We start from the raw sequence: 115343 nt of genomic DNA, 5'->3' as shown, positions 1-115343 counted from the left end.
GGGACGTAGCTGACCCGCACCACGTTGCCGTGCGCCGACTCCAGGGTAAAGGCCTGGCCGCCCATCTTCTGGTTGAGCGGCGCCAGCACGGCCGTTTGCAGGAACTGGTTGAAGTTGGAGCGCGCACCGGCGAACTCCACTTCGAAAAGCGACACGCCCGAGCGGTCGAAGTCGCGGAAATCCACGTTGAGCACCGGGCGCAAGCCTATGAACTCCTTGCGCAAAAGTTGCCCCGCGTCGTAGCCGGGCAGGCCCACCACCTGCACCTGGTAGTACTTTGCCGGAGTTTGCAGATGGTCCTCGAAAAAGCTCTTGGAGAATTCCGATCCGATGAGCTGGCCGATTTCCTGGATGGCCTGGTCCTCGTCGGCCCAACTCTGGCGCTGGGGCACCTTGTTGTTGAAATAGATCTCCTCGCCGGTGTGGGCGTCGACGCATTTGACGCTCCAGGAGGTGAGCACGTACTTCGTCACCTGGAGCCCGGAGGCCTGGAGCTTGATGGAAACCGTCTTGAATTTGGCCTCGCCGGTGATGGCGAAGTCCGCCCCGCCCGGACCGGCTCCCTGCCCGGCGGACCACACCCGATAGCCGAAGCCCTTGATCTTGTCCTTGAGCACGTTTTCGGCCACGGCCGAGCGTTCGGGCTTGATGCCTTCTCCGCGTTCGGCGTCGCGGATGTCGATGGCCACGCTCACGCGCGGGTTGCCCACGTCCTTGAGCAGGCTCACCCGTTCCTGCCTGCCCATCTCGCCCAGGGCGTCCTTGACGTCTCCGGTGTAGACCTCGGCGGTCATGAGCAGGTGCGCGAAGCCGTCCTTGCCCTGAAAGGGCTGGGATTCCTTGACCACCCGCTTGATGAGTCCCTGGGAGCGCGAAAGCACCTTGTCGTGCACCAGGGCGTAGTTCTGCATGAGGGTGGACGTCTCCACGTAGGAGCCCACGGCTTTTTCGAGGATCTGACGCTTGGCGTCCTTGCGCAGGTCGTCGACGAGCAGGCCCTTGTCGCGTTTGTAGGTTTCGGCGTTCGGATCGGCCAGACCCTCGGCGGTGATGGTGACGGTCTTACCGGCCTCGGCCCAGGCGCGATCCAACGGAAGGTACAGAGACAGGACCAGAACGGTCAGCAGGGAAAGCGACACGCGCGTGATCGACATGCGGACACCTCGACGCATTCGGTTGTTGAAAAAAACGGTCCGGGTCATTTGCGGCCCCGGGCGCAAAAATCCGAATAGAGCTTGGCCACCAGGGAGTCGGCCTGGTCTTCGAGCACGGACTGGGCCGCGCCCACCACGTCGGACCCCGCCCAGGACTGGCCCGTGGCCCGCACCTGGGAGATGACCCGCGCGCCCTCGGTGAGCGTCAGGCGCACGTCCACGGTGACCTCGTTGGCCCGGACCATCTTGTTGGCCCCGGAGCGGGCCGAGATGATGCCCTTGAGAAAGAACCGGGCTCCCAGGCGTTTCGAGGCGGCCATGGCCGCGTCGGGGTCGTTGTTCAGGATGGCCTCGGCCTCGGCCCGGGCGATGCGGGCGGTGATCTCCTGCTGGGTGATGGTGGAAAGTCCCAGCGCCCGCAACCGGGAGTTGAGCAGCGCAAACAACTCGCCCTGGTTGCTCGCGTTGACCCGGGTCAGGCCGGACTGCTTCTCGGCGATGATGAGCGCGATCCTTTGGCCCTTGATGGCGGCGCGGCATGGCGCGGAAAGTTGGGCCGCAACGGTCTGAGCTCGTTGTTCGCGGGCTTGGGCCTCTTTTTGGGCCTCGCCCGAGAAGCTGAACCCCTGGGCCTGGGCCAGGGACGCTCCGGCCACGAAGAACGCCAGGAGCGCGGCGAAGAGATGGCGCATGGTTTCCTTTCCCCCTTGGGTGTTCCGCCGTATATACAGTTGATGCGGTATTTTTCAAACCCGCCGAAGCCCGTTGCCCCGGACAGTCCAGCGTTGGAGGCCTGTCCTATCAGCCTGTTGAAAAATTCTTGCTGGCTGCGTTGCTGCGCAAAGCTCAAACACGCAACGGATGCCAACTCCGCTTCGGGCTTGATTTTTTCTTGCGCCTTGCCAGCAAGTTTTTTGAACAGGCTGCAAGAATCGACGTTTCAACGGGCTGCTATGGCCCGGACCGGTCCGCCGCGCGCATGTCGCGTCCTTGCAAACCATGCGCATGGTTTGCAAGGGGAATAATAAAAATTTCTCTTTGTTGTCCACGCAGTGCGCCAACGCGTCCTTCCCGGACGCCGCGCTAGCTCCCTCCGCCGGTGAGCCCGCGCCTGGGCCTGGGGTCGAAGTCGTCGCGTTCGAAGGGCGCCTTGGAGAATTCTTCCATTTCTTCCTTGGTGAGCGGGCGCACCTGGCCGGGCAGGTTGGGCCGCACCCAGGCCACGTCGCCGGGCTTGGCCAGGACCAAACGTTCGGTCTCGGTCTGCACGATGACCTGGCTGCCGGTCTTGGTCGCGCGCAGGGCGTGCAACTCGGACTCCACCTCGTTGTAGGTCCGTCCGTCCTTGGTCTTTTGCACGGCCTTGATCCAGTGGTCGGTGGTGGTGCCCCGGATGCCGATGACCGAGAGAGGACTTTCCATTTTGAGGTTGTCCGGGTTCTGGGCCACCACCTTTCCGGTCACGTACCGAAACACGCCCTTGCCCAGCTTGAGGTTCTGGCGCGACTTGGCCGCGTCCGCGGAGTCGTAGACGAAATCGGCCACAGCCACGGCGGACGAGGGGCCGATGTCTAAAACCGAGTCGTCGGCGAACAGAATCTTGGCTTTGTCCTTGTCGGTTTTGGTGGTGATGATGTCCTTGGCGAAAATGTCCGCGCCCTTGGCCAGGGTTCTGGCATTTTGGCCTTCGGCCTTGGCCTCGACCTGTCCGGTGAGTTCCGTGACCTTGCCCGCCGGAGTCGGCTGGGAGGCCGCCGTAGCCAGAGCCCAGACGCCGAACAGGGCAAATGTCATCAAAATCGCGAAAATTCGTTTAGTCGGCATTGTCGTTTCCATCCTCCAGCAGGCCGCGAATGGCGAGCAGCTCGCGCTCCACAAGGGTTTTAAGTTCATTGCGCCGCTGCTTCTCGGCCAGCTTGCGCCGTGCACCTTCAAGAGTCATGCCTTCCTGGTGCATCAGGCGCTGGATGACGCGCAAAAGCTCCAGGTGTTCGTCGGTGTAGAGGCGTTGCCCCTTTGGCGTGCGGATGGGTTCGAGCATGGGGAACTCGGTTTCCCAATAGCGCAGCACAAAGGGCTTGAGCCCCAATATTTCGGCCACTTGACCGATCTTGTAGGTTTTGGGAGATGTGTCGTGTGCGCTCACGGGGTTCCCTGGGGTTGGCTGTGCGGCGCGCGTCCGACGGCGCGGAGGGGGTCGTTTTCGGACGGAAGACGCCAAGTTCGGGCGGCCCGCACGGGCATACCCTGGTTGATCGTAGCAGCAAGCCAGGGACCATGGCAATCCCGCCATGAGATGGCTCAACCGGCCGAGGTCACGGCGTTTTTCCCGCGTGTTCGCGGGCGGCGGCGCCATCGCTCTTTCGAATTGTCCCGCTGTCTGGCAAGGCCTGGCGAAATTCCTTTTTAGAATTTCCTCCTAGCTGTACTTGACTCCTAGAAAAGAGCGTCTATTTGTAAGGTACTCACGTGTCATCCTCCAGAGCCTCTAGAGAAAGCGCCGCCTTCGGGCGGCGTTTTCCGTTTGGAGGAGAATCGCCCCTCCCGCCCGATCGCGTCCGCCCACGCGCCCGTACATTACAGTCCGCCCTATTGTCCGGTGTTGCTGTAACGATGCGTAAACCCCACGCCACATGGACTTTGAACGCACGCTCGGACACACCGTCCGCATACACGGGAGAACGTCCATGAAACGCATCGCCATGATTGTGTTGGTCCTCGCGGTTTCGGCCCATTACGCCTGGTCCGCCCCGGCGCCGGGGCCCTGGCCCGGACCCATGCCCTGCGGTCCCGGGCCCATGTTTGCCGGTCCCGGACCCATGCCCGGCCCTGGACCCGAACGGTTGAGCCCGCTCGTCAAGATGGCCGAAGACCTGGGACTGAGCGCCGAACAGAAACATTCGGTGGCCCTGTTGCTCAAGAAAAATAGCGAGCCCCTGCGCGAAGCCGGACAAGCCATGCGCAAGGCCATGGAAACCATGCACAAGGCCATGGAAGCCGAAACGTTTAACGAAACAGCCATCAAGGAAGCCAACAAGGCCGTCTGCGAAGCCGGAGAAAAGATGGCCCTGCTTTCGGCCAAGGAACGCTCGGATTTCCGCGCCTTGCTTACTCCCGAACAACGGGCCGAAATGGACAAGAAAATGGCCCTCTTCAGAGAGCGCATGGAAAAAGCCCGCCTGACCACCGAAGCCTGGATCGAGCGGTACGCCAAGTAAGATCGCGCCTTCCCCGGCTCTTGTGCCCTGCCCCCCGGCCGGAAGTCTTCGACCGGGGTTTTCTCATGGAACACGCGCAGCGCGTGGCCAGGGCGGAGCGGAGAAGAAGGCCTCCGGCGGCCGGGGGGAATGATTCCCCCCGCTCCCCCCCGTTTGAGAGCGTGAGAGGTGGCTCCAAACGGTGGAAGAGGACCGGGGCGGGAAGGGGGGAGAAGCGTCGTTTCGGGACGTTCCGGGACCGGCTTTGCGGTCCCGGAACGTCCCGAAACAATGCCTCTCTCCCCCTCTCTTCCCCTTCGCGCCTGTCCTTTTTCCCGCCCGACCGACCCCTTTCCCGCAGGCAAACGGGGATTCCCAAGGGGGTCACCCCCTTGGGCCGCCGGAGGCCCTTCTTCCTCTCCGACTCTTCCTCCCGGCCCGGTCCCTGCCCGCCTAGTCCGGCCCCGCCTCGCGCGCGCCGGGTATTTCCGGCTCCACGTGAATGATCACGCGGCCCAAGTCGTCGATATTGGCCCGGGCCAGTTCCTCCAGGCGCTGCGCCGCCGCGTGCGCTTCCTCTATGGAGAGTCCGGGGGCCATGCGGCAATGGAAACTCACGCAGTATTTGCCATCCACCCGGTGCACATTCAGCTCGTGCAGATCGCTCACCTCGGCCATTCGGGAGACAAGGCGGCCCAGGCTCCGGCGCACCGCGGCCTCGCCGCCGGCTTCCGGTCCGTCGGACTCGGCCGGACAGGCGTCGTCGGCCACCGGCTCGATATGGCTGACGATCTTCAGGTCGGTCCCCAAGGCGGCGCACAGATCCCGCTCGAAACCGCTCACCATGTCATGGGCCTGGGCCAGGCTCAACCGCCTGGGGACTTCCACGTGCATTTCGAGCCGCAGACCGGAGTCGGCCCGGCGCAAAACGATGCCGTGCACAGCGGTGTGATGCGTGGCCGCCAGGGCGCGCACGGTTTCGAAGAGAGTCTCGTCGCCCTCCACCGGCACCAGGCGCACCACCACATCCGCTCCCGGGGCCAGAACGCGCACGGCGGCCTCGGCCTGGGCCGCGCTCTGATGGGCCTGGGCGAAACTGGAGGCGCGGGGCACTTCCAAATCAAGGTCCACGAACGCCGCCGGCCCGGAATACCTGGCCCGCACCTGGCCCACGCCGGCGACTCCGGGCAGGGCGGCCACGGCGCCGCGCACCCGGTCCGCCAGGGCCTCGGAACCGCCGTCGAGCAGGGCGTCCACGGCGTCGCGCCCGAGCTTGACGCTCACCCAGACCACAATGACGCACACCCCCAGGGCGGCCACGGCGTCCGCCCGTTCGAGAGCGTCCCGGGCCAGGCTCCCGTGCGGAAGAAACCGAGCCGACGCCAGACACCCAAGCCCGAAAATGACCACGGCCGAGGCCCACACATCGGTGGAAAAATGCAGCGCGTCGGCCTTGAGGGCCTGGCTGTTGTACTTTTCGGCCATGCGCGAAAGCATTTTCGAACGCGAAACGTCCACCACAACGGAAACCGCCATCACCGCGAAGCTCCACCAGGTGATCTCCACGGCTTCGGGCCGAAACACCAGGCGCACCACCGCCTCGTGAACGATAAAGGCGCAGGTGCAAAGAAGCAGCACGGTTTCCACCAGGGCGGAAAGATTTTCGATCTTGCCGTGTCCGTAGGGATGACGCGAGTCGGCCGGCCGGGACGAGTAGCGCACCGCGAAATAGGTGACTCCGGCGGCCAGGAGGTCCAGCCCCGAGTGGGCCGCCTCGGAAAGGATGCCCAGGGAATTGGTGGCCAGCCCCACCACGAGCTTCATGCCGGTGAGAAAGACCGCCGCCGCCACGGAACTGAGCGCCGCGAGATGCTTTTCCCTGTCAGCCGTTTGGTGGGATTGTTTCGTCTCCATGTCCGGCTTTTACACCAGGACGCGCCCGGAGAACACCCTCGGTCTTGATTTTCATTGCCATTCCCCGCATGCGCGCGGTCCGCTTCGAAGTGCGCGGTTCATGGGCGTCTTGCCGGCGCATTCTCGGAGCAGCACGGAGAAAGGGGAACGGATGAAGGACAGGGAAACCGAGTCGGACGTTTTCCGACAGACGAAAGGAAATGATGGCAAAAACCGACGAAAGACGAACCAGAAAGCCGAACGCTCCCCGCGCAAGACGCGACCCACGCGCGTCGGTGGAGGAAACGACGTTTTCCCCGCGCGCTCAGTGGGCCGACTGACGTCGCCCTCGCCGGCCCAGACGAACAAGCCGCGGAGGCTCCACCGGTTGTCCCGGCGAACAGTTGGGGCAGCTTTCGTAGAGCAGCAGGCAATCCATATCCAGATCCAGGGCTTGTGCGGGAACGCCCAGCCACAGGAGCACTTCATCCACGTTACCGACGCAGAGCACGGGTTGTCCGCACCTGCGGCATTCCGCATAAAGCAGGGAAGGGTCGAAGCGTCCGTTCACGACCAGCCTCCTTTGGAGAATGCCCACACCCAAGAGGGGGACACATCCACTGGTGGCAAAAAATCACGGCGAACGAAAAATGTAAAGTTACTTTTTGAACAATCTTGCGACGCATCCGCAAAAAACGCGCCGCCGGGTCTGGAACGCGGCCCCGGATTCCGTGGAACGGGGCCGCGCGAGGGGGAGGATTACTTCTTGCGGCGCTCCCACAGGCGCATGTCCAACATTTTCTTGCGACGGGCGCGCTGGAGCTCTTTACAGACCAGGGGCATATCCTTGGGATATCCCCACTTGGCCCGATACTCGTCAGGAGAGAGGCCGAATTTGGCCAAATGACGCCTGGTGATGACTTTCATGGTCTTGCCGGACTCGAGACAAAGAATGCTCTTTTCGCGGACGGCCTTTTTCGGATCGACGGTCTTGCCGGCCGCATCTTCAGCAATGGGGATCGTCGCGCCGGCAACAACGGCCTTCAGGCCGGCGACCAGGCTTTGAACCATGGCCACGATCTCCTGGGCGGTCATGACCCGCACTTTGGCCTGGGCCCTGACGATCTCCAAAGCTTCCTTCAAATAATCATCCATGAGGACTCCTTGAAATACTAGCTGTTCTCTCCCAAAGCGAAGGAGCAGCGCTCTGCATACTCATTTTCAAAAATTTGTAAATAACTCTTTTTTACTTGCTTGGCGTAGACGGCGTTGTGCATCGGCAATGCAGATTCACTCCCCGCCAAAGACTGGGGCTTCCCCCTGGACGTGTCTTGCTGTAGTCCGAGGCATGCGCTTTTATCTTTTCACATTAGGTTGCAAGATCAACCAATATGAATCCCAATCCCTGCGTGAGTCCTGGACCGACCAGGGGCACGAAGAGACGGGCGATCCCGCCCTGGCCGACGTGGCGCTGGTCCACACCTGCGCGGTGACCGCCGGCGCCGTGGCCGACAGCCGTCGCGCCGTGCGCCGGGCCGCCCGCCTGGCTCCGAACGCCCGGGTGGTGGTGGCGGGATGCGCCGCCCAGGTGGACCCCGAAACGTTTCGCGCCCTGCCCGGAGTGGTCCGGGTGGTCCCGCAGACGCTCAAGCCCGGCCTGGCCCGCTGGCCCGGGGAAGCGGCCCTGCCCGACGCCGATATCGCGTGGGACGCGCAACAGGACGCCTGGCCGAACTTCTCCGTACGCGGCTCCCACCGTTCGCGTCCCGTCCTCAAGGTGCAGGACGGCTGCTCCCACTGCTGCACCTACTGCATCGTGCCCAGGGCCCGGGGGGGGCCGCGCTCGCGCCCTGCGGCCGCCATCGAAAGCGAAGCCCGGCGCGTGCTGGATTCGGGGCACCGCGAGATCGTGCTCACCGGCATCAACCTGGCCCAGTACCTCGCCCCGGACGACGGGGGCGATTTCTGGGACATGCTCGCCCGCCTGGAAGCCGCCCTGGCCCCGGACTGGGCCGGACGGGCCAGACTGCGCCTGTCGTCGCTGGATCCGGGCATGCTCGGGCCAAAGGCCCTGGAGGTTCTGAAGGCTTCCGCCGAGGGCCCGGGCATGATCTGCCCCCATCTGCACGTCTCCCTGCAAAGCGCGGCGCCGGCGGTTCTTGCGGCCATGGGCCGGTCCCACTACCACGCCGAAGACGTTCTCGGGTTTCTCGACCGCCTGGGCCGCGCCTGGCCGACCTTTGGACTGGGGGCGGACATCCTCACGGGATTTCCCGGAGAGACCGAGGCCGACTTCCGGGCCACTCTGGACTTCTGCCGCCAGGCGCCCTTGAGCTACGCCCACGTGTTCGCCTATTCCAAACGTCCGGGCACGGTGGCGGCCAAGGCCCGGGACCAAGTGCCCGACGCCGAAAAAAAAGCCCGCTCCCTGGCCCTTCGCGAACTGACCCGTCGACGCAAACTGGACTTTGTCGCCCGGTTGGCCGAAAAATCCGCGCTCACGGTCGCGCCGGAGCGTCTTGATCCCTGGTCCGGGGTGTGCGAGTACTATGTGGAATGCGCCATGGCCTCCGGGCCCTATCCGCCGGGACGCGAACTCGCAACCGTGCGCCCCGTGGCCGCGACCGAGGCCGAGCTACGCGTGGAAACGCCGTGAGCACGCCCCACGAGCCCCTGCCGGCCCAGGCCGTGCTTTCGGTGCTCGGCCCGAACGCAGACCCCCTGTGGCCGGACCTGCTCGCCCGCCTGACCGCGCGCCTGGGCCAGGCCCAATACCTGAGCGAGCCCATGGCCTTCGACCGGACCGGCTACTACGCCAAGGAAATGGGCGAGGGCCTCGCCAGGCGGCTGGTCGGCTTCGTCCCCCTGGTCGGCCAGAGCGAGTTGGTCGAGATCAAGCTCTTTACGAACGCGCTGGAGAAACGCTATGCCCGCCCCGACGGCACGAGGACCTTCAACCTCGACCCGGGGCTGCTCACCCAGGAGCGCCTGGTCCTGGCCACGGGCAAGAACTTCACCCACCGCATCTATCTGGGGCGGGGGATTTTCGCCGACCTGACCCTGATTTTCCAACGGGGCGACTGGCGGAGCCTTCCCTGGACATTTCCCGACTATTCGGGCCAAGAGATGCAAAACCATCTAACCCGCATGCGCGACCTCTACCGTGAGAAGCTCCACGCACAGAGCGCGCGCCGAGAGTCCTGACAATGCCCCGCAGCATGACCGGCTTCGGCCGAAACCAAAGTGAAAGCGCCTCCGCCAGCGTCACCTGGGAGGTTCGCTCCGTCAACAGTCGCTACCTGGACCTCAAGTGGCGGCTGCCGGCTTTCTTGCGTTCCCGCGAACCCGAATTGGAAAAGACCGTGCGCAAGCACGCCGACCGGGGACGGCTGGAAATCACCTGCAACTTCCAACCGCGCCAGGCCGACCTCATGGACGTGGGCCTCAACCTTCCCCTGGCCGAGTCCATGCTGCGCAGCCTGGACGAACTGGCCAGAAGGCGGGGACACGACTTCACGCCGGAGTACACCCGCCTGCTTTCCATCGGATGTCTCTGGCAGGAAAGCGGGGCCGAAGCCGACCCCGACCTGTTCGCCTTCCTGAAACAGGGTCTGGACGACGCCATGGCCGACCTGCGCGCCTCCCGCCTTCGGGAGGGCGACCTGCTGGCCCGGGACATCTCCGGCCGGCTGGCCAAGCTGGAAGCCTGGCGGGCGGAAATATTCCGCATGGCCCCCCAGGTGAAAGAGGACAAGTTCCAGGCCCTGCGGACGCGCCTTTCCTCGGTGCTGGAAAAGCTCGGCGTGGAACCCTCCGAAGAGCGCGTGTTGCAGGAAGTGGCCGTTTTGTCCGACAAGCTCGACATTTCGGAAGAGCTCACCCGCCTGGGCTGCCACCTGGAACGCATCGGCCAACTGCTGGCCGAACCCTCGGACGTGGGAAAACGACTCGATTTCCTGCTCCAGGAGACGTTCCGCGAGATCAACACCCTGGGCAACAAGGCCCAAAACATCGAGGTGAGTCGCATGGTGGTGGATTTCAAGGCCGAACTGGAAAAATGCCGCGAGCAGGCGCAAAACATCGAATAGGACAAACGCGTGCAACGTTCGGGACTGCTCAACATCGGCTTCGGCAACTTCGTGGTGAAATCGCGGGTGGTGGCCATCGTCAATCCCGCCTCTTCGCCCATGCGCCGCCTGCGCGAAGAGGCCAGGGAGGCCAAACTGCTGGTGGACGCAACCCAGGGCCGCAAAACCCGCTCCATCATCGTGACGGACTCCAACCACATCCTGCTTTCGGCCATCCAGGCCGAGACCATTTCCCAACGTTTTCTGCAGGAGGATGCCGATGGCGACGCTTGAACGCCTGGGCCTGGCCATCATTGTGGCCGGCCCTTCCGGGGCGGGCAAGGGCACCCTGGCCAAACGGCTGCGCCAGGAATTTCCCGAGGTGGGCTTTTCCGTCTCCTGCACCACCCGCGCCCCGAGACCCGCGGAAGTGAACGGCGTGGATTACGTGTTTCTCGACCGGGAAACCTTTGAAGACAAAATCGCGGCCGGCGACTTCGTCGAATGGGCCGAAGTGCACGGCAACCTCTACGGCACGACCAGACGGGCGGTGCTCGAACTGCTGGACAGGGGCCACGATGTGCTCTTCGACATCGACGTGCAGGGGGCCAAAGCCCTCAAGACCAGCCTGGGACAGGGACTGACCGTGTTTTTGCTTCCGCCCTCGAAGGCGGTCCTGGCCCAGCGCCTGACCGCGCGCGGGCAGGACTCCCCGGAAACCGTGGCCAAACGCCTGAAAAACGCCCGGGGGGAAATCGCCCAGGCCGACTGGTTCGAGCACCTCATCGTCAACGACGCGCTGGACGCGGCCTACGACGAATTCCGCGCCGCCTATCTGGCCGCCCGCACCGCTCCGGACAAACGCCCCGGCCTGGTGCAGGCGGTGCTCTCCACCTGGGAGCGCCCGTGACGCGCCACGGCCTTGCGCGCGGGGCGTCCAGACGCTACCATTGTTGCATCCGGCCTGAACCCGGGGCCATTTCCCCTTTCTGAAAGCGGAGCCGTACATGACCCAGACCGAGCTTGGCGCCGACACGCCGCAAACCGCGAAGTCCGCTTCCGGCAGAGAGCCCGTGAAGGGCATCTTCTCCACCCAGTCCGTGCTCAAGGTGGGCACAGGCACCACCACCCGCAAGACGATCCAGAAGGCCTACTGGTACGTCAAGGAACGGGCCGAGAACGAGCTGGAAATCCAGCCCTTGAACAAGAACTACGTGCCGTCCGGCCCCAAGCGCACCATCACCATGGAGGACCTGCTCACCAAATTCGCCCCGGAGCCGGAGTTCTACATCTCCACCGTCTATCCCAAGATGCAGGAGCTCTCCAACACCATCCAGAAAGGAGAGCGTCACCGGGAAAAGGGCGAAATCTTCAGCGCCGAGCTGGAATTCACCCAGGCCCTTCGCGTGGACGAGGACAACGTGCGCGCCACCTTCGGCCTGGGACTGACCTACCTGGACCGCGGGGAATCCACCAAAGCCAACGACATCTTCGAACGCCTGGTGCGCCTGGACGCGGCCTTCGACACCGAGCACAAGCACCTCTTCAATGATTTCGGCATCAGCCTGCGCAAGAACAAGATGTACGCCCAGGCCCTGGACTACTATCGTCGGGCCGAAACCCTGTGCGAGTCGGACGAACACCTCTATTATAATGTGGCCCGGGCCTACCTGGAACAACAGGAGCCGGCCAAGGCCCTCGACTCCCTGCGCAAGGCCCTGACCCTCAATCCCGGCCTGGTGGAAGCCCGCAAATTTGTGCGCTATCTGGTGGAAAAAGGGCTCGTTTCCGGCGACGACCCGGACATGAGGGCGCTCATGCCCCTGGACAAGGCCTAAAGTCGGCCCCATAGAATACAGGAGACATGTTCTTCAACGCATCACCCGGCCGTTTCGCCGCGCCGCAGCCTTCCCCCTGACCGCAGGCCCGGCGATCCCGCCCACGGAGCACACCCCATGAGCCAGGAACGGGGTCAGCGCTTTCTGCTGGAACTGCCCACGCTACGCCACGAGCTGCCCTACTCCCCGGCTCTGCTGACCGCCCTGTTCGCCCAAACCGGTCCCGACAGCGACACGCCCCTGGAAACCATCGCCGAAACCCTGAGCCACGACCAGGGGTTGACCGCCAAGGTGCTGGCCCTGGCCAACTCGGCCTTCTACGGCCTGCAACAAAAGGTGACCACTGTGTCGCGCGCCCTGGCCGTGCTGGGCCTGGCCGAAGTGCGTACCCTGGTGTTGACGGTGGGCGTCAAGACCCTGGCCGAAAGCAAGGGCTTCCCCAAGGACTTCGACCTGGGCTCCTACTGGGAGCATCAGTTGAGCGTGGCCGTCATCGCCCGCGCCCTGGCTCCGACCCTGGGCGCTCCCGATCCCGACGCCCTGTTCACCGCCGGCGTGCTGCACGACCTGGGCAAGCTGCTCACGGCCCTGCACAGCCCGGACGACTGGCGGGCCATCCGCGATCTGGCCCAGGAACGTCGCATCCCCTACGCCGAGGCCGAAGAGGACTACTGGGGCATTGAACACGGGGTGATCGGGTCCATGGTCCTGGGAGCCTGGAACCTGCCGGAAAGCCTCACCGAGCCGGTCAACTGGCACCACGCCCCCATGCACGCCCCCTCCGGGCGGCGAGCCGCCCTGACCCTGTGCGTGGCCGACGCCCTGGCCCATGCGCTGAACGACCAGGACGCTCCCGTGGCCTGTCCCTGGCAGGAGGTGCTGCTTCGTTTCGGCCTGGACGACCGGGCCGCCATGGATTTGGCCGACGACGCCCTGACCCGCAACAACCCCGCCCTGCTCTCCTCGGGCCTGGCCGCCTAGCGGTTTGCACGCGCCATGAGTCGTCGCTTGTTATTTCGCATTCCCCTTTTTCAAACCACCGGGGGGGACCTGGGGCGCTCCGCGCTCCCGGCCGCCGGAGGCTTTTCCCGCCATCCGCCCTGCGCTCCCCCCTTTCTGGAGCTGCCCGTGCATAAGACCTGGCGCGACCGCGCCGAAACGACCCTGCCCGACCACCTGGACCAACTTGCCAAACACCTGTCCGTGTCGCCGTTGCTGGCCGGCCTCATGTGGCGTCGCGGCCTGACCAGCCCGGAAGCCATGGACGCCTTTCTCTGCCCCGGCCTTCGCCACCTCATGCAGCCCGACCAGGTGCCCGGCCTCGCCCAGGCGGCCGAGGCCGTGGCCGGCCTGATCGCGGCGGGCAAACGCCTGGCCGTCTGGGGCGATTACGACGTGGACGGCGTGACCGCCACCGCCCTGCTGGTCGATTTCCTGCGCAGGCGGGGATACCCGGTCCACGCCTGGCACATTCCGGCCCGCCTGGAAGAAGGCTACGGCCTCAACGCGGACGGCCTGAAAGCCCTGAAGGACCAGGGCGTGGACGCCGTGATCACCGTGGACCTGGGCGTCACCGCGGTGGAGGAAGCCCGCCAGGCCCGGGCGATGGGGCTCGACCTGGTCATCACCGACCACCACCTGCCCGGTCCCGAACTGCCCCAGGCACTGGCCGTGGCCAATCCCAAACTGGGCAGCGGTCCCGGCGACGACTTGGCCGGGGTGGGCGTGGCCTTTTTCCTGGCCGCCAAACTCAATCGCCTGCTGCCCGGAGACCCCCTGGACATTCGCCAGTTTCTCGACCTGGCGGCGCTCGGCACCCTGGCCGACGTGGTGAATCTGCGCGGGCAAAACCGGGTGTTGGTGAAAAACGGCCTGCTGCTCATCGCCCAGGCCTGCCGTCCCGGCGTGATGGCCCTCAAAGAGGCGGCCAGCTACGCGGCCAAGGCCCCGCTCACGGCCTCGCAGGTGGTTTTCGGGCTGGCTCCGCGCATCAACGCCGCCGGACGCCTGGGCCTGGCCGACGAGGCCCTGCGCCTGATGCTGGCCAAGGACCTGGACGAAGCCCGCCCCCTGGCCCAGTCCCTGGAAACCTACAACACCGCCAGACGCCGCGAGGAGGAGACCATCGCCCTCCAGGCCCGGGAACAGGCCGCCGAACTGGCCCACATGGCCGGCTTGGTGCTGTATGCGCCCGAATGGCACTCCGGTGTGATCGGCATCGTGGCTTCACGCGTGGTGGAGGCCCACTACCGCCCCACGCTCATTCTCACCGAGGAAAACGGCAGACTCAAGGGCTCCGGCCGGTCCATCCCGGAATACGACCTGCACGGCGGACTGGAAGCCTTGAGCGACCTGTTGCTCGGTTTCGGAGGCCACCGCCAGGCCGCCGGCCTGAGCCTCGCCCCGGAAAACCTGCCCGCCCTGCGCGAACGCTTCGCCGCGCACGTGGCGCAAACCCTGGGCGCGGCTCCGCTTCGCCCCACCCTGCGCCTGGACGGCGAACTGGGATTTGGCCTGATAGACCAACCCCTGCTCAAGGAACTCGACCTGCTGAGCCCGTTCGGCTGCGGCAATCCCGAACCGGTGTTCCGCTCCCCGGCCGTGAACGTGCGCTCCCGGCGCGACTTCGGCAAAGGGCACGTGTTTCTGGACGTGCGCGACAAGGACTCGGGCGTGACCTTGCGGGCCAAGGGCTGGCGCATGGCCGAGCAGCTTTGCGACGTGGCGGCCGGACAAAGCATCCACCTGGCCTTCACTCCCCGGCTCGACACCTACAACGGCTTGTCTTCCATAGAATTGCGCCTGCGCGACTGGCGCCCCGGCGCGCCCGCCTGAACGACTCCGTCCCCCGGCGAATTCAAATTTTTGCACCGTAAAAAAATTTTTACCCTTGTCAAAAAATCCGCGTTTTTTCCTTGCCAAGGGTTTTCCCCGAGCGTAGAAGGAGGCCGTGGAATGACGGAAGAGGCTCCCTGGTACGTTGCAGCTTCCGTCAAAGCGTCCGGTATCTGAACAGAACAGCAAAAGGAGAGAAGATTCATGAAGCGCTTTACCGCCATCGCCCTCATGCTGGCCGTGCTGGGCTCCGCCGTCATCGCTTCGGCCGCGACCGAAGTGAAGATGACCGGCGACGCCCGCATCTGGGGCAACTTTTTCTACAATCAGAACTACACCGGCTGGAACGCCACCGGTACCCGGACCGCCGACGACTTCGTGATCTGGGAACGCTTCCGCCTGCGCACCGACTTCATCGCCAACGAAGGCCTGAAGTTCCGCTTGGGCATCCGTGTGAACAACAGGGCTTGGGGTAACGACACCTACACCGTGGATAACCCGGCCGTGTCGATCGACGTGTACGAATGCTACCTGCAGTTCAAGTGGCCTGGCACCGACCTTGAGTTCACCGCCGGTCTGGCCCCCATCAACCTGCCCCTGTCCTCGCGCATCTTCAACGCCAACCCCGTGCTGGGTGGCGGCGCTCCCACGGCTCAGTTCTCCCTGAACGCCCCCGTGAACGAAAACTTCGCGGTGAACGCCGGCTTCGTCCGCCTGCTCGACGGCACCGCCGCCAACGGCGCTCTGTTCCAGCGTGACACCACCTCCCGCGTGGACACCTTCGACGCTTTCTACCTGGCTCTGCCCATCACCGTGGACGGCTTCAAGGCCGTGCCCTGGGCCGCTCTGGGTCTGGCTGGCCGCGACGCCAACTACGCCGGCACCGGCACCGGTTCTTCGCCCAAGCCTGACAACCGGAACCTGGGCAACAACCTGCTGTCCGCTTCCGCTTACGGCAACACCGCTCGTGGTCTGAGCAACAGCATGAACACCTACTGGTGGGTTGGCGGCTCCTTCACCGTGACCGCTCTGGACCCCTTCAAGTTCTACGCTGACGTGATCTACGGCGAAGGCAACGGTAGCGACCGCACCCGCAACAAGCGCTCCGGTTGGTTCTTCGACGTGGCCGCCGAGTACACCGGCCTTGACATGGTCACCCCGCAGATCGCCTTCTGGTACGGTTCTGGTGAAGACAACTCCACCAGCAACGGTTCCGAACGTATGCCCACCATCACCGCTTACTGGGGCGCCGCCCACAGCTTCGCGTTTGACTCCGGTCAGGCTTACGGCAACGGCTACATGGCCACCAACCCCATGGGCTCCTACGGTGTCGTGCTGGCTCTGGACAAGATCAGCTTCGTGCAGGATCTGACCCACCGCATCACCTTCACCTGGGCTCACGGCAACAACTCCGCTCGCGCTCTGCGCAACGCCAACCTGATCTGCGGCGTTGGCAACTACGTGCAGATGGGTCGTGACCTGACCGAAGACGAGTCCGTCTTCGCCATCGGCTTCGACAACCAGTACAACATCTACGAGAACCTGGCCGCCATCGTTGAGACCGGTTGGGCTCACGGCTACAACTTCCAGAAGTCCGTGTGGGGCAACCGCATGGTCCACGAAGCCAACAACGGCGACGTGTGGAAGGTCGCTTTCGGTCTGCAGTACAAGTTCTAGTACAGATTCACCGGACGTAAAAAAACCACACGGCCGGGGCGAAAGCCCCGGCCGTTTTTCGTTGTTGGCGAACAGCCGAACCGCTCGCCCCAGGGCTTCCCACGAACGCGACCGGAGAATGGTAAAAAAAATTATACCGGAGTCAAAATCCCAGCCGTTTTCCCTTGCTCCGAGACGGGAGCAAGGCTAAGACCGGTCCATGACCTGTCGGGGGGGCCCTGATTCACGTCGCCCCGGCCCGGCCCGATCACGTCCGGCGCATGTCGCGTCCCTAAGGAGGAGGAACAGGTTTATGAAACGTCTCGCAGTTCTTGGCTGGCTGACCGCGCTGGCGCTCGGTTTCGCTTCCCTGGCGGCCGCTGATACCACCGTGAAAATGACCGGCGACGCCCGCATCTACGCCAACTACTGGTCGCAATACCAATACACGGGCTGGAACCGGAACGGCACCCGCACCGCCGACCCCATGGAAATCTACGAGCGCTTTCGCCTGCGCACGGACTTCCGGGCCAATTCGAACCTGAAATTTCGCCTGTCCATGCGCGTGAACGACCGGGCGTGGGGCAACAGCACCTTCACCGTGGACAACCCGGCCGTGGTCATCGACGTGTACCAGGCCTTCCTCCAGTTCAAGTGGCCTGCGACCAACATCGAATTCACCGTGGGCCTGCAGGATATGGACATGCCCATCTCCGTCGACTGGCTGGGCGGCAACGTCGTGCTCGGCGGCACCCGGGCCGCCGGCGCCGTGGTCGAAGTGCCCGTGACCGACGCCTTCAGGGTCGTGGCCGGTTTCACCCGCCTGCTCGACGGCACACGGGCGGGGGGCGCCCTGTTCCAGGCCACCACCACATCGCGTGTGGACACCCTGGACGGATTTTTCCTGGCCCTGCCCATCACGGTGGAAGGGTTCGAAGCCACGCCCTGGGCCCTGCTCGCCCTGGCCGGGCGCGACGCCAACTACGCCGGGACCTGGGTGGGCAACGGCGACTTCACCAGCGAAAACTTGTACAATAACCTGTTTTCCGCCGGCACCGGACTGGCCCCCGCCAGCCTGAAAAACAGCATGAACACCTTCTGGTGGGCCGGAACCACGGTGGCCGTGACGGTCCTCGACCCCTTCAAGTTCTACGCCGACGTGGTCTACGGCGAAGGCAACGCCAACGACCGCAGCAAAAACAAGCGATCGGGCTGGTTCTTCGACGTGGCCGCCGAATATGTCGGATTCGACATGCTCACTCCCAAGGCCACGTTCTGGTACTCCTCCGGTGAAGACAGCTCCATGGGCAACGGGTCCGAACGCCTGCCCAGTGTCGTCAACTGCTGGGGCCCCATGAACTCGTTCCTCTTCGACAGCAACCAGCTCTTCAACTACGGCTTCATGGGCACCAACCCCATCGGCAGCCTGGGCATCGTGGTGGGCCTGGACAAAATCAGCTTCGTCAAGGACCTGACCCACCGCCTGGCCTTCACCTACGCCCAGGGCACCAACAGCCCCCGCGCCCTGCGCCAGGCCAACCTGGTCTATGGCACCGGCAACTATGTGCAGATGGGACGCGACTTGGCCGACGACGAAAGCCTGCTGGCCATCAACTTCGACAACAAGTACAATCTGTTCGATAATCTGGCCCTGGTCATGGAGACCGGTTGGTCTCACGGCAACTTTTCCCAGAGCGTGTGGGGCCGGCGCTTCACCAACGCCGCCAGCAACGGCGACGCCTGGAAGGTGGCCTTCGGCTTCAAGTACAAATTCTGATTTGCCTTCGCGCTCTGTTTCTTCGACGTAAATCCACGGCCGGGACGGATGTTCCGGCCGTTTTTTCTTTGTCGCTTGCCTTGAAACGCCTTTCGGAGTAGGCACCGAATATGCCACCCTTGAGCGACCGCTCTTCGTTCGCCCTCAAACGCCGCTTGGGAGTGATTCTCCTGCTCGCGTTGCTTGTTGGAGGGTGCGCCACCCTGCATACAGGCCATCTGCGCCGTACCCCTTGGAGCGAAGGCAAACAGCAAATCGCGACCAAGTTTTTCCGTTTCGAATACCAGGGCATTCCCCTGAGCGAACAATACGGCGTCAAAGGCCAAGCCTTTCCCCTGCGGGAAAACCTTCCTCCCTGGGCCGACGCCGTGGAGACCTTGAGTATCGTGGTCTACTTGAGCGACGACGAGGGCAAGGTCCTGGCCAAAGACCAGAAATCCTACCTTCCCCGGCGGCTGGGCCAGACCGGCATCCCCTTCGACTTTTTTCTTAAATGCAAGACCCTGCCGGGCCAGAAGCTGTTCGTGAGCTTCGGCTATCGAAGCATGTTCGTGGCCTCCAAACCTCCCAAGACTCCGACCGGACAGCACGGGGGCGGAAACATCTCCGGCCAGTACGTCTTTTTCGCCAGCGAAGGGGCCACCCTCAAGCAGTAGCCGCCTTCCCCGCCGCGCGGCCATGTGGTCCGTCCGCTTCGCTTGGCCGCGGACCTCTCCTTGAAATTTACTTTCCTGTAATTCTTCATCGAAACACGACCCTGTCGAGGGGGTTTTCAATTCCATCGTTTGTGGTATATTGAAACAAATATTTCCTTCTTAGGCAGAAGCACGACCGTATGCTCAAAGAAATTCCCCTGAACGAACTCAAAGTGGGCATGTACGTGGAAAGCTACGGCGCGGGCACGTTCGCCGACCCCTTGTGCAGCGTCCGCGCGTTCGTCTTCGACACGGAACGGATCAAGGCCCTGAAAGCCGAGGGCGTGGAAAAGGTCGTGGTGGACACGGAGAAGCTGCTGCCCGCGTCTCCCGCCTCCGAGCCGACGCCGGCCGCCAGCCGCCAGAGCCTGACTGTCGCTCCGGCCAGCACCCTGCTGTACACCAAATGCCTCTCCTACGTGAGCGACGTCATGCAGCGGGTGCGCCAGGGCTACGGCGTGGACACGAGCCATTCCGGAGAAACGGTGGACGCACTGATCGAAGGCGTGAAAGGCGACACCGGCGGCATGACCCTGCTGGCCAAGCTGCACCGACACGACGACTACACCCTGCGCCACTGCCTGAACGTGTCGCTTTTGAGCCTGATCTTCGGCCGACACCTGGGGCTGGGCGAGGACGAACTGCATCGCCTGGGGGTGGCCGGTCTTTACCACGACGTGGGCAAATTCCGAATTTCCCTCAACGTGCTCAACAAGCCCGGACGGCTCTCGGAACGGGAGTTCGAGATCATGAAGCGGCACTGCGACCTGGGCTATGAACTGCTCAAGGGCCAGGCCGGCATGACGCAAGACATTCTGCTCGGCGTGCTGAACCACCACGAGCGCTATGACGGGAAGGGCTACCACCACATGACCGCGGACAAGGCCGATCCCTTCTCGCGCATCATCACCATTGTGGACATCTTCGACGCCCTGACCAGCGACCGGGTCTATCACAAGGCCAAAACGCCCAACGAAGCCCTCAAGGCCATGTTCGCCTGGCGCAACGAGAACTTCCACCCAGGCCTGCTCGAACGCTTCGTGCAGTGCTTCGGGGTGTACCCGCCGTCATCCTTCGTGCGCCTTTCGGACCGCAGCTATGCCCTGGTGGTGGACGCAAACGCCGCCGCACCGGCCCGCCCCACGGTGAAGGTCATCTACACCCCCAAGCTCAAGCCCTGCCTGCCCAAGATCGTCACCCTGTCCGACCTGCCCAAGGAAGGGCCGGGCAGCTTGAACATCGAGGAGTGCCTGGACCCCCGCCCGCTCGGCATCGCGCTGGAACGCTTCTACTGATCGCCCGACCCGGGGTCCACGCAGAAGGCCCCGCCGGTTCCCGCCTCGCCTTCGGCCGGAGCGGTCAACACGGTGGAGATGCCCCGCACCCGGTTGAGAATGATGCGGTCCGGTCCCACTTCGGGAAAAATCTCGCCCAGGCGCAACGTGGTCACCACGGCCTTGCCCACCACCTTGCGGCCTTCCCTGCCGTTTGCTTCCAGGGTGCGCATGCCCCACATGTTGTGAAACACCACCGGATGTCCCTGATACTGCCCGACATAGAGCATGATGTGTCCGGGCAGCCAGACCAGGGTGGCGAAGGGCACGCCCACGCGCAGGATGGTTTGCTCCTTTTCCTGCGGACTCAGGCCCTCCAGGGACACGAACGCCCCGGACTTGGCCTGCGCCGAGGAATTGCGCGGCAGCCACACGCCAAAGGGAGCCATCAGGTCGCGGGTCATGGCCGAGCAGTCGCGCTTGCCGTCCAGGCCGCCCCAACCGTAGGCCTGGCCCATCATCTGGTTGGCCAGGCGGGCGACGTTGGCCGGCGTGGCCAAAAGGGGCATGAGCACGGCCTGGTCCCACATGGCCCACACAGGCGAAAGCGTCGCCATGCCTCCGGGCCCGGACGTGGGAATCCCGAGCTTGAGCCGCACGCCGTCGGTGTCCTCCACGGGAAGCACCGCGCCCACGCCCAGGCGCACTTCGTGTCCGCCCGCGTCGAACGCCGCGTTTTCCTTGATGACGGCGGCAAAGGGACGGCGCATGTAGTCGTTCATGAAGGCGTCGTCCACATAGGCCAGGTCGGAGGTGGGCACCCACCCCGGGGCGATGGCCGTTTCCACCAGGGCCCAGGCCCCGTCGCGGCTCACGTGGTCCACGTAGACGGGCATGCCGAGCCACAGGGCGGAAACCTGAAAGATGTCGAACGGGTATCCCTGTCCTGGCGTTCCGGGAGGGCCGAAACGCCCCTCCCGGGTGGGCAGGGCGCGCAGGTTGGAGTTGGCCACCAGAATGGCCGGACGATTGGTGTTGGCCCGGCGCAGGTTGGCGTTGGCAGCAAGACCCGCCACCCAACCCGACGAATGGGGCGAGCCGGAAACGTCGTACCCCGGTCGCTTGGCGTAGGCCGAAAGCGACCGCCTGGCGCTGCTCATGGCGTAGCTCGGGCTGGAGCATCGCCAGGCGTTGAAAAACCGCTTGCCGTAGGTTTCGCTGCGCACGGTGGCCGCTTGGCGCGACAGCAGCGTGATTTCGGACTTGAGCTTGTCGGTATAGGCGGATGTGTCCTGTTTCAGAACTTTCAGGTCGTCAAAGGGCTTTTTCGAAACACCCCAATCGACCTTGGGCTCGAAGGTAATTTCGGGCCTTTTCTGCTGAAACGTGCACGCCCCGAGCAAGAAGCTCAAGGCCAGGCATGAGGCGACGAAGCGGAGACGGCGGGGGAAGACCATGGATTCCTCAGGAGCTGACGATTGCGCCGCCCGTACGGCGGCCTTTTGGGCTTGCCCGCAACGCACGCATTGGTCAAGCCCCCCGGGGGCTCAACCGAATGCCGGGCTCAAAAAGACGCCGCCCGGCCACGCGTGGGCGTCTGGCCTGCCGGGAAAGCCTGGTCCCGAACGGTCCGGGCGCGCGAGGCTACCCCTGGCCCAGGCAGTCGACCTCTTCCACTCCCATGACGGTGAAGAGCCAAACATACACCGGCCCGAAGTCCCGGGCTACGGCCACCAGCCGTCCCTTGGCGCCTGGGGGCATGCGTTCGGCGAGCTGCTCGCAGGCCTGACGCAAGTCTCCCGGCAGGCAGGCGCTCACGCTGCTGGTGAAGCTCAGGTCGTCACCCATGGGCTTGATGTCGAGAAACGAAGGCTCCAGCTCTTCGAGGGAGGCCTCCAGTTGGTCACAGAGTACGGTCTCCAGATCGCTGACTTCCTCAAAGGACAGGTCGTGCCCATAGAGGATTTCGCCGATGAGTTCGTATCCATCGGTCATGGCCCATCACTCCGTTGGCGTTTCGCGAGCGGCCGATGCCGGACGCTTGCGCCCCTCTTCTACAAAAGCTTCCCGTCCCTGTCACTGCCCTACCACAGGGGGCGCGGCCTTGTGGGACCGGCCCGGGAGGGCTAAAGGGCTTGCATACGACGAAACAAGGATGCCCTCGTGGCGAAAAAAAACAAACGCCAGTCCAAGGCCGGACACGCCCACCCTCTGGACCAGGCCCATGTGCTCAAGCTCTTCAAGGACCGGGGCAAACCCCTCACCGCCAGGGACGTGCTCAAGGGCCTGGGCTTGGCCAAGGTTCATCGCGGCCAGGTGCAAGACCTCCTGGAAGGCCTGGCCGAGGCCGGCCGCCTCATTCGCCTGAAGGGCGCGTTTGGCCTGGCCGAGAGCATGCATCTCATCACCGGCGTGCTCGACCTGCGCCGTTCGGGAGTGGGCTACCTCCTGTGCGACGACAAACGCCGCAAGGACGTGTTCATCCATCCCCGGGACCTGGGCGAGGCCTGGCACGGCGACCGGGTGGCCGTGGCCCTGACCCGCCAGCGGGGCAAGACCCAGGAAGGCCGGGTGGCCCGCATTCTCGAACGTGGCAGCCTGGTGGCCGCCTGTCGGGTGGAGCGCCGCCTGTCGGACCGGCTCTTCCTTTGCCGTCCGAGCGACCCCCGCCACCGCCACGCCTTCCTGGTGGAGCCCGAATCCGGCCAGGACCTGGCCGTGGGCGACGTGGTCACGGTCAAGGCCGGCGACCGCCTGGACCAGGGCCTGTTTTCCGGCGAACTCCTGGAACGCCTGGGCGACGAAGGCGACGCCGACGTGCAGGAGCGCCTGGTCAAACTCAACCACGATGTGCCCGGCCCGTTCCCCCAGGCCGCCCTGGACCAGGCCGGAGACCTGCCCCAGGTTCCGGGCGAGGCCGACTTCGCCGGCCGTCAGGACCTGCGCGCCCTGGATTTCGTCACCATCGACGGCGAAACGGCCCGCGACTTCGACGACGCCATCCAGGTGGAAGCCACGGGTCGGGGCTACCTGCTGCGCGTGGCCATCGCGGACGTGTCCCACTACGTGCCCGAGGGTTCGCCCCTGGACCGCGAAGCCCAGGAACGCGGCAACTCCTTTTATTTCCCGCGCTCCGTGGAGCCCATGTTTCCCGAGGCGCTCTCCAACGGACTGTGCAGCCTGAACCCGCGCGTGCCCCGCCTGGCCATGGTGGCGGAAATGGACTACGACGCCCGGGGACTGCCCGGCCAGTGCCGGTTTTCCACGGCCGTGATCGAAAGCAAGGCCCGCCTGACCTACGACCAGGTGAACCAGGGACTTCTGGAAGGCGACGAGGAGGTCCGACGCGACCTGGCGCCGGTTCTGCCCATGCTGGAAACGGCCGAAAAGCTGGCCCGGGCCATAAAGGCCCGACGCGACGAACGCGGCAGCCTGGACTTCGACTTGCCCGAGCCCGTGGCCCTCTTCGAGCCCGGCGGCCAGATCGCGGACATACGTCCCCGCCAGCGCCACTTTGTGCATCAGATCATCGAGGAATTCATGATCGCGGCCAACGAGGCCGTGGCCCGACGGCTGACCGAGGCCGGCGCCACCTTTCCCTACCGGGTGCATCCCGAGCCCGATCCGGGCAAGCTCGAAGCCCTGTTCGAATTGCTCACCACCACGGATATGGCCTCCAGCCTGCCGGTCAAGCCCGGCCCCCAGGGCCTTCGCGACCTCTTGACCCGCTGCGCCGGCACGGACCTGGAATTTCTGGTCAACCGGCTCCTGTTGCGCACCATGATGCAGGCCAGCTACTCGGTGCGAAACGAAGGGCACTTCGGTTTGGCGTCGCCCTGCTATTGCCACTTCACCTCGCCCATTCGCCGCTACGCCGACCTCATGGTCCACCGGGCGCTCAAGCGGGTTCTGGCCGGGCAACCCGACGGCCCCGCGGCAAAGCGCACCCAGTCCGTATGCGAGGCCATCAGCCGCCGCGAACGCGTGGCCATGGAGGCCGAGCGCGAAATCCACAAGCGCCTCACGGTGCTTTTCCTGCGCGACAAGGTTGGTCGCGACTTCACCGGCGTGATCAACTCCCTGGCGGATTTCGGCTTCTGGGTGGAACTGACCGAGGTGATGGCCGAAGGCTTGGTGCGCCTCTCCACCCTGACCGACGACTACTACGCCCTGTTTCCCGAGCGTCAAATGCTCTTGGGCCAGCGCACGGGCCGACGGTTCGCCCTGGGCCAGCGGGTGGAAGTGACCCTGGCGGAGGTCAGCCTGTCCAGGCTGGAGGTGAATCTCACGCTTTCCGGCGACGAACCGCTCCAGGGACGCCCGGTAGGCAAGACCTTGCGCGCCAGGCCGCCGCGCAAAACCTCGACCGGGGGCAAAGCCCGGCGCGAATCCGGGCGCAAGGCCGGCCGGACAGGCGCTTCGGCCTCTCCCGGAAGGTCCGCCGCATCGCGGGACTCCTCCTCCGTCGGCGAAAAAGACGGTGTCGGGGGCGCGTCCCGGTCCAGGCCCGGACGCAGGAAACCGGCGTCGCCCCGGCCCAGAAAGAAAAAAGCGGGGTGAACCGGAGTCCAAACGGCGAGTCGTGCGGATCGCTCAGGAGCCGGAATCGCAGTGGCGTTCCAGAATGCCCAGGGCCTGGCGTTTTTCCCGCATGTAGCGCGAGGTCATGGCCGAGCGCATGGTGCGGGGATTGCCCCCGAAGGACTTGATCCGGCAGGCGTAGACTTCCTCGATAAGGGCCTGCTCGAACAGGGACAGACGTTTTTCGTCCACCACCCGGTTCTTGAGCACATTGATGGCGGCCACGAAAATGCCGGCTCCGCCGCCCGCGCCATGCTGCACCACGGCGCTCCAGAGCACCTCGCGGGTGGCCGGCGACAGGGCCGAAATGTCCACGCCGGTCTCTTCGTAGATGTCGGCCACGGCCGGCCGGTAGTGGGTGTTCAAAATAAACTCGTATTGCAGGCGTTCGAAGCGGCGGGGATCCTCCTGGGCGATGCGCCGCCACTCTTCGGGCATGTCTCCGGCGGTGGAGCCGGTGTCGGCCGGCCCCTGTTTTTTGAGCCTGGCCTGCCAGTCCGGCGCGCGTGCTTCGAGAAAGCGCAGAAAGTTGTTGAAGGTCGGCGTGCCCGCAGCGATCTGGAACGCCCCGTAGCTGGTCCCGCCTCCCCGGGTGTGTCCCACGGCGGCCACGCCGTCCGGGCCGGATTCGAACCTGGCCGCCAGCGCTCCGGGCGGAGCCGTGAAGCGGGGCCTGCCGTCCGGCCTGGGCGCGGGCAGAAGGCTGACCAGGGTGTAGGTGGGCGAAGGCCTGGTCACCGCGCGGGACTTGCCCCAGAGCCGGACCTGGGCCACCTTGGCCCAGGCGTCCGGGTCGTCGGGATGAAAGTCGTCGAAATCCACCGCGTGGCGCACCACGTGGCTGTGGATTTTGTGGCGCACCTCGCCGACCCGCCGGGGCGCGGCGGCGAGCGTGGCCAGCATGGCGCGCCTCTGCTCGAAAATTTCCTCGGCCCGGGGGCCGCGCCAGGCCGGTTCGTCGAACCCCCGGACCAGACCCAGGTGGGGCAGGGGCCAGGACACGCACATGGCCTGCCACAGACACAACAGGTAGCCCGCCACCGCGGCGGCCAGGCTCATCTTGCACTCCGGAGTGAGCCATGACACAAAACGCGAGCGCTCGCCGCCGGATGCGCCGGGCGAATCAGGGCGGGCGTCGTCGGCTTCGTGGAACAAAAAGGCGTCCTGCGCGGGCATATTCGCCATAATCTCAATTGTAGCCGAGTCGGGCGAGAAATAAAAGGGCGGCTCCGTGACCAGCACCAGCGACAAGACATCGCGTTTCAAGTTTCTCTCCACCTGGGCCAAAGGGTGGCTGGCGCTTTTCCTGCCGGGCTTGGCCCTGACCCTGCTGGCCACGTATCTGCACTACGACCCGCCCAGTTGGCTCACGTTTCTCGATTACAAGGTCTACGACACCCTGTTGCTGGCCAGGCCGCATCCGCCCGTGGGCGAGCTGCCCGTGGTGGTGGACCTGGACGAGAAAAGCCTGGCCAAGGTCGGTCAGTGGCCCTGGCCACGCTACATGGTGGGCTACCTGCTGGGACGGCTCAAGCAGTACGGCGTGGCCGCCGTGGGCATGGATATCGTCTTTTCCGAACCGGATCAGACCTCTCCCGAACGCATCAAGACGCAACTCAAGAAATTTCTCGGCCAGGACATGGACTTCGCGGGATTAAATCCCGGCTTGCGCGACAACGACCAGTTGCTGGCCAACACCCTGGCCCAGGGCCCCAACGTGCTGGGCTATTTCTTCACCTTCAGGCCGGAAGACAACGTCATGGGCCCGGAGGCCAAAGCCTGCGCCCTGCCCCCGGCCCGGGTGGCCATAAGCCGCTCGGCCTCGGCCGTGGGGGTGGAGCCGCGCATCAACCAGGCGCTTTCGGTGGTGTGCCCCCTGCCGGAACTCGTTCAGGCGGCCAAATGGGCGGGCTTTTTCAACTCCTTCCCGGACCACGACAACATCGTGCGCTGGGTGCCGCTGGTCATCGCCTGGAAAGGGACCGCCTATCCCAGCCTGGCCGTGGCCACCCTCATGCGGGCCTTCGGCGACAAGACGGCGATCCTGCGCGTGGAGCGCGACGAATACGGCCTCCAGGACAACACCCTGCAACTCGACCTGGGCCCCTACGGCAAGCGGGTCATCCCCCTGGACAAGAACGGCAGGATGCTGCTCGACTTTCGCGGTCCGGCCAAGACCTACCCCTATTATTCGGCCGTGGACATTATCGAGGGCAAGATCCCGCCCGAAGCGCTGGCCGGCAAGATCGTGTTCATCGGCACCTCAGTGCGCGGTCTGGAAGACATCCGGGCCACGCCCATGGACCAGTCCTTCGTGGGCGTGGAAGCTCACACCACCATCGCGGACATGATCCTTTCCGGGCGCTACCTGCGCCACCCCGTGGAGTCGTGGGTGCTCGAATGCGCGTTGGTCCTGGTTCTCGGCCTGGGGGTGACGATCATGCTCATCCTCACCCGTTCGGTGTGGGTCGGCGTGGCCAGCCTGCTCGCCGGAGCCGCCATCTGGATGGGCTCGCAGGAGGCCCTCAACCACCAGGACCTCTACATCTCGCCGCTCAGTCCCCTCTTGGTGCTCGGCGCGAACTTCACCCTGCTTACCTTCATCAAGTTCATTCGCGAAGAACGCCAGAAACGCTTCATCCAAAGCGCGTTCTCCCACTACCTGTCGCCCAAGGTGGTGGATGAAATCGTGTCCGAACCGGACAAGCTCACCCTGACCGGCGAAGAAAAGGAAGTGAGCATCCTGTTTTGCGACGTGCGCGGGTTCACCACCATCTCCGAAAAGCTGACCCCCAGCCAGGTGGTGGCCCTGCTGCACGCGTACCTGACCCCCATGACCCGGCTCATCATCGCCAACTCCGGCACCCTGGACAAGTTCATCGGCGACGCCATCATGGCCTTCTGGAACGCCCCGCTCGACGTGCCGGACCACCCCCGGCTGGCCGTGTCCACCGCGCTCGCCATGCTGGACGAACTCGACCGGCTCAACGTGGGCTTTCGCGAGCACTACGGGTTCGAGATCCGCGTCGGCATCGGTCTGAACGTCGGGCCGGTGCGCGTGGGCAACTTCGGCTCCCTGGACCTGTTCGATTACACCCTCATCGGCGACAACGTGAATCTGTGCTCCCGGCTGGAAGGGCTCACCAAGTACTACCACCAGAAGCTCCTGGTGACCGACTCCATGAAACGCGGCGCGGGCGACGGCTTCCTGTACCAGGAGGTCGACCGCGTGCTGGTCAAGGGCAAACACGAGCCCGTGACCATCCACACGGTCTACCCCCTGTCGCGCGCCGATGCCATGGCCGACGAATTGACGCGCTGGAGCCAAGCCCTGGCCGACTACCGGGGAGGCCGCTTCCAGGAGGCCTTGACCCTCCTCGAAGTCCTGGAAGCCGAAACCGGCTCCGAACTTTACAGCCTGTACATCGAACGCTGCCGCACGCTGCGGGCCAATCCGCCGGCCGAAGGCTGGAACGGCGTGTTCGAGCACACCTCGAAATAGGTTTCGTCATGCCCGTTGCGTTCAGGACTGTCCCTCCCCGGGCTCAAAGCGCCGCGCGCGCCGGCCGCTCCCCGTCCGGGCCCGCCTTCGCCCGAGGCCCCCGATGAGCGCCCATTCCGACACCATCGCCGCCATCGCCACCCCGCCGGGGTTCGGCGGCGTGGGCGTGGTGCGCGTGAGCGGAGCGGACAGCCAGACCCTGGCCATCCGGCTCTTTCGCTCCGCCCGGCCGGACTTCGCCGGGTTTCGCCCCTCGGTGCTCCACCACGGAACCCTGGTGGACGCGGACGACCGCCCTCTGGACGACGTTTTGGCCGTGTTCATGCCCGGCCCGAACTCCTACACCGGCGAAGACACCTTCGAACTGCACTGCCACGGGTCCCCGGCGGTGCTGGAAGCCGCCCTGGCCGCCTGTTTCGCCCTGGGAGCCCGACCGGCCCGGGCCGGCGAGTTCACCCGCCGGGCCTTCCTGGCCGGCAAGCTGGACCTGACCCAGGCCCAGGCCGTGGCCGAATTGGCCGCCAGCGCCACCCGGCAGGAGGCCGCCCTGGCGCTTACCCGACTGGAAGGCCTTATGGGCCGGCGGGTGCGCGACCTTCGCGCCAGGCTGGAGTCGCTTCGACAAAACGTCTGTCTAGCCGTGGACTTTCCCGAAGACGACGTGGAATGCCTGGACCCCGAAGCCTTTGCCGCCGAAGTGGAATCCGTGGCCAAACGCGTGGACGAACTGGCCCGCACCCATCGTCAGGCCAAGCCCTTTCGCGAGGGCATGCTCGCCGTGCTGGCCGGACCGGTCAACGCGGGCAAGTCGAGCCTCTTGAACGCCCTGCTCGGCCGGGAGCGGGCCATCGTCAGTCACCAGCCCGGCACCACCCGCGACTTTCTCGAAGAACGCCTGGATCTTTCCGGCCTGCCCGTGCGTCTGGCCGACACGGCGGGTCTGCGCGTCGCTTCGGACGCCGTGGAGCGAAGCGGCGTGGCCATGAGCCGAAAACTCATGGACGAGGCCGACCTGGTTCTGGTGGTGGCGGACGGCTCCCTGGACTTTCCCGACCACGGGTTGAGCGGCGAGGACGGCCCCCTGTCCCTGGACCCCGCCCGGACGCTCGGCGTGGTGAGCAAGGCCGACCTGCCCCGCGCCCGGCGCGACCCCGCCCAGGCCCTGGCCGGACTGGGAATCGAAACCGTGGCGGTCTCGTCGCGCACCGGCCAGGGCCTGGACGCGCTGACCGAGCGCATGCGCGCCCGCCTGCTGGCCGGGCGGGACCTGCCGGGGGACGACCAACCCGCACCCAACGCCCGCGAAGCGGCCCTGCTCGAAGAGGCCGGACGCGAACTCGACGCCCTGCTCCAGGAAACCCGCTCCGGCCTGCCCCCGGACCTTCTGGGCGTGCGCCTGGAAAGCGCCTGCCAGAACCTGGCGGCCATCACCGGGGAAATCACCAGCCAGGACGTGCTCGACTCCATTTTTTCGCGGTTTTGCATCGGCAAATAGCCGGACCGGTTTTTTCCTGTTCATTTTTTATCGGGACCGGGCTATACGCCTGAAAGGACCAGCACGCATGCGCACCCTGGCTTCGCGATACCTCGACCACTTCGACATCGACCTGGGGCCGACCCCCACGGTGGCGCTCTCCAAACACGCGCCCGAAGACCTGCGCGAACTCGAACGCCTGGTGGTCGAAATCTTTGGCCCTGGCCATATGGTGGGCGTCTACGAGGCGCTTTCCAAGGCCGCCGAAACCGACTTTCCCCATCTTGAACCCGTCGACGAAAACGTCTGCCCCATGGACGTCTATTTCTTCGTGCTCGACTACCTGGGCACACGCCTATCTTGAACCCTCACGGAGGACCTGGATGCACCTTCATCGTCCACACTTTTTTCGCAACACCCTGCTGACCCTCGCGCTTCTGACCGTGTTCCTGGCCGTTCCCCAGTTGAACGCCCTGGCCCAGGAAGCCGAGCCCCAACCCCAGGCCGAACAGCCGGCCGCCAAGAAACACATGCGCCGCGCCCCGGCAGCCAAGACATCGCCCAAGGCCGGCATGGTCATGCCCCTTGAAGACAGCGCGGCCGAACCGGCCCAGCCCGCCGCCCAGGCCCAACCCGCCGCTCAGACCGAGCCCGCCGCCGCGGACCCGGCTCCCGCTCCCGCGGCCAAACCCCAACCCGCCGCCACCAAGGGCAAGACCCGCGCCGAAAAAGCCCAGGCGACCGCGACCGCGCGCGGCAAGGGCCACGGCTCCCAGATAACCGTGGGCGCGCTGCTGCCGCTTTCCGGGGCCATGGCCTCCCAGGGGCAAAGCGCCAAGGCCGCCCTGGAAATGGCCGCCGAAGACCTGAACGCGTACTTCAGCTCCGTCGGGTCCAACGACCGGGTGAGCCTGCAGGTGGAAAACACCGAGGGCGTTCCGGCCAAGGCCCTGGAGCGACTCAAGGCCCTGCACGCCAACGGCGTGCAAATGGTGGTGGGACCGCTCAGCGACGACGAAGTGGACGCCGTGCTCGACTATTCGGGCAAAAACGGCGTGATCCTCCTGTCGCCCACGAGCGCCGGCCCCTACCTGTCCAAGCGGGTCGCCGGCAACCTGCTGCGCCTGGCCCCCTCGGACGCCTTTCAGGCCGAAGCCCTGGCCGTGCTGGCCAACCAGGAAGGCGCCACGGAAATCATTCCCATCTGGGTGGGCGACATGTACGGCGACGAACTCGTCACCCACATCAAGGGCCAGTTCGCCAACCTGGGCGGGCAGGTCATACCCGGTACGCGGTTTCGTCCCAACGAAACGCAGTTCGCCAAATACGTGGCCGACCTGAAGGCCCAGATCGACAAGAACGTCAAGAACAAAAAGCACCTGGCCATCGTGGTGGTCGCCCGCGGCGGGCAGACCGCCACCATCCTGCGCGAGGCGGCCAAGATCGGCGGCCTGAGTGAGGCCAAATGGTACGGCGGAGACGACTCCGCCCTGCGCGGCGCGGTGATCCAAGACCCGGAAGTCGCCAAATTCGCCGCCCAAGTGCGCATCGCCTTCGCCCGCTACGGGGAAACCGGCACCAAGACCTATTCCGACCTGGAAAAACGCCTGGAACAAAAAATCTCGGCCTTTGTCGACACCCAAAGCCTGGCCGCCTACGACGCCGCCTGGCTGTGCGCCCTGGCCGCCGCTTCCGGCCCCACGGACACCGCCTCGCTCAAAAAGGCCCTCATTGATACCGCCGAACACACCTACGGCGCCACCGGCTGGCTGGCCCTCAACGACAAGGCCGACCGCCGGGAAGACTACGACTTCGACTTCTGGACCATCAAGCAGGTCGGCGGCAAATACTATTGGGAAAAGACCGCCCGCTACCAGTTCGATCCGGGCAACGGCAAACAGCTCATCATCAATCGCCCTGAAGAAGGGGAAGAGTAGTCGGGTAGAGAAAAAGAATTGGGGGAAGGAACCTTTTGTTCACAAAAGGTTCCTTCCCCCAAACCCCCATCCCCCCAAAAACTTTTTCCGGGGTGGGGTCGCTGTGCACACAAGCCGACCGTGTCCGGTTGTTCCTCACGCCACCCCGGTCCGTCACTTTACTCCTTAGCAACATAACACGCCAACAACATAAAGTTTTTTAAGGAAGGAGGGAGGTCTGGGGGGGAGGAAACCCCTTTTGTTCACAAAAGGGGTTTCCTCCCCCCGGCTCTTCCTCCCCCGCATCCCCCCGCCCTGCCCGCGTAATTTTCCTTGCGCGGGGGAGGTTGTGCCCGTATTTTCCGAGCGGCCCCGTGTCGGGCCATCCACTCCCCGTGAGGTTTCCCGCATGATGGAATTGTTGTCCACTCTCGTTTGGATGCTTGGTCACGTGGATCAGGCTTTGCACATGATCATCGAAAACTACGGCGTCTGGACGTATCTGGTGCTGTTCTGCATCATTTTTTGCGAGACCGGCCTGGTGGTGACGCCGTTTCTGCCGGGCGATTCGCTTTTGTTCACCCTGGGGGCGTTGTGCGGGGTGGGGCTGCTCGACCCGTTTCTCGTGTTCGGCCTGCTGGCCTGCGGGGCGGTTCTGGGCGACAACACCAACTACTGGATAGGCCGCATTGTGGGGCCGGCGGTCTTTTCCCGCGAGGACAGCCGCTTCCTCAACAAGAAACACCTGGAACGCACCCACGAATTCTACGAAAAACACGGCGGCGCGACCATCGTGATCGCCCGGTTCATGCCCATCATCCGCACCTTCGCCCCATTCGTGGCCGGCATCGGCAAGATGAGCTACGCCCGCTTCCTGACCTATTCGGTGTGCGGCGGCATGTTCTGGATCGGCACGTTTCTGGCCCTGGGCTTTTTCATCGGCAACCTGCCCTGGGTGAAACGCTATTTCAGCGTGGTGATCTACGTGATCGTCTTCGTGTCTATCCTGCCGGGACTGCTGGAATTCCTCAAAGCCAGAAGCGCGGCCAAAAGGGCCTGAACCAAACCCGAGGAGCTTTTCGCTTTTCGGCCGGCCAGGGGCCGGTCGTGAAATCCGTTTGCGAAAAGCTCCCGAGGTAGCGCCGCCAAAAATGTCGTGAACGAAATAGTCTGGGAAATCGTGGTCGTCTCGGCCCTTATCGCCGCCAACGGCGTGTTCGCCATGGCGGAGCTTTCCATACTCACATCAAAAAAGCACCTGTTGCGCAAGCAGGCCCGTTCCGGCAACCGCCGGGCCAGGTTGGCGCTCAATCTGGCCGAACAGCCGGAAAAACTGCTTTCGTCCGTGCAGGTGGGTATTACAGGCATCGGCATACTGACCGGCGTGTACAGCGGGGCCACCCTTTCCGGCCTGCTCACGGCCAATTTGGTCCGGGCCGGCCTGCCGCTTTCCTGGGCCGAAGGTCTGGGAATGGCCGCCGTGGTCACGGCCATCACCCTGGTCACGCTGGTGTTTGGCGAACTGCTGCCCAAACAGATCGCCATCGCGCACCCCAACCGGTCGGCCTTGGCCATCGCTCCCGTGCTGCGCCTGATGGAGCGCCTCTTTCTGCCCGTGGTGGCCCTGCTCGCCTGGACCGTTTCGGGACTTGGCCGCATTCTGGGCGTTGACCCGCGCGCGTCCCAGAGGGTTTCCGACGAGGACATCCTGGCTCTGGTGGACGACGCCCAACAAAGCGGAACCCTGGAACAGGGCGAACAGGAGCGCATCCGCCGGGTGCTGCGCTTTTCCGACCGCAGCGTTTCGGCCATGATGACCCACCGCACCCAGGTGGAATGGCTCGACATCGAAGACGATCCCCGAACCCTGGCCGAAACCGTACGCCGCACGCCTCATTCCTGCTATCCGGTGTGCCGGGAGTCGCTTTCGGACGTGCTCGGGGTGATTCGGGTGAAGGATCTCTTCCGTTCCCCCAAGGGGCTCGCCGGCATCAGGGAGCTCATGGTCCAGCCGTTGTACGTGCCCGAAACCGTGCGCGCCCCGGCCCTGTTGGAGATGTTTCGCGCCTCCGGCGCGCCCATGGCCCTGGTGTACGACGAGTACGGCAGCCTCCAGGGACTGGCCACCCTCAAGGACGTGCTGGAAGCCCTGGTCGGACACATTCAGGAAGACGCCTCGGACGGCCCGAGCCTGGTGCGACGCGAGGACGGCTCCTGGCTGGCGGACGCGAGCATCCCCCTGGACGAACTGTTCGAGCGCCTCGGCCTGGAAACGCCGGAGGGCGAAGCCGTGGGCCACGTTAAGCTCCTGTCGGGCTTCCTCATGCACCGCCTGGGTCGCCCGCCCAAGGAAGCCGACCACCTGGACTACGCCGGCTGCCGGTTCGAAGTGGTGGACATGGACGGCTTGCGCATCGACAAGGTGCTGGTCACGCCCCCGCCCGGTTCGAGCGGGGCCAGCCCGCAAGACGTCCGATAGCCGCCCGGCTGGAAGCAAAGCGAAGGCCGCTGCCCGCAAGGGCGCAGGCTATTGGCGGATGCGACCGGCCAAGGGGTCCCCGGACCGGGGAGGCGACCCGGCCGACTGCCCCGCCGCCTGGCGCTGCCGACTCTCCTTGCCGAAGTGATCCTCCAGCGCGCGCATGATGGCGACCTGGGCCGAATAGGCTCCGTATTCCCGGTTCTGGCGCAGGGACTTTTCCACGATCAAGATGAGATCGTCCGGGGTCAGGTATTGGTGCTGGGCGTACAGCGTTCCCTCGAACGAATCATACACGCCCAAAATGTACCCCCGGGCCAGGGAATTGCGCGGGCCGTCGGCGCTATCAAGCTCCTGAAGCAGCTTGTCGGCCGAGAAGAACTTGGCCTGGGCCGGGCCCTGAAGACAGACGACCAGGCCCAGCGCCAGGGCCGTCGACCACGCGAACCGAAACCATCCGTGCATGGTCAGCCTCCTCGACGCGGGATGTGCGGGCCATCGCGCCGGCGGGCAGGCGAACGTCCAGACCGCGCCGCGTCCCTCCGTTTCGCCGTCCTTGCGCCAAAACGCCGTTCGACCTCTTGGATTGCCTTTCCGCCCGGACGCCGCGTCCGATTTGTTGTTTCCCGAAATCCCCCAGGAACTCTCCCGGAAGGCCCCTGGAGGGGCGTTTCAGAGGCGAGTCTTACAGCCTGCTGCAAATACGTGCCGGCACGGAGTCCAAAAAGTCAGGCGCGATGCGTGGTCCTCATCCGTTGGGATGGTTTGCGTTTTTTGGAGCGACGCGGCCAGCTGTGATTTTTCAACGGGCTGCAAGAATCGACTTTTTCAACGGCCCCCTAGCTCAAGAGATAAATGTAGCAGGCCATGGCGATCAGGGCGATCCAGGCGTCGATACGCAGCATCGCCGGCTGGCGGGGGGAATCCCCGGGGCGCCGGCGCGTGGAACGGTGGGTGGAGCGGGTGGTCATTGGGAATCCTCCTCGGAATCGTCGTTTCTGCCGATCCAGCCCTTGCGGCGGAAAAACAGCAGCATGCCGCCGGCGATGGCGACCATGAACCCAAGCAGCATGAAATAGCCGTCGTGCCATTCCAGCTCGGGCATGTTCTTGAAGTTCATGCCGTAGACCCCGGCCAGAAAGGTCAGGGGGATGAACAGGGTCGAAAACATGGTGAGCACCTTCATGACCTCGTTCATCTTCAGGCTGATGTTGGAGAGATAGAGGTCGAGCATGCCTGAAAGCATGTCGCGAAAGGTCTCGATGGTGTCCATGACCTGTATGGTGTGGTCGTAGAGGTCGCGCAGGTAGAAGATGGTGCCATCGGCGATCAGGTCGCTTCCGCCCTTTTCCAGGCCGGAGAGCACCTCGCGCAGCGGCCAGACGAACTTGCGCAAAAACAGGGCCTCGCGGCGCAGGTCGTGGATGCGTTGCAATTCGACCGGCTTGGGCGCGGTGAGCAGCATCTCTTCCACGTCCTCGATTTCGTCGCCCATGCGCTCCAGGGCCAGAAAGTAGTTGTCCACCACGGAGTCGAGCAGCACATAGAGCAAAAAGTCCGGTCCCAGCTTCCAGGCCCGGCCCTTCTGGGACTGGATGCGCCGGCGCACCGCGTCGAACAGGCCTTCGCCCTGGCGTTCGCGAAAACTGAGCAGGTAGTTTTTCCCCAGAAGAAAGCTGACCTGCTCGTCCTCGATGCGCCGGGTCTTGTCGTCGTAGCGCAAAAGCCTGGCCACCACGAAGATGGCGTCGTCGAGTTCGTCGAGCTTGGGCCGCTGGGTGGTATGGACGATGTCTTCGAGCACCAGGGGATGGATGTGAAAGGTCTCGCCCACCTTGGCCATGAACCCCGCGTCGGCCAGGCCGGCCACGTCCACCCAGGTGACGCGGGAGCTGTCGGCGTAGCCGACGCAGTCGGGCGCATGGACCGGAGCGATCAGTTCCGAGCCGGTGGAGTCGTAGCGCAGCATGGTCACCCGGGGCGAGCCCGAGGTTTCGGACCCGCTATAGAGGGGCGCGCTGTGGGCGTGATGCGCGGTCTTGGCGCGTTGCCTGAGTCGCTCGAACATGGATGTGTGCTCCGCCTGGCGCGGGTGGGACTTTGGCCGGTTCGAGGCGGGGCATTTCAACTATCCGCCGCGCCGGCCTGGGCGAAAGACCCCGCACAAGGGGGGTCGCCACGAGGCCCGGCCAAGCCAGACTTCCATACACGATGTCCCCCCGGCAAGGCCAGGGGGGAAGAAGGGCAACGCTCGCGCCCGGTCACCGGTAGGCGAACATGTCGCAGAACAGCCAGGACTCGCCCCCGGGCTTGATCGAACACCAGGGCCACCCGTGGGGCGGGAAGTTCGACGACGGGCAGGAGACGACGTATTCGTCCGAGGAAGGCGTGACGGCGATTCGGAGTTGCCTGGATGATGTTTTCGACGAAAAAGGCACCCGTGCCGGTGTGGCCGATGACGTCGCCGGCCCATACCGTTTGTCCCGTCGTTACGCAGGCTTTTGAGTTGTGTACGGCAATGGGGACCATGCATGGGGACTTTCCGCCTTGGTTGAAAATGTCTGGTGCAAAACACCCGACAGAACACCACGGTCAGGAAAAGTTGCCCCCATCGAAGGCTATTTAGGGAAAAAGAAGGTTCTCGTTCCCCGCCCTACAACGGAAACTCCACCTCGAACCGGCAGCCGTGGCTGGTGTCGGCGCTCACCGTGGCCCCGAGCTGTCCGGCCAGCTCGCGCACCAGCACAAAGCCCATGCTTTCGGCGCGTTTCAGGTCCGGACCGGGGTCCATGCCCCGGCCGTCGTCGATCACGGCCAGGCGCAGGCGGCCGTTTTCGACGTGCAGCTCCACCTGGATGATTCCCGGAGAATCCGGGGGAAAGGCGTGATTGAAGGCGTTGGACAGCAGTTCGTTGGCCAGCAGGGCGAAGGGCACGGCCCGGGCGATGTCGAGATCCTGACTGGCCAGGTCGAAACGCAGGCTGGGGGTGGCGCGCCCCTGATGCACCTGGGCCACGGACAGGGCCAGGCTGTGCAGGTAACGCCCCATGTCGATGGCGGCCAGGTTCCGCGACCCATACAGTTGGTCATGCACCAGCGCCATGGAGCGGATGCGTCCGGCCAGGCGGTCGGCGCAGGCCTGGCTCGTCTTGCCGGAGGCGTTTTGCAGATGCACGAGGCTGATGACGATCTGAAGGTTGTTTTTCACCCGGTGGTGAATCTCGCGCAGCAGGGCGGATTTTTCTTCCAGGGCGGCTTGCAGCTTCTCCTGGGCCGTGCTGCGCTCGGTGATGTCCAGACAACTGGCGCGCACCAGGCGACGCCCCTTTTGCGGGAGGTGGGAAAGACGCAGTTCGCCCCGGAACCGCTTGCCGTCGGCGCGGCGCAAGGGACGTTCGAGCAGGACGGATTCCCCGGCGAACACCCGGGAAAAAACCATTTGGACCCGCTCCCGTTCGGCCGGATCTTGCGATTCCAGGATCGAATCGAAGCGTCCCGGCGCAGAGGCGAGCAGTTCGTCCCTGGGGCAGGCGAGCATTGTCAGGGCCACGGGGTTGGCTTCAACGAACCGTTCGGTGTCCATATCGAAGACCACGATGGCTTCGGGGGCGTTTTCCACCAGGATGCGGAAGCGCTCCTGGCTCTCGCTCAGGGCCTGTTGCTGTTCCTCGCGCCAGATGTCGTAGCGTCTGAGCAGGTCGTAGAGCATGGCCGAGGTCACGGCCACGAAGGCCCATCCCTTGAGGATACTCACCTCGGCGTACAGTTTCGGGGACGCGGAAAAGAGCATGCCGGCCAGTTGGTCGGAGCACAAAACCCACAAGGCCCCGACCAGGGCGTAGAGGGACACGATGGATTTGGGTCCGAGTCTTGCCATGAAAGAGCTCCCGACCGTCTTCCCATGCCCTGTAGTCGTCCTGGCGGGATTGGGCAAGGCGGATCGCAAGCGGCGTTTGTCGCCAAACGTTTCCGGGGAAACGCACAGGAAAGCGGGAAAGGGATAGACTCTTTTTTCCCCCACGGGAACCATTTCCCTCGGGATTTTTTCGGAGGAAACAAAGTGTGCGGATCGGTCGCGCGCCAATGCGTTCCCCAGGCGCGACAGACGGCGCTTTGCCCCTTTACAGGTGTCCGGTTCGGCGCTAGCCGAAACCCATGGCCTACCTGACCCTTGACGCGCTCATCGTGGACGACGAAGCCCCGGCCCGCGACGAACTGGCCTACCTTCTTGAGGCCCACCCCGACATCCGGGCCGAGCAGGCCGCCACGGCCGACGAAGCCCTGGAACGCATCGCCCGGGGCGGTGTGGACATGGTCTTTCAGGACATACAAATGCCCGGCCAGGACGGCTTTCACGTCCTGGCCAGCGCCCAGGCCCTGCCCCGGCCGCCACTTTTCGTCTTTGTCACGGCTTATGATCGTCACGCCATCCGGGCCTTCGAAGAAAACGCCGTGGACTATCTGCTCAAACCCGTGTCGCCGGACCGGTTGGCCAAAAGTCTGGAGCGGGTGCGAAAGCTCCTGGCCGCCCCCCAGGCCCCCCGGATCAGCCAGGCCCTGGAGCGCCTGCTCGCCTCGGCCGGACACGGAGGCCCCCGCCCCCTGGAACGTCTGGCCGTGGACCACGGCGGACGCATCGGGCTCGTGGACACGTCCACGGTGGTGCTGCTCGAAGCCGAGGACAAACACGTGATGGCCGTGACCGACACCGACCGCGTGCCCTGCCACGGCCTGGCCTCCCTGGCCAAGGCCGCCGAGCGCCTGGAGGGGCTGTCGTTTTTTCAGGCCAACCGGGCCCAGCTCATCAACCTGGAGCGCATCGTCGAGTTTTCCCCCTGGATCGGGGGCAAATACTTCGTGGTCATGGCCGACGCCGCGCGCACCGAAGTGACGGTGAGCCGCAACAGGGTGCGCGAGTTCAAGGCCAGACTCGGCATATGAACGATCTGCTCAGCCCCGAAGTCCCCGAGTTGTTCCTCACCCTGTCGCAACGGTTCGGCCTCCTGTTGGCCGGCGGTTTCGCCATCATGACCCTCACCTCCATCGACAAGCTGGGGCCTCGGCGCGACCGTCCCTGGTGGGCTTCGGCCCTGTTGGTGGCCATGTTCGGACTGTTCGGCGTGCTGGGCACCTACACGGGCAACGCGGTGTTCAAATCCTTCGCCAACCTGCGAGGCATGGTGGTGGTCACGGCCGGACTCTTCGGCGGCCCCCTGGTGGGCTTCGGCGTGGGGCTGATCGCCGGCGGACACCGCTACCTCATCGACATCGGCGGTTTCTCGGCCCTGCCCTGCGGCTTGGCCACCCTGCTGGAAGGCACCGCGGCGGGGCTGGTTTCGCGCTGGCGCGGCGGAAACAGTCTGGATTGGCGACTGGCCCTGGTCCTGTGCCTGGCCGGGGAGACCGTGCATCAGGCCCTGGTGCTCTTTTTTTCCCGGCCCTTTCCCGAAGCCCTGGCCCTGGTGCGGGTCATCGCCCTGCCCATGATTGTGTTCAATTCCCTGGGCGCGGCCCTTTTCGTCAAGGCTCTGGACCTCCAGACCAGCTTTCGCCAGGCCCAGAACCGCGACCTGGCCCGCCAGATCCTTTCCATAGCCAACCAGACCGTGGGGCACCTGCGCTCGGGACTGACCGAAGCCTCGGCCAAGGCCACGGCGGACATCATCCTCAAGGAAACCCAGGTCTCGGCCGTGGCCGTGACCAGCGGCATGTTCATCCTGGCCCACGTCGGAGCCGGAAGCGACCACCACAGAAGCGGCGGCCGGGTGCTCACCCAGGCCACCAGGCGGGCCCTCTCCACCGGAGAGGCCTCCTTTGTGCGGGGCAAGGACGACATCGCCTGTTCCCGGTCGGACTGTCCCCTGACCGAGGCCATCATCGTGCCGCTGCGCAAGGGCAAGTCCATCCTGGGCTGCCTCAAACTCTACGGCACCCGGCGCCGCCCCCTGGACGAGACCCTCTTCGAGCTGGCCAAGGGCCTGGCGGACCTTTTTTCCACCCAGCTCGAACTCGAAGACATCGGCATCAAGAACCAGCTCCTGGCCCATGCCGAAATCAGACGGCTCCAGGCCCAGATCAACCCCCACTTCCTGTTCAACTCGCTCAACACCATCGCGAGTTTCTGCCGCACCGCCCCGGCCCAGGCCCGCGAACTGCTGCTCGACCTGTCGCGCTACATGCGCCGCAACCTGGACTCCAGCCGGGGGCTCATCCGGCTCTCGGACGAGATCGAACAGACCCGGGCCTACCTGGCCATCGAACAGGCCCGCTTCGGCGCGCGCATCACCGCCGAGATCGACCTGGCCGAGGACGCCCTGGATTGCCTGGCCCCGCCGCTCATCATCCAACCCCTGGTGGAAAACGCCGTGCGCCACGGCATCCTGGCCAAACCCGAGGGCGGAGTGGTCAAGCTCTCGGCCAGGCGCGACGGCGGGCATCTCCTGGTGAACATCCACGACGACGGCGCGGGGATGGACTCCTCCCAGGTCAAGGCCATCACCCGGGCCGTAGAGCTCGAATCGCTCACCGAAGGCGTGGGCGCCAGAAACTCCAACCAGCGCCTGGTGCAACTCTACGGCCCGGATTACGGCCTTCTGGTGGAGAGCGCCCCCGGCGCGGGCACCAGCATTTCCCTGCGGATTCCCCAGTAAACCCTCCCGCCTCCCCCGCCCGATCGGAAAGGGCGGGAAAGTCGAAGAGCCGGGGTCGCCGGCGGCCCGGGCAACGCCCGGACAGGCTGCGCCGCGCTCCGTTCAGGGGGCCGAATCGTCCGTTGACGCCCCGGATTGCCCTTTTCGCGCCGGTTGTTGCGAAAAAAAGGACAAAGACGCTATAGCGGTTCCATCATTCCCCCAGGAGGACTGTATGAACGCCTTGACCCTTGTGTTCGCCTCACTGTGCATCTTCGCCATAGCCTACAGGTTTTACGGCCTGTTCCTGGCCAAGACGGTGCTCGGCGTCAAGGAATCGCGCCTGACGCCGGCCAAGAAAATGGCCGACGGGGTCGACTACGTGGAAACCAACAAGTATGTGCTCTTCGGCCACCACTTCGCGGCCATCGCCGCGGCCGGACCGCTCATCGGCCCGGTGCTGGCCGCCCAGTGGGGCTACGCGCCGGGCGCGCTGTGGATTCTCGCGGGCTGCGTGCTGGCCGGAGCCGTGCACGACACCGTGGTGCTCTTCGCCTCGGTGCGCCACAAGGGACAAAGCCTAGCCTACATCGTCACCCGCGAAGTGGACAAGTTCACCGGCGGCGTGGCCTCGTTCGCCGTGCTCTTCATTCTCATCCTCACCCTGGCCGGGCTGTCCATCGCCTGCGTCAAGGCCATGCAGCACAGTCCCTGGTCCACCTTCACCGTGCTTTCCACCATGCCCATCGCCATCCTCATGGGCCTGTACCTGCAGTTCTGGCGGCCCGGCGACGTGCGCGGGGCCACCATCATCGGCGTGTCCCTGCTGGCCGTGTGCATCATAGCCGGCCGACACCTCGACGCCGTGCCCTGGCTGTACGACGGGCTCGACCTGAGCGAAAAGTCCATCTCCATCATCATTCCAGTCTACGGCTTTTTCGCTTCGGTGCTGCCGGTGTGGCTGCTGTTGTGTCCGCGCGACTACCTTTCCACCTACCTCAAGATCGGCACCATCGGCATTCTGGCCGTGGGCATCGTGCTGGTGCATCCGGACCTGCGCATGCCCGCCGTGCAGTTCGCCGGCGGCGGCGGTCCCATCATCGGCGGCCCCCTGTTCCCCTTCCTGTTCATCACCATCGCCTGCGGGGCCATCTCGGGCTTTCACGCCATCATCGCCACCGGCACCACGCCCAAGATGCTCGACAACGAGGGCAACCTGCTCTTCGTGGGCTACGGCGCCATGCTCACCGAGGGATTCGTGGCCATCATGGCCCTGATCGCTGCCTGCGTGATGATTCCGGCCGACTACTTCGCGATTAACGCCTCGCCGACCGCCTACGCCGCCTTGGGCATGGTCCCGGTGGAACTCGACCAGTTGACCCAGGCCGTGGGCGAAGCCACCCTGGTGGGCCGCACCGGCGGCGCGGTCTCCCTGGCCGTGGGCATGGCCTACATCTTCTCGGCCGTGCCCGGCATGGAAGAACTCATGAACTATTGGTACCACTTCGCCATCATGTTCGAGGCCGTGTTCATCCTGACGGCCGTGGACGCGGGCACCCGGGTGGGCCGGTTCTTCCTGCAGGAGATGTTCGGCGTGGTCGCGCCCAAGTTCCATGAAAAGCGCTGGTGGCCGGGCGTCATCATCACGTCGTTTCTTTTCACCTACGCCTGGGGCTATCTGGTCTACACGGGCAACATCGGCACCATCTGGCCCCTGTTCGGCATGAGCAACCAGTTGCTGGCCGCCGTGGGCCTCATCATCGGCACCACCATGATCATCCGCATGGGCAACGCCCGCTACGCCTGGCTCACCGCGGTGCCCGGATTCGCCCTGGTGTGCACCACCGCCTATGCCGGCTTCTTGCAGATCACCACCATCTATCTGCCGAAGCAGTTGTACCTGCTGTCCTTCATGGCCGGGCTGGTGCTCTTTCTCATGGCCCTGGTCATCATCGGGGCCGTGCGCCGCTGGGTGTACCTGCTCCACATCCACAAGACCGTGCAGGACCCCTACGGGGACAACGTTCTGGAAGTGGTGGCGGAATAAGTCCTCCCTGCTGTCCGCCACGCGAGAAGGGGCCGGGCGTCTTTCGGGACGCCCGGCCTTTTTCGATGGCGCTCGGGGAAAAAACAGGGAAAAACGCAGAAGGCCTCCCGCGTTGCCGCGAGAGGCCTTCTGGAAAGATGGTGCCGAAGAGAGGACTCGAACCTCCACGGGGGAACCCCCACTAGACCCTGAACCTAGCGTGTCTACCAATTCCACCACTTCGGCCGGGAGCGAATAAGTACATCTGCCGGCCATGCTTGGCAAGTGTTTTTTTCGTTCCGGTGAAATTTATTTCCGCCGGTTGCTGACCGGCGCGGTTTGAGGTAACCGAGGCTGCGAAAAACCCGCTTGCTTTGGATATCCCTCATGATCGTGGCCTATTCGCTTGAAGAACTGGAAGGCGTTCTGGCAGGATGCTGCCTCACCATCGGCAACTTCGACGGCGTGCACATGGCTCACCGGAAGCTTCTGAGCCGTACTCGCGAACGGGGAAGGGTCACCGGGCTGGCCAGCGTGGCCATGACCTTCGAGCCCCATCCCCGGCGCGTGCTTCTGGGCAAGGACGCGCCCCCCCGACTCACAAACCTGGAAATCAAGCTCGAGTTGATGGCGGAGCTGGGCATCGAGGCCTGTTTCGTGGCGCCCTTCACCCGCGCCCTGGCCTCGCTGGAGCCTGAAGACTTCGTGCGCCAGTACCTGGTGGAAGGCCTGGACGCGCGCGAACTCATCATCGGCCACGACTGGGCTTTCGGCAAAGGACGACGCGGCGACTACGAGACCTTGCGCGCCCTGGGCCAAAAGTACGGCTACAGTGTGGAGCGCATCAGCCCCGTGCTCATCGATGACGCGGTGGTCAGCTCCACCCGCGTGCGCGACATGCTGACCGCCGGCGATGTCTGGGACACCAAGCCCCTGCTCGGACGCTTTCATCAGGTGCGGGGCATGGTGGTGCGCGGCGCGGGACGCGGCGGAGCCCTCCTGGGCTTTCCCACCGCCAACCTGGACGCCCCGGACCAAATGCTTCCCCGAACGGGAGTCTACGCCTGCTGGGCCAGCCTGCGGGGCGAAGCCCTGCCCGCCGTGGCCAACATCGGCAAAAACCCTACCTTCGACGGAGAGAATCTTACCGTGGAAGCCCACATCATGGATTTTCACGAAGATCTCTACGGCCAAATCCTGGACTTGCATTTTGTCCAGCGCCTGCGCGCGGAAAAGAAATTTTCCGGCGTGGACGAGCTCAAGGCCCGCATCGCCGAAGACGTGGCCCTGGCCAGGCGCATTCTCGACGCGGCCGAAGCGGAGCTCTAGGGGAGTGGTCGACCGATCGTTCACTCCCTGGCGGATTCGCCAGAGACTGTTCGGCTCCAGCATCCTGCGCTGGCTGACCCTTTCCGTGATGGCCGGGACCGTGGCGGGACTGTTGACTTCGGGATATTCCGTGGCCCTGACGGAACTCGAAAAGCTCTTTCAGTACAAGGCGTTCGGATACACGCCGGCCCATGCCTACGACCTGTTCGGCCTGACCCGTCCCTGGCTGGTGCCCCTGTGCACCACCCTGGTGGGGGCTCTCACGGGATTGTGCATCGAACGTTTCGCCCCCGAAGCCGCCGAAGCCGGCACCGACGGCACCGACGCCATGATTCGGGCCTTCCACCGCAACGAGGGCCGCATCCGGCCGGCGGCGGCGGTGCTGCGCACCGTGAGCTCCCTGTTGACCATGACCGCGGGCGGCAGCGCCGGCAAGGAAGGTCCCGTGGCCTTCATGGGCGCGGGCGCGGCCTCCTGGCTGGCCCAGAAGCGGGGACTTTCCGCCAAGGATCGGCGCATTCTCCTGTTGGCCGGCGCGGCCGGCGGCCTGGGGGCCATCTTCCAGGCCCCCCTGGGCGGCGCCCTGACCGCCGTGGAGGTGCTCTATTCCGACGATTTCGAGGCCGAAGCCCTTTTGCCCTCGGTCATCGCCTCGGTCACGGCCTACACCGTGGTCACCCTGTTCTTCGGGGCCAAGCCGGTGTTTGACGCGCCCTCCATGCACCTGTCGAGCTTTCTGGAGATTCCCTTCTATCTGGTCTTGGCCGGCGCCTGCGCCCTGAGCGCCTGGTTCTACGTGCGGGGATTTTTTTTCACCAAGTATAAGATCTTCGCCCCCCTGCGCGCCCGGCTCGGCCTGCCCGCCACCACCGCCCTGGGCGGACTCGGAGCCGGACTGGTGGGCATGGCCTTTCCCTCCCTCATGGGATCGAGCCACACAAGCCTGGAACTGGCCATCCTGGGCCAATTGCCGGCCCTGACCCTGGCCGCGCTCCTGCTCGGCAAGATCGTGGCCACCTCGCTCACCATCGGGTCGGGTTTTTCCGGCGGCATGTTCGCCCCGGGCCTATTCGTGGGGGCCATGACCGGAGGCGTGGTGGGCCAGTTGGGACACAGCCTGCGCCCCGACGTGGTGACTCAGCCCGGCGCTTTCGCCTTGGTGGGCATGTCCGCCTTTTTCGCCGCGGCCGCCAACGCGTCCATCGGGCCGGTGGTCATGGTGTGCGAGATCACCCAGGGATACGGCCTGCTGGCCCCCCTGCTGCTCTCCTCGGCCATCGCCCTCATGCTTTCGGGCAAGCGATGCCTCTATGAGAACCAACTGCACGAAAAGAACCAATCCCCGGCCCACCGGGGAGAAGCCGCCATGATCGCCCTGGGGGCCCTGACCGTGGGCCAGGCCTACAAGCCCGGCGGCTACGTGGTGCTGGAGCAGTCCACCACCCTGGGCGCGCTTTCCGACATCATCGCCAACACCGACACCCTGACCTTCGCCGTGCGCAACGCCGAAGGCCACCTCACCTCCCTCTTGAGCCTCAAGGACGTGCGCCGGGTGATGTTCGAGGACTGTCTTTTTCCCCTGGTGGTGGTGCACGACCTGGCCCGCCCTCTCGCCCTGCTCACCCCGGACCAGGACCTGCGCCAGGCCCTGGCCGCCTTCGTGGACAGCGGACTGAGCCAATTGCCCGTGGTGGACACCAACAATCCCGACCGGGTGCTCGGCATGTTGCGCGTGGAAGACCTGTTGGCCGCCCAACGCGTCGAACCGCACGTCTGATCGCCCTGCGTCCGTGACCGGCGCGAATGCCGCATTCAGTTCTTGACGCCGGCCGCGAGAAAGATGGATAGAGGATACATCTGTTCTTTCTCTCGCGTGGCATGCACATCGCTTTCCCTTGATATCTTTTCTCCAAGGACACCTCATGCTCAACGACATGAAGATATCCGTCCGTCTTGGCCTGGCCTTCGGCTTGAGCTTTCTTTTCATGATCGCGCTCTGCTTCCTTCTCCTCTCCACCATGGGGCATCTGCAGGTGCTTTCCGGCGAGGCCATCGAACACAAGGACGAAGCCCTGCGCCAGGGCGAGGCGGACAGCCGCCTGGAGCATCTGGGGACGTTGCTGGGCGCGGCGCTCATAAGCGGACGCCTCGACGAGGTCCGAAAAGACCTCGCCGAAATCAAGGCCGCGTTCCGGAAGGACGTGGCCAAGGCCATGGAGGCGGCGGAAACCCCCGAAGAAAAAAACCTGGTCCGGTCCTACGAAGAGCACACCGCCACGCTCATCGACATTCTGGAAAACAAGGCCCTGCCCTTTCTGCAACACAATCCGCCAGACATTGCGCAAGAGCTGAAGACCTACGGCCAAAGCGCGAGCGTAGCCGGAGACGAGGCGATGAAGAGCCTCGACATCCTTGGAGAAAAGTTCAACGCACGTAGCGAGGCAAAAGTCGCGCTGTTCAACGGGGAAGCCGACGCCGCGCGAACGCGCTCCATTCTCCTGTGCGTTCTGGCCATCGCGGTTTCGGCGGTGCTTGCCGGATTCATCGCGCGGGGTATCGTCGCCTCCCTGTCGAAGGGCGTGGACTTCGCCTCGGAAATCGCGGCCGGCAATTTGGACAAGACCCTGGACATCGACCAAAAGGATGAAATCGGTGTGCTGGCGGACGCCTTGCGCAAGATGGTGGCCACCTTGAAAAACAAAATCGGGGAGGCCGCCCTGAAGAGCGAGGAGGCCGCGCGCGAGACCGAAAAGGCCCGACTGGCCGCCGGCGAAGCGGAAACGGCCAAGGCCCGGGCCGAAAGGGCCAAGGCCGAGGGCATGCTGCAGGCCGCAAACGAGCTCGAAGGCGTGGTCGAGGTGGTGACGTCGGCTTCCGAGGAATTGTCGGCGCAGATCGAAGAGTCCAGCCGGGGGACCGAACACCAGGCCCAGCGCGTGGGAGAAACGGCCACCGCCATGGAGGAGATGAACGCCACCGTGCTGGAAGTGGCCAAGAACGCCTCCCAGGCTGCCGACACCGCCGACAAGGCCAGGCGCAAGGCCGAAGAGGGGTCCCAGGTGGTGACGCAGGTGGTGCGGGGCATCGGCGAGGTGCAGGCCACGGCCTTGGCGCTCAAGGCCGACATGACCACGCTCGGCCAGCGCGCCGAAGGCATCGGACAGGTTCTGGAAGTCATTTCCGACATCGCCGACCAGACCAACCTGCTGGCTCTGAACGCGGCCATCGAGGCGGCCCGGGCCGGCGAGGCCGGACGCGGATTCGCCGTGGTGGCCGACGAGGTGCGCAAGCTGGCCGAAAAGACCATGCACGCCACCAAGGAAGTCGGCGACGCGATTCAGGGCATCCAGGAGGGCGCGCGCACGAACATCGCAAACGTCGACCAGGCCGTGGAACGAATCGACTCCGCCACGGATCTCGCGGGCAAATCCGGCCAATCCCTGGACGAAATCGTGAACCTGGTCGACCTGACCACGGACCAGGTCCGCTCCATCGCCACGGCTTCGGAGCAGCAGTCCGCCGCCAGCGAGGAGATCAACCGCAGCGTCGAGGACATCAGCCGCATCTCTTCCGAGACCGCCGACGCCATGGGCCAGTCCGCCCAGGCCGTGGGCGAACTCGCGCACCAGTCTCAAGTGCTCAGGAGCCTGATCGAACAGATGAAGGACGCCAGCCGAGGCGAAGACGCCAGAACCCTTGCGTCCGGGACCGGAAGGCCGGCCTTGAGGGGGTAACAGCCCGTCCAAAAAGTCGATTCTTGCAGGATCGGGACACAACGCGGAGCCCACATGCCCACCGCCCCTCTCGAACGCCTGGCCCTGGCCCTGCTCCTGGCCGGCGTATGCGCCTTCGTCATTCTGGATCTGTGCGGCAAGGACGAGCCCAGCCCGGCGCAAGGCTACGAAATCGCCGGCGAGACGGCCTATCCGGTCGATCCGACCGATTCCAAGGCTTTTCTGGCCAACCTGGAGCGCTACCAGGGCAAGACCGGCATCATGCTCTACGAACTGCGTCTTTGGTGGGGCGGGCTCTGGCGGGGGCGCGCCCTGGGGCGCACACTGCTTGCGCTGTCGGCGCTCACGGCCGGGGCGCTCGTGGCCTGGAGCCGTTGGTTTCCCCCGCCGGACAGACCGGACCAGCCCCCCGGTCCCGGGACTCCGACGCCCTGACGAGCCCGACGCGCCGGTTTCCGAACGGTCCGGGACTTGCGGCGTGGGGACGGTTTCCGGGCGCCTCGCGGTCCCGGCTCAGCCTCTGTCCTCCGGGCACGGCGACAGGCACCCGTCCAGGCCGACCACGGGGGCCAAAATGTTCCTGAGCAGGCACATGTCCAGGGGCTTGACGAAAAACGCCAGGGGATTGGTGGCCCTGGCCCGGTCCCGCGTGGCGCTGTCGCTGAACGCGGTGATGTAAATCACGGGCACGTCGCCCATCTTCTTGATGCGGGAGGTGGTCTCGATGCCGTCAAGTCGCCCTTCCAGACGAACGTCCATGAGAATGACGTCCGGGTGTTGGGCGGCCGCGACTTCCAGAGCCTCCTCTCCCGTGGGCACGCATCCGCACACCAGACAACCGAGTTTTTTCACCATGCTTTGCATGGCCATGGCGGATACGGCCTCGTCCTCCACGATCATCACCCGAGGCATGGACATGGTCAGGTCTCCTTGACCGGAAAACGAAATCCCAGCGAAGCGCCCGGGCCCTGTCCCATGACGAGTTCCCCGTGCAACTGGCGCACGAGCTGCGTGACCAGGGACAGCCCCAGGGTGGTCGCGCCCGCCGGATCGAATCCCTCGGGCAGCCCCACCCCGTCGTCGGATACGCCGGCTTCAACGGTTCGGTCAACCCGCCGGACCGTCACGGTGATGGTGCCGCCGTTTTCCCTGAAGGCGTGTTTGGCCGCGTTGGTCACCAGTTCGTTGACGACCAGCCCGAACGGCACGGCCTGGTCGATGTTCAGGGTCACGTCGTCGGCCTCCACCCGGCAGACCACGGGCCGTTTCGCCTGATAGGTCGCCACCAGCTTCGGGGCCAAACGTTCCACGTAATGGCGCACGTTCACCTGGGCCAGGTTGGTCGAGCCGTACAGTTCCTCGTGGATGAGGGCCATGGACGAAACCCGGTTGCTGCAAATGGCGAACTGCTCCAAAACCCAGGGATCCCGGATGCGGTCCGACTGCAGGCTGATCAGGCTGGAAATGATTTGCAGATTGTTCTTCACCCGGTGATGGATCTCGCGCAGCAAGGTCTCCTTCTCGCGCAGCGAGGCGTCGATGGCCTGCTCGGCCAACTTGCGGGCGGTGATGTCCACGGCCACGCCGATGTAGGAATCCACCTCTTGCCGGGCGTCGCGCACCGCGGCCACGGACAGGTTCACCCACACGCTTTCGCCGTTCGGACGCAGGTAGCGCTTGTCCAGGGCGTAGGGGCCTATGGTCCCTTGCGCCAAGCGCTTGCGCAACTGCAAGTCCCGGGGCAGATCACCCGGATGGGTGATCTCGGTGAAGGTCAAACCGGTCAGGGCGCTCTCGTCGTAGCCCGTGAGTTTCAGGAAAAAGGCGTTGGCGCGCAGAAAACGCCCTGTGGCGTCGCATTGCACCATGCCCACCCCGGCCTGTTCGAAAATGGCGCGAAATCGCTGCTCGCTTTCCTGAAGTCTGAGCGCGCCGGTCTGCAACCGGTTGGCCATGTCTTGCACGGCCCGCTCGAACCGTCGCAACTCGGAAAAGACCGGGCGCTCGGGGAACCGAACTCCACGCCCCGCGTCGGCCTGGGCCAGGCTGGCGGTGGAGCGCTCCATGGGCTTGGCGATCTTGATATCCAGTTCGCGGCGCACCACCAGGGTAAAGGCCACCAGGGCCACGGCCATGAGCGTGGCGCCCTTGGCCACCCGGATCAGGGCCGGAGCCAGGGCTCGCCAGGCCGAACGACGCACCAGCACCAGCCAGCCCAGTTCCGGGGCCTTGGCCGCCGCGCCCAGATAGTAGGCGCCGTCCTCCCCGTAGACCAGGCTGCGTCTGTCGTTCACGGCGGCCTTGAACAGGGGCGAATCGCCGATGTTCTCTTGGCGCAGCACCCGTCCCTGGTCGGGATGCGAGATCAGGTTGCCGAACCTGTCGCACACGATCACCTCGTCCGGCCAGATCCCGGTGATTTCGGTCAGGTACTGGGTGATCTCCCGCAGGCTCATTTCCGCGGCCAACACCATGCCCGACTCGTTGCGCACGCCCACGAGCAGGTTCATGCCGTGGCCGTCGGGGGAAGGCAGGGGCCTGGACAGCAGAAGACGCCGGCCCGGCCTTTCGTCGAAGTGCAGACAGAAGTTGCGCTCCATGGCCTCGGGCGGGGCCACGGCCAGGATGTTGCCCCGGGTGTCCACCCAGAACAGGCGCTCCATGGAGGGCATGATGGCCAGCATGTCCTTCAGGGAGTCGGGTCGGGCCTGGTCGGCGAAATGGCCCAGCGCCGTCCAGGTGGCGCTCATGTTGCCCTGGACGAACGCGGCCAGGCTTTGGGCGTACTTGACGTCCTGCGCCTCCACCTCGGCCTTCTGCTGCATGCAAAGGTAGCCGGTGAACAGCACCAGGCAGGCCACGGCCGGGACCAACGACCGCGCGAGCAGACTGCGGCCGATGATGTCGGCGACCCCTCTGGCCTGGGGATCAGCGGTCATGGTCCACGTTCTGGAAACGGCCGTTTTCGATGGTGACGAGAAAGCTTTCCCGCTGCACGTCCCCGTAGGCGTCCAGGGAGAACGTGCCGACCACGCCGGCCTGGGGCCCCAGGGACACCAGGGCCGATTCCAGTCCCTGCCGCAGGCCGCCGGTCTTTTCCAGGGCCTTGGCCAACAGCATGACCGCCTCGTAGGCGTAGGCGGCGGCGAAGTTGGGCGGCCAACCGAAACGTTGTTCGTACCGGGCGGCGAAGGTCTTGAAGGACGGCGAGGGATTTTCCTCGGTATAGCAGGTGGAAAAGACGATGCCATCCACGCTCGGACCGCCGGCCAGAAGAATCTCGCGCGTGTAGGCCCAGGTGGGGCAGAAGATGGCCAAGCCGGTCCCGGCCACGCCGTTGGCCTTGGCGAAGGCGGCCACGTCCCGGGCCGAAGCGGCCAGGACCACGCCCCGGGCCCCGCTTTGGCGTATGCGCTTGACTTCCCGGCTCCAGTCCGGTCCGGCCCGGGAGGAGAACCACTCCCGCCCGACCACATGGCCCCGGCCGTCGCGGGTGAACCTTTCGACGAAGGCGGAGTTGAAGGCGTCCACGTACGAGGCGTTGTCCGAGTCGCCCAGCACGAAAACCCTGTGCGGCCCATGGCTCGCCAGGTATTCGGCCAAGCCCACGCCCCAGGACCTGTTGTCGGGAATCACGCGAAAGAACTGGTCCACCTTTCCCGTCAGGGAGGGCGTGGCCGTGGTGGGCGAAACCAGCACGGCCCGGCGCGCCTCGAACAGATCGATCACCGCCAGGGTCTGGGCGCTGGTCATGTGCCCGACAACGGCCACCACCCCGGAGTCGAGCAGCTTTTCATCGGCTCTTCGAGCGCCCTCCGGCGTGTTGCCGTCGTCCTCGGCCAGGAGCTTGAGCCTGCGTCCGGCCACGCCGCCGCCGGCGTTGACGTCTTCCACGGCCAAGGTGGCTCCGTTTCGCCCCTGCACGCCCAGATCGGATGATATCCCCGTCAGTTGGCCAGAAAATCCCAACAGGATCTCCGGCCGTTCTCCGCACGCCGACAGCGCGACGGCCGCCGCGAGGCAGAAACACAACGGGAGGCAATATCTCATGATGTTCACACTGTCGGAACCCGGTCCATTGGCATTCGTGCCCGCTCGAAACACCATTTCACGCAGTATAAAGGTAGCACGATTGCCAAACGCCTGGCAATGGCCTCGCCAGGACCGCCCCTTCCTGAGCAAACCTCGATCCAGCCTTGCCACGGCGCGGGTTAAGAGTGTACCCGTTCTTATCGGGAGGGATTCCGCCAGTCCTCGGCGTGGTCCCGTTCCCTCTCCCTTGTACGCCGACTATTCGATATTGCAGTCCCTGCTTCCAGGATGCCGAGGCAAAGACGGCACGGACTTTCTTGACGCACAACAGCCCGTCATCATGGAGACGCCGGGCCGGAGAAATCGCCATCGCACTCGATATACGCACCCTTGTGGTCGTTTTGACCTGGTGCAACATTATACAAGGCATGATCCTGGCCTATGTGTGGCGGACGCACCAAAAGGTTCTCTACGCCAAGCTCTGGGGAATCGGAGCCTGCCTGGCCGCCATGGGCTCGCTTCTGGTCGGCGCCCGTGGGCCCGGGGCTCCCTGGTTCCTGGTGCTCACCTCCAACGCCCTGCTCATGCCGGGGATCATGCTCATCAAATTCGGCGTGGTCCTGGCGGCGGGAAAGACTCTGCCCTGGCGATACGGCTCCGCGGTCTGCGCAACCTTTCTGGGGGCCATCGCCTGGTTTCTTCTCGTCCAACCCAACCTCTCGGCCAGGGTGGCGGTTTTTTCGGCCGCGGCCGTGGCCCTGGACCTGGTGGCGCTGTGGGCCTGCTTCACCAGTGCGGACAAATCCCTGGCCAACACCTTCCGCGTAATCGGCATCCTGCTGGCCGTGCACGACGTTTCCTTGATTTGGCGGGGAACCGGCGCGTTGCGGGCCCCCCTGGGTTCGATCTTTTCCCCCGAACTCTTTCAGGTGCAATTCTACCTGATCTCAAGCCTGATTACTTCCGCGCTCACGTCCCTGTTCATTCTGCTCACATCGGAAAAGTTCAAGCAGGAGCTCTTCTCCCTCTCCCGCCACGACGCCCTGACCGGCGCGTCCAACCGCCTGGCCCTGGAGGAAATCGCGGCCAAGGAGTGGTCACGCGCCCTGCGCCACCGCCATCCCGTGGCCTGTCTCATGCTCGACCTGGACAACTTCAAGGCCTTCAACGACACCCACGGACACCTGGCCGGAGACGCGGCCCTGCAACGGGTTTCGGCCTGCGCCCAGTCTCTCTTGCGCCACGAGGACACCTGGTCGCGCTACGGCGGGGAGGAGTTCGTGGCCCTTTTGCCCGAAACCGGGCTGAAGCAGGCCTCCGCCATAGCCGAACGCATCCGCCTGGCCGTGGGCGATTTGCGCGTGCCCTGCAAGGATGGACTGGCCCGGCTGAGCATCAGCGTGGGCGTGGCCGGCTGCACGCCGCCGGAAATGGACTGGGAGCATCTGGTGGCCCTGGCCGACAGCATGCTCTACCGGGCCAAGCAGACCGGCCGCAACAAGGTGGTGGTGATCGACCAGGAGCCGCAGGTCCCCGCCTGAATCCGAAGGGGCGTCACGCCCCCCTCGGGTGTCGATGCCGCCCCGCCAACCGCCGCCGGAGCGCTTTTTCGCTTCACCTCGCAACAAAACCGCACGTTCGGTGTCAGCCATTCGTCTCGGCAACGCAATACGCTCGCCGCATGGGCCCTGCTACCAGGGGGTCGCGCATGGTCCGGAAGGACGCCATGCGAAACCCCAACGCGGAAGGTACGCCATGCACAGCCCAAACGATCTGCTGGTCCTGCGCCAGCACCTGCGCAACGCCGTGGCCAGCCTGAGGACCATGGTGCTGGACGTCTCGTCCGAGTTGCCCGAATCCGGGCAATGTCTGATCAAATCCCTGAACGAAAGCTGCCGCGCCGCCGGCCGCATCGACCGCCAGGACAAGGACCCCGACCTCGAAGCGGTCTGGGAGCGGCTCAAAGCCCGCCTCGGTCGTTTCCGCGAGGCCGCCGACACCTCCTACGACCTGTTGCGGCGTTGGCAGGCCGACGAACGCCCGGCGAGCTTCCAGGTGGCCGCCGCCTTCATGTCCAAGCATCTCTTTTCCGCCCACACCTCGGCCATGGGCCTACTCAATCACATGATCACCGCGGTGGCCTTCGACTGTCCGGCCGACCAGTTCCCGGAGCCGGTCCTGGCCAGCCCCGGACCGGAACGCGGACAGCGCCTGTGCGGGGAAATCGCCCCCCCGCGCGAAAGAATCTGCTGATTCCCAGCGGTGCTGAAATCGCGGGGGAAGGGCTTGTCGCGCACGACAGGCTCTTCCCGAAGCGGTTTTTCGAAAGCGGAAGAGTCTTGGCCCGTCCCGCGCATGCGCCGGTCAGGTGGCGAACACCGTGCCGGGGTCGGGCCCCGAACGGGACAAGACGCCCTTGTGCTTGAGCACGTCCAGCCAGGCGTCCACGATCTGGGGATCCCACTGCGCGCCCGCCCCCTGTCTCAGGATGTCCGAGGCCTCGGCCGGAGTCCTGGCCGGGTGGTAGGCCCGATTGGAGGTCATGGCTTCATAGCCGTCGGCCACGCTGATGATCCGCGCGGCCAGGGGGATTTCGCTCCCGACGAGCCCCATGGGGTAGCCGCGACCATCCAGGTGCTCGTGGTGATGGAAGATCGCCGGCAGCACGTCCTCCAGGCTGGAGACGTTCCTGAGGATGTTGCGTCCGATCTCGGCGTGCTGGCGCATGATGACCAACTCCCCGTACTCGAGGCTGTCGGGCTTGTTGAGAATGAGGTCGGGCACGCCGATCTTGCCGATGTCGTGCAGCATGCCCGCGGTGCGCAAGAGGTCCGTCTCCACCTTCGGCAGGCCCAGGGCCTGGCCCAGCAAGGCGGCGAACTCGCTCACCCGCTCCGAATGGCCCCGGGTGTAGGGGTCCTTGGCCTCCACCGCGCTCACGAACGAATGCACCATTTCCCGGTTCATGGCGCGCAGGGTCTGGCAGGCGCGGCAACTCTCCAGGCACAGGGCGGTGTGGGCGGAAAACAGGGTCAGCAACTGGAGTTGGTCCAGGGTGTAGGGCAGACGCCCTTCCCCGCGCACCGCCACCACCACGCCGGCGGACGCGGGACCGGCTCCGACCACGGCGCTAATGGCCGATACCGGCGCGGCCACCGTGCCGGCAAGCGGCCCCAGGGCCTGACGCAACAGCGCCTGGTCCAGCAGCATGGGCCGCCCCCGCTCCAGCAAGGATGCGGCGAACTGGCCGAACCACCCGCGCGCGGCTTCGTTTTTTCGGAAAAACGGCCCCACCAGGACATGCTGGCCAACCTGGCGACGCGTTTCGCCGGTGAGAAACATGACCATGCCGTCCGGCTCGAACACCTCGCGCACCTGGGCCAAAAACTCTTTCACCAGGGAGCGCAAGTCCGCCTGCTCGGAAAGCACGCCGCTAAATCGCAGCATGGTGGACAAGTTCCCCACCCGTTTCTGCTGCCGACGCAGGGCGCGCTCGCGCAGGGCCTTGTCCACGGCCCCGAGCAACTCCCCGATGCGAAACGGCTTGAGCAGATAGTTGACCGCGCCGAGCTTGACGCATTCCACGGCGTTTTCCAACGTCCCGTACCCCGTGAGCACGATCACGTCGGTGTCCACGCCCGTGGAGCGTATTCTGGAGAGCAGTTCCATGCCGCCCATGCCGGGCATGCGCAGGTCGCTCAAGAGCAAATCCACGCCGCCCTCGCGCAGCATGTCGTAGGCCCGCATGCCGTCGTTGGCCACGAGGATGCGGTCGGTGATACCGGACAGGGCCTCCCGACAGACGTCCGCCAGTTCAGGTTCGTCGTCCGCCAACAGGATCACGGGCGTGTTCATGGTGCGGGTCCGTAAACGTTTGCGGTTACAGCGTGGTGTCCACCTCGCCATACGACCGCGGATTTGTGGACGGACAAGCGCCCGACGTGCAAGCCCGGGTCTTATGTATTTTTCTATTCGCTACAGCAGGAATCCGCCCTTGTCCAGGCGCGCCCCGCTTGCCAAACCGGGACGGGCATGAAAAAGTCCCGTCGCCGTCTGTGCGTTCTTGGCGGTTGTTCTCCGCTCTTACCGTGTCCGACCCGGTCGGGCCGCGCTTCGGGATCGCCAGTATGAACTCTTCCGCCCACGGTCCGGCACAGGCCGGGCTCAAGCGTCTCGTCGCGGGCATCGAAGCCCTTCCTTCTCCCTCGGCCGTGGCCGGACGCATTCTCGAACTGGCCGTACGCGAAGACGTCTCCCTGGCCGACCTGATCGAACTTCTGGAAGTCGACCCCTGTGTGGGGGCCTCCCTGCTCAAGCTGGCCAACCTGGCCAGCCAGGGCCCGATCAAGGGCGGCGCGGTGCTTACCGTGCGCCAGGCCACCATGCTCCTCGGCCTGGACACCGTGCGCATCGTGGCCCTGTGCGTGGCCGTACGCGACGGCCTCTTCGCCAAGCAGGCCGCGGCGGACGGCCCCATTCGCCAGGTCTGGGAGCACAGCCTGGCTTGCGCCGTGGCCGCGCAACTCTTGGCCCAACGCACGCGCCCCGCCCTGAGCGGGGCCGCTTTCGCGGCCGGACTGCTGCACGATTGCGGCAAACTGGTCATGCTCTCCGCCCTGCCCGACGACTACGACGCATTGCTCGCCCGGGATCTTCACGGCCACGGCCTTGTCGAAGCCGAACAGCAGGCTTTCGGAGCGGATCACTGTCTGGCCGGCAAGTGGCTCCTGGAACATTGGCGTTTGCCCGCCCTGTTCGTGAACGCGGCCTGGCTGCACCACCAGGACGCGCCCCTTTTTACGGGGCTGCTCGACCGGGGCGACCCCCTGCCCCTGGTGGCCCTGGCCGACCGGATGGCCCTGGAGGCCATGGGCCACGCCCCGCCCGATCCCGGCGATCCGGACCGAAGCCAGCTTCTGGCGGCGTGCGCCCTGCCCAACGAACGCGCGGTCACGGAACTGACCGCGCAGGTGGGAACACGGTTCCTGGAAAAGGCCGTGCTGTTCAACTTCGACAACGACCCGGCGGCGTTTTACTTCAACGCCCTGCAACGCGCCAACGCCGTGCTTGGACGCACCGCCCTGGATCTGCGACGCGTCACCGTCACCCAGGCCGAACAGGCGCGCAGCCTGGCCGGCGTGGCCCAGGCCGGGGCGTTGCTCGAAAACGCCCGCGACACCACCGACGTGCTCGTGCGCCTGGCTCGCAGCCTTTCCACCGCGTTCGCCTGCCCCGAGGGCATGATCCGCCTGCGCGAAGACCAGACTTCCGCCGGCCAGGCCATCTTCTGGGACGACAAGGGCTTGCGCGCCCCCCAAACCCTTCCCGAGGAACCGGCCGTACAGCGCAAGGTCCTGCGTCCCCCCTATCCCGACCTGCTGGAAAGCGCTACGGTACGCCTTGGCGCGGTTCCCGCCCAGGATGGCGCCTGCCTGCACCTGCAAAAAGGCTTTGTCATCGCCACCGCCCGTCTCGGCCAGGACGGCGGCAGCCTGGAGTTGCTGCTGCGCCCCCCCACGACCGCTTTGGCCCCGAGTCCTGCCCCGCCCGACGAAGACGCCGCCCCGCCCGCGTCGTCCGACCATGCCACCCTGCGCCACCTGGCCCTGCTGGGAGCCGGCGCGTTGCGACGCATCGCCCTGCTCGAAGAGAGCAACGCCCGGGCGCAGAACCTGGCCGAGGCCATGTCTTCCATGCGAAACTTGAACGCCAAGCTGCTCCAGACCGAACGCCTGGCCGCTGTGGGACAGTTGGCCGCCGGGGCGGCCCACGAGATCAACAACCCCCTGGCCATCATCAGCGCCCGGGCGCAACTGCTGGAAATGAAGGAAACCGACCCGGAGAAAAAACGCGGCTTTCACCAGATGGTGGAACAGATCGAACGCATAAGCGACATTCTCTCCAACCTCATGAATTTCGCCCGCCCCGCCCCCCTGCGGATGGAAACCGTGCGCCTGGCGGACGTGCTCACCCGCGTGCTCGATCTGGTGCGCGGCGGACTGGTCAAGCAAAACATCGACGTGGCCATGGACGTCCCCCCCGACCTGCCCCCCGTTCAGGGCGACGCCCGCCAGTTGGAGCAGGTGTTTCTCAACCTGGTGATCAACGCCGAACACGCCATGGAGGCTTCGGGCGGTCGCCTCACCCTGTCCGCCTCCCAGGACCCGCAGCACGACCGGGTGGAAGTGGTCGTTTCCGATACCGGCGTGGGCATTGCCAAGGAGAACCTGGAAAAAATCTTCGACCCCTTTTTCTCCACCAAGCCCGAAGGCAAGGGCACGGGCCTGGGACTTTCCACCAGCTACGCCATGGTGACCAAGCACCATGGTGAAATCGTCGTGGAAAGCGAGCCCGGCCAAGGCACGCGCGTGCGGGTGCGCCTGCCCCTGAAGGCCACCGGCGCCGACGCTTTGCCCGAACCGTCAGGGCTGGGCGCAACCGAAAACGCCATTCTCGTAGTGGACGACGAACGCCACATTCGCGACATTCTCAAGGAATCCCTGGAAGCCGAAGGGTACGCCGTCGCCCTGGCCGCCGACGGAGAACAGGCCCTGGACCTGCTGGACAAGCGCCGATTCCGTCTTCTGATCGTGGATATTCGCATGCCCAAACGCGACGGCTTGTCCTTTCTGCGCGAAGCCGGCCCCCGTCTGGCGGGGATTCCAGCCCTGGTGCTCACCGGGCTGGCCGGCGAGGACGAAATGCGCCGGGCCATGGACCTGGGCGCGGCCTGCTGTTTGCGCAAGCCCTTCGCCCTCGACGTGCTGGCGAGTGAGATCAAGCGGCTGCTGGACGACGGACGCACGCGGTAGCCGCTCGAACCGAGCGCAAAGCCCTCGGGACGCCGCCTTGCCGCGCAAGCGCCCCCTTGCGAAATTCCCTTGACCCGCCCGGGAGGCTTCGACCGCGCTCCGGGTCGGTACGCGCAACGCCAAAAAGGCGGTCCGGGCGGAGAACGCCCGAACCGCCAAAGGGATTCGCGAGGCAAACCTGGCGGAGCCCAGGCGGAAAGGCCGGGGGCCTGTGCCGACTCAGCCCAGCGTCACCACTCCGTAGTTCTTCTTGCCCTTGCGCACGAGCAAAAGCTCGCCACCCAGGAAATCCTGATCGGGAAAATCGTAGCTGTCGGCCACCTTGTTGGTGTTGACCGTGATGGCTCCGGCGGCCAGGTCCTTTCTGGCCTGGCCCTTGGAGGAACACAGGCCGAGCTCCACCAGCAGGGTCACCAGGTCCGGCAGGGCCGTACGCGAGGCGTAGGTCTTGCCCGGAGCGGTTTCCAGCGCGGCCTTCAGGGTCTTCACGTCCACTTTGTCCAGCTCGCCCTTGCCGAAGAGAAATTCACTGGCCGACATGACCTTGGCCGTCTCCAGGCTGCCGTGCACCATGTCGGTCATGGTGGCGGCCAGGGTGCGCTGGGCCTGGCGCAGGTGCGGACGCTCGGCCACTTCCACGGCCAGGGCGTCGATGTCTTCCTTGGGCAGGAAGGTGAAATACTTCAGGAAGTTCACCACGTCGCGGTCATCGGCGTTCACCCAGTACTGGTAAAAGGCGTAGGGCGAGGTAATTTCCGGGTCCAGATAGATGGCGCCCTTTTCGCTCTTGCCGAACTTGGCTCCGCTGGCCGTGGTGATGAGGGGAAAAGTCAGGGCGAAGGCGTCCTTGCCCGTCTTGCGCCGAATAAGTTCCAGCCCAGCGGTGATGTTGCCGAACTGGTCGCCGCCGCCGATCTGCAGGGTGCAGTTCTTGGTCTCGCGCAGGTAGTGGAAGTCGTAGGCCTGCAAAATCATGTAGCTGAACTCGGTGTAGGAGATGCCCGATTCTTCGCGGTTGATGCGGCCCTTCACCGAGTCCTTGGCCAGCATGTAGTTGATGGTGAAGTGCTTGCCCACGTCGCGCAACAGGTCGATGGCCGTCAGGCTCCTGGTCCAATCGTAATTGTTGACCACGCCCACTTCGGCGTCGTTATCCGCAAAGAGCTTGAGCACCTGGGCCTTGATGCGTTCGGCCTGGGCGTGAACGATTTCGATGGTGTTGAGCTGGCGTTCCTTGTCCTTGCCGCTGGGGTCGCCGATCAACCCGGTGGCTCCTCCCAGCAGGGCCAGGGGTTTGTGTCCGGTCTTGGCAAAGCGCATGAGGGCCAAAAGGGGCACCATGTTGCCGATGTGCAGGCTACGAGCGGTGGGGTCGAAGCCGCAGTACATCACCCGGCCGGGGGTGGCCAGGTGGGCGCGCAACCCCACGTCGTCGGAGGTCTGGTTGATGAGGCCGCGCCAGGCCAATTCGTCGAAGATATTCACGGTCATTCTCCTTTCCAGGGGCTTACGGCCAGGGCCAGGCCCGTCTTGGGATCGATGTCGAGCAACGCGCCGGACAGGTTCGCGGGATTCTTGGCCACTTCGAACCGCGCGGGCAGGTGGCTCAGGAACCGGTTGATGATGATCGTGGCGTCCATGCCCAGCACGGACCGCGCCGGTCCGCACATGCCCAGGTCCGTCAGGTAGGCCGTGCCGCGCGGCAGCACCTGGGCGTCCGCCGTCTGGACGTGGGTGTGGGTGCCCAGCACCGCGCTCACACGGCCGTCGAGAAAATACCCCATGGCCCGCTTTTCCGAGGTGGCCTCGGCATGAAAGTCCACCAGCCGCACCCGCACGTCGCCGGGAATCCGGTCCAAAAGGCTCTGGGCGCACTGGAACGGGCAGTCCACGGCCTCCATGTAGGTGCGCCCCATGAGGTTGATCACCGCATACGGCTCGCCGCCCGGGCTCTCGTACAGGCCGAGTCCGTTTCCTGGCGCGCCTTCGGGATAGTTGGCCGGACGCAAAAGGCGGGGATTTTCCAAGAGGACGTTATAGATATCTTTGTATTTCCAGATGTGATTGCCGCTGGTAAGCACGTCGAAACCCGCGGAAAAAAGCTCCCGGGCGGCCTTGGCGTTCACCCCGATCCCCCCCGAGGCATTTTCGGCGTTGCCCAGGGCCAGGTCGAGGCCAAGCTCGCGGCGCAGCCTGGGCAGGGTTTCGGTCACGGCTTTTCGGCCGGGCCGGCCCACGATGTCTCCGAGAAAAAGGATGCGCATGAAATGGCTTCGCGTCTGGATGTTGGCGACAAAACGCCGCGCCGGAACACGGAGGGTCACCGGCGCGGCGGGGTCGACTGGTTATTTCGCGTAGCTCACGGCCCGCCGCTCGCGGATGACCGTGACCCGGATCTGTCCCGGATAGGTGAGGTTGTCCTCGATCTTTTTGGCGATGTCCTTGCAGATCAGATGGGTCTTGTCGTCGTCCACGGCCTCGGAATCCACCATGACGCGGATCTCGCGTCCGGCTTGGATGGCGTAGGCCTTGCTGACGCCTTCAAAGTCCACGGCGATGTTTTCCAGTTCTTCCAGGCGCTTGACGTAGCTTTCCAGCAGTTCCTTGCGAGCGCCTGGGCGCGCGCCCGAAAGGCTGTCCGCGGCCTGCACCAGGGTGGCGATGACGGTGCGGGGCGGGACATCCTCGTGGTGGGCCTGGATGGCGTGGGTGATGTCCTTGGACTCGCCGAACTTCTTGGCCAGGTCGTAGCCGATGATGGCGTGCGGGCCTTCGATCTCGTGGTCCACGGCCTTGCCGATGTCGTGCAGCAATCCGGCGCGCTTGGCTTTTTTCACGTCCAGGCCCAGCTCCGCGGCCATGATGCCGCAAAGCGAGGCCACTTCCAGCGAATGGCGCAGCACGTTTTGTGAATAGCTGGTGCGGTAGTGCAACTGCCCGAGCAGCTTGACCAGCTCGGGGTGGATGCCGTGCACGCCCACGTCGAAGGTGGCCTGCTCACCGATTTCACGCAGCTTGACATCGAATTCCTGCTCGACCTTGCGCACAATGTCTTCGATACGGGCGGGATGGATGCGGCCGTCGGTGATAAGACGTTCCAGGGCCAGCTTGGCGATCTGGCGGCGCAGGGGGGAAAAGGCCGAAAGCACCACGGTTTCTGGGGTGTCGTCGATGATGAGGTCCACGCCGGTGGCGGCTTCCAGGGCGCGGATGTTGCGCCCCTCGCGGCCGATGATGCGTCCCTTCATTTCTTCGCTGGGCAGGGTCACGGCGGTGACGGTCTGCTCGGCCACGTATTCGCCGGCGTAGCGCTGAATGGCCAGGGCGATGATTTCCTTGCTCTTCTTGCCCGCTTCCTCTTTGGCCTCGGACTCGATCTGGCGGATCATCCGTGCGGCTTCGTGGCGGGTGCGGCTCTCCATCTCAGCCAAAAGCAGCTTGCGCGCCTCTTCGGCGGTCATGCCGGAAATTTCCTGCAGCTTGCGCTCCTGCTCCTGACCGAGGGTTTCGAGCTTCTCCTCTTTTTCCTCCAGGTGCTTTTCCTGGGTGTTCAGGCGCTTTTCCTGGCTGACCAGGTCGGATTCCTTCTGGGTGACCTTTTCGAGCTTGACTTCGAGTTTGTCCTGCTTCTCCTGAAGAACCGACTCCTTGCGTACGAACTGCGCCTCGCGTTCCTTGAATTCCTTCTCGTGTTCGAGCTTTTGTTTGTAGAGATCATCCTGGGTTTGCAGGATAAGCTCCTTCTTGTGGGCCTGGGCTTCCTTGCGGGCTTCCTCAAGTATTCTTTCGGCAAGGGTCTTGGATTCCGCCAATGATTTTGCGGAGACCCACCTGTTGAGGAGCCAGCCGCCCAGCGCGCCCGCCACGACGCCGCACAAGGCGATGACAATGTCAACGATTTCCATGACGACTCCTTATATGGTCCACGGGCATGGCCCGGTAAACACCCGGGGCCTGGAGTGGGCCCACGCGGCGTTTCGCGCGTAAACAACGCTTGCGACCGAAAAGGAGGCGGGGAAAGGACGGCAGGAAGGGGCGCACCGCGCCTGCTAGCGCCGCCGGCGCACGTCAAGGGACTCGCGGTTCGAAAACCCCCGGAGCGCCGTGTCGGCAATGGATTTTGAACCTTGCATTCGCAAGGTGGGCGATACTGAGCGACCTTCAGGCTACCCGCGGGCGGGTCTGCACACCAATCGCTTCGAAGCGTCACCCGATAGTACGCTATCGGCTCAAAAATCGATCGACGATCACGCACACCCCAGGGAGATTTCGCATAATGGCCGGAAAATCAAAGCTCCGGCATTTTTATTCGACTCAAAAGCTTATCGAGCTTGTTTTCCATCTCGTCAAGCTTCTGGTTCGCCATAAGCAAGTCGTCCGCCAAACCCAGGGCCACAAACGTCAGCAACTTCTCCTTACTGAGATTCTTGCCACCGGACTGAAGCAAGCGATACCGTTCTTCCACCAACCCGGCGGCAAGGTCCACGCGGTCCGGCTCCGCGTCGGTCTTGAAGGAAAGTTCAAGACCAAGAATGTCTTTCATGTAGCTGGGCATCGGTCCTTACGTCAGATGGACTCCTCCTGAAGCTTTTTCAAGAGTTGGTCGACCCGTGAGAGAACTGCATCTTTCTTCTGGCGTTCCTGCTCAAGAGCGTCCCTGAGCGTATTGGTTTCACTCTCAAGGGTGGCCTTGAGCGTTTTATTCTCTTCTTCAACCGCACGCAACCGGCTCACCAGTTGAGCGATACGGTCTTCTAGAGTGTCGAAGATATCCATACAAGACTCCTATCGTGTCTGGACAGGAAAATCAAGAGAGGTTTTCACTTACGAACCCGTGTAAATAACTTTCCCCGCGTTACGGCAAGGGCCTTGTCCGGCACATTCTTGGTGATCACCGACCCGGCGCCGACCACGGCCCCCGCACCCACCGTCACCGGAGCCACCAGGGCCGTGTTGGACCCGATGAAGGCGTCCTCCCCAATGACCGTGGGCCACTTTTTCGCACCGTCGTAGTTGCAGGTGATGGTGCCGGCCCCCACATTGGCTCCGCTGCCCACCGTGGCGTCGCCCAGATAGGTGAGGTGGCCGGCCTTGGCCCCCACACCCAGGGTGGCCTTCTTCATCTCCACGAAATTCCCCACATGGGCCTTTTCCTCGAGAACCGCGCCCGGACGCAGCCTGGCGAAAGGACCGGCGTCGCTGCCGGCCTTGAGTTCGGCCCGCTGCAAATGCGAAAACGGCAGCACCTTGCAGTCCGTCCCCAAGCGACTGTCCTCGATCCACACGCTGGGTCCCACCACGCATCCCGCACCCAGCGTGGTATCGCCCACCAGGTCACAGGGCCCGCAGACTTCGGCGCCGGGCTCCAAACGCACGCGGGGACCGATGCGAACCTGGCCCGGGGAACGCACTGTCACCCCGGAGAGAAGCCAGTGTTTCACAATGCGCGCCCGCAAGGCCTCTTCGGCCTCCACCAGCTCGGCCGGCGTGTTGATCCCAAGCAAGTCCTGTTCGCGCCCGCGATTGACCGCGGACACCTTTCCGCCCTGGTCGCCCACCAACTCCACCAGGTCGGTTATGTAAAACTCCTGGCTGGCGTTGGCGTTGGTCAGTCCGGCCAGGGCCCGTTCCACCGCCGAAACCTTGAGCAAATAGGCCCCGGCGTTGATCTCGCCCGAAGCCGGGCCATGCAGGACGGGGTCGTGGTCCTTGGCCTCCACGATGCGCACCCTGCCCGCCGTGTCGCGGCAGACGCGGCCGTATGCGCCGGGATCGTCTACCTCGATGCTCAGAAAGGCCAGATCAGATCCGCCGTCCAAGGCTTCTGCCACAAAGGCCGTCACCTGCGCGCTGGTCACCTGGGGCACGTCGCCGTTGATCACCAGGACATGGCTCCACCCGGAACGCTTGATCTCCGGCCAAGCGCACTGCACGGCATGTCCCGTGCCCAGTTGCGGCTCCTGCAGGACAAAACGGCCGGAAAAGTCGGGAAACGACGTTTCCACGTCCCCGGCGCAGTGGCCCACCACCACGCGGACCCGGTCCTGGAAAAGGGGGGACAGTGCGCCCAACACGTAACCCAGCATGGGTTCGCCCAGTAGGCGGCGCAACACTTTGGGGCCTCCCGCGTGCATGCGCGTGCCCTTGCCCGCGGCCATCACCACCGCGCCAATGGATGCGTCGATCACGTTCACCTCGAACTCTCTGAAAAGACTCACACGCTCATCACCGTGGTCGGTTTGTCACATCATTGGCCGATATTCAACCCCGCCGAAATCCTCGACGCACACGGTTCGCAACATGCTTTCCGTCTTGATTTTTCTCTGCAGGCGTTGTCGCCTCACGTTTGATTTTCGTTTTGTTTTCCCGAATCGGCAAGGCGTTTCTTGTCCCTTTGCGAGACACGCCCCAAAAAAAAGGCAGGCCGCGGATGCGACCTGCCTTGGGGGCGAATAATGCCAACGCCGTCTAGCCGAGGGTGCCGGCGGACTGGGCGTGGGTTTTGCAGCTCATGCGGGCGATTGCGCGTTGCAAGGCGGCCTGAGCCCGTGCGTGGTCCAGTTGTTCCTGGCGTTGAGAGATACGCTGACGAGCGCGCTCCTCGGCGCGACGGGCGCGTTCCACATCAATTTCTTCGGCCCGTTCGGCCACTTCGGCCAGGATGGTGACTTTTTCCCCGTTGCTGACTTCGGCGAACCCGCCGGAGACGTAGACGTAGTATGTCCTGCCTCCCTTCTTGTAGAACAGGTTGCCGATGCCCAGGGCGGAGAGAAAGGCCACGTGTCCGGGCAGCACGCCGAACTCGCCGAGCACACCGGGAGCGCCGACGTACTCCACGTCAGCGGAGAGCACCATGCGATCCGGCGTGACGATTTCCAGGCGAAGTTCTTTGGCCATGGGGCTTAGCTCTCCTTGGATTTCTCGACGGCTTCCTCGATGGTGCCGACCATGTAGAAGGCGCCTTCAGGCAGCTCGTCGTGCTTGCCTTCGATGATTTCCTTGAAACCGCGAATGGTGTCTTCCAGCTTGACGTAGCGGCCTTCCTTGCCGGTGAACTGAGCGGCGACGAAGAACGGCTGGGACAGGAAGCGCTGGATCTTGCGCGCCCGGGCCACGGTGAGCTTGTCTTCGTCGGAGAGTTCGTCCATGCCGAGGATGGCGATGATGTCCTGCAGATCCTTGTACTTCTGCAGGATCGACTGCACGGAGCGGGCCACGCCGTAGTGGTCCTGGCCGATGACCAGGGGGTCGAGGATGCGCGACGTGGAGTCGAGCGGGTCCACCGCGGGGTAGATGCCCAGTTCCGCGATCTGGCGCGAAAGCACGAGGGTGCCGTCCAGGTGCGAAAACGTGGTGGCCGGCGCGGGGTCGGTCAAGTCGTCGGCGGGCACGTACACGGCCTGCACCGAGGTGATGGATCCCTTGTTGGTCGAGGTGATGCGTTCCTCGAGGCCGCCAAGGTCAGTTCCCAGGGTGGGCTGGTAACCCACCGCGGAGGGCATGCGGCCCAGAAGCGCCGACACTTCGGAGTTGGCCTGGGTGAACCGGAAGATGTTGTCGATGAAGAGCAACACGTCCTGGCCTTCGATATCGCGGAAGTACTCGGCCACGGTGAGGGCGGTGAGGGCCACGCGGGCGCGGGCTCCCGGAGGCTCGTTCATCTGACCGTACACCAAGGCGGCTTTATCCAGGATGCCGGCATCCTTGAATTCGTAGTAGAGGTCGTTGCCCTCGCGGGTACGCTCGCCCACACCGGCGAAGACCGAAAGGCCGCCGTGGTGCTTGGCGATGTTGTTGATCATCTCCATCAGAATAACGGTCTTGCCCACGCCGGCGCCGCCGAACAAGCCCATCTTGCCGCCCTTGGGGAAGGGGATGAGCAGGTCGACGACCTTGATGCCGGTTTCGAGCACTTCCACCTTGGTGGACAGCTCGACGAACTCCGGAGCGGCCCTGTGGATGGGCATGAACTCGGTGGAGCCGAGAGGTCCGGCCTCGTCCACGGGCTGACCGATGACGTTGATGATACGACCCAGGGGAGCGCGTCCCACCGGGGCCTGAATGGGCGCTCCGGTGTCTTCGCCTTCCATGCCGCGCACCAGACCGTCGGTGGAGTCCATGGCGATGGTCCGCACCACGTTGTTGCCCAGGTGCTGGGCCACTTCGAGGACGAGTTCGGGCGCGTTGGGGTTGTTCGTATTTTGCAAGTTGATGGCGTTCATGATGGAGGGGAGCTGCCCTTCAGGGAACTCCATGTCCACCACCGCGCCGATGACCTGGACGATTTTGCCTTTTACGCTCATGGGAATTCGCCCCCTTTATCCTTTTAGCGCTTCTGTGCCGCCGACGATGTCCATCAGCTCTCTGGTGATGCTCGCCTGTCGGGCCTTGTTGTAGACCAGGGTGAGGGTGTTCACCATTTCGTCGCAGTTCTTGGTGGCGTTATCCATGGCCCGCATGCGCGCCGCATGTTCCGAGGCCGAGGTGTCCAACAAGCCGCGATACAGCTGGACATTGACGAAACGGGGCAACAGCTGGGCCAAGAGTCCTTCAACCGAAGGTTCGTAGAGATATTCCGACGTGGGCCCGGTCTGTTCCTTTTCTTCCGGTTCGGACGCCATGGGCAGCACGGTGAGCTGCGTGGGGTCTTGCCGGCCGATGTTGACGAACTTGCCGAATACGAGGTCCACCTCGTCGAACTCTCCCTGTACGAACCCGCCGATCACTTCCTGGCCGAGTTTGGCCGCCAGGGAGTAGTCGAAGGTGCCCATCTGGTCGGCGTAGGCGGCGAGCAGTTCGTAGGGGCTCTTGCGGACGGCGTCGCGTCCTTTCTTGCCCACACAGACGAACTTCACGGTCTTGCCTTCAGCCTGCTTCCGCTGGGCCAACTTCATGGCCGTATGAACCAAACCGCCGTTGAACGCGCCGCACAAGCCCCTATCGGAGGTAATGAGCACGACGAGGCTGTTCTTGACCACCTCGCGCCGTTCGAGCAGCGGATGAATCGAGCTGTCGGCGCCGGCGGCCAGGCTACCGAGCATTTCGTAGAACTTGTCCGCATACGGCCGGAACCGTTCAATGCGGGATTGGGCGTTACGCAGTTTCGCCGAGGCCACCATGTTCATGGCCTTGGTGATCTGCTTGGTCTTCTTGACCGCCGCGATCTTTACCTGGACGTCTTTCAGGGATGGCATGTGTCCGCTCCCCTGCTAACCTTCGGCCCGGAAGCCCTTTTTGAACTCTTCGATGGCCGCGATGAGTTTGCCGGTGATGGCGTCGTCCAGGGCCTGCTTCTCACGAATGGCGCCCAGCACGTCGGCCTTGGAGGAGCGCATGAAGTCGAGGAACTGCTCTTCGAACGCGCGCACGGCGTCGACCGGCACATCGTCCATGAAGCCGCGACCGGCGGCGAAGATCGACGACACCTGCTCTTCCACGGGCAGAGGCTGGTACTGGGGCTGCTTGAGCAGTTCCACCATGCGCATGCCGCGGTTGAGCTTGAGCTGGGTGGCCTTGTCCAGGTCGGAGCCGAACTGGGCGAAGGCGGCCAGTTCGCGGTACTGGGCCAAGTCCAGGCGCAGGGTGCCGGCCACCTGTTTCATGGCCTTGACCTGGGCAGCGCCGCCCACGCGAGAGACCGACAAACCGACGTTGATGGCCGGACGGATGCCCGCGTTGAACAGGTTGGGCTCCAGGTACACCTGACCGTCGGTGATGGAGATGACGTTGGTCGGAATGTAGGCCGACACGTCGCCCGCCTGGGTTTCGATGATGGGCAGGGCGGTCAGCGACCCGGCGCCGCGCTCGTCGGAAAGCTTGCAGGCGCGTTCCAGAAGGCGCGAGTGCAGGTAGAAGACGTCGCCGGGGAAGGCTTCGCGTCCGGGCGGGCGGCGAAGCAGCAGCGACATCTGGCGGTAGGCCACGGCCTGCTTGGACAGGTCATCGTAAATGATGAGGGCGTGACGTCCCGAGTCGCGGTAGTACTCGGCCATGGTGCAGCCGGAGTAGGCGCCGATGAACTGCAAGGGCGCGGGTTCGGAAGCTGTGGCGGAAATGACCGTGGTGTATTCCAGGGCGCCGTACTTGCGCAGGGTGTCCACCACCAGGGCCACGGTGGCCTTTTTCTGGCCGATGGCCACGTAGAAGCAGTGCACGTCGCCGCCCTTCTGGGCCAGGATGGCGTCCAGACAGACGGCGGTCTTGCCCACCTGACGGTCGCCGATGATGAGTTCGCGCTGGCCGCGACCGATGGGCGTCATGGCGTCGATGGCCTTGAGCCCCGTGTACATGGGCTGGTGCACGCTCTTTCTGGCGATGATGCCGGGAGCCTTGATTTCCACCTCACGGTATTCTTCTGTGATGATGGGTCCCAGGCCGTCGATGGGATTGCCCAGGGGGTCGAGCACGCGGCCGGAAACCGCCTCGCCCACCGGCACGGAAAAAATCTTGCCCGTGCGCTTGACCGTGTCGCCTTCCTTGATGTGGGTGTCTTCACCCAGCAAGGCCACGCCCACGTTGTCCTCTTCCAGGTTGAGCACCAGACCCATGACGCCGCCGGGGAATTCCAGGAGCTCCATGGCCATGGCGCTCTGGCAGCCGTAGACGCGCGCGATGCCGTCGCCCACGGAGAGCACCGTGCCGGTCTCGCTCATCTCGACCCGCGAGTCGTAGTTTTGGATCTGCTGCTCGATGATCTTGCTGATCTCTTCGGCTTTGATCTGCATGGCCCTACTCACCCCTCTTGATTTGTTCTTTCAGTAGCTTCAACTGCGCCCGAAGACTCGCGTCAAGCACCTTGTCCCCCACCTTGAGCACCACTCCGCCCAGAATGGCCTTGTCTTCCTCGTAGCTGAGCACCAGTTTCTTGCCGCTCTTCTTTTCGAGCTTGGCCTGGATATCCTTGCGCCGGGCGGCGGAGAGCTTGCCCGCCGTGATGATCTTGCCCCGCACGACACCCTGGGCTTCGTCGAGAAGCTCGGCGTATATCTTTTGAATGTCCGGAAGCGCCGCCAGCCGGTCTTTATCGGCCAGCAGGTTGAGAAAATTGGCGGTGGTGGGGGCCATGCCCAGCTTGGCGACCAGTTCGCCAAGCACCGCTTTTTTCTCCTGCGCGCCGAAATTCAGGCTGCGAATGAGTTTGAGAAGCTCGGGACTTTTGTCCATGCATTCAGCCAAATCCGCGAGATCCTTGCCGAACGTTCCGGCTGCCTCAGTTTTTTCCCCCAGAACGAAGAGCGCCCTGGCGTACCTGCGTGCCGCGATGTTCCCGCTCAATTGAGCACCACCTTGCTTAGAGCGTCATCCACCAGCTTGTCCTGCGTCTTGTCGTCGAGTTTGGCCACGAGCAGGGCTTCGGCCGCCTCCACGATCTTTTCCGCCATTTCGGCGCGCAGGGTGTCCACCGCCGCCTTGGCTTCCAGCGCCGCGCTCGCCTGGGCCTGAGCCGCGATGCGCTCGGCCTGGGCCTCGGCAGCGGCGACGATGCTGGCCTTGAGAGCCTCGCCCTGGGCCTTGTACTCGGCCAGGATCTGCGCCTTCTCGCTTTCAAGAGAGGCGATGGAGGCCTCCACTTCGGACAAACGCTTCTGGGCGGCCTGCTTGCGCTCGTCCAGGTCGGCCAAGCCGTTCTCAATGGACTGCTGACGTCCCACGAACGCGCCCTTCACCTTCGCCCCGGCGAAACGCCAGAACAAAGCCACGACGATGATCAGGTTCACCGTGCGCAGGGCGAGATTCATCAAGTTGGGAGGTTCGTCGTGACCGCCCGAAGCCCAGGCGACACTCGCGGCCAGACAGAACAAGGCCGCAAGCGAAAGAATCAACCGCGTCCGTTTCAATGCCATCCTCCTTGCTTGCTTCGGGCTGCCGATGCTACAGGGCTTTGCCCAACACTTTTCCGGCCGCCTTGGCGGCCATGGCCGATACCTGCCCCAACATCGCCTGCTTGGCGGTTTCGGACTCGCGCACGATCAGCGCGCGGGCCGCCCCCAAAGACTCGGCGGCCTTGGCCCCGGCGGTCTCCAGCAGGCCTTTTTCCGTGGCCGCCCCCTCCTCACGCAAAGTGGTGCGAACCTGACCCGCTTCGCGGCGGGCTTCTTCCAGCGCGGCCTGATACGCCGCGAGCTTGCCTTCGGCCGCCTGGCTGAAGGCGTCGATTTCTTCCGCCTGGCTGGCCATGCGCTCGGCACGCAAACGCAACATGCGGCGGATCGGGGAAATCAGCACGTAGTTGACGATGACCAGCATGACGAGGAAATTCACCAGTTGCACAAAGAACCAGCGATCAAGAACAAGAATGTCCATGCCCAGCCGCCCCTCCAATTGTGAATTTTGTTTCAAACTGCGGCGTCCTTACCGGAAATACTCCGTCGTGTCCAGCCGAAATTCTCTTTTTAAGCTCGCGAAACCCGCGTGAATCAAGGATTTTGAGGGTACTTGTAAAACATTTCACAAACAAGCCCGCAGGTTACTTTTCCCCGCACTCCGCGGATTCTCCCGTCATGCGAAGCGATCCGTCCAGGATCGCTCCTTCCTCCACGTTGAGCGCCGGAGTGCTCAGGGTCCCGCAAAATTTCGCCGTTTTGTGGAAAACCGTCCGAATGGAGCAGATCACGTCGCCGGTGAGCGTTCCGCCCAGTACAAGCTGGCCCACCCGCACCTGGCCGGAAATCACGGCCTCGCGCCCGACCACGAGGGTGCCGTCGGACTCGATTTCTCCTTCGAACGCGCCGTCGATCCGCACGGCCCCGGAAAAGTCGAGGCGGCCCTTGTACGAGGTTTCCGCGCCGAGAAACGCGTTGATGTCTTCCTTGGCCAAGGTCCTGCCCCTCCCGTGGTGGGTTTTGGCCGTGCTTTACGTCTTTTTGAAGACGAAACGGCGGATGGAAACGTTGAGGACGATGCCCAACAGGCAGAAATTCACGATGGTGGCGCTGCCGCCGTAGCTGATGAACGGCAGGGGAATGCCCACCACCGGCATGAGACCTAGAACCATACCCATGTTGATGAGAATCTGCCAGAAAAAATAAAAGAAGACCCCGGCGGCCAGAAATGAGCCGAAGCGATCCTTGGCGTCGCGCGCCGTGGTGAAGATCAGGTAGAGGAACAGGCAGAACAGGAACAACAGGACCATGGTCCCCACAAAGCCCCACTCTTCGGCGAACACCGCCAACGCGAAGTCGGTATGCTTTTCCGGAAGAAATCGCAACTGGCTTTGCGTTCCCTCCAGAAATCCCTTGCCCCACATCTGTCCCGAACCGATGGCAATTTGCGACTGGATGATGTGGTAGCCCGAGCCCAACGGGTCACGTTCCGGATTGAACAAGGTCAGCACGCGCAGCTTCTGGTAGGGCTTGAGAAAAAACCAGCCGCACGGAATGAGCGCCGGCACCACCACCAGGAGCACCTTGAGCACCCTTCCCGCCACGCCCCGGTAGAGGATCATTCCCGCCAAAAGGAGCAGGATGTTAAGCCCCGATCCCAAGTCCGGTTGCACGATGACCATGGCCGCCGGCGGCAGGGCCACGGCCAGCACCGTGAGGAGCCCGCCCCAGCCCAGCTTTCCCGACTCCTTGCTGAGCATGGTGGCGCCGACCAGCAGCGTGGAAAACTTGGCCAGCTCGCAGGGCTGGAAACTCATGAATCCGAAGTCCAGCCAGCGTTTGGCCCCATACACCGCTTTGCCCATGATGGGCACCAACGCCAGGAGCACGATGGTCACCACGGCCAGGGGCCACGCCACGTGCCGGAAGTGACGATAGTCGAAGAGCGTGACCAGCACCATGCACACCAGGCCGGCCGCGCCCCAGATGCACTGTTTTTGATAGTAGGGATTGAGCGAAACCCCCTCGCCCATGCGGAAGCCGCTGGCCGAGTAGAGATTCAGCACCCCGATGCCGAAGAGCACGGCGATGATGGAGAGCAGGGGCCAATTGATATGGGCGATCAACCTTCTGTCGATGCCCACGTCAATCCTGCCTGCCGGAAGGGGCCGGGGGAGCGGCGTCGCCCTTGGGCGGAAGTTTCACCAGGCTGCCGCCCGCGCCGAACAGGTAATCATAGACGTACTTGGCCACGGGGACGGCGGCCTCGCCGGCGTGGCCGCCGTGTTCGACCATGCACACCACCACGTAGGACCGGTCGCCCTTGACGCCCCAACTGGCTATCCAGGCGTGGTCGCGGTATTTGTAGGGCGTGGCCTTGGTGACCTTGTTGTCCGCCACCTGGAGCTTCACCACCTGGGCCGTTCCGGTCTTGCCGCCCATGCGGGCGTCGCTGCGCCGCAGCTTCCCGGCGGTGCCGGCGTTGACCGTGTCGTTCATGGCGTTCAAAATAAATTCCCGGTCCTTGTCGGAAAGCGGCAGCTTGCCTTGCACCACGGGTTCGTCGCTCAGCACCAGGCTCGGCCGCATCAGGTTGCCGCCGTTGACCAGCGCGGCCACGAACTTGGCCAGTTGCAACGGCGAAACCTGCACATAGCCCTGCCCGATGGAGCAGTTGAGGGTTTCGCCCCGGGTCCAGTTCTCGCCGTAGCGACGCTTTTTCCAGGCCGTGGACGGGATGAGTCCCGACCGTTCGTGAGGAAGGTCGATGCCCGTGGGCTGTCCGAATCCGCAGGCCAGGGCGAAGCGGTTGATGCGGTCGATGCCCAGCTTTTCGCCGAGCTGGTAGAAGAACACGTCGCACGACTGCACCAGGGCGCTGCGCATGTCCACGGTGCCGTGTCCGCCCTTTTTCCAGCAGTGGAAAACGTGCTCGCCCAGCCGGTACGAGCCCGAGCAGAAGGCGGTTTCTGTAGGCCGAATGCCTTCGGAAAGGGCGCACGCGCTCATGAGGAGCTTAAAGGTGGACCCGGGCGGATAGACCGACTGGGCCACCCGGTTTTGCAAGGGATGCATGGGGTCGTCGCGCAGTTCCTTCCACTTGCGGGTGGGGATGCCCAGCACGAAGAGGTTGTTGTCGAAGCTGGGCTGGGAAACCAGGGCCAGCACCTTGCCCGTGTTGGGTTCCAGCACCACCACGGACCCGGCCTGGCCTTCGAGCTGCTTGGTGCAAAAGGCCTGGAGATCGGCGTCGATGGACAGGCTCAGGTTGCCGCCGGCCTTGGGTTCGAGCAGGGTCTGTTCGTTGTGCTCGCGACCGTAGGCGTCCACTTCGATCTGCTTGAGGCCTTTTTCCCCGCGCAGGCGGTGTTCGAGCGTGTATTCCAGTCCGCCCTTGCCCACCTGGTCGCCCAGAGCCAGGCTGGAGTCTTTTTCCAGCTCCTCCTCGTTGGCTTCGGCCACGTATCCCATGACATGGGCCAACAGATACCCGTCGGGGTAGTATCGCTTGTGCCTGACGAGGATGTCGAGCCCGGGATACGAAACCGCGTTGGCTTCGATCTTGGCCAGAAGCTCGTAGGAGAGGTTGGAGATCAGCACCAGCGGCTCGAAAGACTTCACGCGCTTGCGGCCCCGGATGAAGGTATCAAGCAGCACCTGATACTCGATGCCCGTCCACTGCGACACCTTGTGCAGGGTGCCGGCGATGTCCGGGCAGTCCTCGCGGATGAGTCCCAGGGCGAAGGATGGCTCGTTCACCGCCAGGGGTTTGCCGTTGCGGTCGGTGATCATGCCCCGGGCCGCGTGTATGGAGGCCTGGCGCAGTTGGTTGTCCTTGGCCTGTTCCGCGAACTGTTCCCCCTTGTGCACCTGCAGATACCACAGGCGCACCGTGAACAGGCAAAAGATCCCCAGAATGAGGGCTTGCAGCAGAATCAGGCCCGAGCGCGAATTCGGTTGCCCATCGGGCTCATACGTCTTGGCCATTTTTGGGAAGGTGGTTGTGGATGATGTAGACGAGGCCCCATTCCAAGGGGAAGACCAAGGCCTGGAGCATGCTCTCCAGCAGCACCCGGCCCGGGGCCACCAGCCAGTCCTGGAGAGAAGCCATAACATGGGTCAGCCCGAAATGCAGCACTCCCAGGCAGCACCCCAGAATCGTCATGAAAAAGAAGTTGCGTCCCTCAAAGAACCAATGTCCGAAAAAAAACAGGCTCATAAGGGCTCCATACCACAAAATGGCCGTTCCGAAGGCCAGGGACCCCGTCCCTTCCTGAAGCAGCAGCCAGATCACGCCCAGTATGGCCGTGTCGCGGACGCGTTCCTCTTGCAGACATAAGATGAGTCCGGGCGCGAGAAAGTCCACCCCCGGCAGAAAGCTCTGCATCCACAGGCCGAAAATCGTAAATCCCGTCCAGAAGACGATGAGAGCGAAATTCACTGCCCCTGTCCTCCCGAAGCGCGCTTGCGTTCCGGTTGGCCTTCCTGGACGCCCCCGGGGGCCGACTGGGCCTTGCGTTTTCTGCCGGACTCCACCTTCTTGTCCGACCCGCCCTTGGGGCGCCTGGTCGAGGTGTCGGGCATGGCGTCATCGGGCTCGTCCGCGGGTTTGGGCTGCGACACTTTCTTGAGCAGGGCCACCTCTTCGAGGTGTTTGGGATCGAACAGGGTCTGGGCCTGCACGTTGAGAAAAATGGACGCCCCCTCCCGGTTGACCGCCGTGACCTTGGCCAGGGGTAGGCCCGAAGGGAAAATGCCCTCAAGCCCGGTGGTCACCAGGATTTCGCCCGGTTCCACCGTGGCCGAAAGGGACACGTAGAGAAGCGTAAGCGGCGCGCCCGGCCCCCGCCCGGCCAGAATGCCCTGGGTGCGGGTGGTCTGCGACACCACGGGAATGCGGCTGTTGGGATCGGTGACCAGCAGCACCGTGGCCGCGCTCATGCTGGCCCGCAACACGCGTCCCACCACGCCTTCGGGAGCCACCACCGGGGTGTTGACGTCCACGTCCTGACGGCGTCCCTTGTCGATGACAAAGGTTTCCAGGGCGGCGTTGGGCCCCAGACGATGGGCGATGACCCTGGCCCCTTCGCGCTTCCATTCGGCCGGCGGCGTCAGGGCCAGGAGGTCGGACAAGCGCTTGGCCAGGGAGGCGTTCTCCCTGGCGGAGACCAGTTCCTCGCGGGCCTGGGCGAGCTCCTGGCGCAGGGTTTCGTTCTCCTGGCGCAAGCCCACAAAGTAGACGTAGCGCTCCCAGAAGGCGGAAACACGACTCCCCACCCACCTCCCGGGTGAAAGCACCCACCGGGTGAGCTCCAGGCCCGTATGGCTGGCCAGGCTGTCCATATATCCGGTGCGGATGTTCCATGTGAACAACCCCAGATAGACGAACAAGGCCACCAGCAGACCGGCTGCGATGCGTTGGGGCGAGGGCTTAATCGATGGTGACCTCTTTGAGAACGTCCAGGTTGTCCAGCGCCTTGCCGGACCCCAGCACCACGGCCGAAAGCGGATCGTCCACGATGGTGATGGGCAAAGACGTCTCTTCGCGCAGCAGTTCGTCCAGTCCGCGCAGGAGCGCGCCCCCGCCGGTCAGGACGATGCCCCGGTCCACGATGTCGGCGGCCAGTTCGGGCGGAGTCTGCTCCAGGGCGATGCGCACCGCCTGGACGATGGACTCCACCTGTTCGGCGATGGCCTTTTGCACCTCGTCGGAGGTGATGACGATGTTCTGCGGAATGCCGGTCACCAGGTCGCGGCCCTTGACCTCCATGTCGCCCAGGCTGGTGGAGGTGTGCGCGCTGCCGATGTGGATCTTGATCTGCTCGGCCGTGGATTCGCCGATGAGCATGTTGTACTTGCGTTTGACGTACTGCATGATGGCTTCGTCCATCTTGTCGCCGCCCACGCGCACGCTTTTGGAATACACGATGCCCGACAGGGAGATGACCGCCACTTCCGTGGTGCCGCCGCCGATATCCACCACCATGTTCGAGGTGGGCTCGGTGATGGGCAGATTGGCGCCGATGGCCGCGGCCATGGGCTCCTCGATGAGATAGACTTCGCGCGCGCCGGCGGACTGGGCCGATTCTTTCACGGCGCGCTTTTCCACCTGGGTGATGCCCGTGGGCACGCAGATGATGATGCGCGGGCGCACCAGGCGGCGCGAGTTATGCACTTTGGAAATGAAGTGGCGCAGCATGGCTTCGGTCACTTCGAAGTCGGCGATGACGCCGTCTTTCATGGGGCGGATGGCCACGATGTTTCCCGGGGTGCGGCCGAGCATCTTCTTGGCTTCGGCCCCCACGGCCAACACCTTGTTGACGCCTCTGGCGTCTTTTTTCACGGCCACCACCGACGGCTCGGAAAGCACGATCCCCTTGCCCTTGACGTAAACCAGCGTATTGGCCGTACCAAGGTCGATGGCCAAATCGTTGGAGAAAAACCCTAGCGCGGAATCCAAAAATCTGGACATAGCCCCTTCCTTGACTCACAAACGAGCCGAGACGATATTCTCAAAAAGCCGCGCCGCCGGCTTCGGCGGACAAAAAAAGCCGGGCCGCGAAAGGCCGGCCCCAGCGGGCGGCCAGGAGGAGAAAAAGCTCCGCCGTGATGCCCGGTTCGACGCTGGTGTTGTGCGATTCCCGCTTCAATGTCAACGGTATTTTTATGGAAGCGACCACGCCCCTTGACGAGGCGGCCCGCCGGTCCTTGACCGAGCGTGGCTACAACGCCCTTTCGGCCAGATGGCGCGCGCTCTTCGGGCGCGGGGCCAGAAAAGTCCCCCTCGACGCGGGTTTTTCCTGCCCCAACCGCGACGGGACCCTGGGGGTGGACGGATGCGCCTTCTGCAACGCCCGAGGATCGGGGACCGGGTTGTCCGCCCTGTCCCTGACCGAGCAGTGGACCTTGTGGCGTTCCCGCCGCCTGGCCAAATGGGGCCCAGTGGCCCTGGTGGCCTATCTGCAGGCCTTTTCCAACACCTACGGTCCGGCCCGGAAGCTGGCCCGCGTCCTGGACGAGCTGGCCGGCCTGGAAGGGCTGGAGGGGCTGTGCCTGGGCACCCGCCCCGACTGTCTGGACCGGGAAAAAACCCGCCTCCTGGCCGACTTTCCCGCCCGCGAGCTCTGGCTGGAACTGGGCTTGCAATCCGCAAATCCGGCAACCCTTGCCCGGATCAATCGCGGGCACGGCCCGGAGAGCTTCGCCAGGGCCGCCGAGCTGGCCGCCTCGTTCGGCATAAATATCTGCGCCCATCTCATAATCGGGCTTCCGGGTGAAACCGTCGACGACTTTCTGCGCTCTCTATCTTTTATGAATGCCTTACCCGTAGCCGGAGTGAAATTCCATAACCTCTTCGTGCCCAGGGGATCGACCCTGGAACGCGATCACCACTGCGGCTCGCTGACCCTGCTCAGCCGGGAAGACTACGTGGAGTGGCTGATCCTGGGGTTGACCCACCTGCGTCCGGACGTGGTCGTCCACCGCCTGAACGCCGACCCGGACCAGGGCGAACTGGTGGCCCCGGATTGGGCCGGACAAAAACGCCAAGTGCTCAACGCCATCTCCGCCGCCCTGGCCCGCCCGGGCGTTCGGCAGGGCTCGGCCCTGTCCCTTCCGGGCGCGCCCGGCGCTCCCGGGGACGCGGCCCCGGCCCCATGCGACGCGGGACAGCACCCGGCCCGCCGCCCAGGCCGCGGCGCCTCCGCGACGCTCTCCCGCCCGAAACGGGGCGCGCAGGCCGGCGGCCCCCGCTTCCCGCAACGTCCGAACCAGGAGGACTCATGAACACGTCGCGCATCGTTTCGGCCATGATCGTCCTGGCCGTCCTGGCCGCGTTGCGACCCGCCCCGGCCCTGGCCGAATTCACCGCCCCGGACGGGTCGTTTTCCATTTCCCTGCCCGGGGACTTCGTGAGCATTCCGGCCTTGGAGCTCTACATGGCCGGGCGCGGCGGCAAGACCGGCCCCGTGTCCCCCGAGGTCATGGCCCGGTTCAAGAAAACACATTTCGGCTTCCAGAAGCCCGCCGAAAAGTGGTTCACTCCGCCCTACGTCATCATCACCCTGGAGACCGGACGCTCCCGCACCCCGCAGGACCTGTTCATGGACCACGTGATGTCTCAAAAGGACTCGGAAAGCGCGGCCGCGCCGGGCGACAAGTCCTACCGCTTTCTGGAAAAAGAGCACCTGCCCCTCAAGCGCATGCATTACTACAAGGACATGGCCCACAACCAGGCCATGGGCAAACCCGTGGCCATGGGCGTCTACACCTACCTGACCAGCCAGGGTTTTTTGCGCGTGGCCTGGTTCTGCCCCGCAGACCAACTGGCCGAATGGGAAAGCGTCCTGCACGACGCCGCCATGAGCCTCACCCTTTCCCCAGAACTCGAATACAAGGCGAAACCATGAAGACAGCCGTCAAACCCGCCCGCGTGGAAACCGTCTCCGCTCCGCCCCTGGCCATTCGCATCCTCTGGCGCGGCGACGAAATCTGGCGTCTCGATCTCACCTGGGCCGAAAATGTCGGCCCCACGGACGCCCGCTCCGACGCGGGGCGCGAACTCGCCCGCTGTCTGGCCGACTACGTGGCCGGACGCAACCCCCACTGGCCCGACCTCCCCCTGACATTTTCCAACACGGCCCCCTTTCATCGCCGCTGCTGGGAGGAGCTGGCCAAGATCCCCTACGGCCAGACCCTGACCTACGCCGAATTGGCCGAGCGCGCGGGAAGCGCCCAGGCCGCCCGCGCCGTGGGTCAAGCCATGGCCAAGAATCCCTTCCCCCTGGTCTATCCCTGCCACCGGGTGCTGGCTTCGGGCGGAGGACTGGGCGGCTACGGCCCGGGACTGGAAATGAAAAAATGGCTGCTCGCCCTGGAGTCGGGCAAAATCACCCCCCTGACGCCGGTCCGATCCTCGGCCCTGCAGGAAGCCTAGCGCCCCGTCGCCCGGTTCTTGCCCAGCGCGCCGCTTCGGAAAAGCCCACCCGCGACAAACGCCCCGCGACGGCGGTTCGAACGCCAGGACCGCCGCGCGCGAGCGTCACCCAACCGACTTTTGCCCTTCGAAAAAAAAACTGCTAGCCTCACCGGGTGAACATCACAGACCTCGCCCTGCTCATCATCTGGACCTTCTTCTTTTTTCGCGGCTACTTTCGGGGCCTGGTAAAGGAAGCGGCCTCCATCCTCTCCCTTATTCTCGGGTTCAAGCTGGCCGTGGCCTATTCGCCCGCCCTCTCTCCGCACATCGCGCCCATGGTTTCCAATCCGGCCTTCGCCGGCCCGGCCGCGTTCATCATCATCTTCGCGGCCGTGATGCTGGCCTGCTCGGTGCTGGTCATGGCCTTGGCCGCGGCCATGAAACTCACCCTCATCGACTGGGCCAACAAATTCTTCGGCGGGGCCTTCGGACTGACCAAGGGCGTGCTCATCACGGCGCTCATCCTCTGGGTGTGGACCGCGCTGCTCACCAAACCCGACTTCATGCGTCAGTCGCGACTGGTGCCCCTGGTGGAACGGGTGGACCAATATCTCGCGCAGTACATTCCGCCCGACTGGAAAGGCAAACTCAAAACCCTGACCCCGCCGCCCCTGGCCGTGCCCAAACGTCATACCCCGGACGCCCCGCAAAAGCCCGCCGCCGGCCATCAGAAAAAGGAAACCAAGATATGAGCGACGCCGCAAAGGCCCTGGAAAAACTTGTCTCGGTGGTAAACCGCCTCATCGCCCCGGACGGCTGTCCTTGGGACCGGGAACAAACCCCCGAAACCCTGTGCGACTACGTTATCGAGGAATCCCACGAACTCGTCACCGCCATCCGGGCTCACGACCCCGAAGAAGCCCGGGAAGAGCTCGGCGACGTGGCCTTCCTGCTCGTGTTCCTGGGCGTTCTCTACGAAAAACGCGGCGACTTCACCCTTGGCCAGGCCCTGGAATCCAACACCGCCAAGATGATCCGCCGCCACCCCCACGTCTTCGACGGCCTGGCCGTAAGCGGTCAGGACGAACTGCTCAAAAACTGGGAGCGCATCAAACGCGGCGAGAAAAAAGACCCCGGCGGCGTGTTCGACTCCCTGCCGCCCAGTCTGCCGCCGCTGCTCAAGGCCTACCGCATCAACGCCAAGGCCGCCCGGCACAACTTCACCTGGGACACCGACCAGGACCAGGCCGACAGCCTGGCCCGCGAGTGGGACGAGCTGCGCCAGGCCGTCGCCGCCGGCGACAAGGACCGCGTCGAAGAAGAATTTGGCGACTACCTCTTCAGCCTGGCCGAATACGGACGCCGCCTGGGCGTCAAGTGCAACGCCGCCCTGGAAAAAGCGAACCTGAAGTTCCTGGGCCGCTTCAGCGCCGTGGAACGCCTGGCCAAAGAACGCGGCCTCGACACCGCGCAGTTCAAGCTGGCCGACTGGGACGCCCTGTGGGACGAAGTGAAGGCCGGGGAAAGCGAAGAGTAGAAGAGTAAGAGAAGAGAAGTAAGGAAGGCGCCTCCGGCGGCCACGGGGCGCCGCCCGTGGAACCCCGCTGGGGGCGGAGCCCGCCCCCAGACCCCCAAATTGCTGAAAAGCGGACGAAGACCGATGTCCTCTTAAACGATGAAATGTTTTTTATTTGACATTATATCGTACGGCCAATACATAAACAACGCATTTACTACTTTACACATAACAAGCCAACTGGCCCCTGGCTCTGCTTCTCTCTCAGGTGATGTGTCTTACCGCATCTTCAACGAATGCTCTGGGCAAAATATAGCGCCATGCCCCCTTGCATTTTGCATAGAGTCCGATCTTGCATTGGAGGTAACACCTTTTGGAAAAGTGACTTGAAGACACAAAGATCGAGGCCAACATGAAGTATAGAGTTCCATGGACCGTCCTTCTTCTTGCGTTTTTTGCTGTTGCGACTTGGGCTATGAATGAACTCGCGGAGAAACATTTTGATGGCTTTGCAAAGCGAATTCACCTCTGCGAGCTCTATAAAAGCATCAGTGGCATATTCAACTGAGGGCAGACAACTCTCGCTGTAGGTAATGATTATGAAAAGAAGAGACGTTTATTGATAAATTTTTGTTATATACTATTTGCGTGCTTTAATATATACAATTTTTCAGCCAAAATATTAATTCCGTATCTCACAAAATGTAATTGAAGGCCGCTCATAACAAAGGAATGAGCGGCCTTTTGGTTAGTAGATCATGTTTGCCGTGTCGTCTTGCGAGCTTCCTTCGTATTTGTCGTAATGCTCTTGTATACGTTTTGGGACTCTGTCCATGTCTACAGTCCGCCTGCCAAGATGATCCCCAACCCAAGCGCCACCATTTTCTATGAGACTTCCTATTGCTGAAGCAACAGTGCCGATGGTTGCTAATTCTGGAGCCGCATGTTGTAGGCCTGAAGTACCTAAAGCTCCTACGCTACCCAGTATCAAGGCATCCCCTGCTATGGAAAAGGCTTTCCCCATCTCTTCAGCAAACGGCTTATTCTCCTCCGGAGTGGCTTTACGAGTTGGGATCTCTGGCTCACTTACTGTCATCAATTCTGGGTCAGTCTATTCTGTTCTGATGATCTTTCCCCTGACGATATTCTTTGAACCATCGCCAGTATCCAACCCATTTTGCTTCGCTCGGGCAACTCCTGCCGCTGGGTCTTGGCCTTTGCGCAGGTATTCTTGGTAAGCCACTCCGAATGGCGTCATTGGCGGCAAAGACACTTTATTGGTCTCGTACGGCTCGGCCATGTTGTCTCCGCGTGTGAAAGGTTTGTCTTGTGCGCAGCCTCAAGAGAAAAACTCTGAGGCTTGACTCCAATGTTTTTCACAGTAGACCCCGTCGGATTCACTGCCAAATCTTACTGTTATTCTCTGCTCTCTCCCTCCCTTTCAAGTATGTGCTCCATACGCTCTGCTTCCTCCCGTATATCGCTATACAGTTCCATGAACGCATGCGGATTCGTTTCGCAGGCGTGATCGAGACGCCGGTGGCAAGTTGGAGTGAGGGAGGTGCGGTAGATGCGCAGCATGTCCCATGTGCGCTCGAAGAGCGGGTCATGCGTGATTGGCTCCGCGAAAGTGGGCCATAAACGAGGGGTCTCTCAACAGCAGGCGGGCCACGTCATCGAAGCGGCGAAAGGGTCGCCATTCCATTGCAAACGTCGCCCCCCATATAGGGCTATGTGGGAAGAAACTTGAAAATAGTCAAAAGGATCAATCAAAATAGGGGATTCCAAAGGGGCCCCCCTTTGGCCGCCGGAGGCATCTCTTTACCCGACGAGGGAACACGCATGACCTCGACCTTGCGCCCGGTCACACGCTCCCGCGCTTGCGGTCCACGCCTTCCCGACTTCTACGTTCGCCCCCGTCTCGAAACGAAGAAACCCCGTTCGGTAAACCGGACGGGGCTTCAATTTTGTATACATTTTTGTAGACCAGCTACAAAGTCGTCACCTTCTTCGTTTTTGTCACACCTTCCGCCGCACCCGTTCGCCGCGAGGGCCGTTAATGAACGGACCCGCGAATGGTGACGGTCCACTGCCCGGCCTCGATGGGAATACACACGGCTTCGCCGCCCAGGTTGGCGCACAAAAGCAGCCGGCCATCACCTTCGTCCCAGAACATGTGCTGCGAAAAGAGCACCAGGGCTTCGGCCAGGGAGACGTTCTTGAGGGACTCCCGGTCCATACGCGGGGTGAGCGCAACCTGGGCGGCCTTCTTGAGGTACTCGACGCCTTCGCGGGTCAGGGCCACGTCGTCCTGGTCCAGGGCGTGGATTCGTTCGGGTGTCGTACGCCTTGTGGCGGCCAAGGCGTCTACCAGGGTCGGACTTGCTTCGTTCGTCATGGCGGCCTCCTTTTTCACATCTTTCCACATCACATAGCAATTTTCGGGCCAGACGACGCCTCTTGCAAAGGCCGCGCGCATAAGCCATGAACAGCACGTGGGCAGATCGTTCAGGTTGGTGTGCCGCGAGGCGGAAACTCCCCTCGTCCAGGCGTTGCTGGCGAGCCAAGGATTTCGTTTCGAACCCGAACCGTTTTCCCCCTGGTGCCGGCGACTTACGGACGAGCCCTTTCCGCTTGGCGCCAGTCTCGCCGCCCGCTTCGGCCTCATCTACATTCAGGACCGCTCCTCCATGCTGCCCCCCCTGGCCTTGGCCCCGGAACCCGGAGCGGCCGTGCTCGACATGTGCGCCAGTCCCGGCGGGAAAACCTCGTTTCTGGCCCAACTCGCCGGCCCCACAGGCTTTGTGCTGGGCAACGAGCCCGGACAGGACCGCCTGGCCACCCTGCGCCAGAACCTGACCCGCATGAACCTGGCCCAGGCGGCCACGTGCGCCTATCCCGGGCAGGATTTGCCCGCCGGACAGGCGCGCTGGACGCGCATTCTGCTCGATCCGCCGTGCAGCGGCTGGGGCACGGCGGAAAAAAATCCCAAGGTGCTCACGCTCTGGCGCGAGGAAAAAACCGCCCCCCTCACCGCCCTGCAACGCCTGCTGCTGGCCAAGGCCGCCGACCTGCTGGCCCCGGGCGGCAGGATTCTCTACTCCACCTGCACCACCAACACGGCCGAAAACGAAGAACAGGTCGCGTTCGCGGTGAACGAACTGGGCCTTGAGTTGCGCCCCCTGCCCCGATTCGCCGGGTTTTGTTTTCACGAGCCGGCGCTGGCCCAGGCCGAGGGATCGCTGCGCGTGGACCAGGAAGGCTCCCAGGCGCAGGGGTTCTATCTGGCGCTTTTGGTCAAGTCGGGAGAAGAAGCGGAAGACGCCTCAGGCGGCCGGGGGCGAAACTCGCCCCCGGCCCCCCGCGATTTGGGGGGCGACGGTTTGCCGGGGCGGTCTTCGGGGAAGCGGGGAAGCAGGCGGGGGGAAAAGAAGGGAGAAGACGAGTGGGCGGAAGTCCCATGCGACGAGGGATTCGCCTGGGACGCCTTGCCGCCGGGGCGAATCCAGACGCGCGGCGACGTGGCGTATTTCGTGTCGGACCGGGCGCGCGGGCTTTTGCCTCCAAAAATGCTGGGCTGGCGGTTGGGACGAATGAAAGGCGGACGGTTCCGCCCCTGGGGACGGGCCAGGATTCTGGTCGATCCGAAGGCTGCGCGCCTGGATCTGGACGATCCGGCTCCCCTGGCGGCCCTGCTCTCCGGCCAAAGTCTGGACGCGCCCACCCGGTCCGGGGTGTTGGGACTGAGTTTTCGCGGCTTGCCCCTGGGATTTCTGACCGTAAAAAACGGACGGGCCCTCTGGTCCGACCGATGAGCAAGGACAATCTATGATCGGAGTGTATCGGCGGCTCGGCCGCCTGTTCGACGCGGTAAGCGGACGCACGGTGATCCTGCCCCTGGACCACGGCCTGAGCGAGGGCATGTTGTCCGGCCTGGAGGCCGTGGGCAAGCTCATGGAGTTGGCCCGCGAACGCAACGTGCAGGCCGTTGTGCTCAACAAGGGGCCGGCCAGGGCGCATGGGGCCAGCCTGCCCTTGGAAGCCAGCCTCATCGTGCAGCTTTCCGGCGGCACCAAGCACGCCCTGCCCCCCTACGGCCGGGGCGTGGTCTGCTCGGTGGGCGAGGCACTGCGCCTGGGAGCGGACCTGGTGAGCCTGCAAATCAACATCGGCAACGATCTGGAAGACCGCATGCTGGGCGACTTCGGGGCCATGGCCGACGAGGCCCATCAGCTTGGCTTGCCGGTGCTGGCCATCATCGCCCCGCGCGGGGGACACATCGTCAACGAGTACGACCCCAGCCTTATCGCCCATTGCATCCGCCTGGGCTCGGAGCTGGGAGCCGACGTCACCGGCGTGCCCTACTCCGGGGACGCGGACAGCTTCGCCGCCGCCATTTCCGGGTCCGACGCCCCGGTGGTGGTGACCGGGGGAGCGGGCAAGGGGGATTTCGCGGGTTTTCTCAAATCCATGGAAGAAGCCCTCGGCTGCGGGGCCGCCGGGCTGTGCGTGGGCCGCAACATTTTTCAAACCCCGGACCCCGGCAAGGCCCTGGACCAGATCGTAAGCCTGGTCCACGACACGGCCGAAACCCGGGACGCGGGCGCCAAGCCCCGGGCGGGCGAACCGGGACAAGGCGCCCAGGCCTGAACCGGACGACCGAAAGCCCGAAAGCGCCCATGGAGCCCAGACAATGACAGCGCCTTTTCGTGGGCGTGCCGCTTGCGTCCGATCTTGTCCGGGCGCTGGACGATCTGACCCGCGTCCTGCGCCCCCTGGCCCCGGCTCCGTGCGCCTGGACCAGACCGGGCTCCTGGCACATCACGCTCAAGTTTTTGGGCGACACCCCGGCCGAGCGCGTCGCGGACATCGAAAGCGCCTTGGCCGGGGTGCGCTTTGTTCCCTTTGTCTTGCGCCCTGGACCGGCCCTGACCTTTCCCCCCGGCAAAAGACCCCGCGTGCTCACCCTGGCCCTGGCCCAAGGCGGAGCCGAATGCGCGTCCCTGGCCCGATCGGTGGACACCGCCCTGACGGGGATCGGATTTTCGTCGGAAACGCGCCCTTTCACCCCGCATCTCACTTTGGCCAGGGTCAAAGCCAACCGACGCGACACGGAGCGGCCTGCGCCCGGCTCCGCACGCGCCGGGGGGTGGCCGCCCCTCCTGGCCAAAGCCGGCGCGCAGGGCTTGCCCGCGGCGGTCGCGGATCGCTTCGTGCTGTGGCGGTCGTTTCTGGCCGGCGACCCGAACATCGCCCTGTGCGGCTTGAGCGGCCCGGAGCACTTGCCCCTGCGAGTCTTCGCGGCCGATACGGCAAACGAATCCCCTCCCGCCTGAGTCCCGGACCCGCCGCCCGGCCCTCCGGCGTTCACGGGCGCGCCCGGTGCCATCCGACGCCCTGGCTGCCCCTGCGCCGCCGGGCTCGCGTCGCGTTGCCCAAGCGGTCGACGCGGCGGCGCGCCACGCGAAACGCATGAGCGCGGACAACGGTTCGAACGGAAAAAATCGGAAAGGAATGAACCACGAAAGGCGAAACGCCTGACCCGGCCGCGCGAGCGCAAAAAAGCCGAAACGACCGGGGAAAAGGATCGGGAAGACAGGCAGGACGGCCCCGGAAGGACGCCGGCGTGGGCGTCCTTCCGGCAAAGGCTACAGGTAGTCGCCCCGGTTGAACTTGATCTTTTCCGTGGTGGCCAGCACGTCGAGTTCATTGACCAGCGAGGACAACTGGGTGTTCTGTTCCGCCAGATCGGGGTTGTCGCTCTTGAGCTTCTCCACCCCGCTCTGAATGCTCTCCAAGGTGCCGTAGGCCTGGCGCAGGTTCGTCTGCCCGCCAGCGGCCAGTTGACCGGCATAATTTTCCCATTGGCCGAGCATGTTGTCGACTGTATCCATGACCGCCTGATCCGTGCTGCTGGTTTCAGAGACCGACGTGGCCGCCTGCACGGCCATGGCCTGGGCCAGTCCCGCCACTCCGGCGCTGGGAGCCGACTGTGTCGTCTGGCTCGTGGCCTGGGAGCTCGACACCTCCTGAGCCAGAATTTCCGCGAAATTCTGCGTGGAAGCGCTCTGCGAGGACGCAACCTGCCTGGTCTGCGTGACCTGTGTGACAGGGGTCGTCTGGTCCGGTAGGATCTTCATGTGCCTGACTCCTCGCCCTGACGTTTGTCCTGTGTAAGCAAAGGGCTTGCCAACCTTACAGAGTTCTTACAACATGCTGAAATAAAACAACTCTTGAAAAATGCCCCCCGGAAGCTTTTTCCGGCCTGCGATTTTGCTCGGTTCTAGTACACGCGAAATTTCTTGTCTATTCTCGTTTCCATTGGCTAAAAGAAGCTCTGGCAGCAACTTATCCGTGGAGGAATACCATGGCCCAATTCAAGAAGATCATCTGCGCGGTGGATTTTTCCGAGCATAGCGCCAAGGTCGCCGACTACGCCAAGAGCCTGGCCGAATGCACCGGCGGCAACGTGCTGTGCGTGTACGTGGCCCCTTCGCTTTCCCAGTATGTGGGCTTTCATGTGCCTCCGAGCTCCATCGAGTCCTTTGTGGGCGAGATCGTGTCCGGAGCGGACAAGACCATGGCCCAGTTCATGACCGCCAATTTTTCCGGTATCGACGCCGTGGGCAAGGTGCTTGTGGGCTACCCCGCCGAAGAGCTGCTCAACCTGTGCGACGAGGAAAAGGCCGACATCCTGATCATGGGCACCCACGGCCGCAAGGGCATCGACCGCCTGCTGTTCGGCTCCGTGGCCGAACGGGTGGTGAAGAGCGCCCGGTGCCCCGTGCTGACCATCCGGCCGGAAAGCGAACCCGAACAGGAATAATTTCGAGATGAATCCCAAGGATACCTTGAGGCCCGAGGTTCTGGCGTTTTCGCCCTACACCCCGGGCCTTTCCATCGACGAGATCAAGGCCCGCTACGGCCTTCAGTCCGTCATCAAGCTGGCCAGCAACGAAAATCCCCTGGGGGCCTCGCCCCTGGTGACGCGCGTGCTGACCCGGCGGGCCGACAGCGTGTTCCGCTACCCCCAATCGGGCAACCCCCGCTTGGTGGAGGCCATCGCCCGCGTCCACGGACTGGACCCGGCCCAGGTGGCCCCGGGCAACGGCTCGGACGAGATTATCGACCTGCTGCTGCGTGTCAAGGCCCGTCCCGGCGTGGACAACGTGGTGGCCTTCGACCCCTGCTTCAGCATTTACAAACTCCAGGCCAGGCTGTGCGGCGTGGAAATGCGTCAGGTCAAACTGGGGCCGGACTTCAGCTTTCCCTTCGAAAAGCTCTTGACCCTGTGCGACGACCACACCGCCCTGGTTTTCGTCACCAACCCGGACAACCCTTCCGGAAACGCCGTCAAGGCCGCCGAACTGGCCTTTCTGGCCAAGGCCCTGCCCAAGCGGGCCATGCTCGTGGTGGACGAAGCCTACGTGGATTTCAGCGACGACGAGCAGGAATACTCGATCATGAGCCGCCTGGACTCGCTGGACAACGTGGTGGTGCTGCGCACCTTCTCCAAGCTCTACGGTCTGGCCGGGCTGCGCCTGGGCTTCGGAGCCATGCCCGCCTGGCTGGCCGACCTGGTCATGCGGGTGCGCCTGCCGTTTAGCGTCAACCTGCTGGCCGAAGCCGCCGGGCTTGCCGCCCTGGAAGACCTGCACTTTCTCCAGGCCACCCGGGAGACCGTGCGCCAAGGCCGGGCCTGGCTGACCGAACGCCTGACCCAACTCGGCTGCACGGTGGCCCCGTCCCAGGCCAACTTCCTGCTCTTCACGCCCCCGGCCAAGGCCAAGGATGTCTTCGAGCGCCTGCTTGAACGCGGCATCATCATTCGCCCCCTGGCCAGCTACGGATTGCCCGACAGCCTGCGGGTGAGCATGGGCAGCCAGCCCGAAAACGAAGCCTTTATCGCGGCCCTGACCGAAATCCTCGCCGTCGCCAGGGAAACCGTCCATGGCTGACACGCGGCGCATCGTCACGCTGGACGGACCGGCCGGGGTGGGCAAGACCACCCTGGCCCGCATGCTGGCCCAGGCCCTGGGCCTGGCCTACCTGGATACCGGGGCCATGTTCCGGGCCACGGCCCTGGCTTTGGGCGAGGGGTCGTGGGACCGGACCAGACCGGAATTGGAAGCCGGACTCGCTCCCCTGCGCTTCGCCCTGAGCGGAACGGGCGAAAACTCCACCCTGCTCCTCAACGGCCGCCCCGTGGGCCCGGAAGTGCGCGAACCGGGCGTTGGCACCTGGGCTTCCAAGGTGGCCGCCCGGCCCGAAGTGCGCGAGTTCCAGAAAAAGGCCCAACGCGCCATCGGCCAGGACACCTCCCTGGTGGTGGAAGGCCGGGACATGGGCACGGTGGTGTTTCCCGAGGCGTACCGGAAATTCTTCCTCGACGCCGACCCCATGGTGCGCGCCGAACGCCGCGCCCTGCAACTACGCCAGGCCGGACAGCCGGCGGACCTTCAGGCCATAGCCCAGGCCATCCGCCAGCGCGACCACCAGGACCGCACCCGGGCCATCGCCCCCCTGGAGCCCGCCCCGGACGCCATCGAGGTGGACACCTCGCACATGACCCTCGAACAGGTCTTCGACACCCTGCTCAGCCACGTGCGCCCCTGACGCGGCGCCGCGAGGCTCTTTTTCCGAACATACGCCCCCATCACGACGCTGTCCGCGAAACACGCTCGCCGTGCTTCGCGGACGCGTTTGGAGCGCCCCATGCCCGGCCAGGCGTTCGAGGGATGTGCGTCGTCTCGGGGCTTGCAACAAACCGCAAGGCGGCCGCTCACGTCGCGAAGCCGACGGAAAGTCCGGGGGGCACGCCCCCTAACAACCTGTTGAAAACAGGCCTTGCTGGCTGCGTTGCTGCAAAAAACAAGCACCCCCTCAACGGATGCCAACTCCGCCTCAGGCTTGACTTTTTTGCGCGCCCTGCCAGCACGTTTTTTGAACAGGCTGCAAGAATCGACTGTTTGGGCGGGCTGCGAACCGCCAGAGACTTCCCAAACTCCCCTTTTCGCGAGCTGCTCGCAGCGTGTTCCAAAACGCCGCCCTAGAGCCCGAACAACTCGAAGAACCGCCCCAGCATGGCGTTGACCTGGTCGGGCACCTCGAGCGTGAGGAAATGGCCGGACCCCACCACCTGGCCGTAGCTCACGTGCGGGTGCAGGCGGGAAAGATCCTCCACCTGGGACCGACCGTTGGACGACGCCACGTAGAGAAACGGGGAGCGAAGCGCCGACAAGGCGGCCTGGCCGTCGCCCAGTCGCCACTGTTCGAACAGGCTCACGGTCACGTGGCGGGGGGTTTCCAGCATGCGTTCGAGGATGGCCTGCCGCCGGCCCGGATCGTCGGTGGGAAGAAACGCGCTCTCGAAATTGCGCAAAAAGTACGAGCGGGAGTTTTCCGAACGCAAGCCTTCGAGCAGGGCGGTCAGACGTCCGTGGCGCCCGGGGGGACTCACCACGGTGGTGTCCAGACAGGCCACCGCCGCGGTCAGGCGGGGATGGCGGCGGGAAAACTCCAGGGCCACCACGCCGCCCATGCTGTGCCCCACCACCGCCACGGGCGGCAACCCCAAGCCCAGGCAGACCCCGGCCAAATCGTCGGCCAGGCGGGCGAAACTGTAGTCGCCCTCGGGCTTGTCGCTTTTCCCGTGGCCGCGCAGGTCCGGGGCCACCACCTGATGGGTGCGGGCGAAATATTCGATCTGCGGAGCCAGAAACGTGTGGTCGCAGCTATTGCCGTGCACAAAGAGCACGGCCTTTTCTCCCTGTCCGCCACACAGCACGTTCAGGGCGCAGCCGTCGTCTGTAAGAAACGTCTCGTGTCGCATGGGCTGGCTGTAGCCCGCTCGGGCCTCGGCGGCAAGGGGCGTCCGGGCGTGCGGGACGCGAATTTTCCGCGGGATCAGGCGTCGCCGCGCCCGAAAGGATGGTCCGGCGGCGTTTCGACCGGCAGGCGGGAAAACCGCATCCCCTCCAACCGGACGCCAAGGCGCTTGGCCAAGCCCCGTCCGCCCCAGGCCATGACCAGATCGTGATTCCAGGAGAGCAACGGTCCGCCGAAGGCGTCCAGAAAGCGCAGCCAGAGCGGGTCCAGGCGCACCAGCCACGCGTAGCGCACCACCGTGACCCCGGCCTCGCGGGTAAAACGCCACTGCCCCGTGCCGTTCAGGTCGCCCAACGCCCTGCCCGCCGCCAGCTTCCGGGGTTCGATGGCCGTGGTGCGCATGATGAAGCCCAGCCGGTAGGGAAGAAGTCCCCGCCAGGTGAAGCGGCGCACCGCCCCCACCCCGAGGGCGTCGCCGGGCTCCAGGGTCTCGACACCGAGCAGCCCCGGCCACCAGAGGGGCCAGTCGGAAGGATCGGCCAGGGCTTCCCAGACAACGTCCAACCCGGCGGCGAGGCGCCATTCCGTCAGCGCACGCATGAAGATTCCTGAAGCGCCGCGTCATGGGCGCCCCCACGGCCCCCGCCCGCACCGATCGCGCCCGGCCAGGCGCGCTTTCCGCCGCAAAGGCCTACAGCCCCCGGGCCGGGCCGGACGCATCCCTCCCGGGTGGGCAGAGAATGCCGCCCTACCCCGCGAAAAGTATGACGTTTTTTCGCATAGCCACACAACATGGCGAATCCATGGGATATTTTCTTATTGCACAAAAAACAAAAACGGCTAGGAATGGAATCAATGTTGAAGAAGGTCTTCGGCAGGTGGCGACACTCCAACGGAGGGTAGCTCCCGTTAACTCCCTTCCCCATACCGGGCGACTGAGCGCCCCTCACGGGTTTGTCCCAACGCATTGCGGCCATGGCGTTTTTCCGCCAGGCCCGGCCGGTCATCCGGCACGGCGCGACGGGACAAGCCCTTTTTTTTCGCCCAGGCCCTGCATGCGCAGATAGAGTTCGCGGCTGATCCAGGCATCCGTGGCCGCGTAGTTGACCTGGGCGGCGGAAAGGCATTTGGCCTCCCAATTGGTGAGTCTGGCCTTTTTCGAGACGCGTAGCTCCAAAAGCGAAGCCGCCAGGTTGCGAAGACCGGTCACGGGCCAGCCGAATTTCTTGGCCCATTCCCCCACGTCCACGAATCCCCCCGGCTCGATGGGTCCGATTTTCCTGAGTCCCAGAACGTCGTCGCGCACGGCCACGCCGGCTTTCACCACGCCGTGGTCGGCCAGGACCACGGCGAGTCGCTCCCAGGCCGCGAACGCCCCGGAACGCAGGAGAACCACCACCCCTTCGCCGGCCAACTGCACCAGCGAAGGCGTAAAGCGCACGCCCTTCTTGAACGTGGGCCGGGTTTCCGTGTCGAAACCGAGCACGCATTCGCCTTGCAGGGCTTCCAGGGCTTTCAGTCCTTCTTCCAGGGTTTCGGCCACGAAAATCTCGCCCTCGTAGCGGGCCTGAGGCAGGGCGGCCAATTCTTCCGGCGTGAAAAGCCGTGGCGCTTCGAGCTTCGTATCCATGGTTAGCGTTCCGCCTTTACGGGCTGCGGGGGCGGCTTCTCGGTGAAGTAGCGCTCCACGAATTCGTCTATGACCAGGTTGGGTTTTTCGGCTTCAATGATCGCCTTGTCGAACTCCCGTTCGCTCACCGCGTCCGTGGGGTAGGGCCACGTGTAGAGCACGCGGCTGAAGTGCTCGGAAAGAAAGGGAATCATCTCATGAGCGAAGGAGTCGCGGATGACCACGGCCCTGGGCAGGGTGCGGTCCGCGTTTTCATAGACCGCCAGGGGCTGAAACTGATTGGGAAGAGCGAGCGTGCCTTCCACTTCCTTGGCCTTGCGCTGAAACTTGGGCGTGAAGACCATGCGTTTTTCCTGAAACAAGTCGCCCAAGGCGATCATGTAGGAAAGTCCGCCCAAAAGCCCCGGCTCCTCGCTTATGGTGAAGTCGTCCAGGTGCCTGGGCTGCATGCGGGGGAAACGCGGAAGCAGGTGGCGCGCCACCTCCTGGTAGGCCCGAAACGCGCCGAAAGGAGTCCAGTGGGTGTCGGTCCTGTAATAGGTGAGCATCTCGGTGCGCGCCTTGAACATGGCCGGGCGCAAGTCCAACACGTCGATGCCGGCGGCGCGCAGGGCCGCGATCATCTGGTCGTATTTGGACCATTCCCGCACCCGCCTGAACCGGTGGGGAAGATGTTCGGGATAGACCGTGACCTTGTTCGGGGCCACCACCACCAGGTAGGCGATTCCCCGGGCGGCCAGCCAGTCCCGGCGCTCGCGAAAAAGGCGGCACCAGTGCGCCAGGTCTTCCTTGGTCAGGGGATCGATGCTGCGGTAGTCGTTGATGACGTTGAGATTGGGGTTTTCCTGGGACAGATAGAGCCACTGGTCGTTCGCGGCGAACACCACGTCGAACGGCGTGGACGACTTGAGCAGCAGGACGTCGAGCACCGCCTGCCAGCGCACCAGCACCTTGCGCAGGGCGAAATTTTTTTCCAGCCAGTTTCTTCTGAGCTTGTAGATGATCTGGGAAATGACCGCGAAATCGGGCTGGAAGGAGGGCATGGTGGCCGGCTCGGAGTCCTGCAGAGGGACGTCCGGCGAATATTTGAGCATGTGGGCCACCCCCGGCACACAGATCGCGACCATAAAGACCGCGATGGTCAACGCGGCTACCGCCGTGCGCAACCGGAACCCTGACGACCTGACCATTCCCGCCTAGAACTGAAAATAGATGAAGGGGTTGTGCGTGCCGCTGGCCAACGACATGCAAGAGAGCAACAAGATGGCGGGCGTGAGCACCAGGCCCACAACGGCGTCCAGGCCCGCACCGTAAAAGGCCTGCCCGGTCTCGCGCAGGCGCTTTTCCCGCCAGGAGGCCAGCCAGGGAATGATGGGCATGGAGCCGATGATCCCGATGGCCAGCACCAGCGACACCTTGGGATTGATGAACAGTCCGACGTGCCATTCCAGCCCGCTGGCCGAGGTGAATCCCGCCATGGACTTGAGGAACTCCTTGGCCTGGTGAATGTTTTCCGACCGGAAGAACACCCAGCCCACAATGGCCACCAGCACGGCGTAGAGGTGGGACACCGGCCGCCACGCCCGGTCCATCAGACGTCCGAAGCCCGTGCGTTCGAGCCCCAAGAAGAAGCCGTGATACAGGCCCCAGACGATGAAGGTCCAGCTCGCGCCGTGCCACAGGCCGCACAGAAAAAAGACCAGCACCAGGTTGAAGGTGGTGCGGGCGTGCGAGCACCGGTTGCCGCCCAGGGGAATGTAGAGATAGTCCCGGTACCAAGTGGAGAGCGAAATGTGCCAGCGCCGCCAGAATTCGCGTATCGACCTGGAAATGTAGGGATAGTTGAAGTTCTCCATAAACTTGAAGCCGAACATGTGGGCCAGGCCTATGGCCATGTCGGAATAGCCGGAGAAGTCGAAATAGATCTGCAGGGTGTAGCAGATGGCCCCCAGCCAGGCCACGGGCGTGGTGAGCTGGTCGTGGGGGATGGCGAAAATCTTGTCCGCCGGCAAGGCCAGCACGTTGGCCACGAGCACTTTCTTGCCCAGTCCGGTCACGAACCGGTTGATTCCGCTGGCGAAGCGTTCAGGGGTGACGGCGCGGGCGGTGAGTTGGGCGGCTATATCCTTGTAGCGGATGATGGGACCGGCCACCAACTGGGGAAACAGGGCGATGTAGAGCGAAAGCGTGGGCAGGCTGCGATTGGGCGGGGTCTGCTTTCGATAGATGTCCATCAGGTAGGAAATGCAGTGGAACGTGAAAAACGACACGCCGATGGGCAGGTGCACCCGGCCGATGTCGATGTGGGGCAGACCGAGCGGGGAGGCCAGGTAGAGATTGATATTGTCCACGAGAAAGTTCGTGTACTTGAACACCACCAGCAGCGCGACGTTGAACGTGATGGACAGCCCGACCTGCACCTTGGCGTTGCTGTGTTCATGGGCCCTGAAAACCCAGAGCCCGAAGATGTAGTTGGCCAGGATGGAGACGATCATCACCAGCGTGTACGCGCCCTCGCCCCAGGCGTAAAAAATGAGACTGGCGGCCAACAGCACGACATTGCGCATCACCAGATTTCTGGCCACCACGAAGTACAGGGCCAAAACCAAGGGAAGGAAATAGAAAAGGAACGAAGCTGAGCTGAAAACCATGGTGTCGTGCGGAGCCTTGCTGGTCGATTATTGGGAAACGCCCGGCTGGGTGCGCGTCAGTTACCCGATGCCGGCCCTTTTGACAACACCCGCCCCGGCGCACTACGTGAACGGCCGGAGAAGCCCGTGACCCACCCCCTTCGCATCGCCCTGATCCTGCCCCGAGGCCCCCTGCACCGCTGGCGCGCCGACCTGGCGGCCGATCTGTCCGCTCGCGGCCATGACCTCGCCCTGTTCGCCCCGACCCAGACCGACGCCCCCGAGGCCGAGCTGCCCCGGCCCGCCATGGCGCTCTACGCCCCGCAGGCCCTCTTGCGCCCCGCAAGCCGCAACCCCCTGGCCAAGATTCGGCCGGCCAAGGCCCCGCCCGCGACGCTCCGACATCCCCTGGAGCACGCCGCCCGCGCACGGTTCGACCTCATCGTCTGGGCCGGCCACGGCGCCCCCTTCGCCGATCCGATCCGGCAATTGTGCGACGCCGCGCCCCTGGGCATGCTGGTCCTGGAGCCGCCGGTCTTCACGGGCTTCTTTCCCGGCCATGTGGCGGGTCGCCTGCTCTGGAAACGCGGCCAGGCTCCCGCCCGTCTGGCCCTGGAAACCGTCACCTGCCTGCCTGGACCGTTTTTGGGCTCCTGCGTGCGGGAGCACTTCGCCAAGGCCTGCCGCCTGCCCGGACGCGCCCTGGAACGCATCCGGCTCGAAGGGGAAGCCTACTGGGACGCCTGTCCCCCCGCGCCTTGCGCCGGGCGATCGGGGAGCGCGCCGGGGCCAGCGGCCTCCACGCCGTTTTCCGGCCTTGGACTGTGGGCCAACGCCCTGGCGGCCCTGGCGGTCCAGACGCTTCGCCGGGCCTGGCAGGATTTGGCCTGCCGGCGGCAGTGGTTTCTGGCCGAACGCCAATGCGTCCCCGGACCCGACGCCCCGGATTTCGCTTCCCGCCCCTTTGTCCCGGTGCCCCTGCCCGCGAAGGTAGGCCAAGCCGATCCCTTCGTTTTCGTTCACGAGGGACGCACCTGGTGCTTTCTCGAGGAAATCCCCCCGAACGGACGCGGAGTCATCGCCGTGCGCGAACGCCTCGGCGACGGCAGCTGGTCCCCCGCGCGCAGGGTGCTCGAAGAGCCCTTTCACCTCTCCTATCCCTTCGTCTTCACCCACCAGGGCCAAACGTACATGATCCCCGAGACCGGACAGGCCGGCCGTGTCGGCCTCTACCGGGCCACGGACTTTCCCGGCGGCTGGGTGCTGGAACGCGAACTGCTCTCCGGGGTCACGGCCGTGGACGCCACCCTGGTGGAACACGACAATCGTTGGTGGATGTTCGTCAACCTGCGCCCACCCGGAGGCTCCAGTTGGGACGAGCTGCATCTCTACAGCGCTGCCGACCCCCTGGGCCCCTACACGCCGCACCCGCACAATCCCGTGGTCTCGGACGTACGCCGGGCCAGGCCGGCCGGGCGCGTTTTTCGCCACGCGGGCCGGCTCTACCGACCGGGGCAGGACTGCTCCGGCTGGTACGGCCGGGGACTGGCCCTCATGGAGATCACCCGCCTGGACGCCCACGGCTACGCCGAACGCCCGGCCGCCCGTCTGGACGCCGGACTGATACCGGAAAGCTTCTGTCTGCACACCTACCAGGCCGGCCCCGGCTTCGAGCTGGTGGACGGCCAACGCTTTCGGCCCGTGTGGAAGAGGAAAAACAGTCGCCAGAAAACGGTCGGAGGGTCCCCCCCCGAGTGAACGAGGACGCCCCCCTCTCTCCTGTCCCGAGAAACGCGCTCCAATCGCCACGGTCACGCCGAACGCCGTGCCCAAATGGACGTTTTTTGGAGGGGGGGGCCAGGGAGCGACCGTTTGTTCACAAAAGGCGCTCTCCCGATCTTTCTTTTTTTCCTTCCCTCGTCTTCACATGCCCTAGGAACCATCTCCCACGATGCCGTTCTTTCCGAGAAGAATCTGTCGCGAGAGCTTGTCCGGGGCATAGGTCGTGGTTTTCCACCACAGCCAGCCCGAGGTGTTGGCTTCGACCGGCACTTCGTAGACCCGGGCGCACGAGGCCAGGTCCAATCCGAAATAGGCGCAGGCCACGCCAAGGAAGCGGGTTTTTTCGTTGCGATCAAAGACCAGGGTTTCGTTTCGCCCGGGTCTCACGGTCACGCGCTTGCCCGACACGACGCCTTCGTCCGGTCCCCGGCCTTCGGCCAGGGCGGCCATCCCCTGGGCGGTGGCGGCCATGCGGCGGAAGCCCTCGGCGTCTTCAAGCTGGTAGACCCAGACATCCAGGGCATGGGAGACGCCCTGGTATTCGTTGAGAAACGGGTCGGATACGAAGGTGATTTCCAAGGCCTTGGCCGCGAAATTCCAGTTCACGCCCGGTTCGGCCTTGACCGGCGGGGCTTGTTTTTTTTCGGCCTGTCCGCCGCATCCCGCAGAGAGCAGCGCGGTGAGCAGCGCCGCGATAAGTCCTGTGCGCACCATGGTGGTCCTCCTGGGCGGACGCGGGGGCGCGTCCTGTTGTTTGGCTCATTGTGCGCCGGGACGCAAAAGTCAAGACGCGCGCGCAAGCTCGCGTCCGGGCGGGTCCTCCCGCCACGCCTTGACCGGGCCGGACGTTGGTTTATAGCTGAAGCACAGGCCCCACCCCCAACCCCGCAAGGACCCACGCCATGCCCGACTCCGGCGGTTTCATTCCCGTCAACACCCCCCTGCTCGACGGCAACGAGGCCCGCTACCTGGCCGAGTGCGTGGAAACGGGCTGGATTTCTTCCGAAGGCCCCTTCGTGGCCCGGTTCGAACAGGCCATGGCCGCGCGCCTGGGCCGCGCCCACGGCGTGGCCGTGACCAACGGCACCGCCGCCCTGGAAGCCGCCGTGGCCGCCCTGGAACTGGGACCCGGCGACGAGGTGATCCTGCCCGCGTTCACCATCATCTCATGCGCCGCGGCCGTGGTGCGGGCCGGGGCCACGCCGGTGCTGGTGGATTCCGATCCCCAGACATGGAACATGGACGTTTCCCGGTTGGCCGACACGATCACCGCGCGCACCAGGGCCATCATGCCCGTGCATCTCTACGGCCTGCCCGTGGACATGGCCCCGGTGCTCGACCTGGCCGAGCGCCACGGCCTGGCCGTGATCGAGGACGCGGCGGAAGCCATCGGCCAGACCTGGCGGGACAGGCCCTGCGGGGGCATGGGGACGCTCGGGGCCTTGAGCTTCTATCCCAACAAGCACGTCACCACGGGCGAGGGCGGCATGGTGGTGACCGACGACGCCCGCCTGGCCGAGCGTCTGCGCTCACTGCGCAACCTCTGCTTTCAGCCGGGAAGGCGTTTCGTGCACGAAGAGTTGGGCTGGAACCTGCGCATGACCAACCTGCAGGCCGCCTTGGGCCTGGCCCAATTGGAGCGGTTGGACGAATTTCTCCTGCGCAAGCGGCGCATGGGCGCGCGTTATACCGAATTGCTGACCGGACTGCCCGGAGTGACCCTGCCGCTCCAGCGCACGCCGGACGCCGAAAACCTCTACTGGATCTTCGGCCTGGTGCTCGACGACGAGCTGGAGCTGACCGCCGAGGAGGTTTCGCGCCGTTTGGCCGAAAAGGGCGTGGGCACGCGTCCCTTTTTCTGGCCCATGCACGAACAACCGGTGTTTCGACGCATGGGACTGTTTTCGCAAGACCGCCACCCCCAGGCCGAACGCCTGGCCCGGCGGGGATTCTACCTGCCCAGCGGCCTGGCCCTTACCGAGGAACAGATCGAGCGCACGGCCGAGGCCGTCAGGAGCGTGCTCGCATGAGCGTCTTCCAAGAATATTCCCGGTATTACGACCTGCTCTATCAGGGCAAGGACTACGCGGGCGAAGCCCGCTACGTGCATGGGCTTCTCCGCTCCCTGAGTCCAGGCGCGACAACGCTTCTCGAACTGGGCTGCGGCACCGGCGGCCATGCCTTGCCCCTGTCCGGGCTGGGCTGGCGGGTGACCGGAGTGGACCTGTCGGACGAAAGCCTGCGGGCGGCCCGGGACAAGCAGTCCGCCTGCCCGGAGGCCTGGGCCGGGGTGCGTCTGGTGCGGGGCGACATCCGCGAGGCGCGCCTGGGCCAACGTTTCGACGCGGCCGCCGCGCTCTTTCACGTCCTGTGCTACCAGACCACGGCCGACGACCTAGCCCGCACCCTGACCACGGTGCGCGAGCATCTCGCGCCGGGCGGGGTGTTTCTCTTCGACTTCTGGCACGGGCCGGGCGTGCTTTCGGATCCGCCCAAGGTGGCGGTGCGCCACTTGGAAAACGACCGCCTTCGCCTCACCCGGCTGGCCGAACCCACGGTGCGCGCCGAGCGCAACGTTGTGGACGTGCGCTATACCCTTTTCGACCAGGACAAGGCCACGGGCGCCATCCGGCGTCTGGAGGAAACGCACGCCATGCGCTACTTTTTCGAATTGGAATTGCGCGAGCTGCTCGCCCGCTTCGGCTTTCGCCCCGCGTTCTGCCTGCGCTGGATGACGGACCAGCGCCCGGAGCGCGACACCTGGTTCGCGGTCATGGGCGCGGTCCTGGAGAAATGAGCCGGCCGGGACAAAGGCCCAGGGCCGCCCCCCGGGCCGGGAAAATCAGTTCCCCAGCTCCGTCCACATGGTGAAGAGGCGGTCGCCAGGACGCATCCGCTGACGCACGCGCGGAACCATCGTGGCCCGGTGGTAGCGGTACATGGCGCATACCACCCAAAGCACCGGCCCCTTGGGGGCGTGGTCTTCCAAGGGCGTCACGGCAAGTCCCCCCACCAGCGAGCCCCAGCGGCTCGGAGAGTCGTCGGCCAGGCTCTGGCGGCAGGCGTCTGGAACATCGCGGCCCCAGCGTTCGGCCAGGACCCCGTGCACGGCCAGGAACACGTTGCTCGCCCCGTAGAAACGGATCTCTCCCCCCTGCTCCACCCATTTTCGCCACTGTTCCTGGCTTTTTTCCACCCCGTCCAAAAAACGGCGAACCAGGCCGGCGCGCAAGGCCCCCCGGTCAGGCCACCGCTCCATTGCGTCGCCCGGCGAAACTTCTCCCGGCCCCAGGCGGCGAAACAGGGCCGACATCTGATAGGTCAAATCCACAGCCTCCAGGACCAGACCCGCGCGCGCCCCCAGCCGGGCCAGGGACCTTTCGGACCAGAAGCCCACATGCTCCACCACGAAGGGATCCACGCCTTCGTCCAGATCGTTTTCCAGAAGGGGCAACTCATAGAAAAGCCTCCCCCCCGGCCGCAGAAACCCGGCCAGATGAGCGGTGAAGTCCACGGGATCGGCCACGTGCTCGACCACCTGACGGGCGATCACCAGGTCGAACGTGGGAGAGAACCTGAGTTCGCGCACGTCGTGAAAAAGCGTGGGCACGCCCACCAGGGCCAGCGGGGAGCTTTCCACGCCAAGCAGGTGAACACCCGCGTGGCGCTGACGCAAAAAAGCCAGAAAATCCCCCCTGTTGGACCCGACTTCCAACACATTTTCCATCTCGGGCCAGGGGCAATGCGCGTCCAGAAACCGTTCGGCCGCGCGGGTGCGCTCGTCCACCAGGGGAAAGCCGTGCAGGTCGTTGTCCAGCAACGTATAGGAACGGTACGCCGGAGCCAGCCAGGACAAAAAGGCCCCCGGGTCGGCGAAGGCGTCCCGGTTGAAGCAGAAGCCGCAGTCCGGGCACAGGGCCAGGGCCAGGGTCACGGTGTCGCCCGCGGGCATGTGGACGCTGCCCGACTGGCCGCCGCGCTCGAACAGGACCCGACTCGGCCCGCCGCACACCGGGCAGGCGATCATTCCCTCCCTCGCGGATCGAACAATTCGCCGTGGGCTTCCAGAAAGCACGAGGCCAACTCCGCCTTGCCGTGGGCCGGCGACCAGGGCCGCCACATCTCGCGCAGGGCCCGGCGCAGGGACAAGGCCTTTTCGGAAGGGACATGCCGGCCTTCCAGCCGATCGAACATCTCGGCCGTGGCGGCCCGGATGTCTTCGGGGGAATTGTCCTCGTAGACCACGCCCAGCAGGTCGCGCTGATTGATGCCGTTTTCCAGAAACCGCCCCAGATCGCCAGCGCCGTAAAATCGTTCGAGAAACCGGGCGAAGGGCAGGCGGCGTCCGGTGGCCGCGTCGCGCACGATCTTGGGAATGTAGAGACTGCTCGAGGGAATGGTACACAGATTGATGGAGTTCACCATGAGCTCGGGCCGGCGAAAAGCGTGGACCACGTGGCACAGTCCGCTGGGCGTGCCCAGCAGGAAGCGGCAGTGGGCCAGGAGGTAGATGTCGAGAAAGGGTTCCCGCCAGGGGGAGTTGGAGTAGTCGAGAAACTTGGGGCTCGGGTGTTCGAGAGGGCCGTTCACCCGCTCGCCCATGCGCACCACGTGGCCGCCACGGGACAAAATCTCGTCCACGGCCGGCAAAAAAGTGGCGATGTCCGAGTTGCGAAACCAGTTGCGGCTTTCCGGCGTCTCGCCGTAATAGGCCCCGTCCCGGGCGTAGACGCATACGAACCAGTCCCGCGGCCCCATGCCGAGCGCCTCGCGCAGGAAGCGCTCTCCCCGCTCCAACTCCTCGGGAGTGAAACGCAGCGAGGGTTCGGCCAGCCCCAGCCCCAGGGCCCCCTCCTCGGGGGTGCGGCAAAAGGCCCGGCCGTTGGTGGAGTGGGTGAACTCCACCAGCCCCTCGAACAGGGCGACGTGGCGACCGAAAAAATCACGGGCGAAATCCGGGCTCAGGGTGTAGCGGCCCTTGTCCCAGTCGTACCCGCAGTAGGGCATGAGCCGGGGAAAGCCTTCGTCGCGAAACACGGGCAACTCGCGGGCCAGCATCTCCACCAGCGCCGGATTGGCCGACTTCCCGGAAAAAAACACCACCGGCTTGCCCGCCCGCTCGACAAACCCCGCCTTGACGATGGGCACGAGCAAGGTGGCGTCAATGCCCAGACCGCCGACGATGTCGTATTCCAGCGTGTCCACCAGCACGCCTTGCGGGCCGAGCAACGCGCGCAAAAGCCCGGCCAGACGGGCGACCACGGCGTCGTCCCTGCCTTTGTCCCGCTCGCGGGCCTGGGCCAGACGGCGGTTCTCCCCGGCCAGGGCCTGGGCCGCCTCGGCCAGGGCCTGGGCCGCCTCCGCGCGCTTGGTGGTCCGCCACAAGGCGGCGAGCACTTCCACCGCCTCCGCGTTCTCCCCGGCCCGAACATGCAGCCCGGCCAGGGTCAGCCCGGCCTCCAAATCGGCGGGATCGCGGGCCAGGCGCTCGGCCAGGGACGCGCGGTCGGGTGCTTCCCCCTCGGGCAGCGTTCGCCGTCCCTGAAAGAATCGCGTGTTTTCGCCCATCAGCGGCTCCTTTCACAGGTCAGACAGACGATGGCGGCGTCGTCCGGCTCGGCCAGGCTTTCGCACAGGCGGCGCACCCAGGCGTAGTAGCGCCGGCGCAGTTCGGGAATTTCCTTCACAGCGTCCTCCAGGCCCAGGTCGCCAAGCACCGGATGGAAGGGGTCCTTCCAGTAGGCCAGGGCCTTGAGCGCGGTCTGACGGCCGTCCAGCACAAAGCGTTTTTCGAGCACGCGCAGTCCGGCCGCCTCGGCCATTTCGATCCACTCGCGCCAGGAACGGTCCACATGGATGGAAAAAGCCTCGCGCACGTGGCGCACGTAGTCGGGATGAAAAATCTCGGCAAACGTCTCGATGTAGCGCCGGGTCTGCAAACTCAGGTAGGCCTTGCCGCCGGGCTTGAGCGCCTTGGCGATGGCGGCCAGGGTCCGGTCGGCCCGGTCCAGGTGCTCCAGGGCGCAGACCGAGACCACACTCTGAAAAAAGTCGTCCGGCAGGGGCATCTCCCCGGTCACATCGGCCCGCAACACCGCCCTGTAGGCCCCGCCGATGAACCCGTTTTCCACGAATCCGGCCAGGGAACGGCGGAAGGCCCCTTCCCGGGGGAACAGATCCACGCCCAGGTCGATCTTGCCCAGAATGCGGCTGGTCCAGAAGGCGTAGCCGCAGCACAGGTCCAGACTGGGGCCGACCAGCGGGGTCTGGTCCGCGTAGTAGGTCATCTCGGCGGCCTTGAGCAGGTCGTCCCAAACCAGCAGGTCCTTTCGCCCTTCAAGCAGCAGCCGTTCGGAAAGCGCGGCGAAGTCCTTTTCGCCAGGCGCGGCGTCGGCCATGTCGGCGGCTCTGGAGAGCAGCCAAGCGCGAATCACCTCGCCCTCCACCATTCCCGACGGGGCCAGGGGATCGAAACGCGCGTCCACGGCGAATTCAAAGGTCTTGGTCACGCTCCCTCCCGGTCCAATTGATCGCGCACGGCGGCCACGATGCGTTCAAGGGGCAAGGCGTCCATGCAGGGACGTTCGAAGCGGCATTCGGGCCGCCCGCAGGGCATGAGAGGGCACTCCTCGCGCCTGAGCATCACGCCCCGGCCGTAGAAGTGGACCTCCCACGGGTCCGTGGGTCCGAACAGGCCCACCACCCGCCGCCCCAGGGCCAGGGCCAGGTGCAGCCCCAGGCTGTCCTGGGTGAGCACCACTTTGCACGAGGCCAGCCAGTCCATGTACTGCCTGAGGTCGCCCGCGCCCCGCTGCCAGCTCACGCGCAGCCCCAGCCCCTCCAGGGCCGTGGCCGCCTCGACCCATTTGGACTCGGCCATGCGCTTGGTGGGCCATTTGGCTCCCACCAGATGGTTGAGCCCCACGTCGTTGACCGGCTCCACGGCCGGACGCGGCCCCAGCACGTAGGGCTGCTCCCGCCAGGGGAGCCCGAGCATCTCGATGAGGTTTTGCTGCCAGCAGACGTGGCCCCTGTCGGGCTCGTTGGAGGGAGCCCCCCCGGAAGACGGTTGGTCTTCGTCCTTTTCCCTGGCCTTGTCCCGGATATAGTCGAGAAAGGCCTGGCCCTTTTCATAGGCCAGGTAGCTCCCGGTGGCGGCGTCGAAACGAAAGCCGTAACGCGCCCAGGCGTCGGTCATGTCGGCCAGGGCGCACACGCCGGGGTGCTTTTCCAGGTTGATGACGATGTCGAACTTTTCGCGCATGAGCTGAAAGGGCGTGAAGGCATCGGCCACCAGCACTCGGTCGAGCAGGGGATTGCCCGCCAGCAGCGGGGACGCGGCCTCGTCCACCAGCCAGGCGATCTTCGCACCGGGATGGCGTTCGAGCAGCGCCGGCAGCAGGGGCGTGGTGCGCAGCACGTCGCCCAGACTGGTCACCTTGCCCATTTCCGGGTCCAACGTCTCGGAATAGCCGAGCTTGATGAGCAGAATTTTCACCGGCGCCTAGTCCTCCAGATCCACGATTTCCACCGAGGTGTGCCCGAATTGCTGAAAACGGTTGGTTTTGACCTTCACGTCGCAAGGGTTGCACTCTCCGAAGCAGGCGCAGTCGCGAAACTCGTCGATGTTCGCCTCGGTGAAGTCGGGGTCCAGGATGTGCGCGTAGGAAGCGCGTCCGGCGAGCAGGTCGGAATGGCACTTGTACACCCCGCCGGCCGGGTCCACCAGAAGCTCGCCCGTGCGACAGCGACACGACCGCCGCCGCCCGCCCATGACCGCGCCGGGGTAAAGATAGTGCCCGTGCAGCGCGCCGTCCCACTCGCCCAGATACTCCTTGGTGCGGAAATCAACCCCCAGGCCCAGGCAACGCGCCATGGTGGACTCGATGTGCCCGCGTTTCCCGGGATCGGGATGGAGAATGCCGTAGAGCCCCACCCGAAATCCCGCTTCCACGAGGCGGAAATATTTGGCCAGCAGTTCCTCGATGTCGTTTTGCCCAGGATGGTAGCTCACCCGAATGGGCGCGTAGGGAGCCTCGCGCGTAAACCGCTCGGGCGGGACGTTGGCGATAAATTCCTCCACGTCGAAACGCATGTTCGTGAGCAAATCACACTTGATCTCGGGCTTGATCTCGTTGACCAGGCGGTAGAATCCGGGATGCAGCGTGGGCTCGCCCCCTTGCAGGGTAAGCGGCAGATCCGGGCGCAGAGCCAGGCGGTTGGCGGCCCGAATCCAGTCGTCGGCGTCCATGGTCCGCTTGCTCATGTCCGCCCGCGACCCGCCGTCGTGCAGATTGATGCACCAGGGGCAATGCAAATTGCAGCGCAGGGTGAGAAAAAAAGCCACGTAGTTGTGCCGCTCGGTGGGACGGATGGCCCCAAGCGGCCTCTGGACGGTGGTATGCAAGGCTCTCTGCTCCATTATGATTCCGGGCCGCGTGGCGCTCGGAGCTCCCGAGGCCGGGCCGTATTTGTTAATCAATGCGCAGGACAAATCAAGTTCGACCCGGACGTCTTGCCGCCCGCCTCCCTCATCGGCGGTTCCTCCCCGAATCTTGAGGGCGGCCCGAAGCGACCTCCCCCTCCGGGAGCGCGCCCCCCGGCGCTCGCACGTCCACCGCGACCGTACCGTCGGTCAGCGACTCCAGGCGCTCCACCACCAATCCGGCCCGCGACAGGGCCCCGCGCGCCGCCTCCGCACCCGGGCCGCTCCCGGAACGCCCGCCTCCCAGGCGCACCCGCGCGCGCCCGGCCGGGGCCAGGCCCCGGGCCAACAGCGCGGCCAGCCGGGCCAGGTCGGCGGCGCCCGCCCCGGACGGCAGCCCCAAGACCACATGGTCCGGGGCGCGCCGGGCGAAATAATAGTCCCACAGGCCCTGGTCCAGCGGGTCCATGGGGACGTTCAGCCAGGACACGGCTTGGGCGCGCTCCGGGGCCGAGGGATCAAGCCCCGGCCCTCCTTCCGCGCAAACGGCGCAGGCCCCTTCCCCGCCGCACAGACGCACGCGAAGCGGCTCGCCTTGCGGGGCCAGGGCCAGGGCGGCCTTGGCGTGGGCCGGGTCGCGGGCCAGGGCTTTTCCGTAGAGCGCGCGGGCCCGGTCGGGGTCGCCGGCCTGTTCGGCCGTCTCGCCTTCCTTGAAGAGCGCCCAGGCCGCGAGACGGGCTCCGGTTTCCGGATTGTCGCTCACCATCCGAAACACGGGGACCGCCAGATCGGGACGCCCGCGCCGGGCGAGCTCCACCGCCAACAGGTGCGCGCTTTCCAGATCGCTCCCGGACTGGCGCGCGGCCAAACCCAGCGCCTGGGCCGCTTCTTCCGGCCGGTCCAGGGCCAAGGCCAGGCGCGCCCGGGCCAACAGCGCGACCGAGCCCGGCTCGTCGGCATCGCCCGGGGTCCGGCCAGACGCGCCGGTCCCGGCAAACAGCCGTGGCGCCCGGGCCGCGCAGGCGGCGTCCACGGCGTCCAGGAACGGCCCGGCCAGGGCGTCCAGGTCCAAGGCGCGAGAGAAAAAATCCAGACATGCGGGGCGACGGGCGTCCAGGCGCTCCCGGTCCAGGCCTTCGAGCAGGCTATGGGTTTGGTCCACGCCGTCCACCCGCCACCCCAGGCCCTCGCGTTCCACATGGCGTCCCATCTCGCCCCTGTCGCTCACGACCACGGGCAGGCCGTGTTGCAGACAGGTGCTAAACTTGCCCGAGGCCATGCCGATGTGCTCCAGATTCTTGCCCAGGAGCGGCGCGTCGTAGGTGGGCGTGTAGAAGGCCAGGCCCAGGTCGCAGGCGTGGAGCAAACGGCCGAGCTCCCGGCCGGGCAGGCTGGGGAAGGGCGACACAAAGACCTTGTTCCGGGCTTCGGGGGACAGCCCTTCGCGCAACCTGGCCACCCCGGCCTGATCGAAACGGTGGTGCAGGACCAGGACCCAATCGCGGGGCCAACGCGCGACGTTTGCCAACACCTGGCGCGTGCCGGTCCACGGGGCGTCCGCGCTGCCCATGGCCAGGGCCAGCTTGACCGAACGGGGCAGTCCCAGGGCCTCGTGCAGGGCGAAGGAGCGCTTGCCCGCACGCGCGCCCCGACCGGCCACGGGCATGGTGAAGAGGGGCGTCGCGGGGTCCAGGGCGTTTTCGCGGGCCAGGAGCCCGGCGCGCAAGGTGTCCTGGCACACGGCGAAAGCCACGTCGCGGCAGGCGTCGATTTCTTCGTTTTTGAAGCCGCGCGGGGATTCGTCGGCGAAATAAAGTTCGTACGAGATGAGCCCGTGCGCCGTCCCCTGGGCCCTGGCCACCCAGGCGGCTTCAACGACTCCCAGGTCCACCCCCAGGACCAGATCGTACCGGGGCAGCCCGGCCAGGGCCGCCGCCGCGGACGATCCCCCCGGCCCGAAAAGCGCCGAGCGCGGCGGATCCACCGGACCGGGCGGAACCGGCAGGGCCAGCACGCGCAGGTCGGCGCGCCTGGAGGCCTGGGCATGACTCACATGGGGCCGGCACAGCACGTCCACGGCGTGGCCGCGTTCGAGAAGCAGTTCGAGCAGCCCGTCCAGGTGCGGATTGTTGGGAAAATTCCCCTCGGGATGGATAACGGCGAGGCGTGGGGACATGGTCGTTTCGCTGCGAGTTCGTGGACGGGCGCGCGCCGGCCTCAGCGGTCCAGGCCGATGAGACGCCCCCGGATCTTGTACGTCAGCATGTCGGCCAGGGGAAAAAGGTACAGGGCCGATACGTCGAAAAGCTCCACGTCCATGTCGCGCCCGGCCAGGGACGCCGCTACCGCGTCCACCCGGGCCTTCTGGTCGGCCCAGCCCTGGGACTCGGGCGGACAATCCGTGCCGATTACGGCCTTGATGCGTCCGAACTGGTCCCGGTCTTTGGCCAGGGAGTCCAGAAGGTCCAGGGCCTCCTCGAAGGAACAGTGCCGGGTGTGGACGTGGGTGTCGCGCTTCCTTTGGCCGAGCAGGTAGGGCACGGCCGCCTTGGACGATCCTGCCAGCAGATAGTTGCCCAGAAACAGCACGAGGTGACGGGGCCGGCCGGGCACGCCGCCCTTCTCCACGTCCGGGTTGAGGGGATATACGGTATCGGCGGGCGGCGCGGCGTCCAGAAACGCGCGCACCGACGGCCCGAGCAGGCGCAGGCAGGCGTCGCGCACCTCTCGCGCGCCGAACTCGGTGATGTTTTCCAGCCCGAAGCCGGCGTGGGCCATAGGCTCGGCGATGGTGGTGATGAGCGGAGCCTCGCGGCTTTTGCGGCTCGCGTGGCGCATGGAGGACAGGGAGAAGTTGCCGTAAAAGATCTTGTCGTACCCCGACTTGGAAAACGTCCCCGGATCGAAGCGCTCCAGGTCGATGCTCCCCACGTCGGGACATGAGCCTATTTCCGGGCGCTCCCGCAGCATGTCGCCAAGCTCGCGCATGTCCCGCTCGCGGAACCAGCAGCAGCCGATGACGAAACGAAAGTCCATGTGTTCTCCCTTACCATACGTCTGACGCTTCCGGCCGCTTCGCGAACCGAGGAGGCCGTGCGGCGGTAAAGCAAATTTCGAACCAGCCCTTTCGTTTAGCCCTCCCCGGACCGGAAGGCCACCCCCGCAGACGGCCATTTGGGCGAAGGAGGCCGCGAGCCGCTCCCAAGAGGCCCCCTGGGCCAGCCCCGTGACCGCGGCCGCCGAACGCGACAATGGACAACCCCGAACTTCTGTGCTTTCTTAGAGGAAACAAGCGCCATGGCGCCCCTGGCGCGGGAGAACCACGTGAAGGAAGACGACATCCGCCCGGACAGACTGCGCACCGCACAGCAGGAGTTCCTCGACCAGGACATCGCCTGGTTGCTTTCGCGCAAGGACTCCTGGGTTGCGGTGGACTGCCCCGCCTGTTCCGACGCCGATCATCGTCACGTTTTTGACAAGAACGGATTCTCCTACCGTCGCTGCCCGCGTTGCCAAACCGTGTTCGTCAGCCCGCGTCCGTCCCACGAGGTGCTGCGCCGCTTCTACGAAACGTCGCGCAACTACGCGTTTTTCAATGCCCACATCTTTCCCGCTTCCGAACAGGCCCGGTTCGAAAAAATCTTCCGCCCCCGGGCCGCCCTGGTGGAACAGCTCTGCCGGGACCACGCCATGGCCCGCGCAAGCCTTCTGGAAATCGGGGCCGGGTTCGGCACCTTCATCAGGGCCGTGCGCGAGCGAGACTTCCTGGGCCGCATCGTGGCCGTGCAGACCGGCGAACTGGCGGAAAAATGCCTGGAGCGAGGGGCCGACGCCGTGATCCGCGACCTGATGGACGACCTGGACGGACACGAGCCCTTCGACCTGGTGGCGGCTTTCGAGGTCATCGAGCACACCTTCGATCCCCTGGCCTTCCTGGCCAGCGCCCGCCGGGCCCTGCGTCCCGGAGGGCTTGTCGTGCTCAGTTGCCCGAACGGTGCCGGGTTCGACATCCTCGAACTGGGGCCCGAGTCCGACTCGGTGGACCACGAGCACCTCAACTATTTCACCCCGGACTCCCTGCGCCTGCTCCTGGCCCGGGCCGGACTGGAATTCGTATCCAACGCCACTCCGGGCAAGCTCGACGTGGAGCTGGTGCGCAAAAAGTGGCTCGCCCGCCCGGACATGGCCAAGGACCCTTTTCTCACCCATCTTCTTCTCGAAGCCGGCGAGGAGACCAGGCGGGCCTTTCAAGCCTTTCTCGCGGAAAGCGGCCTGTCCTCCCACCTCGTCACGGTGGCCAAACGACCGTCCACGGAGCCCGCATGAGCTTGCCCAAAGAGACCGACCCGCTGGTGGAGCGGACTGATTTTCGCGGCCACTTGACCCCCTACTGCCGCGTGGACCCCAACCGGATCATTTACGAAGAGTACCTGCGCCTTTACGGCGAGGACATGGCCGAGAAGTTCCTGGCCTACCGCAAAAGCTTCGAAGCGGTGAATCGCAACCGAACGGTCCTGCCCTACCCCCTCACGGTCAACGTGGGCCTGCGCGATGCCTGCAACCTGCGCTGCCCCCACTGCTACCGGCAGTACGATCCCTTCCACGCCGAGGTCGATCATCTTTCCACGGACCAGGCCAAGCGCCTCATCGACCAGTGCGCGGCCATGGGGACCCCGGCCATGCTTTTCGGCACCGCGTCAGAGTACTTCACCCACCCAGACGCCATGGAAATCCTTCGCCACGCCTGCGACAAGCCCGAGTTTCTCGACATTTTTCTGGCCACCAACGGGCAACTGCTCGACGAAAAACGTATCGAGGCCCTGTTGGACATGCGCCTGACCCGCATCACCGTAAGCATCGACGCGGCCACGCCCGAGACCTACGCCACGGTGCGCGGCGGCGACCTCCACCGGCTCGAACGCCTGCTCCACTATCTGCTCGACCGCAGGCGCGAACGCGGCCAACGCCTGCCCGTGCTGCGGGTCACCTTCCTGGAATACAACCTCACCCGCCACGAACGCGACCGCTTCAGCCGCCGCTGGTCCGAACTCGCCGACATCGTGGACATCCAGAAGTTCATGGACGTGCGGATCATCGACTCCCTCAAGGACCTCCATGTGGAACGCCTGGACTGCGCCTATCCCTGGAACATGCTTTTCGTACGCTGGGACGGGGTGGTTTTTCCCTGCTGCAGCGAATTCTACAAGCACATCCCCGTGGGCGACTTCAACACCCAGTCCCTGGCCGAAATCTGGAACGGACACGAACTTGCCAAACTGCGGCGCGCCATGACAACCCCGGGCGAGTATCCCCTGGCGTGCGAGAACTGCATCCTGAGTCTGGGTGCGACCGCACCCGTTCCCGGGCTCAAGCCGTGACACCGCCTCGCGACGCGCCTTTCGCGCCCGCCTGTCCCCTGTGCGGCTGCCGTCGACACCGGTCGGTGCGCGTCTTCCACGCCCCGCCCCCCGGAGAGACCGATTTCGGGTTTCAGCCCTATCGGCGTGAGATTCTTCCGTGCCCGGAGTGCGGCGTGTACCACAACGCCCACGCCTTCGACCTGTCCGGCCTGTACGCCCAGGCCAACAACCAGGCCGGGGTGGACGAACTGGAAATCCTCGACGTGGGTTCGGGGCTTGCCGTCTTCGCAGCCGAATTGGCCAGGCGGGGATACGGTTGTCACTATCTCGACCCCTCGCCCCTTTCGGCCGAACACGCCCTGCGCCGGGCCGGCGCGCGCTCAGCCCGGGCCGGCTCCATAGCGGACTGGCCTACCGACCATCCCTGGACCTCATCACCTGGAACACGGTGCTCGAACACGTGAACGATCCCGTGGCCTTGCTCGCCGCCTGTCGGGCCAGGCTCAAGCCGGGCGGCGCGGTCTACGTGGCGTTGCCCGACGGCGAGGCCGCCCTGGCGCAGAAAGGCCCGCAACGCCAGGAATTCTTCATCGACCATGTGACTGTCTGGTCCCCCGGGGCGACCGAGTGCCTGATACGCGCCGCCGGATTCACCCCGGGAGAAAGCGGCCGTCTGCGCGAGCCTTCGGGCAAGTTCACCCTATTCGCCTTCGCCCTCTTCCCCTGACGTCCCCCTCCCAAACCTTGGCCAGAGCGGTTTGGCGCGCATCTTGCTTCGCATGCCTGGAACGCGAAGCGCGCTCCAGGACAGCCGACCGGACCGGCGGGACCGGACTCCGCCAGGTCCAAGGACCCGTCAAGAAAATGACCACACCATGAAGCACCGCATCCCCCACTGGCTCGACGAAGTCCACACCGCCCTGCCCTCCCTGACCGGGCGCGACGCCGTCGCCTTCGCCGTCATGGCCGCCACCCTGGAGCATCTGGGCTACGCCCCCGGGGCAACGTTGCTCGCCCCGTCCTCCAAGTCGCCCAAAGCCCGGCTCCGCGAGGCGGTAGACCTGCAACTCGCCCACTATCGGCGCGAACTCGCCGGCCAAACCGTCCTCGTCTTCTGGGTGTTCGAAGACTTTCTCTCCACCACGCAACAAGTGGACCTGGCCCACGAAATTCTTGGCGACGGCCGTTTTCCCGTGGTGTTTCTGCTCACCAACCGCTGGCCCGACCTGGAGGCCATACACGCCGACCCGGTTTTTTGCGGGCACAATCCGCTCTATCTGCCGGACAGGGAACTCGTGCGCGAAATCGATTTCGCCTCGGTGTTCTGGGCCATCGACTGCCTCTACGACACGGCCCTGCCCCCGGGCTCCGTGCGTCTGCTCCAACCCCACGGCACGGACATTCTGTTCGACTACTCCGTGGAGTTCTACGGGGCGGGCCTGCTCTTCGATTGCCTGATGAGTCCCTCCTTTGTCCCGGGACTCTACCGGCCGGACGCCCGCGAGCGCTACCGGGGCCTGCTCCCGCGCTGCCTGGCCGACCATGACCGGGACCGCCTGACCGCCTTCGAAGTCGGCTCCTTCAAGCTGGAACGCTTCGCCAGACGCTGCCGCGAAAGAACGCCCTCGGACATCATCTACAATCTCTCGTCCTGGCAACTGGAACACCCCGCGATCAAGAGCGGACTCACCGACCTGCTGGGCGAAATCCTGGCCCGCCACGGCGACCGCCGCCTGGTGTTTCGCTGCTTTCCCGGCAACGAAGACCAGGTAAAACCCCACATCCAGCCCCACCTGGGCCACCCCCGCTTTTTCTGGAGCACCGCGGAAACCTACATCGACGACTACGCGGACGGCGCGGCGCTCATCCACCACCGGGGCAGCTCGGCAGAAATCTTCAGCGCCGCCTCGGGCCGGCCCTCCATCAAGCTCGACTTCTTCGAGCCGCACCGCCCGGAAATTCTGGAAACGCCGACCGGCTACCAGGTCCACGACCGGGAGCAGCTCTTCGCGGCCCTGGATCGCTGCCTGGCCCCCGACTGCCCCAAGACGCGGGCGATTGCGGCCTGGCGCAAGACCAAGTACCCGCATCTGGGCCAGTCCTTGACCCGCGTGCTCGACGCCATACCGGACCTGATCGCCGGGCGCGTTCTTCCCTCGTGGCGGACCCTGCCCCTGGACCCGACCCCGGAAGGCATGACCGACCGGGAGTTCGTCCGACAGGCCGTGGAAACGGCCCTGCGACGCGACGTGCTCATTCCCATTCTGGGCGAACGCGCGGCCAGGCTGTTGCCGGACTCCGCCCTGGTCCACTTCTACGCGGCCAAGGCCATCATCACCCACGTCTACCCCGATCCGGCGCGAGAGGACGACACCTGGCTCACCGCCGTGGAGCACCTGGCGCAGGCCCACCGCCTGGCGCCCACCGGCGACCTCCCGGACGACATGTTGCCCGACATCAAGCGCTGGTGCGTCCGTTTCCTGCCCGCCCGGCTCATCGGCCTGATGGCCTGGAGCGCCCACCGACACACTTCCGAACAGCGCGAGCGCCTCATGGCGGCCTTTCGGACCCTGCCCTTCGAATTTTTTCACACCGACGGCCTACCCCAACGGCTGGAAGAAGACAGGCGACGCCAGGAGGACCGCCGAAACGAACTCGAAGCGGCCAGACGAGCCCTCACCCGGCGCACCGCCTTGCGAACACGCTTCGTGGTCAGCCCCCTATTTCTGGACCTCCCGGACGGCAACGACGAAACGCCCCTGTTCGTGGCCGATCCCTTTCTGGCCGAACGCGCCCACTGGGACCCCGGCCTGTCGCGGTTGGCCGGAAAGCCCTCCGCCCCCTGGCCCGACTGGTCCGCGGCAAAGGCCACCGCGATCAACGACCGAGCGAACGCCGCGGCAGAGTCGCTCGGCCGGGACCTGGGACGGGCTCTGGACGCCCACCACCCCGGCGGACCGCGCGGCGAGCGCTTTTGGGAAAAGGCCCTCGGGCTGGGGCTTTTCGAAGCGGCCCACGTGCTTCACGACTGTTTCACCCTCTTCGAGACCCATTTCGATCCCGAACGCCACGAAGCCCTGACGCTCGACCCCGCCTGTTACCACGTCCCCCTGGACTTCGACGCCCTGCGCTGGTTTTTGCAGCATTCCGACTTCGGCATGGAGCAGGCCTTTTCCCTCTACATGCGCGCCCTGCGCCCCGAAACGCCCTGCCGCCTCGCGGCCCTGCGTTACCACGACCCCTACCGGGTGCGCAGCGTGGGCGAACCCACGCGCAGCAATCCGGTGGTGGGCCTTTTGGGGACCTTTCCGGCCGAGCCTTTCCAGAGGGAAATGACCCGACGCTCCCGGGGCGATGTGGACCGCATAGGCTTTCGACGCGACCTGGGGCTCCAGACCACGCCCGCCGACATCCCCCGTCGCCTGGACCTTCTGCCCCAAGACCGGGGGCGCGACCGCTTCGACCGCTATCTGCGGGCCTGCCTGCCCTGGCTGCTGCCCAAGAGTCTCTTGGAGAACTTCGCCACCCTGGAGCGTTCCATCGAGCGCGATTTCGCCCCACAGACGCGTCTCACCCACGTGGTCAGCGAATTCTGGATCGGCGAGTCCTACGAATGCCTGGCCCTGGCCGTGCTGGAGCGCCGGGGAGTCCGCCACGTCTACAACGAACACGTCATGAGCTGCGCGCCCTTTCGGGGCTCCATTTTTCCCCTGCATGCGCAACGCTGCGACCTCTACGCCGCCGACACTACCGTGGACCGGCCTCAGGACCCCGCCTATTTGCCCACGGGCAGCCTCTACGACTTCGCCGCCACCGCTCCCGAACCGGCCCCGGCGCGAAAGGCCACCTACTTCAGCGCCAACCCCTTGGCTCGCACCGTGGTCCACGGAGGCCAGGACTGCGCCGTGGCCAGAGGGGCCTGGGCTCCACCCTACTTCGCGTTCAAGCGGCGCTTTTTCGCCGCCCTGCCCGAGCGGGTCAGGCTCGGCCTGGTTTACCGGCGCTACCCCTACGACGACTTCTTCAGACTGGCCACCCTGTTTTGGAACGACGCGGCCGTCATGTCCCCCCTGCTGGACCTCTGCCCCCTGGACGACCACAGCCTGAACGCGCGCCAGGCCATAGCCTGCTCCGGCGTCGTGCTCACGGACCAGTTCAGCACCTCGCTGATCGAATCCGCAGTCCTGGACCGGCCCAGCCTGGTTCTTTTGCACGACAGCGACGTGTTCGACCCGGAATTCGTTCCGCTCATGGACGAGCTCAAGCGCGCAGGCATCGTGCACGACGATCCCGAAGAGGCCGCCGCCTTTCTCGAACGCATCTGGGACGATCCCCAGGCGTGGTGGAGCCGAGCCGAAACCCAAACGGCCAGAAGCCACCTGCTGGACACCTTTATGGGACGCCCCGAACGCGCGGTGGACCTGCTCGTGTCCCTGGCCCGGGGCGAAACTCCGACCAAGGCCCCGGTCCTTTCCGGTTTCGTCTGCCCCAATCCCTTCGTCTACGCCGAGTTGCGCCCGGAAGGCCGGATAG

103 protein-coding genes, 1 tRNA gene and 1 other RNA gene (2 of these 105 cut by a window edge) are annotated in these 115343 nt (G+C 64.8%); 50 read left to right on the top strand and 55 right to left on the bottom strand.

Annotated features, from left to right (window positions below; genetic code table 11):
- The 4 genes from ACYQ01_RS14640 to ACYQ01_RS14625 form a co-directional block, all read right to left on the bottom strand.
- Positions 1-1154, bottom strand: partial view of a hypothetical protein gene (locus ACYQ01_RS14640; RefSeq protein ID WP_459934599.1) — the 5' portion only. It extends 208 nt beyond the left edge of the window; the window shows 1154 of its 1362 coding nt (coding positions 1-1154); its start codon is at positions 1152-1154; its stop codon lies beyond the left edge, outside the window.
- 44 nt (positions 1155-1198) lie between these two features.
- Positions 1199-1846: a hypothetical protein gene (locus ACYQ01_RS14635; protein ID WP_459934598.1), complete on the bottom strand. Its 648-nt coding sequence runs from the start codon at positions 1844-1846 to the stop codon at positions 1199-1201.
- 391 nt (positions 1847-2237) lie between these two features.
- A complete protein-coding gene (locus ACYQ01_RS14630) occupies positions 2238-2948 on the bottom strand; it encodes a FecR family protein (protein ID WP_459934597.1) in 711 nt (236 codons plus the stop codon).
- A gap of 19 nt (positions 2949-2967) precedes the next feature.
- Positions 2968-3300: a MerR family transcriptional regulator gene (locus ACYQ01_RS14625; RefSeq protein WP_459934596.1), complete on the bottom strand. Its 333-nt coding sequence runs from the start codon at positions 3298-3300 to the stop codon at positions 2968-2970.
- Between the two features lie 541 nt (positions 3301-3841).
- On the opposite strand from ACYQ01_RS14625, the gene ACYQ01_RS14620 reads away from it, so the two are divergent.
- A complete protein-coding gene (locus ACYQ01_RS14620) occupies positions 3842-4372 on the top strand; it encodes a Spy/CpxP family protein refolding chaperone (protein ID WP_459934595.1) in 531 nt (176 codons plus the stop codon).
- Between the two features lie 432 nt (positions 4373-4804).
- On the opposite strand, the gene ACYQ01_RS14615 is transcribed toward ACYQ01_RS14620, so the two are convergent.
- The 3 genes from ACYQ01_RS14615 to ACYQ01_RS14605 form a co-directional block, all read right to left on the bottom strand.
- The gene (locus ACYQ01_RS14615; protein ID WP_459934594.1) at positions 4805-6265 is read right to left on the bottom strand and encodes a cation diffusion facilitator family transporter; all 1461 of its coding nucleotides are present in this window, start codon (positions 6263-6265) and stop codon (positions 4805-4807) included.
- 304 nt (positions 6266-6569) lie between these two features.
- The gene (locus tag ACYQ01_RS14610) at positions 6570-6815 is read right to left on the bottom strand and encodes a hypothetical protein (protein ID WP_459934593.1); all 246 of its coding nucleotides are present in this window, start codon (positions 6813-6815) and stop codon (positions 6570-6572) included.
- Between the two features lie 188 nt (positions 6816-7003).
- Positions 7004-7399, bottom strand: coding sequence for a Ros/MucR family transcriptional regulator (locus ACYQ01_RS14605; protein ID WP_459934592.1), 396 nt, complete (start codon positions 7397-7399; stop codon positions 7004-7006).
- A 193-nt stretch (positions 7400-7592) separates the two neighbouring features.
- On the opposite strand from ACYQ01_RS14605, the gene ACYQ01_RS14600 reads away from it, so the two are divergent.
- The 12 genes from ACYQ01_RS14600 (at position 7593) to ACYQ01_RS14545 (ending at position 20407) form a co-directional block, all read left to right on the top strand.
- Entirely contained in the window at positions 7593-8900 is a 1308-nt protein-coding gene (locus tag ACYQ01_RS14600) for a MiaB/RimO family radical SAM methylthiotransferase (protein ID WP_459934591.1), read from the top strand.
- Positions 8897-9448 (top strand): DUF4416 family protein, encoded by a 552-nt coding sequence (locus tag ACYQ01_RS14595; RefSeq protein ID WP_459934590.1) that lies wholly within the window; start codon positions 8897-8899, stop codon positions 9446-9448. The genes ACYQ01_RS14600 and ACYQ01_RS14595 overlap by 4 nt, the downstream gene beginning before the upstream one ends.
- A gap of 2 nt (positions 9449-9450) precedes the next feature.
- On the top strand, positions 9451-10332 hold the full coding sequence (locus tag ACYQ01_RS14590) for a YicC/YloC family endoribonuclease (RefSeq protein WP_459934589.1): 882 nt from the start codon (positions 9451-9453) through the stop codon (positions 10330-10332).
- A gap of 9 nt (positions 10333-10341) precedes the next feature.
- Entirely contained in the window at positions 10342-10605 is a 264-nt protein-coding gene (locus ACYQ01_RS14585) for a DUF370 domain-containing protein (protein WP_459934588.1), read from the top strand.
- Positions 10592-11221: a guanylate kinase gene (gene gmk / locus ACYQ01_RS14580; RefSeq protein ID WP_459934587.1), complete on the top strand. Its 630-nt coding sequence runs from the start codon at positions 10592-10594 to the stop codon at positions 11219-11221. The genes ACYQ01_RS14585 and gmk overlap by 14 nt, the downstream gene beginning before the upstream one ends.
- A gap of 97 nt (positions 11222-11318) precedes the next feature.
- The gene (locus ACYQ01_RS14575) at positions 11319-12149 is read left to right on the top strand and encodes a tetratricopeptide repeat protein (RefSeq protein ID WP_459934586.1); all 831 of its coding nucleotides are present in this window, start codon (positions 11319-11321) and stop codon (positions 12147-12149) included.
- Positions 12150-12266: 117 nt separating this feature from the next.
- Positions 12267-13130, top strand: a complete 864-nt coding sequence (locus ACYQ01_RS14570) for an HDOD domain-containing protein (protein WP_459934585.1) — start codon at positions 12267-12269, stop codon at positions 13128-13130.
- 147 nt (positions 13131-13277) lie between these two features.
- Positions 13278-14984: a single-stranded-DNA-specific exonuclease RecJ gene (gene recJ, locus ACYQ01_RS14565; protein WP_459934584.1), complete on the top strand. Its 1707-nt coding sequence runs from the start codon at positions 13278-13280 to the stop codon at positions 14982-14984.
- A 204-nt stretch (positions 14985-15188) separates the two neighbouring features.
- On the top strand, positions 15189-16661 hold the full coding sequence (locus tag ACYQ01_RS14560) for an outer membrane homotrimeric porin (RefSeq protein WP_459934583.1): 1473 nt from the start codon (positions 15189-15191) through the stop codon (positions 16659-16661).
- Positions 16662-16953: 292 nt separating this feature from the next.
- Positions 16954-18417 (top strand): outer membrane homotrimeric porin, encoded by a 1464-nt coding sequence (locus tag ACYQ01_RS14555; protein ID WP_459934582.1) that lies wholly within the window; start codon positions 16954-16956, stop codon positions 18415-18417.
- Between the two features lie 119 nt (positions 18418-18536).
- The gene (locus tag ACYQ01_RS14550) at positions 18537-19073 is read left to right on the top strand and encodes a hypothetical protein (protein ID WP_459934581.1); all 537 of its coding nucleotides are present in this window, start codon (positions 18537-18539) and stop codon (positions 19071-19073) included.
- Positions 19074-19252: 179 nt separating this feature from the next.
- Positions 19253-20407 (top strand): HD-GYP domain-containing protein, encoded by a 1155-nt coding sequence (locus ACYQ01_RS14545; RefSeq protein WP_459934580.1) that lies wholly within the window; start codon positions 19253-19255, stop codon positions 20405-20407.
- On the opposite strand, the gene ACYQ01_RS14540 is transcribed toward ACYQ01_RS14545, so the two are convergent.
- Both ACYQ01_RS14540 and ACYQ01_RS14535 read right to left on the bottom strand, forming a co-directional pair.
- Entirely contained in the window at positions 20401-21843 is a 1443-nt protein-coding gene (locus ACYQ01_RS14540) for an SH3 domain-containing protein (RefSeq protein WP_459934579.1), read from the bottom strand. The two genes, ACYQ01_RS14545 and ACYQ01_RS14540, sit on opposite strands and share 7 nt — an antisense overlap.
- 187 nt (positions 21844-22030) lie before the next feature.
- On the bottom strand, positions 22031-22381 hold the full coding sequence (locus tag ACYQ01_RS14535; RefSeq protein ID WP_459934578.1) for a hypothetical protein: 351 nt from the start codon (positions 22379-22381) through the stop codon (positions 22031-22033).
- 168 nt (positions 22382-22549) lie between these two features.
- Here ACYQ01_RS14535 and rnr point away from each other — a divergent pair, with 168 nt between their 5' ends.
- Entirely contained in the window at positions 22550-24946 is a 2397-nt protein-coding gene (gene rnr / locus ACYQ01_RS14530; protein ID WP_459934577.1) for a ribonuclease R, read from the top strand.
- Positions 24947-24979: 33 nt separating this feature from the next.
- Here rnr and ACYQ01_RS14525 read toward each other — a convergent pair whose 3' ends face one another.
- Entirely contained in the window at positions 24980-26233 is a 1254-nt protein-coding gene (locus ACYQ01_RS14525; protein WP_459934576.1) for a VgrG-related protein, read from the bottom strand.
- On the opposite strand from ACYQ01_RS14525, the gene ACYQ01_RS14520 reads away from it, so the two are divergent.
- From ACYQ01_RS14520 to ACYQ01_RS14495, 6 genes are all read left to right on the top strand, one after another.
- Entirely contained in the window at positions 26199-28469 is a 2271-nt protein-coding gene (locus ACYQ01_RS14520) for a CHASE2 domain-containing protein (RefSeq protein ID WP_459934575.1), read from the top strand. The two genes, ACYQ01_RS14525 and ACYQ01_RS14520, sit on opposite strands and share 35 nt — an antisense overlap.
- Before the next feature lie 103 nt (positions 28470-28572).
- Positions 28573-29964 carry a tRNA uridine-5-carboxymethylaminomethyl(34) synthesis GTPase MnmE gene (gene mnmE / locus ACYQ01_RS14515; protein WP_459934574.1) on the top strand — a complete coding sequence of 464 codons (1392 nt, stop codon included), beginning with the start codon at positions 28573-28575 and terminating at the stop codon, positions 29962-29964.
- 67 nt (positions 29965-30031) lie between these two features.
- Complete coding sequence (locus ACYQ01_RS14510; protein WP_459934573.1) at positions 30032-30307, top strand: hypothetical protein; 276 nt, start codon at positions 30032-30034, stop codon at positions 30305-30307.
- Between the two features lie 19 nt (positions 30308-30326).
- Entirely contained in the window at positions 30327-31880 is a 1554-nt protein-coding gene (locus ACYQ01_RS14505) for an ABC transporter substrate-binding protein (RefSeq protein WP_459934572.1), read from the top strand.
- Between the two features lie 388 nt (positions 31881-32268).
- Positions 32269-32919, top strand: a complete 651-nt coding sequence (locus tag ACYQ01_RS14500; RefSeq protein WP_459934571.1) for a DedA family protein — start codon at positions 32269-32271, stop codon at positions 32917-32919.
- A 96-nt stretch (positions 32920-33015) separates the two neighbouring features.
- Entirely contained in the window at positions 33016-34338 is a 1323-nt protein-coding gene (locus ACYQ01_RS14495; RefSeq protein WP_459934570.1) for a hemolysin family protein, read from the top strand.
- A 48-nt stretch (positions 34339-34386) separates the two neighbouring features.
- Here ACYQ01_RS14495 and ACYQ01_RS14490 read toward each other — a convergent pair whose 3' ends face one another.
- The 3 genes from ACYQ01_RS14490 to corA all read right to left on the bottom strand — a co-directional run bounded on the left by ACYQ01_RS14490 (position 34387) and on the right by corA (position 36406).
- On the bottom strand, positions 34387-34803 hold the full coding sequence (locus ACYQ01_RS14490) for a Rap1a/Tai family immunity protein (RefSeq protein WP_459934569.1): 417 nt from the start codon (positions 34801-34803) through the stop codon (positions 34387-34389).
- Positions 34804-35177: 374 nt separating this feature from the next.
- Positions 35178-35309 carry a hypothetical protein gene (locus ACYQ01_RS14485; protein WP_459934568.1) on the bottom strand — a complete coding sequence of 44 codons (132 nt, stop codon included), beginning with the start codon at positions 35307-35309 and terminating at the stop codon, positions 35178-35180.
- On the bottom strand, positions 35306-36406 hold the full coding sequence (gene corA, locus ACYQ01_RS14480) for a magnesium/cobalt transporter CorA (protein WP_459934567.1): 1101 nt from the start codon (positions 36404-36406) through the stop codon (positions 35306-35308). Before corA ends, ACYQ01_RS14485 begins: the two co-directional genes overlap by 4 nt.
- Positions 36407-36615: 209 nt before the next feature.
- On the opposite strand from corA, the gene ACYQ01_RS14475 reads away from it, so the two are divergent.
- The gene (locus ACYQ01_RS14475) at positions 36616-36843 is read left to right on the top strand and encodes a hypothetical protein (RefSeq protein WP_459934566.1); all 228 of its coding nucleotides are present in this window, start codon (positions 36616-36618) and stop codon (positions 36841-36843) included.
- Positions 36844-36991: 148 nt separating this feature from the next.
- On the opposite strand, the gene ACYQ01_RS14470 is transcribed toward ACYQ01_RS14475, so the two are convergent.
- The gene (locus ACYQ01_RS14470; protein WP_459934565.1) at positions 36992-38215 is read right to left on the bottom strand and encodes a sensor histidine kinase; all 1224 of its coding nucleotides are present in this window, start codon (positions 38213-38215) and stop codon (positions 36992-36994) included.
- Between the two features lie 287 nt (positions 38216-38502).
- Between ACYQ01_RS14470 and ACYQ01_RS14465 the strand changes: the two genes are divergently transcribed.
- From ACYQ01_RS14465 to ACYQ01_RS14455, 3 genes are all read left to right on the top strand, one after another.
- Positions 38503-39279, top strand: coding sequence for a LytR/AlgR family response regulator transcription factor (locus ACYQ01_RS14465; RefSeq protein ID WP_459934858.1), 777 nt, complete (start codon positions 38503-38505; stop codon positions 39277-39279).
- Complete coding sequence (locus ACYQ01_RS14460; protein WP_459934564.1) at positions 39276-40988, top strand: LytS/YhcK type 5TM receptor domain-containing protein; 1713 nt, start codon at positions 39276-39278, stop codon at positions 40986-40988. Before ACYQ01_RS14465 ends, ACYQ01_RS14460 begins: the two co-directional genes overlap by 4 nt.
- 214 nt (positions 40989-41202) lie before the next feature.
- On the top strand, positions 41203-43014 hold the full coding sequence (locus tag ACYQ01_RS14455) for a carbon starvation CstA family protein (RefSeq protein WP_459934563.1): 1812 nt from the start codon (positions 41203-41205) through the stop codon (positions 43012-43014).
- 138 nt (positions 43015-43152) lie between these two features.
- Here ACYQ01_RS14455 and ACYQ01_RS14450 read toward each other — a convergent pair.
- Positions 43153-43239 (bottom strand) — tRNA-Leu (locus ACYQ01_RS14450).
- A gap of 141 nt (positions 43240-43380) precedes the next feature.
- On the opposite strand from ACYQ01_RS14450, the gene ACYQ01_RS14445 reads away from it, so the two are divergent.
- The 4 genes from ACYQ01_RS14445 to ACYQ01_RS14430 all read left to right on the top strand — a co-directional run bounded on the left by ACYQ01_RS14445 (position 43381) and on the right by ACYQ01_RS14430 (position 48491).
- The gene (locus tag ACYQ01_RS14445; RefSeq protein WP_459934562.1) at positions 43381-44322 is read left to right on the top strand and encodes a bifunctional riboflavin kinase/FAD synthetase; all 942 of its coding nucleotides are present in this window, start codon (positions 43381-43383) and stop codon (positions 44320-44322) included.
- 4 nt (positions 44323-44326) lie between these two features.
- Complete coding sequence (locus tag ACYQ01_RS14440; RefSeq protein ID WP_459934561.1) at positions 44327-46099, top strand: chloride channel protein; 1773 nt, start codon at positions 44327-44329, stop codon at positions 46097-46099.
- Positions 46100-46244: 145 nt separating this feature from the next.
- Positions 46245-48056, top strand: coding sequence for a methyl-accepting chemotaxis protein (locus tag ACYQ01_RS14435; RefSeq protein ID WP_459934560.1), 1812 nt, complete (start codon positions 46245-46247; stop codon positions 48054-48056).
- 54 nt (positions 48057-48110) lie between these two features.
- Positions 48111-48491 carry a hypothetical protein gene (locus ACYQ01_RS14430; protein WP_459934559.1) on the top strand — a complete coding sequence of 127 codons (381 nt, stop codon included), beginning with the start codon at positions 48111-48113 and terminating at the stop codon, positions 48489-48491.
- A 78-nt stretch (positions 48492-48569) separates the two neighbouring features.
- On the opposite strand, the gene ACYQ01_RS14425 is transcribed toward ACYQ01_RS14430, so the two are convergent.
- Genes ACYQ01_RS14425 through ACYQ01_RS14415 form a run of 3 tightly spaced genes read right to left on the bottom strand, consistent with a single transcriptional unit; the run spans position 48570 to position 52025 of the window.
- The gene (locus tag ACYQ01_RS14425; RefSeq protein ID WP_459934558.1) at positions 48570-48974 is read right to left on the bottom strand and encodes a response regulator; all 405 of its coding nucleotides are present in this window, start codon (positions 48972-48974) and stop codon (positions 48570-48572) included.
- A gap of 2 nt (positions 48975-48976) precedes the next feature.
- Positions 48977-50995: a sensor histidine kinase gene (locus tag ACYQ01_RS14420; RefSeq protein ID WP_459934557.1), complete on the bottom strand. Its 2019-nt coding sequence runs from the start codon at positions 50993-50995 to the stop codon at positions 48977-48979.
- Positions 50985-52025, bottom strand: a complete 1041-nt coding sequence (locus ACYQ01_RS14415; RefSeq protein WP_459934556.1) for an ABC transporter substrate-binding protein — start codon at positions 52023-52025, stop codon at positions 50985-50987. The genes ACYQ01_RS14420 and ACYQ01_RS14415 overlap by 11 nt, the downstream gene beginning before the upstream one ends.
- Before the next feature lie 491 nt (positions 52026-52516).
- Here ACYQ01_RS14415 and ACYQ01_RS14410 point away from each other — a divergent pair, with 491 nt between their 5' ends.
- Together ACYQ01_RS14410 and ACYQ01_RS14405 are read left to right on the top strand one after the other, a co-directional pair.
- Positions 52517-53629: a GGDEF domain-containing protein gene (locus tag ACYQ01_RS14410; RefSeq protein WP_459934555.1), complete on the top strand. Its 1113-nt coding sequence runs from the start codon at positions 52517-52519 to the stop codon at positions 53627-53629.
- 214 nt (positions 53630-53843) lie between these two features.
- Positions 53844-54341, top strand: coding sequence for a hypothetical protein (locus ACYQ01_RS14405; protein ID WP_459934554.1), 498 nt, complete (start codon positions 53844-53846; stop codon positions 54339-54341).
- Between the two features lie 111 nt (positions 54342-54452).
- Here ACYQ01_RS14405 and ACYQ01_RS14400 read toward each other — a convergent pair whose 3' ends face one another.
- The gene (locus ACYQ01_RS14400; RefSeq protein ID WP_459934553.1) at positions 54453-55943 is read right to left on the bottom strand and encodes an HD-GYP domain-containing protein; all 1491 of its coding nucleotides are present in this window, start codon (positions 55941-55943) and stop codon (positions 54453-54455) included.
- A 272-nt stretch (positions 55944-56215) separates the two neighbouring features.
- Between ACYQ01_RS14400 and ACYQ01_RS14395 the strand changes: the two genes are divergently transcribed.
- Positions 56216-58900 carry an HDOD domain-containing protein gene (locus ACYQ01_RS14395; RefSeq protein ID WP_459934552.1) on the top strand — a complete coding sequence of 895 codons (2685 nt, stop codon included), beginning with the start codon at positions 56216-56218 and terminating at the stop codon, positions 58898-58900.
- 219 nt (positions 58901-59119) lie between these two features.
- Here ACYQ01_RS14395 and tyrS read toward each other — a convergent pair whose 3' ends face one another.
- The 20 genes from tyrS to ACYQ01_RS14295 form a co-directional block, all read right to left on the bottom strand.
- Positions 59120-60385 (bottom strand): tyrosine--tRNA ligase, encoded by a 1266-nt coding sequence (tyrS, locus tag ACYQ01_RS14390; protein ID WP_459934551.1) that lies wholly within the window; start codon positions 60383-60385, stop codon positions 59120-59122.
- A gap of 2 nt (positions 60386-60387) precedes the next feature.
- Positions 60388-61164, bottom strand: coding sequence for a TIGR00282 family metallophosphoesterase (locus ACYQ01_RS14385; RefSeq protein ID WP_459934550.1), 777 nt, complete (start codon positions 61162-61164; stop codon positions 60388-60390).
- A gap of 81 nt (positions 61165-61245) precedes the next feature.
- On the bottom strand, positions 61246-62805 hold the full coding sequence (gene rny, locus ACYQ01_RS14380; protein WP_459934549.1) for a ribonuclease Y: 1560 nt from the start codon (positions 62803-62805) through the stop codon (positions 61246-61248).
- 182 nt (positions 62806-62987) lie between these two features.
- Positions 62988-63168: non-coding RNA, 6S RNA (ssrS, locus tag ACYQ01_RS14375), on the bottom strand.
- 20 nt (positions 63169-63188) lie between these two features.
- Positions 63189-63443 (bottom strand): cell division protein ZapA, encoded by a 255-nt coding sequence (locus tag ACYQ01_RS14370; RefSeq protein ID WP_459934548.1) that lies wholly within the window; start codon positions 63441-63443, stop codon positions 63189-63191.
- Positions 63444-63466: 23 nt separating this feature from the next.
- A complete protein-coding gene (locus ACYQ01_RS14365; RefSeq protein ID WP_459934547.1) occupies positions 63467-63676 on the bottom strand; it encodes a cell division protein ZapB in 210 nt (69 codons plus the stop codon).
- 44 nt (positions 63677-63720) lie between these two features.
- Positions 63721-65085: a bifunctional UDP-N-acetylglucosamine diphosphorylase/glucosamine-1-phosphate N-acetyltransferase GlmU gene (gene glmU / locus ACYQ01_RS14360; protein WP_459934857.1), complete on the bottom strand. Its 1365-nt coding sequence runs from the start codon at positions 65083-65085 to the stop codon at positions 63721-63723.
- Positions 65086-65368: 283 nt separating this feature from the next.
- On the bottom strand, positions 65369-65797 hold the full coding sequence (locus ACYQ01_RS14355; RefSeq protein WP_459934546.1) for a F0F1 ATP synthase subunit epsilon: 429 nt from the start codon (positions 65795-65797) through the stop codon (positions 65369-65371).
- Positions 65798-65802: 5 nt separating this feature from the next.
- On the bottom strand, positions 65803-67203 hold the full coding sequence (gene atpD, locus ACYQ01_RS14350) for a F0F1 ATP synthase subunit beta (protein WP_459934545.1): 1401 nt from the start codon (positions 67201-67203) through the stop codon (positions 65803-65805).
- 15 nt (positions 67204-67218) lie between these two features.
- A complete protein-coding gene (locus tag ACYQ01_RS14345) occupies positions 67219-68094 on the bottom strand; it encodes a F0F1 ATP synthase subunit gamma (RefSeq protein ID WP_459934544.1) in 876 nt (291 codons plus the stop codon).
- A gap of 15 nt (positions 68095-68109) precedes the next feature.
- Positions 68110-69624, bottom strand: a complete 1515-nt coding sequence (atpA, locus tag ACYQ01_RS14340; protein WP_459934543.1) for a F0F1 ATP synthase subunit alpha — start codon at positions 69622-69624, stop codon at positions 68110-68112.
- Between the two features lie 4 nt (positions 69625-69628).
- Entirely contained in the window at positions 69629-70174 is a 546-nt protein-coding gene (gene atpH, locus ACYQ01_RS14335) for an ATP synthase F1 subunit delta (RefSeq protein ID WP_459934542.1), read from the bottom strand.
- Positions 70171-70743: a F0F1 ATP synthase subunit B gene (locus ACYQ01_RS14330; protein ID WP_459934541.1), complete on the bottom strand. Its 573-nt coding sequence runs from the start codon at positions 70741-70743 to the stop codon at positions 70171-70173. The genes atpH and ACYQ01_RS14330 overlap by 4 nt, the downstream gene beginning before the upstream one ends.
- 28 nt (positions 70744-70771) lie before the next feature.
- Positions 70772-71203, bottom strand: coding sequence for a F0F1 ATP synthase subunit B (locus tag ACYQ01_RS14325; protein ID WP_459934540.1), 432 nt, complete (start codon positions 71201-71203; stop codon positions 70772-70774).
- Positions 71204-71366: 163 nt separating this feature from the next.
- Entirely contained in the window at positions 71367-71717 is a 351-nt protein-coding gene (locus tag ACYQ01_RS14320) for a bactofilin family protein (RefSeq protein ID WP_459934539.1), read from the bottom strand.
- A gap of 36 nt (positions 71718-71753) precedes the next feature.
- The gene (gene rodA, locus ACYQ01_RS14315) at positions 71754-72866 is read right to left on the bottom strand and encodes a rod shape-determining protein RodA (RefSeq protein ID WP_459934538.1); all 1113 of its coding nucleotides are present in this window, start codon (positions 72864-72866) and stop codon (positions 71754-71756) included.
- 1 nt (position 72867) lies between these two features.
- A complete protein-coding gene (gene mrdA, locus ACYQ01_RS14310) occupies positions 72868-74709 on the bottom strand; it encodes a penicillin-binding protein 2 (RefSeq protein WP_459934537.1) in 1842 nt (613 codons plus the stop codon).
- Positions 74693-75163 (bottom strand): hypothetical protein, encoded by a 471-nt coding sequence (locus ACYQ01_RS14305; protein ID WP_459934536.1) that lies wholly within the window; start codon positions 75161-75163, stop codon positions 74693-74695. The genes mrdA and ACYQ01_RS14305 overlap by 17 nt, the downstream gene beginning before the upstream one ends.
- Positions 75160-76119, bottom strand: coding sequence for a rod shape-determining protein MreC (mreC, locus tag ACYQ01_RS14300; RefSeq protein ID WP_459934535.1), 960 nt, complete (start codon positions 76117-76119; stop codon positions 75160-75162). The genes ACYQ01_RS14305 and mreC overlap by 4 nt, the downstream gene beginning before the upstream one ends.
- Before the next feature lie 34 nt (positions 76120-76153).
- Positions 76154-77194 (bottom strand): rod shape-determining protein, encoded by a 1041-nt coding sequence (locus ACYQ01_RS14295; RefSeq protein WP_459934534.1) that lies wholly within the window; start codon positions 77192-77194, stop codon positions 76154-76156.
- A gap of 137 nt (positions 77195-77331) precedes the next feature.
- On the opposite strand from ACYQ01_RS14295, the gene mnmL reads away from it, so the two are divergent.
- The 5 genes from mnmL to mazG all read left to right on the top strand — a co-directional run bounded on the left by mnmL (position 77332) and on the right by mazG (position 81176).
- The gene (mnmL, locus tag ACYQ01_RS14290) at positions 77332-78507 is read left to right on the top strand and encodes a tRNA modification radical SAM protein MnmL/YtqA (protein ID WP_459934856.1); all 1176 of its coding nucleotides are present in this window, start codon (positions 77332-77334) and stop codon (positions 78505-78507) included.
- On the top strand, positions 78504-79130 hold the full coding sequence (locus tag ACYQ01_RS14285) for a hypothetical protein (protein WP_459934533.1): 627 nt from the start codon (positions 78504-78506) through the stop codon (positions 79128-79130). The genes mnmL and ACYQ01_RS14285 overlap by 4 nt, the downstream gene beginning before the upstream one ends.
- A complete protein-coding gene (locus ACYQ01_RS14280) occupies positions 79127-79657 on the top strand; it encodes a methylated-DNA--[protein]-cysteine S-methyltransferase (RefSeq protein ID WP_459934532.1) in 531 nt (176 codons plus the stop codon). The genes ACYQ01_RS14285 and ACYQ01_RS14280 overlap by 4 nt, the downstream gene beginning before the upstream one ends.
- A gap of 155 nt (positions 79658-79812) precedes the next feature.
- Complete coding sequence (locus tag ACYQ01_RS14275; protein WP_459934531.1) at positions 79813-80391, top strand: CvpA family protein; 579 nt, start codon at positions 79813-79815, stop codon at positions 80389-80391.
- The gene (gene mazG / locus ACYQ01_RS14270; RefSeq protein WP_459934530.1) at positions 80388-81176 is read left to right on the top strand and encodes a nucleoside triphosphate pyrophosphohydrolase; all 789 of its coding nucleotides are present in this window, start codon (positions 80388-80390) and stop codon (positions 81174-81176) included. Before ACYQ01_RS14275 ends, mazG begins: the two co-directional genes overlap by 4 nt.
- 1090 nt (positions 81177-82266) lie before the next feature.
- Here the strand turns inward: mazG and ACYQ01_RS14265 are convergent.
- Together ACYQ01_RS14265 and ACYQ01_RS14260 are read right to left on the bottom strand one after the other, a co-directional pair.
- A complete protein-coding gene (locus tag ACYQ01_RS14265) occupies positions 82267-82455 on the bottom strand; it encodes a hypothetical protein (protein WP_459934529.1) in 189 nt (62 codons plus the stop codon).
- A 756-nt stretch (positions 82456-83211) separates the two neighbouring features.
- Positions 83212-83553, bottom strand: a complete 342-nt coding sequence (locus tag ACYQ01_RS14260; protein WP_459934528.1) for a hypothetical protein — start codon at positions 83551-83553, stop codon at positions 83212-83214.
- 97 nt (positions 83554-83650) lie between these two features.
- Between ACYQ01_RS14260 and ACYQ01_RS14255 the strand changes: the two genes are divergently transcribed.
- The 3 genes from ACYQ01_RS14255 to thpR are packed head-to-tail and all read left to right on the top strand — an operon-like array spanning position 83651 to position 86491.
- On the top strand, positions 83651-84970 hold the full coding sequence (locus tag ACYQ01_RS14255) for an NOL1/NOP2/SUN domain family protein (protein ID WP_459934527.1): 1320 nt from the start codon (positions 83651-83653) through the stop codon (positions 84968-84970).
- A 13-nt stretch (positions 84971-84983) separates the two neighbouring features.
- Positions 84984-85805, top strand: coding sequence for a class I fructose-bisphosphate aldolase (locus tag ACYQ01_RS14250; RefSeq protein ID WP_459934526.1), 822 nt, complete (start codon positions 84984-84986; stop codon positions 85803-85805).
- 59 nt (positions 85806-85864) lie between these two features.
- On the top strand, positions 85865-86491 hold the full coding sequence (gene thpR / locus ACYQ01_RS14245; RefSeq protein WP_459934525.1) for an RNA 2',3'-cyclic phosphodiesterase: 627 nt from the start codon (positions 85865-85867) through the stop codon (positions 86489-86491).
- Positions 86492-86803: 312 nt separating this feature from the next.
- Here the strand turns inward: thpR and ACYQ01_RS14240 are convergent, their stop codons facing one another.
- Entirely contained in the window at positions 86804-87295 is a 492-nt protein-coding gene (locus tag ACYQ01_RS14240; protein WP_459934524.1) for a hypothetical protein, read from the bottom strand.
- Positions 87296-87522: 227 nt separating this feature from the next.
- Between ACYQ01_RS14240 and ACYQ01_RS14235 the strand changes: the two genes are divergently transcribed.
- The 3 genes from ACYQ01_RS14235 to cmk are packed head-to-tail and all read left to right on the top strand — an operon-like array spanning position 87523 to position 89771.
- Positions 87523-87981: a universal stress protein gene (locus ACYQ01_RS14235; protein ID WP_459934523.1), complete on the top strand. Its 459-nt coding sequence runs from the start codon at positions 87523-87525 to the stop codon at positions 87979-87981.
- A 7-nt stretch (positions 87982-87988) separates the two neighbouring features.
- Positions 87989-89113: a histidinol-phosphate transaminase gene (gene hisC / locus ACYQ01_RS14230; RefSeq protein ID WP_459934522.1), complete on the top strand. Its 1125-nt coding sequence runs from the start codon at positions 87989-87991 to the stop codon at positions 89111-89113.
- Positions 89106-89771: a (d)CMP kinase gene (cmk, locus tag ACYQ01_RS14225; protein ID WP_459934521.1), complete on the top strand. Its 666-nt coding sequence runs from the start codon at positions 89106-89108 to the stop codon at positions 89769-89771. Before hisC ends, cmk begins: the two co-directional genes overlap by 8 nt.
- A 433-nt stretch (positions 89772-90204) precedes the next feature.
- Here the strand turns inward: cmk and ACYQ01_RS14220 are convergent, their stop codons facing one another.
- The 5 genes from ACYQ01_RS14220 to ACYQ01_RS14200 form a co-directional block, all read right to left on the bottom strand.
- Complete coding sequence (locus ACYQ01_RS14220; protein ID WP_459934520.1) at positions 90205-90987, bottom strand: alpha/beta fold hydrolase; 783 nt, start codon at positions 90985-90987, stop codon at positions 90205-90207.
- A gap of 74 nt (positions 90988-91061) precedes the next feature.
- Positions 91062-91583: an SRPBCC family protein gene (locus ACYQ01_RS14215; protein ID WP_459934519.1), complete on the bottom strand. Its 522-nt coding sequence runs from the start codon at positions 91581-91583 to the stop codon at positions 91062-91064.
- Between the two features lie 403 nt (positions 91584-91986).
- On the bottom strand, positions 91987-92613 hold the full coding sequence (locus ACYQ01_RS14210; RefSeq protein ID WP_459934518.1) for a 3'-5' exonuclease: 627 nt from the start codon (positions 92611-92613) through the stop codon (positions 91987-91989).
- 2 nt (positions 92614-92615) lie between these two features.
- Positions 92616-93707, bottom strand: a complete 1092-nt coding sequence (locus ACYQ01_RS14205; protein ID WP_459934517.1) for an alginate O-acetyltransferase AlgX-related protein — start codon at positions 93705-93707, stop codon at positions 92616-92618.
- A 102-nt stretch (positions 93708-93809) separates the two neighbouring features.
- Complete coding sequence (locus tag ACYQ01_RS14200; protein ID WP_459934516.1) at positions 93810-95264, bottom strand: MBOAT family O-acyltransferase; 1455 nt, start codon at positions 95262-95264, stop codon at positions 93810-93812.
- A 126-nt stretch (positions 95265-95390) separates the two neighbouring features.
- Here ACYQ01_RS14200 and ACYQ01_RS14195 point away from each other — a divergent pair, with 126 nt between their 5' ends.
- The gene (locus ACYQ01_RS14195) at positions 95391-97001 is read left to right on the top strand and encodes a glucosamine inositolphosphorylceramide transferase family protein (RefSeq protein WP_459934515.1); all 1611 of its coding nucleotides are present in this window, start codon (positions 95391-95393) and stop codon (positions 96999-97001) included.
- 174 nt (positions 97002-97175) lie between these two features.
- On the opposite strand, the gene tssJ is transcribed toward ACYQ01_RS14195, so the two are convergent.
- Complete coding sequence (gene tssJ, locus ACYQ01_RS14190; RefSeq protein WP_459934514.1) at positions 97176-97739, bottom strand: type VI secretion system lipoprotein TssJ; 564 nt, start codon at positions 97737-97739, stop codon at positions 97176-97178.
- A 188-nt stretch (positions 97740-97927) separates the two neighbouring features.
- On the opposite strand from tssJ, the gene ACYQ01_RS14185 reads away from it, so the two are divergent.
- The gene (locus tag ACYQ01_RS14185) at positions 97928-99055 is read left to right on the top strand and encodes a DegT/DnrJ/EryC1/StrS family aminotransferase (RefSeq protein WP_459934513.1); all 1128 of its coding nucleotides are present in this window, start codon (positions 97928-97930) and stop codon (positions 99053-99055) included.
- The gene (locus ACYQ01_RS14180; RefSeq protein ID WP_459934512.1) at positions 99052-99822 is read left to right on the top strand and encodes a class I SAM-dependent DNA methyltransferase; all 771 of its coding nucleotides are present in this window, start codon (positions 99052-99054) and stop codon (positions 99820-99822) included. Before ACYQ01_RS14185 ends, ACYQ01_RS14180 begins: the two co-directional genes overlap by 4 nt.
- A gap of 45 nt (positions 99823-99867) precedes the next feature.
- On the opposite strand, the gene ACYQ01_RS14175 is transcribed toward ACYQ01_RS14180, so the two are convergent.
- The 7 genes from ACYQ01_RS14175 to ACYQ01_RS14145 all read right to left on the bottom strand — a co-directional run bounded on the left by ACYQ01_RS14175 (position 99868) and on the right by ACYQ01_RS14145 (position 108486).
- Entirely contained in the window at positions 99868-101052 is a 1185-nt protein-coding gene (locus tag ACYQ01_RS14175) for a class I SAM-dependent methyltransferase (protein ID WP_459934511.1), read from the bottom strand.
- A complete protein-coding gene (locus ACYQ01_RS14170) occupies positions 101049-102593 on the bottom strand; it encodes a TIGR04372 family glycosyltransferase (protein WP_459934510.1) in 1545 nt (514 codons plus the stop codon). Before ACYQ01_RS14170 ends, ACYQ01_RS14175 begins: the two co-directional genes overlap by 4 nt.
- Positions 102593-103534: a methyltransferase domain-containing protein gene (locus ACYQ01_RS14165; protein WP_459934509.1), complete on the bottom strand. Its 942-nt coding sequence runs from the start codon at positions 103532-103534 to the stop codon at positions 102593-102595. Before ACYQ01_RS14165 ends, ACYQ01_RS14170 begins: the two co-directional genes overlap by 1 nt.
- A complete protein-coding gene (locus tag ACYQ01_RS14160) occupies positions 103531-104523 on the bottom strand; it encodes a glycosyltransferase family 9 protein (protein WP_459934508.1) in 993 nt (330 codons plus the stop codon). Before ACYQ01_RS14160 ends, ACYQ01_RS14165 begins: the two co-directional genes overlap by 4 nt.
- A gap of 6 nt (positions 104524-104529) precedes the next feature.
- The gene (locus tag ACYQ01_RS14155; RefSeq protein WP_459934507.1) at positions 104530-105447 is read right to left on the bottom strand and encodes a radical SAM protein; all 918 of its coding nucleotides are present in this window, start codon (positions 105445-105447) and stop codon (positions 104530-104532) included.
- Between the two features lie 109 nt (positions 105448-105556).
- Positions 105557-107626 carry a hypothetical protein gene (locus tag ACYQ01_RS14150; RefSeq protein WP_459934506.1) on the bottom strand — a complete coding sequence of 690 codons (2070 nt, stop codon included), beginning with the start codon at positions 107624-107626 and terminating at the stop codon, positions 105557-105559.
- A gap of 41 nt (positions 107627-107667) precedes the next feature.
- Entirely contained in the window at positions 107668-108486 is an 819-nt protein-coding gene (locus tag ACYQ01_RS14145) for a hypothetical protein (RefSeq protein ID WP_459934505.1), read from the bottom strand.
- Positions 108487-108747: 261 nt separating this feature from the next.
- Here ACYQ01_RS14145 and ACYQ01_RS14140 point away from each other — a divergent pair, with 261 nt between their 5' ends.
- The 5 genes from ACYQ01_RS14140 to ACYQ01_RS14120 all read left to right on the top strand — a co-directional run.
- A complete protein-coding gene (locus ACYQ01_RS14140; protein WP_459934504.1) occupies positions 108748-109776 on the top strand; it encodes a class I SAM-dependent methyltransferase in 1029 nt (342 codons plus the stop codon).
- Positions 109773-110828 (top strand): radical SAM/SPASM domain-containing protein, encoded by a 1056-nt coding sequence (locus ACYQ01_RS14135; RefSeq protein ID WP_459934503.1) that lies wholly within the window; start codon positions 109773-109775, stop codon positions 110826-110828. The genes ACYQ01_RS14140 and ACYQ01_RS14135 overlap by 4 nt, the downstream gene beginning before the upstream one ends.
- Positions 110829-110983: 155 nt before the next feature.
- Positions 110984-111274, top strand: a complete 291-nt coding sequence (locus ACYQ01_RS14130; RefSeq protein ID WP_459934502.1) for a class I SAM-dependent methyltransferase — start codon at positions 110984-110986, stop codon at positions 111272-111274.
- On the top strand, positions 111271-111537 hold the full coding sequence (locus ACYQ01_RS14125) for a class I SAM-dependent methyltransferase (RefSeq protein ID WP_459934501.1): 267 nt from the start codon (positions 111271-111273) through the stop codon (positions 111535-111537). The genes ACYQ01_RS14130 and ACYQ01_RS14125 overlap by 4 nt, the downstream gene beginning before the upstream one ends.
- A 148-nt stretch (positions 111538-111685) precedes the next feature.
- Positions 111686-115343, top strand: the 5' portion of a protein-coding gene (locus ACYQ01_RS14120; protein WP_459934500.1) for an SPASM domain-containing protein. The gene runs 614 nt beyond the window's last position; 3658 of the gene's 4272 nt are visible here — the first part of the coding sequence; the start codon lies at positions 111686-111688; its stop codon lies off the right edge, out of view.

The organism is Fundidesulfovibrio butyratiphilus (assembly GCF_054657235.1).
Note: the sequence above shows the minus strand (reverse complement) of the source record. Positions and strands in the feature narration are given on the sequence as shown.

Coding starts and splice junctions, on each gene's coding strand:
- ACYQ01_RS14635 (WP_459934598.1), bottom strand. CDS start 1,846: ATGCGCCATCTCTTCGCCGCGCTCCTGGCGTTCTTCGTGGCCGGAGCG.
- ACYQ01_RS14630 (WP_459934597.1), bottom strand. CDS start 2,948: ATGACATTTGCCCTGTTCGGCGTCTGGGCTCTGGCTACGGCGGCCTCC.
- ACYQ01_RS14620 (WP_459934595.1), top strand. CDS start 3,842: ATGAAACGCATCGCCATGATTGTGTTGGTCCTCGCGGTTTCGGCCCAT.
- ACYQ01_RS14615 (WP_459934594.1), bottom strand. CDS start 6,265: ATGGAGACGAAACAATCCCACCAAACGGCTGACAGGGAAAAGCATCTC.
- ACYQ01_RS14605 (WP_459934592.1), bottom strand. CDS start 7,399: ATGGATGATTATTTGAAGGAAGCTTTGGAGATCGTCAGGGCCCAGGCC.
- ACYQ01_RS14600 (WP_459934591.1), top strand. CDS start 7,593: ATGCGCTTTTATCTTTTCACATTAGGTTGCAAGATCAACCAATATGAA.
- ACYQ01_RS14590 (WP_459934589.1), top strand. CDS start 9,451: ATGCCCCGCAGCATGACCGGCTTCGGCCGAAACCAAAGTGAAAGCGCC.
- gmk (WP_459934587.1), top strand. CDS start 10,592: ATGGCGACGCTTGAACGCCTGGGCCTGGCCATCATTGTGGCCGGCCCT.
- ACYQ01_RS14575 (WP_459934586.1), top strand. CDS start 11,319: ATGACCCAGACCGAGCTTGGCGCCGACACGCCGCAAACCGCGAAGTCC.
- ACYQ01_RS14570 (WP_459934585.1), top strand. CDS start 12,267: ATGAGCCAGGAACGGGGTCAGCGCTTTCTGCTGGAACTGCCCACGCTA.
- ACYQ01_RS14560 (WP_459934583.1), top strand. CDS start 15,189: ATGAAGCGCTTTACCGCCATCGCCCTCATGCTGGCCGTGCTGGGCTCC.
- ACYQ01_RS14555 (WP_459934582.1), top strand. CDS start 16,954: ATGAAACGTCTCGCAGTTCTTGGCTGGCTGACCGCGCTGGCGCTCGGT.
- ACYQ01_RS14545 (WP_459934580.1), top strand. CDS start 19,253: ATGCTCAAAGAAATTCCCCTGAACGAACTCAAAGTGGGCATGTACGTG.
- ACYQ01_RS14540 (WP_459934579.1), bottom strand. CDS start 21,843: ATGGTCTTCCCCCGCCGTCTCCGCTTCGTCGCCTCATGCCTGGCCTTG.
- ACYQ01_RS14535 (WP_459934578.1), bottom strand. CDS start 22,381: ATGACCGATGGATACGAACTCATCGGCGAAATCCTCTATGGGCACGAC.
- mnmE (WP_459934574.1), top strand. CDS start 28,573: ATGAGCGCCCATTCCGACACCATCGCCGCCATCGCCACCCCGCCGGGG.
- ACYQ01_RS14510 (WP_459934573.1), top strand. CDS start 30,032: ATGCGCACCCTGGCTTCGCGATACCTCGACCACTTCGACATCGACCTG.
- ACYQ01_RS14505 (WP_459934572.1), top strand. CDS start 30,327: ATGCACCTTCATCGTCCACACTTTTTTCGCAACACCCTGCTGACCCTC.
- ACYQ01_RS14500 (WP_459934571.1), top strand. CDS start 32,269: ATGATGGAATTGTTGTCCACTCTCGTTTGGATGCTTGGTCACGTGGAT.
- ACYQ01_RS14490 (WP_459934569.1), bottom strand. CDS start 34,803: ATGCACGGATGGTTTCGGTTCGCGTGGTCGACGGCCCTGGCGCTGGGC.
- ACYQ01_RS14485 (WP_459934568.1), bottom strand. CDS start 35,309: ATGACCACCCGCTCCACCCACCGTTCCACGCGCCGGCGCCCCGGGGAT.
- corA (WP_459934567.1), bottom strand. CDS start 36,406: ATGTTCGAGCGACTCAGGCAACGCGCCAAGACCGCGCATCACGCCCAC.
- ACYQ01_RS14475 (WP_459934566.1), top strand. CDS start 36,616: ATGTCGCAGAACAGCCAGGACTCGCCCCCGGGCTTGATCGAACACCAG.
- ACYQ01_RS14470 (WP_459934565.1), bottom strand. CDS start 38,215: ATGGCAAGACTCGGACCCAAATCCATCGTGTCCCTCTACGCCCTGGTC.
- ACYQ01_RS14460 (WP_459934564.1), top strand. CDS start 39,276: ATGAACGATCTGCTCAGCCCCGAAGTCCCCGAGTTGTTCCTCACCCTG.
- ACYQ01_RS14455 (WP_459934563.1), top strand. CDS start 41,203: ATGAACGCCTTGACCCTTGTGTTCGCCTCACTGTGCATCTTCGCCATA.
- ACYQ01_RS14445 (WP_459934562.1), top strand. CDS start 43,381: ATGATCGTGGCCTATTCGCTTGAAGAACTGGAAGGCGTTCTGGCAGGA.
- ACYQ01_RS14435 (WP_459934560.1), top strand. CDS start 46,245: ATGCTCAACGACATGAAGATATCCGTCCGTCTTGGCCTGGCCTTCGGC.
- ACYQ01_RS14430 (WP_459934559.1), top strand. CDS start 48,111: ATGCCCACCGCCCCTCTCGAACGCCTGGCCCTGGCCCTGCTCCTGGCC.
- ACYQ01_RS14425 (WP_459934558.1), bottom strand. CDS start 48,974: ATGTCCATGCCTCGGGTGATGATCGTGGAGGACGAGGCCGTATCCGCC.
- ACYQ01_RS14420 (WP_459934557.1), bottom strand. CDS start 50,995: ATGACCGCTGATCCCCAGGCCAGAGGGGTCGCCGACATCATCGGCCGC.
- ACYQ01_RS14410 (WP_459934555.1), top strand. CDS start 52,517: ATGATCCTGGCCTATGTGTGGCGGACGCACCAAAAGGTTCTCTACGCC.
- ACYQ01_RS14405 (WP_459934554.1), top strand. CDS start 53,844: ATGCACAGCCCAAACGATCTGCTGGTCCTGCGCCAGCACCTGCGCAAC.
- ACYQ01_RS14400 (WP_459934553.1), bottom strand. CDS start 55,943: ATGAACACGCCCGTGATCCTGTTGGCGGACGACGAACCTGAACTGGCG.
- ACYQ01_RS14395 (WP_459934552.1), top strand. CDS start 56,216: ATGAACTCTTCCGCCCACGGTCCGGCACAGGCCGGGCTCAAGCGTCTC.
- ACYQ01_RS14385 (WP_459934550.1), bottom strand. CDS start 61,164: ATGCGCATCCTTTTTCTCGGAGACATCGTGGGCCGGCCCGGCCGAAAA.
- rny (WP_459934549.1), bottom strand. CDS start 62,805: ATGGAAATCGTTGACATTGTCATCGCCTTGTGCGGCGTCGTGGCGGGC.
- ACYQ01_RS14370 (WP_459934548.1), bottom strand. CDS start 63,443: ATGAAAGACATTCTTGGTCTTGAACTTTCCTTCAAGACCGACGCGGAG.
- ACYQ01_RS14365 (WP_459934547.1), bottom strand. CDS start 63,676: ATGGATATCTTCGACACTCTAGAAGACCGTATCGCTCAACTGGTGAGC.
- ACYQ01_RS14355 (WP_459934546.1), bottom strand. CDS start 65,797: ATGGCCAAAGAACTTCGCCTGGAAATCGTCACGCCGGATCGCATGGTG.
- atpD (WP_459934545.1), bottom strand. CDS start 67,203: ATGAGCGTAAAAGGCAAAATCGTCCAGGTCATCGGCGCGGTGGTGGAC.
- ACYQ01_RS14345 (WP_459934544.1), bottom strand. CDS start 68,094: ATGCCATCCCTGAAAGACGTCCAGGTAAAGATCGCGGCGGTCAAGAAG.
- atpA (WP_459934543.1), bottom strand. CDS start 69,624: ATGCAGATCAAAGCCGAAGAGATCAGCAAGATCATCGAGCAGCAGATC.
- ACYQ01_RS14330 (WP_459934541.1), bottom strand. CDS start 70,743: ATGGCATTGAAACGGACGCGGTTGATTCTTTCGCTTGCGGCCTTGTTC.
- ACYQ01_RS14325 (WP_459934540.1), bottom strand. CDS start 71,203: ATGGACATTCTTGTTCTTGATCGCTGGTTCTTTGTGCAACTGGTGAAT.
- mrdA (WP_459934537.1), bottom strand. CDS start 74,709: ATGGCCAAGACGTATGAGCCCGATGGGCAACCGAATTCGCGCTCGGGC.
- ACYQ01_RS14295 (WP_459934534.1), bottom strand. CDS start 77,194: ATGTCCAGATTTTTGGATTCCGCGCTAGGGTTTTTCTCCAACGATTTG.
- mnmL (WP_459934856.1), top strand. CDS start 77,332: ATGCCCGGTTCGACGCTGGTGTTGTGCGATTCCCGCTTCAATGTCAAC.
- ACYQ01_RS14285 (WP_459934533.1), top strand. CDS start 78,504: ATGAACACGTCGCGCATCGTTTCGGCCATGATCGTCCTGGCCGTCCTG.
- ACYQ01_RS14280 (WP_459934532.1), top strand. CDS start 79,127: ATGAAGACAGCCGTCAAACCCGCCCGCGTGGAAACCGTCTCCGCTCCG.
- mazG (WP_459934530.1), top strand. CDS start 80,388: ATGAGCGACGCCGCAAAGGCCCTGGAAAAACTTGTCTCGGTGGTAAAC.
- ACYQ01_RS14265 (WP_459934529.1), bottom strand. CDS start 82,455: ATGGCCGAGCCGTACGAGACCAATAAAGTGTCTTTGCCGCCAATGACG.
- ACYQ01_RS14260 (WP_459934528.1), bottom strand. CDS start 83,553: ATGACGAACGAAGCAAGTCCGACCCTGGTAGACGCCTTGGCCGCCACA.
- ACYQ01_RS14250 (WP_459934526.1), top strand. CDS start 84,984: ATGATCGGAGTGTATCGGCGGCTCGGCCGCCTGTTCGACGCGGTAAGC.
- ACYQ01_RS14240 (WP_459934524.1), bottom strand. CDS start 87,295: ATGAAGATCCTACCGGACCAGACGACCCCTGTCACACAGGTCACGCAG.
- ACYQ01_RS14235 (WP_459934523.1), top strand. CDS start 87,523: ATGGCCCAATTCAAGAAGATCATCTGCGCGGTGGATTTTTCCGAGCAT.
- hisC (WP_459934522.1), top strand. CDS start 87,989: ATGAATCCCAAGGATACCTTGAGGCCCGAGGTTCTGGCGTTTTCGCCC.
- cmk (WP_459934521.1), top strand. CDS start 89,106: ATGGCTGACACGCGGCGCATCGTCACGCTGGACGGACCGGCCGGGGTG.
- ACYQ01_RS14220 (WP_459934520.1), bottom strand. CDS start 90,987: ATGCGACACGAGACGTTTCTTACAGACGACGGCTGCGCCCTGAACGTG.
- ACYQ01_RS14215 (WP_459934519.1), bottom strand. CDS start 91,583: ATGCGTGCGCTGACGGAATGGCGCCTCGCCGCCGGGTTGGACGTTGTC.
- ACYQ01_RS14210 (WP_459934518.1), bottom strand. CDS start 92,613: ATGGATACGAAGCTCGAAGCGCCACGGCTTTTCACGCCGGAAGAATTG.
- ACYQ01_RS14205 (WP_459934517.1), bottom strand. CDS start 93,707: ATGCTCAAATATTCGCCGGACGTCCCTCTGCAGGACTCCGAGCCGGCC.
- ACYQ01_RS14200 (WP_459934516.1), bottom strand. CDS start 95,264: ATGGTTTTCAGCTCAGCTTCGTTCCTTTTCTATTTCCTTCCCTTGGTT.
- tssJ (WP_459934514.1), bottom strand. CDS start 97,739: ATGGTGCGCACAGGACTTATCGCGGCGCTGCTCACCGCGCTGCTCTCT.
- ACYQ01_RS14185 (WP_459934513.1), top strand. CDS start 97,928: ATGCCCGACTCCGGCGGTTTCATTCCCGTCAACACCCCCCTGCTCGAC.
- ACYQ01_RS14180 (WP_459934512.1), top strand. CDS start 99,052: ATGAGCGTCTTCCAAGAATATTCCCGGTATTACGACCTGCTCTATCAG.
- ACYQ01_RS14175 (WP_459934511.1), bottom strand. CDS start 101,052: ATGATCGCCTGCCCGGTGTGCGGCGGGCCGAGTCGGGTCCTGTTCGAG.
- ACYQ01_RS14170 (WP_459934510.1), bottom strand. CDS start 102,593: ATGGGCGAAAACACGCGATTCTTTCAGGGACGGCGAACGCTGCCCGAG.
- ACYQ01_RS14155 (WP_459934507.1), bottom strand. CDS start 105,447: ATGGAGCAGAGAGCCTTGCATACCACCGTCCAGAGGCCGCTTGGGGCC.
- ACYQ01_RS14150 (WP_459934506.1), bottom strand. CDS start 107,626: ATGTCCCCACGCCTCGCCGTTATCCATCCCGAGGGGAATTTTCCCAAC.
- ACYQ01_RS14145 (WP_459934505.1), bottom strand. CDS start 108,486: ATGGACTTTCGTTTCGTCATCGGCTGCTGCTGGTTCCGCGAGCGGGAC.
- ACYQ01_RS14140 (WP_459934504.1), top strand. CDS start 108,748: ATGGCGCCCCTGGCGCGGGAGAACCACGTGAAGGAAGACGACATCCGC.
- ACYQ01_RS14135 (WP_459934503.1), top strand. CDS start 109,773: ATGAGCTTGCCCAAAGAGACCGACCCGCTGGTGGAGCGGACTGATTTT.